The following is a 115343-nucleotide window of genomic DNA, read 5'->3' on the forward strand; positions in this document are numbered from 1 at the left end:
TGGGAAGTGCCGCTGAATTGGGCGTAAAAAAATATGGATTAACACGGCAGCAGCTTGATGAATATGCTTTGTTTTCCTATCATCGGGCTCAGGAAGCAGCGAAAAACGGTAAGTTCAGCAATGAATTGATCCCGATCTCAATTGAAGGAAAGAAAGGGTCTATCATCGTAGATAAAGATGAAGATATTGAGAAACTTATTCCAGAGAAAATTTCTCTTTTGAAACCGGCATTTGAATCAGAGGGTACACTGACAGCTGCTAATTCCAGCAATCTGAATGATGGGGCTGCAGCAATTCTAGTAGGATCTTCGGAAGTTATACAGCAGCATAATTTGAAACCCTTGGCCAGGATCGCAGCATATGCAGATGCGGCTCAGTCTCCGGAATGGTTTACTACTTCTCCGTCTATTGCCATTCAGAAATTGTTGAAACAAACAGGTCTCAGTTTATCTGATATTGATTATTTCGAGATTAATGAAGCCTATTCCTCAGTGATTTTATCCAACCAGCAGATTTTGGGTTATGACCTCAATAAGGTAAATATTTACGGTGGAGCGGTTGCTTTGGGACACCCGATTGGTGCTTCAGGAGCCAGAATTATAACAACTTTAGTCAATGTACTGCGGCAGGAAAAAGGAAGATTGGGGATAGCTGCCATCTGCAATGGAGGAGGTGGAGCGTCTGCAGTTCTTATCGAAAATGTAAGTTGAAGCAGATAAAATTCCTTAGATTCGATTCTTTATAACGAAAAGACCTTTCTTGAAATAAAATTTGAGAAAGGTCTTTTTTATTTATAACAGATTGATTATCCATTAGTAAATTAAGTTTTTAGATAAATATCATTAGGCAGTCAATGGTCTATTTTTGCTAAACTGACAAATATCATTACATTCTTATTTTTATTAATTCTAAATAAATATAAATTTGTCCCAAGAAATTCAAACAAAAAATGAAAAAAATAACTACTCTTTCTGGTATTGTACTTTGCTCTCTGGTGAATGCACAATTGCAATATTGTATGCCTGCATTTCAGTATGGAGCTGACAGTAATATGATCAGTAATGTTACTTTCGGAAACATTAATAACTCATCACCGGTTCAGTCTGGGAATGCACAAATTTATGAGAATTTTACATCAATGTCCACAGATTTGCAATCCGGAAGTAATTATAATATATCTGTAACTGGTCCTTCCAGTACATTTCCCAGTGATGTAGCTGTTTTTATAGACTTTAATCAGAATGGTAATTTTGATGATGCCGGAGAAAGCTTCTACATTGGAAGACTTGAAGCAGCCAATCCAGCCAATGCATTTACCATCAACAATACAATAGTGATTCCTGCGAATGCGGCCAACGGGAGTACAAGAATGCGGGTTCTTAAGAATACAAATGTTCAGGCTTATTCTGATCCTAATGCTGCCAATTCTATCAGTTCAGCCTGTGATTCCGGCTTAAGAGCAGGGCAGACTGAAGATTATACCGTCAATATTATAGGAAACACAGTGAATTTCCCGGCTCCTTACTGTGGTGCCGAAAATGTAACCAGTCTTACAGTAAGCGAAATAAGCAAAGTAGAATTTGCCGGAACGGTAAGAAACAGTGCTATCGACGGTAACTCAGATGTTCTTGAAAATTTTACGGCGACTGTCTTCACTGTTAACCGTGGAAATGCCTATCCTATAACAGTAACAGGAGGTACTCATGGACAGAATACCGTATCAGTGTATGCTTATATTGATTTTAACCATAATAACCAGTTTGATGCGGATGAGAAGTTTAACCTGGGCTATCTGGACCATTCCAATCCGGTTACTACTACAGAATCAGGGATCACATCCGGTAGTATTATAATTCCGGGAGGAGCGCAGCTTGGAGAAACCCGTTTCAGATTGGTAAAAGCATATGAATCAAATTCATGGATGGGAACTTTGGAGAATCTTCCTTGTCCTTCAGGATGGTTTATAGGGCAGGCAGAAGATTATACGCTTAAAATTCAGCTGGAAAGCCTTTCCACAATAGAGGTTTCTAAGGAGGCATCAGCCAATGTTCAGATATACCCGAACCCTACAACGAATTCTGTGAATATCAAGATGAAAGAAAAACTGGAGAAATATGAAATTTACAATATGTCAGGGCAGAAGATGCTGGAAGGCAATTCGATGAATGTACCCATGGAGAATTTTACTTCTGGAACATATCTTATTAAAATCCTGACAAAGAATCAAAAAACAGTCACAGAAAAGATTATCAAAAAATAGACACATCATATCTAAATCATATCCATATCAATTTTTGTTTTTAATCGACAGGTTCTTTACCTGTCGGTTTTTTTATTTTTAAAATGTCGTATTCAATAGATTTTTAAGTGTATTATGAACCAGATTCCAGCAGGTCCATAAGGTCCTGTTTTGAAAGTCCCTGAAGCTTTTTCCCATCTGTGGTGAGCAGATTCTGAGCCAGTTGTTTTTTCTTTTTCTGAAGGGTAAGAATTTTTTCTTCTACAGTATTAGAACAGATCATCCGGACAGCAATTACATTTTTGGTTTGTCCTATGCGGTAGCTTCTGTCAATAGCCTGATTTTCAGCAGCAGGATTCCACCATGGGTCTACCAGGTAAATATAATCAGCCTGCGTTAGGTTGAGACCGACACCGCCGGCCTTTAAGCTGATCAGGAAAACCCGGATATCATCATTTTTCTGGAAATTAGCTACCTTTTCTCCTCTGTCTTTAGTCTGCCCCGTAAGATATTCAAACTGAATATTGTGGCGTTCCAGCTTTGTCTTTATCAGATCAAGCATCCCCACAAACTGTGAGAAAACCAGTATTTTATGATCTTTTGATTTCCCAAGGATCTGTTCCATCAAAATCTCTATTTTAACGGCATTTTCACCGGAATATCCTTCTTTTATCAAAACAGGAGAGTTACAGATCTGTCTGAGTCTTGTAAGGCCCGTAAGGACGTGCATGCTGTTTTTATTCAGATCATCGTCATCATTGGCTGCAATAAACTCACGAAGTTCTTTTTCATAAGCGTCATAGATTTTACGTTGCTCTGCATTCATTTCACAATAGATCACCGTTTCTGTTTTCTCAGGCAGCTCTTTTGCGACCTGTTTCTTGGTTCTTCTGAGGATAAAGGGCTTTATTTTTTGCTGAAGTTCTAACGCCCGTTTACTGTATTCAAATTTATCAATAGGAATGGCATAAATATCTTTAAAATACTGCTTGCTTCCCAAAAGTCCCGGACAAGCGAAAGAAAGCTGGCTGTAAAGGTCAAAAGTGCTGTTTTCAACAGGAGTACCCGTTAATACAATCCTGTTTCTCGATTGAAGCAGCCGTGCTGCTTTATACCTTTCCGAATTTGGATTTTTAATAGTCTGTGATTCGTCCAGAAAAACATAATTGAAATTAAAATTTTTCAGGAAACGGATATCTGAAAGCAACATTCCATAAGTGGTAAGGACTACTTCATAATCAGACATATGAGCGGTTGTCTTTGGTCTGTCTGCACCATAATGCAGCAGAACTTTTATAGAAGGTGCAAACTTGCTGATCTCTTCCTGCCAGTTGAAAAGAAGGGAAGTGGGAACTACAATAAGATGGGTAGTATGCCCCCGTTTTTCCCGCTGTGAAAGGATAAAAGCTATGATCTGAATGGTTTTTCCAAGTCCCATATCGTCTGCGAGACACCCTCCGAAGTTGAATCCGTCAAGAAAATTAAGCCAGTTCAGTCCATCATGCTGATAATCCCTAAGTTCAGCATTCAGCCCAGCCGGAATATTGACTTTGGGAATTTTTTTTACTTTTGAGAACTTAGTGGAATACGTGGTGAGTTCCTCCTGAACTTCCTGGCTCAGGATTTCCTTTTCAAACAATGAAGTGACCTCCGTGAAGTTGATTTTTGGAATCTTTAAGAGCTCTTCGTCAATTTCTCCAGCATGAAAGTAAGCGGCTATTTTCTCCATCCATTCTTCAGGGAGAATTCCCATGCTTCCATCATCCAGCTGAACGAATTTACTTTTATTCCGGATCGCCCGGTGAAGTTGTTTTAAAGAAGCTTCTTTAGGACCAAACCCTACTTTTAGCTTAGCATTAAACCAATCCAATCCGCTGGTAATCTGAATATTGATTTTAGCCCGGTGGGAATTTAATTTATTATTCTTTAATTCGTTAAAGCCCAGTATGGTTATTCCTTCATTTCTCCAGGTTTCAAATGCTTCAAGAAACCAGTTGTTATCCAGGAATTTATCCCTGTGAAGATAAAAATACTGATAGCCGTCCATCTGCTCTTCAAAATCAGGATGCTGCTGCATGACCAAAGAAGTAAAGCGGGCTTCCGCAGATTCAATTCTCTCTATTTTAAATGGATTTCCATTCTGATCTGTATCAAAAAGCTGCTTTCTGGAATAGACAGGAATTTCTACGTCTCCGTATTTCATTACCGGTGTGATTCCTATATAATTTTCCTGCTGACGGAGATAAACTACTCTTTCAGTTTGATATTTTTTATCTTCAAGCTGTACTTTCGTTGCAGTTTGTATGTAGCTGTAATTTATGTGAATACGTTCTTCTATGGTAGAGAGAATATTCTTCATAAATGCCTCATATTTTGAAGAATGGATCAGTAAAATCTCATTATTAGCCTTAAAGAACCGGATGATTCTTAGCATGTCAGGATGGTCTACAAAGCTGAAAATGTTTCGGTTATAAACAAAATATTCATTTCTGAGTACAATATTTTTGAAAGGAACAGAGATATCATTCAATTGTAATTCTCCGGTTATTTCGTAAAACGGATCTTTCTTAAATACAGATAATTGAACCTCGGCATCTAAAGTATTTAATTCAACATGGGAAAGTGACTTTGCGGATACCGTTTCTGAGATTTCCCGGTCGTGATGATAGACATCCAGTTTCAGAGGATTCTGTACAATGAGCTTTAAAGCTTCCAGTTCTGAAGTATTGTAATCTTCATTATAATTATTCTGGAAAGAGGTTATAGCGGTGTAAAATTTAATCTCTGCGGGTTTCTCCGATTTCCATATCAGCTGCATGGCATCTACAGGAGTCACCGGATTTTTGAGCTTTCCTGTCTGCGTTATTTCAGCTTCCATCAGAGAGAAGGTCATATGGTTGTAATAATGGTGCTTACCAATGACCAATATCTGTTTCTTGCCTGTTTCCAGTACTGCCAATTCATCCAGTCTTGAGGGAAGCTGCGGTAGAAGATCTCTTTGAAACATAACATCATCTACAGGAAGCATTTCCTTGATCTTAGGAAGGATTTCAATTTTGCCCTCTTTATATTCCAGTTGAAAATATTGATCCAGATCAGGTTCATTTTCAAGGCCATATGTTTTGGCTTTAGGGAGAAAAGCTTTTTTACGGAGCATATCATCAAAAAACAGGCGGTAATTTTTATCCTCAATGATACAATGGATAATTTCTGCCTGATGGGAACAAAGCTGGCCTTTCTGATTATCACATGTGCAGGAGCATAATAATGAACTGCCGACCTTGCTGATGCTGACCATTGGAAAATCCTGTAATGAAGATTGCTTTGTAAATATTCCTGTATTGTTTTCAATAGCTGCAGGATATATTTCCCGGAAATCCCTGATTCCAATGAATGTACTGTCTGAGGTATGTTTCAGCAGGTCATATACGGAAAGTGTACTGATATTGATGTTGTCAAGAATATATTCTGCCATAAGAATTGATGAAGGCAAACTTACAAAAAACAAATGTATTTAAGAATCCATTTTGGCTACAGCTTACCGCATTTTGGCAACTTCCGGGTTTATTCTAATGCTGAACTTTGTCCTATAATTTTAAACAAAGAAAAATGAAAACAATTTTTATAACAGGTGCTTCTACAGGATTAGGAAAAGCAACTGCCCAATTATTTCAAAATAATGGATGGAGAGTAATCGCTACGATGAGAAACCCTGAAGCAGCTGCCGATCTTGCAGCCCTGGAGAATGTAACTGTGCTTCCATTGGATGTTACCAATCCGGAGCAGATAAAGTCAACGGCTAAACAGGCTATTGAACTGGGAGATATTGATGTGGTTTACAATAATGCAGGATATGGGCTTATAGGCCCTTTGGAAGCGCTTTCAGATGATCAGATCGTGAAACAGCTTGACACGAATTTATTAGGGGTTATACGCGTTACACAGGCATTTATTCCTTACTTCAGGGAACAGAAAAAAGGAATGTTCATTTCTACAACGTCTATAGGAGGACTGGTTGCATTTCCACTGGGCTCTACTTATCACGCTACCAAATGGGCGCTGGAAGGCTGGAGTGAAAGTTTAGCTTTCGAGCTTAATACTTTTGGAATAGATGTTAAGACTATTTCTCCCGGAGGAATCAAAACAGATTTTGTAAGCCGTTCTCTGGATTCAGCATCCAGCCCTGCGTATGAAGACATCACAAACTCTCTGTTTTCTAAAATGGAAGGAATGATGGAAGCAGCTTCTACTCCGGAACAGATTGCAGCAGTGGTGTATGAGGCTGCTACAGATGGCAGAAAACAACTGAGATATGTAGCAGGAGAGGATGCTAAAGCGATCTACGCACAGCGCCTTGAATTAGGTGATGAAGCATTCAGAGAGCAGTTTGGCAAACAGTTTATTTAATCAGTTTTTTTGGAAGACAGTATAAAGTAAATCATATTTATACTGTCTTTACAATCAAATAATTTATAATTTTATATCATGGAAAAGAAAGATAATATTCCGCTTAAAATTTCATCTATATCAGAACTGCACGACATGTTGCAGCTCCCTAAACCGCTTCATCCGTTGGTAAGTCTTGTGGATAATACGAAAATGAGCATTAAAAAGGATATGCTGAAAAGGAGCTTTATCCTGAATTTTTATAAAATTTCGTATAAATATTCTACCACAGGAAAAATGGGCTATGGGCAGGGATATTATGATTTCAACGAAGGAGGAATGATGTTCACCGCACCCGGACAGGTGCTTTCCACTGATGAGAATGCAGAATATTGCGGTTATACGTTACTGGTACACCCGGATTTTATCAGAAGCTATCCTTTAGCAAAGAATATCAAAAACTTCGGTTTCTTTTCTTATGATACGAATGAGGCGCTGCACTTGTCTGATCAGGAAAAATCAACGATAACAGGATTGCTGAATAATATTGAAAATGAACTGAATACCACGATTGATGAAGTAAGCCAGGATGTTATCATTTCTTATATGGAGGTTCTTCTCAATTACAGCAACCGTTTTTATAAAAGACAGTTTATTACAAGAAAGGCTGTAAACAGTGATCTGTTGACCAAAATGGATGTTGTGCTGGAAAACTATTTCAATCAGCAGGAAACATTGAATAAAGGCCTTCCTACAGTAGAATTTCTTGCTTCCACACTCAGTTTGTCACCTCATTATTTGAGTGATATGCTTCGTAACCTTACCGGATTGAATGCCCAGCAGCATATTCATGAAAAACTGATTGAAAAAGCAAAAGAATACCTTACCACTACAGGTTTCTCTGTGTCTGAAGTTGCCTATGCTTTAGGATTTGAACATCCGCAGTCATTCAATAAGCTGTTCAAAAAGAAAACTGATAAAACCCCTCTGAGTTACAGACAATCATTCAATTAGAAATATCACCCGGTTCAACTGCCGGGTGTTTTTTTGTTATTGGTTAAAATGGAACATAAAAATGACAAAAACGGACTAGATTTTAATAGCAGAGCGTGTTTACATTTGCAAAAGGAATTTTTATCACCCTGTTATAATGAACGAGAGAGAATCTTTTAATGCCAAAATGCCAACAGCCTGTTTTTTACTTTTCTTTGCCCATGGACTTGTTTTTTCTTCCTGGGCGAGCCGGATTCCTATCATTAAAACTGCACTTTCGATCAATGAAGCAGAGCTGGGAACGCTATTGCTTCTGATGCCTATAGGACAGCTTTCAACGATGGTTTTGGCTGGGAAACTGATCAGCGTGTATGGAAGCAGCTGGATTATTAAAAGAGTATTTTTATTATATCCCTTTTTCCTTTTGCTGATTGGCTTATCACCTTCTTACTGGACGCTGGCGGTTGTTCTGTTCTTCTTTGGGGTTTCCGGGAATATGTGCAATATAGCGATTAATACGCAGGCCATTGAAATAGAATCCATTACCAAAAGATCCCTTCTTTCTTCCTATCATGGAGCCTGGTGTTTTGCTGGTCTTACAGGAGCTGTTGTGGGTTTATTGATGATTAACCTTCATGTGGGAACTTTCTATCATTTTGTTACTGTTTTTATCCTGGTAGGAATACTTTGGTTCTACAGTAAAAGAAATCTGACTAATATTATCCATAAAGCAGAACCGCAAACCCGGTCAATTTTTAAATCTGTAAATCCTACATTGTTTGGTTTGGGAATCATAGGATTTCTGAGTATGGCGATTGAAGGAGCGATGTTCGACTGGAGCGGGGTTTATTTTCAAACTATAGTTAAAGCTCCTGAAAATCTTGTTATACTGGGATATACAAGTTTTATTTTAATGATGACTTTAGGTCGTTTTATAGGGAATAGAATTATAGAAAAATACGGGAAAAAGATTGTTTTACAATGTTGTGGTATTCTGATGAGCGGAGGACTTTTTCTAAGTGTTTTCTTTCCGGAACTCTGGATATGTATCATTGCTTTTATGATTATCGGTCTTGGCAGCTCGCTGAGTGTACCGTCCGTTTATAGTACAGTGGGAAAGGTGAGTACAGTTGCTCCAAGTATTGCTTTATCATTTGTTTCCAGTATTTCATTTTTAGGATTCCTGATGGGGCCGCCTCTTATCGGATACATTGCTGAAAGCTTTGATCTAAGGTATTCATACGGACTTTTTGCCTGTTTTGGGATTTTACTGGCGGTTATGGCTGGGCAGATGAAAGTATTCAGAAATAAAAATTAATAGGTTTGTCGGGTTAATTTTGACATCTGTTAGGCGGTTTTTGACATGTTCCTGCTCCTTATTGTTGGCTAATCTTGCATTTCAAAAATACTGTTTCTAAAAACTCTTTATCTTTATTAAAATTTATCTCGATGAAACCGGTCTCAGGAATTTTAACTGAATCTGTTATTGATCATTCTTTTTCCGTAAAGCGGCTGGAGGATGATGTTCCTTATTCCGGAAGCTTCGTAAGACTCAATTATCATCATATTCTAATGGTTGAGAGCGGTAGAGGGGGGCTGACCGTAGATGGACACTCTTTTGATATTGCAGGTCAGAAAATCTTTTTACTGTCTAAAGGCCAGATCTGTAAATTTGAGAATCATTCTGATGTTTTTGGCTATCGTCTTTCCTTTGGAGACTGTTTTTGGGAAAGAGTGCCTTCCAGTGCCAGTAATTGTAAAGCTGTTTTGTTTAATAATGCCGCTGCGAATCAACAGCTACTACCGGATCAGACTGAAAGAGACGAATTCTTAAGTTTGTTTAAAATCTTACTGGCAGAATACAAAACTGAGTCTTACACCAATCAGATGGATGTACTGGCTGCCTATTTAAAGATCATCATGATCAAATTAGCCAATATAAAAATTGTAAAAGAAGAAACTTTTAACAGTCAGGATTATATTATCTACCGCAAATTTATGGAGTTGCTGAGCAGTCAGTATCATAATCTGCATGCGGTAAATGATTATTCAGAGATATTGAATATTACTCCACGGAGATTGAGTGAGCTATGTAAGCGGTGCAGTAATAAAAGCGCAAAAGAGATCATCAACGGGCAGATTATCGCAGAAGCCAAAAGACTTCTTCAGTTCAGCTCTTATACTGTAAAAGAGATTGCTTATCAGCTTCATTTCGGGACCTCAGAACAGTTCAGTCACTTTTTCAAAAAAAATACGGAAATATCTCCGGCAAACTATCGTAGTAATTTCATTCATATCGGGGTGTAAAACAGCTTGAAATTTTGACATGTTATTGGTATTTATTGATATTCCCAGGCATTTGTAATCAGGATATCTTTGGATAAAATTACATAAAGCTATGTCAGTAAATCGTATGAAAGAAGTCGCGGGAATCATCATTCCGGACAGTAAAATTGTAACTGAAGCCACAGAACTTCTATTGGAACACGGAACAGAATTTATTTACAATCACTCTCTGCGTGTTTTCCTATTTTCATCATTAAATGCAAAGCGTGACAACAAAGCTCATGATTCGGAGTTGTTATACGTTGCATCCGTATTTCATGATCTGGGACTTGTTTCTCATTACAGCAGCCCGGATCTGAGGTTTGAGGTAGATGGAGCCAATGCAGCACGAGATTTTTTGAAAGGTCATGGGATTGCTCAGGATAAACTTCAGCTGGTTTGGGATACCATTGCGCTTCATACCACCATTGGCATTGCAGAACATAAGGAAAATGAGGTAGCCTTAATGTATTCAGGAGTTGGATTGGATGTGATGGGAGAAGGATATGAAAACCTGAGTACAGAACATCGGGAGGAAATTATCAAAGCTTTTCCGAGAAATGACTTTAAAAAGAAGATTATTCCTACCTTTTTCGGTGGTTTTGAGCATAAAACAGAAACCACTTTTGGAAATATAAAAGCCGATGTCTGTGCTTTTATGATCCCCAATTTCCAAAGAAAAAACTTCTGCGACTGTATTTTACATTCTCCATGGTCTGAATAAGTGAAAGAAATTTACCATTAAGCTAAACAGCCCTGATCATCTAAGGATGTACAGGGCTGTTGACTGTTCAAAAAATGTGAAGATTTATATCCAGTTTTCAACAAGATGAAGCCATATTGCCTTTTCTTCATTCAGCAGAAAAACGGCTGATGATGTTCTTTTAGTAGTGATATCTCCCGTAACCTGTGTTTCAATATAAGTAGCAAGACCATGATGCTCAGAATCATGTACTACTATATTTTCAACCTGAATATTTCGTTCCGGAAACTTTCCAAATATGGTAGGAAGCCAGTCTCCAAACATAGACAGAGTAACAGTATCTCCATTTCCATTAATCATCTTGAAATCTGGGGAAAATCCGGATAATAATTCGTTATAAAGACTTTCCTGATTTTCTGTTTTACCCTGAAACCATTTTTCAATATTCCTGTGAAATTCTTCTATTTCCCAAATAATTTTTTCTGTATTGCTCATATTTTAAATATAATATTTTTATTATTTAAATGTCTTTTAATCAATGATCTTTCTCAACCTGCTTCCTGCCCATATTCCAATAAGTTGAAAAATACCGATCATTCCTACCGCTGCAACAAATGCTTTTGTGAACCCCAGAATAGGTGTCAGATTAAAAAATAAAGTCCCAATAACAGCTCCACCGGTCACACTGCCAATCTGAATGCCGATACTTATCAAACCGGAAGCCTGTCCTGCTTTATCTTTAGAAACTAAAGAAATAGCTGTACGCATCATAACAGGCATAATGGTACCATGCCCGAATCCAGCTATAAACAAAGTGATATGAGTGAGTAAAGATGGTTTTTGCTGAAAATAAAAAGTTACTGCACTTATCACAAAGCCTGTCATCAACAATCCCAATCCTACGTAGATCATTTTAGAAGCGCTCAGTTTTATCCGCGTGGTAATCAAAGGCCCCAGGAAAAAGGCAAGTCCATAAGGAACGATAGCCAACCCTGTCTGCAATGAATTCTGATGGAGAAACTGCTGCAAATAATAAGGATAACAAATGAATAAACCTGCCGTGAAATTGTAAAAGAAGATGATCAGAAGACTTAATGCAAAAGGTTTATGGTGCAACAGTGCCGGATCTATGAGTACCGGACGGCTTTTTTGAAGTTGTTTCTTCTCATATTTTAAAAATAAAATAAGTAATAAAATTCCTCCAAGAAGAATCCCGAAGATCCACCATGGCCATTCAAATTTTTGTCCGAAAATAAGAGGACAGATAAGCATAAGCAAAGCCAGAATTAATAATAAAGCTCCTGTAAAATCAATACCTGTCTGTTCTTTCTTATTATCCTCATTCATAGTAAAATGGATTCCCAGAATACAGATAACCGTAATAGGAACATTTACAAGAAAAACCATTTCCCAGGAAAAATTTCCCCAATGCATACTTAGAAGAACTCCGCCAAGCAATTGTCCGGCCACTGAAGCTAGCCCAAATACCGAACTGAAAAGACTTATTGCTTTAGGCTGCTCCTGACTGCTGAAGAGATCCTTTATAGAAGCTAATACCTGAGGGGCGAGCAGTGATGCGCCAACGCCTTGAAACAGCCGGAAAATAATCAACCACATAACATTAGGAGAAAAAGCGCAGGCGAGGGATGAAAACAGGAAAGTATATAATCCTGATATAAATACCTTTTTACGGCCGTAAATATCACCCAGCCGTCCGCCGCAAACAACAAGCGCTGCATAAGTAAGTCCATAAATGGCAATAACCATCTGAAGCTGATGATCGCTGGCACTGAATGCTTTTTTGATAGAAGGCAAAGCCATATTGACAATAAAATAATCCAGAGGTGAGAGAAAAGCACCTGCGATCAGAAAATTGAGTGCCTGCCACCGTTTCGGATATGTGTTCATACTTTTTTATGCAAAAATACCCGCTTTATGTTCTGTTAAAATTGTACTTTTGGAGGAAAATACAGTGTATAATGAAAGGACTGCCGCTTGAAGAAATTGATGTAAGAGAAATAAAACTGAAAGAAGAAGAGATTGTGTTTAAAACAAAGACTTTTCTCACATTCGTTTATGTTGTCAAAGGGGAAGGTACACTCGCGTATGATGATCGCAGTATTAATTTTTCTCAGGGTAAGCTTTTTATTATTCCTCAGCAGGAAGAGTATCGCTTTAAGAGTGAAATGGCTCAGCTTATCAGCATTCAATGTCCGGCTGAATTTATTGATAAAATCCGGCTGGAAGCAGACCGTATTGAAAGCTGTGAGAATTTGCATAAGCTGCAATATATCAGCCATAATTATCATGCAAGGGCTGGTTGTATCTTCAGGAATAAAAATGATGAGCAGTTTGCCGAAACCCTTATTCTTCAGATCGCTAATGAGTTCAAAAACAAAGCAGAAGATTACCTTATTATCCGCAACTGTATGTCGATCCTTCTGAATCTGATTGCCCGGAATATCATTCAGAGTGAAACCTCTGACCTTCAGGAAAACCGCAAAGCTTTTTCGATCATGAAGATCATCACTTATATTCAACAGCATATAAAGGACCGTGAGAAAACCGGAATTCAGGTTATTGCTGAACATTTTGGGATTTCCGGAAATTATTTCGGAGAGTATTTTAAACAGCAGACAGGAGTTTCTTATCAGGATTATCTGCTGGACTATAGACTGAAATTGGTAGAAACGTATCTAAAATACAGCAGTGTACGACTAAGTGAAATTGCTTATGAACTTCAGTTCAGTGATGAAAGCCATCTTTCCAAACTCTTCAAAAAATATAGGGGAGTAACGCCGGGTGAATATAGGAAAACCTTCAAATAAAACCTTTTTTTATTAAAGAGTTTTAATTCTGTTTTAAAAAAATACAAAGTTAACTATATAGTTGACTTTGTATTTTATATATTTACCACAAATATATTTCAGATGGATTTTGACTTTATTAAAGAATTAGGATATAAAGCTTTGGACAGCAGACTGAAAAGAATCAGCGATAGGATGTCTCATGATGTCCGGAAATTTTATAAAGAATTTGGAATTGATGTTGAACCTAATTGGTATCTGGTCTTTATGCTACTGAAAAAGAAAGGGGAAATTTCAATTACCGATATTGCTGAACCGCTGGGCTATTCGCACCCATCTGTTGTAGTTATTGTTAAAAAAATGAGTGAAAACGGTTATCTCAACATCAAAAAAGACAGTGTAGATAAACGGAAACAGATTATTTCATTGTCTCCAAAAGCCATTGAAATGCTTCCCCAGCTGGAGAAGATCTGGGACAGCTGTGAAAAAGCAATTTTGAAAGTACTAGCAGAAGATCTGGGGATTTTCACGTATCTGGATCATATTGATCAGCAATTAAAAGATGAATCTTTCCATCACAGGTTTAAACAGGAATATTTAAAATCAAGCAAATCATGAAAGCATTAATTCTCATCACTGCATTTCTTTTTTCCAATCTTATGATTTCGGCAACTGAAACCAAAATCATGATAAGAGCGAAAGCAAGAGATGCCAAATTTATAGGAACTTCATTGGGCGGCGCTCATATTATCATCAGAAATAAACTTAATCAAAGGATTCTGGCAGAAGGAAATACTACGGGAAGTACCGGAAATACAGATCTGATTATGAAAACGCCTAAAATCAGAGGAAATTCCATTGCAGATGCGCAGACCGGAGGTTTTATGGCGGCTGTGGATATTGATGAACCTACATTTGTGAATATAGAAGTGATTTCTCCTTTGAACAGCAAACAGGCCCAGGCGGTGGTAAGCACAGAATTGTGGCTGATTCCGGGAAAACATATTTTAGGAGAAGGAATTATCCTTGAAATTCCGGGATACATCATTGATATTCTGAAGCCAAGAACCCATCAATATATTGCATTGAACAGCATTAAAGATAAACCTTTCCTTTTTCAGGCCAATATTGTTATGATGTGCGGATGTGTTATAGATAAAGGAGGTGTATGGAATTCCGATGAAATTGAAGTGAAAGGAATTCTGAAAAAAGACGGAAAATTTGTGAAGAATATAGACCTGTCACTGGTTTCGACCAATCTTTTTGAAGGAAATCACCTCATCAGTTCTCCGGGAAACTATGAACTCGTATTGTATGCTTATCATGAGAAAACCGGAAATACGGGAGTAGATAAAGTGAACTATGTAGTCTTCGAATAAAGCAAATTACTGGATTATTAATGAGATTCTTCCTTCGTCAGAATGACAAAAGTCAAATAATTTGACTTTTAGACAGCCTCTTTCTAATATCCTAAACTTTCAGAAAATAAATTATAAAACCTGAAGTTCTCTGAAAACCTCAATAATAGCTTCAATAAGTCCTTTGTCAATCGTGTTTTCCGCAGCTAAATCTGGTAAAAGTGCTCTTAAGTCACCATGATCATCACGCTCAATGATAACTTCAGTGCCATCAACATCTACATACAATTTATAGCCGTGTGAGAATGTGGCAAGCTTTCCGTTGAAAAGCAATTCTTTACCCTTATAGGTTACCGGGACTTCAAATTCTTCCATTACTGTAAGTTTCTATTCATACTAAATTCCGGACAAATGTCGGAAAATTTTAATTCATATCATTATACAAATTGTAATGATAAAGCCAAGTAATACGAATTGTTAAAAATATTTATGCACTAAAATCTGTATCTTTATCCTTAGTTATGAAATGTATTATAACGATAGAATGATAAAGTAGTTTGAATTACATGAAACATAAAGTTACCCTTTTCTGGTTCAGACGTGATTTAAGACTGGAAGATAATATAGGTCTTTTTCACGCACTCCAATCTGAAGATCCGGTAATACCCATTTTTATATTTGATACTGATATTCTTGAAAAGCTGGAAGATAAAGAAGACCGAAGGGTTGATTATATCCATCAGGCTTTGACGGATATCAATATTTCATTGGAAAAGCATAATTCCAAAATCAATATATATTATGGTAAACCCATAGAGATCTTCAGGGAATTATCAGAAGAGTATGATATTCAGGGTGTTTTCTGCAATCGGGATTATGAACCTCAGGCGATTGAGAGAGATAAAGAAGTCTATTATTTTTTCACAGAAAAGAATATTCCTTTTAAAGCTTATAAAGATCAGGTCATTTTTGATAAAGATCAGATTATTAAAAAAGACGGTTCTTCTTATACTGTTTATACCCCTTTTGCAAAGAAATGGCGCGAAGCATTAACTCCGGAACATTATAAATCTGTAGAGCTCAATTTTAATAATTTCTTTCCACAGAAACATTCTGATATCCTTACTTTAAAGGAAATAGGGTTCAAAAAAACGGAAATTGATTTTACAAAACCGATTCTGGATGCTTCCATTATTGATAATTATGATAAATACCGTGATTATCCGGCATTACAACGTACCACACAATTAGGAATAGCTTTGCGCTTTGGAACGATCAGCATCAGGAAATGTGTGGCCTTTGCATTGGATCATAATTCAACATGGCTTTCAGAATTGATCTGGCGTGAGTTTTTTATGCAGATTCTGTATCATTTTCCACAGGTGGTGCATCAATCCTTCAAAAAACAGTATGATAATATCAACTGGCGGAATAATGAAGATGAATTTAAACACTGGTGTGAAGGAACTACAGGATATCCCATTGTAGATGCCGGAATGAGACAGCTTAACCAGACAGGCTATATGCATAATCGTGTAAGAATGATTGTGGCAAGTTTCTTATGTAAGCATTTACTGATCGACTGGCGTTGGGGTGAAGCCTATTTTGCCTCAAAACTGAATGATTATGATCTGTCTGCAAACAATGGAAACTGGCAATGGGCAGCAGGTAGCGGTTGCGATGCAGCTCCTTATTTCAGGGTTTTTAATCCCACAGCTCAGATTGAAAAATTTGATAAAGATCTGCTTTATATCAAGAAATGGCTTCCTGAATGGAATACCTCAGCTTATCCTTCTCCAATAGTAGAACATACCTTTGCCCGTGAAAGAGCTTTAACAGAATACAAAAAAGCCTTGGCATAAATAACGGATATCAGCAAAATGCCCGGCAACAAAAAGTCACCGGGCATCAACCAAATATTTAATATGAAAATTAAATCGTTTTCAGATACAGCTCCTGTAATTCCTGTGCTGTAAATGCTTTGGAAGGTAAGTTCTGTACAAGTTCTCCCTGTTTCATAATACCGATATTCGTGGCCACACTTACTGCATTGAAAATATCATGAGTGGCCATTAAAATCGTTCTGCCTTCTTTACCCAGCTGGCGAACAATCTCTGTAAATTCTGCCGTAGCTATTGGGTCCAGTCCGCTGGTGGGTTCATCCAGAAGAAGTACTTTTGCATCTTTAGCCAGAGCAATGGCAATTCCTACCTTTTGGCGCATCCCTTTTGAATACCCTCCGAGTGTTTTTTGATGGGCTGTTTCTTGCAATCCTGTACGCTGAAGCAGGGCAGATAGTTCTTCTTTCTGATAATTAAATCCTGCGATTTTGGAGAAAAAATCTAGATTCTCCAATCCGGTGAGCTGAGGATACAAAAGCACTGTTTCAGGAATATAAGCCAGGTGTTTTTTTATTTTTTGAGGATGATCCTTTACCGAAATATCATTGATGAAAGCATCTCCCGAAGTGGCTTTGATAAGCCCCAGAAGAATATTAATTGTTGTACTCTTACCAGCTCCGTTTTGCCCGAGTAGCGCAAATATTTCCCCTTTTTTTACTTCCAGATTAAGAGCGTGAAGTGCCGTAAAATCGTTGTATTTTTTATGTAAGTTGATTGTTTTTAACATAGTTTTCGGTATTTGTTTTGTGAAAGGATAATAAATAATGCAATGAAGATGAGGTATGGCAGTACAAGCTGTATCCATTTTATAGGGTCAGAGAATTTGAACACTTGTATGATTTGTTCTTTCCAGTTGATAGATTCTGCCGTTTTTCCGGAGAAAATAAAAGGATAGAAGAATAAGCGTTTTTTCTCATGGAATTTTTTAAGTGATGAAGCATAATGCAAATGATTCTGCATATCCGTTTTTGCCAGACGGCTTTCTACAAGCTGAGTATGAAGATTCGGAAGGAGGTAGCCTAAATAAGTTGCCGCCTGATTCCGTTTTTGCATCTTTTCAGTATAATGTTCTGAAGACTTCGCAGATTCAAGATCTCCCATATGCTGCATGGCATAATACCAGGTCCAGGTGAATGAATCATTTTCTTCCACAGTGAAATTTCTGTACTGAGGATATGCCTTGTAAAATTTTTCCATAGTGGGGCGTTTAGCTTCATCCCATTTGTTGTGGTAGCCTTCTCTCTGTTCCATCACTGCTTTAAGAGATTCATGAACCGGATATACTTTTTGGATCAGAATATTACTGCTCATGGGAATAATAAAATTGATGCCCACCCAAATGATCAGAAGAATTAACGCATTCTGAGGTGATGATTTACGGAAAGAAACAATCCATCTGCATAAGGCAAACCAAAACAGAATATAAAGGAATCCACTAATAAGAAAGGCAGTATAATAAGAGTCTAACGGTATTTTTATCCAGGCCGAAGCAATGATTATTAGCACAAAATATACAGCTGTCACTGCCAAAAAACGTATAAACATCTTCTGATCCAGAAGCTTTTGTAAATTGCCACTCTGTACTGAAAGCAATTTCCAGGTTCCTCTTTCTTCTTCCTCAGAAATCAGATTATAACAAAACGCGACAATGACCAGTGGAAAAAGGAAAACAATCACAAAACTAAAGTCAAAATTTCCTACTGCTGCATTGGCAGGATTATAAAAATCAGAATTATAACGCTGTTCCTCAAGATTTCGAATGGTTACGCCCTGGATAGAGGGATTTAAATCCCGCATTCCAATATTTAAAGCAGCAAGCCTGGGTGTTTCATTCACCAGATTGAATTTAATATAATAAAGAACCAGCCCCAGATCATCCTTATGAAATTTTATATTCCTTTGAATGCTTTCCTCCTGAAATACTTCACTCTTAGAAATGATATCTCCGTTCCTGTCAAGAAATTTTTTCCCTGTATAAATAGCCATAATTCCGGCTATAAGTAAAAACAAAAGAGCAATGATATACGCTTTGTTACGGTAAAATTGGGTATATAAATAACGATTCATTTAGATTAATTTTAATTTTCTTCCACTTATTTCGATGGCGATGACACAGATAACCATCCATAGAACTAATGAGGCAGCAGGTATTGGCTGTTCTTTCAGACTGTACAGAACAGAAGTATACCTGTATTTAAAATCCGGGAACTTCTCCCAGTTGTCTTTATCAATCACAGCAGGTGGTCCACCGTTTTCCGGTTTTATATTGCTGATATGCTCAATTTGTAAATCATTTAAATGCTGGGCCATCTGATAGCGATATTCTTCAGCCTGCTTTTGAAATTGAGTATAAGAGAAGAAATCTGTGCCTGTTGCAATCATTGAAAAGTTTTTAATGGCAATGGCCGGATTGATCAGCCCTGAAAAATCGGTCAGATTTTGTTGCCTGTTGTAAATGGTTTGCAATTCTTTTTGGTGTCTGATATAAATCTGTGAACTTATTTTTTCCCCTTCTTTCATAACAAATCCTCCATAGTTGAAAGGAAGCTCATTTGTTGTTTTCACTTTATACTTTGTCAGTAAAGAATCTTTGATCTTTTTGAAATAAGGATCGTCAGGGTTGTGGCTGTCTCCAGACTTTAAAATATCCTTTTCCAAGGTTGTTTCAAAAGCAATACGGGAAGGTGCCGGATATAAATTCTGTGCTGCAAACTGAACACCTTTTGGTAAAACAATAATGAAAAGAAGCCAGAAGCCTATAAGACTGATCAATGCTGAAGAAGTACTTTTGCTGTTTGCAGAAACTACAACAGTTAAAGTGCTTATAAAAAAGTAATAGATCATATAAGCAGGCAACAGGAAAAGCAGGCGTAATAAAATATCAGCCGAATCTGTTGTCTCGGACATGAACGCTGCAAGGAAAACAATAGGAATCACCGGAATCAGAAAGCATAGAGAAAATAACCAGAGTCCCAGAATTTTGCCCCAGATAATATCCCTTCCGGAAGTTCCCTGTACACTAATGATTTTTAAGGTGGCACTCTCTCGTTCCTGAACAATTAATCCAAATCCTAAAAAAAGAATAATCAGCGGAACAATATTCTGCAGAATAAAAGCACTGCTGAAAGCCCCGAATCTTACTAAAGTTCCTGAGCTTCCAGCCTCCGAAAGATTAGCTGTATTCTGTTTATGGGCCTCCAGAAATATGACATTCCCAAGGTAATCATCTAATCCATTGTCAAAAATATTCAGAGGATGCCCGATTCTGAAAACCAGATAACCATAATGCGCCATACGGTGCGGATGCTTATCAGGTCTGTGTTCCCAGCTTTCCCGGACTTCTTCCCGGTATTCTTTTATTTTTGAAAAGGAATCCGTATATTTTGTATATCCTATACCAATACTCAGCATACAGAATAGGAGTACAGCAATAGTGGTGAGCAGATTTTGTTTTCCTTTAAACAAATCCTGCCAGGTTTTTCTCACCATCAGTTGTAAGTTTGAAATAGCCATATTTTAAAATTTATAAGTAGCAGTTAGTAAATAATTCCTTGGAGTTCCCGGAAATAACCTTAAATAATTCTGAGCCCCAATCCAATAGACTTTGTTGGTGATATTATTCAGATTAAAAGAAAGCTGGACAGACTTTGCCGGAGTGTAGTACAATGCAGCGTCTATGGTCGTATAAGCGGGAAGTTCAAAACTTCTTGTGAACCACGGAACTTTAGAGCTCTGATAAAGCATTCCTGCACCAATTCCGAAATCTTTTATGAATTCAATATTTGAAAAATTGTAGCGCGTCCAGATATTGACAGAATTTTTAGAAGTGTTTTCTTTCCTTTTCCCTACAAGATCAGAATTAGTATCGTCCAATATTTTAGCATCAATATAGCTGTAGCCTCCGTAAATATGCCATTGAGGAAGAATATGTCCGGAAAAATCAGCTTCAAATCCACGACTACGGTCGGCACCTCTCTGTACTAGTTCATCAGGTTCCGATGGATTATTGGCATTGATTAAGATATTTCTCTGGTTGATCTCATACACAGCAAGATTCAATGAGATTTTTCCGAAAAGCTGTGCCTTAATTCCCAGTTCTTTAAGATCTGAAGTCAGTGGTTTAAATCGTGCTGCAGATTCGCTGCCTGTAAGACTGGAGGTATTGGGCATTAATGTCACCGTATTGGATTGTGGCTGGAATCCGGTAAGGTAAGTACTATAAAGGTTAATATCATCCGTAAGACTGTATGTAATCCCGAATCTGTACAGAAGTTTATTATTCCGGAATGAAGACTCATTGGATTCTTTGAAATTGGTGGTGTCCTGAAACCATTCCTGACGTATTCCTGATAGGATTTTGAACTTTTTCCATGTGAAAAAATGCTGAATATAAGCAGCGTGTGTAGTGGTAAGAGCAGAAGGCAGAGCAGTTATAACATTCAATGTATTAAAATTAGTACCCTGATAATTTTCTGCACCCGGATTCAGATCAAATGGAGTGACATTAGGTTTAGGAATGAGTGTTCCATTGTAATTGATAGTCTGGTAATCAGCAGCATTGGCTGGTTTGTAAGAAGCTACTACAGAACCGTTCTTTAAAAGAAAACCTCTTGCAGCATTTTGTTGTCCGCCTTTGCGTTTTTCCCAGATCTGGCTGTCATAGCCTATTAAAGCCTGATGCTGAACAGCACCTGTTTTGAATTTAAAATTAAAATAAGCATTAATATTGTCTGTTGCCCAGTTTTGTTTTCTTTGCACAAACTGCATCATCGCAAGGCTGGAAACCGGTTTATTATCCATGTCAGGAGCAAAGGAATTGGTGGTTCGGTGTTCCTGCAGGTTTTCTTTCCAGTATTGTTTCATATAAGAAGCATTAAAGCTGATAAATGGGTTAAAATGATGGGCAACACTTCCCATCAGAATCAATTCCCTGGTTTTAAAAAAATCATCGGGAGCTCCCAGATTCAAAGATCTTGGCGTACTGTACAAATCCGTTTTTCCAGCAACAGCACCGAAAATAGGCTGCCCTCTGTCCAGGTTTCCATAAAGATCATTGAAAATCATTTCTACATTCACCGATGTTTTTTCATTCGGAACAAATGTGATGGAAGGAGAAATTAAAACACCGCTGTTTTTAACATGATCCCTGAACGACTGAGCATTTTGGTAAGCTCCGTTAAAGCGGTATAATAGAGTTTTGCTCTTGTTTAAAGGGCCTGTAAGATCTGTGGTGACACGGTAAGTATCAAAACTGCCTCCCGATGAACTGATCTCGTGACGGGAAGTTGACAACGGTTTTTTGGTAACCATATTAATTGTTCCTCCAGGATCCACACTGGACATGGTAATACTTGCTGGACCTTTGAAAATTTCTACACGCTCAATATTGGAAGTCATAGGCTGTAGAAAATAATACTGTCGTGTCCGCATTCCATTGATAATCTGTCCTTCTTCATTTTGACTGATTCCACGGATGTTGTATTGGTTGTAATAGCTGGAAGGAGAGACTCCATTCACATTTTTCATAACATCTCCAAGCTGAAAGGCCTGGCGGTCGGTGATCAGTTCCTTGGTAACGGTATTAAGAGTTAAAGGAAGATCTTTATTTTTCATAGCAATCTTAGTGGCAGCAAAAGAGTAGTCTGATGTATAATCTTTAGACTTTCTTCCGATGATTTCAACCGTTTGTACCACTGTAGATAAGGAATCTTCAGAACGGGACTGAGCATATAGAAATGAAGATGCGGTAATGAAACTTAAACTTAAAAGTTTCGCAGAATTTGGGGAAATACAATGAATTATTCCCGAATAATTAAAATTACTGGTAATCATGAATAGGGATGTACGGGCAGTGAAAATGCCCATTAATAAAAGGATATCTTTAATTGTGTGAAAACACAGGTATCCACGGCATAACAGTACAGACTACAAGAATCTGTATACAAAAATGAAGGCAGGATTCTAGATTAAGCTGCCGCGAAAAATGAAGATGGGGGAGCCCGGGAGCTGAAGAAGTCGAGAAGACAACGGTATGAAATGGCTTTTGGTTGAGGCATTTCGCTGTCATTCGTACTATTGATAGCAAAATCCATGTTCAAAGCTTCAGGAAGGAGAACATTGTTCATGTGCATATGAAGCGCACACTGACATTCGTCGTCCTGTGAAAAGGTAGGAATTTTCTCTTCTTTGGAACCTTTTTTATAGATCACTTTACTCTTTGCATGTTTAGCATGATCAAGACATGTGTTTACGCCGCTGACATTAGAAACAAATATCAGAAGTAAAGAGAAAACAAAAAAGACTCTGAGAAATTTTTGCATAATAGAAAACAAAAGTACAATTTAATTTGATAAAAATGGGATGATCAAGAAAAAGTAACAGATATTTTTCAAACTGTAGTTTCAAATCTAATGATTTTATTTTCCGTTGAACACATGAAATATTTTCCGCAGCAGTATGATCCAGATCATATTTTGTGAGAGAAACAACTTGTTATATTTGGCCCATTGAAATTTCATATTTCTGACAAATTACAGTATAACCTTCCGATGATTCGGGAGGTTTTTGTTTTTATATTAAGTTTATAAGTTACAGCCTCAATAAATCCAGAGATTGAGCAAATTCAACAAACGTCTTAACAAGCCTAAGATAAGCTGCAAACAAAAAAGACAGAGGTTGGCACATAAAAAAGAAAGTCAGCACTTAAAAGAAAATAATAATAACACTTTATAAAAACAGGTGTTTTTCCTCACTATTTTGGGATTTACAATTTTAATTTTGCTGAGCAATACATAAAACTAAATACATGAAAACATCACAAAAAGGAATCAACCTGATTGTATCATTTGAAGGCTTCAGCGCTAAGCCTTATCTGGATTCTGCAGGAATTCCGACGATAGGGTATGGTAACACTTACTATCCTGGAGGAAAGAAAGTAACCATGAAAGATCCGACAATCACAAAAGAAAAAGGAGCAGAGCTATTCGCTGCAGTTTTGCCAACTTATGAAAAAATAGTGAACTCAAAAGTGAAAATAACACTTAATCAGAATCAGTTTGATGCTTTAGTTTCTCATGCTTATAACACCGGAGGATCTGAGACTTTGTTTTTTCTGATCAATAGAAGAGCAACGGATTCAGAAATTAAAGATTGGTTTACAAAACGATATATTACCGCCGGAGGAAAAGTTTTAAACGGGCTTATCCGAAGAAGAAAGGCAGAAGCTGATTTGTTCTTCACAAAATAAACAATCCCCCACTGTAAGGTGGGGAAAATTTTGATTCAATTATTTCTAATTAACAATTATAACCCCGTTAAGGTCATGATCCATTAAACATTGAAAGTATGCCATATCATGATTACTAAGCCCCTCTAGAGCTATCGATGTTGCTGTATAAGAGACTTGTCCTGATTTGATCCATAACTTGCCATTATCGTCAACAACTTCAATGCTATAGACTTCCCCTTTACAAGCATATATCATATATCCATCGCCTAGATAATTTTCATTTAAAATATATATTTGGGGAACGCTTTTAGATGTATTTGAGGTACTATTATTTAATTTCTTAACTGTAAGTTGATTATTTGAATTTGAAAGCATAATATTTGTTTCTTTAATCAAATAAGTGTCTACATACTTTACTTCTTTTCCAAAAGTAACCTTTAAAACAGATTTGCCGTTTACAATAGCGGGTTCAACTTTACGTTCTTCATTTTGAGATTTTGAACGAGTTTCTTGAGTGTTTTCAGTATTATCTTGTTCACAAGAATTCATAAACGACATTATAACTATTGAACAAGCAATAGCCTTAAAAGGAATTTTAATTTTCATGGTATAAGCTTTTTTTAACTACTACAAACTTAATAATTAATACTATTTAGAACAATTAAATATAAGTGACAGTTATCATAGCTGATTTATTAATGGGGGACAATTATAAAATAAAAATTCCCCACTTAACAGTGGGGATCTTTTTATCTTAACACAACGTATCCCTCAAACGGGTCTCTATTAATTGACAACAATACAGTTGCTCCTTTGTCTTTTATGCTAATATCAATAGGGTAATAACTTTCATCTTGGTCCTTTTTGAAAACTTGAATCATGTGTTTGCCAGGTTCCTTTTTTGTGATTAGAATAGCAAACATTCCATCTAGGTTATTCCATGTTTCAACTGTAAAATCGATTGTCATAATTATTATTTTTTTGTTAAGTTCCGAATATACAAACAATTCAAAATCAATCATTACGGTTTCCCGTAGAGTTATGACTACAGCCTCTCCGTATATTTACGGAGTTTGTATAAACTAAAAGTACAAGTCAAGTTTTTTTAATGTCCTCGGTTTCCGGGGATTTTTACGTTAAAAGAAAAATGTACCACAAAAAGAACGATTTCATTAAACAGTAAGTTTATGGCATATGCATTGTTATTGATTAAAAAGAGTTTTTAAGAGATACTTTATTTAACACCACATCATTATAACTTATAATTCATTTTGAACTTTTACCTCCCTATTGACACGGGAGGTTTTTTTATGATTTTAATCATAATTCAATTAATGGAGATTTATTAATTTTGAAATGTTAATAAAATTTTTATTATAAGTTTTTATCCCCGGAGAGATCCGGGGATTTTTCTTTTAATTGTAGTTTTTTCTCCTTTAAAAGAATGATAAACCGGATTTTATTGATTTACATTTAGACGGATTTGAATTTATTTTGAGTACAACGGGTAAAGGGTTCTTAATGATTTTGGAGCGGATTTATTCCTGAATTTCAGATTTTAATAATACGATATTCAGGCGGTTACAGATACAGATCTTATAAACATAGCAGATCCAAAACTTAAACGGAATGAAAGTTGAAACCATGACCAGAAATGTAAACTGATGGCTAAATAAGTGTACTGACTTTGCATGTCGAAAAAATAGTTAAACCTTTGTTGATAAATTATAAGTTCACCAAATTTCTACCCCTTTAATATTCAAATTGGCCGAATCTTTTTTACTACAGTTCCATGCTTGTTTAAATTCTCTTAATTGTGTCAGGGGGCCGTTTATCCTAAATCTGAAAGGTACATGAGGGTTGGTTAATAGTTCATTACGTAGAGCTTCAGGACTGATGTTGCCATGCCACATTTGTGCCCACCCTAAAAAGAAACGTTGCTGCCAGGTGAAACCGTTAATAGATGCAGGTTGCTTTTTTTTATCATAACTTTTTTCAAGTGCATGATAGGCCAGAGTAAGTCCACCAAGATCTGCTATATTTTCGCTTATAGTGAGCTGTCCGTTAATGTGTACTCCTGGCTGGGCTTCCATTTGGTTAAAATAATCAATGTATTCTTTTGTGAGGTTTTCAAAATTATGTCTGTCTATTGATGTCCACCAGTTATTTAAATTACCTGAAGCATCGAATTTCGAACCTCTGTCATCAAAAGCATGGGTTATTTCATGTCCTATCGCCGCGATTATGGCACCATAATTTATAGCATCATCTGCTTCATGATTATAAAAAGGTGGCTGCAGGATACCAGCTGGGAAACAAGCACTGTTAGTATATTGATCGTAAAATGCATCAACAGTCTGTGGTGTCGCATGCCATTCGCTTTTATCTACTGGTTTATCAATTTTATTGATGCTTTCGTTATGATGAAAAGCTGCAACAGAAATGATATTATCTATCAAACGTAATGGTTGTATGGAGATACCGAAATAGTCGGGCCATTTTTCCGGATATCCGATCTTGAAAGTCATTGTCTTTAATTTTTTGTGTGCCAACGCTTTGGTGCTATTACTCATCCAGTGTAAGCTGTCTATACGCTGATGATAAACCCAGCGCACATTTTCAATCATTTCACCTATCTTTTGTTTATCTTGTTCAAGGAAATATCTTTGAACAAAAAGCTTACCTAAAGGCATGCCCAGTGCTTGCTCTAACTCTTTAATTGCCGTGTCTATGCGGCTTTTTTGTTCTTTTTTTCCAGCCATTACTGTTCCGAAAAAAGCAAAGTGAGGGTTGCTGTATTTCTGTGGCAGGTAAGGTGCAAAATGAGATAAAAGCTGCCACTGGGTATATAATTTCAGTACAGTTAATGGTGTTTTATGCAGGAGAGTTGTTAAATTGCTCATATAAGCCCGGTCTTCAATAATAACAGTTTGGGTATTAATTCCTTGTGCTTTTAAAAACCCGTTCCAATTAAATTGTGATGCTATGTGGCTGAGCTCTGTGACAGATATCTTATTATAGGTTCTTATCTGATCGCGCAACATCAGACTAGATAGCTGCAGACGAGCCACGTTTTGCTCCAATTCGTAAATTTTGGAACCAGGGGAAACAACTTTAAGGCCTGCGCTTTTATACATAATGTCGATGTGCTGGATCATTCTGTCTTTTAAGTTGGCATTTTTAGATTCTTCTAGTGCATAATAGCTTTTATCACCCAAAGTTAATCCGCCTTGCCCTAACGAAAGTATATTCATTTGATTATTATGAGCATCGGCTTCCACCTTATAACTGATAAAAGTTGGTACACCAAGCTTTTGAAGTTCCCCGGAGAAGTTTACCCAATCGGTATAATCTTTAATATGATCAATTCGTTCAAAATAGCTGTCAAGAGGTGAAAGTCCTAACTTTTCTATGGAAGCAGTATCCATGTAAGATCTGTAAAAATCAGCTATCTGTTGAGATTCTGAACCTAATTTGAGATTAGGTAATTTACTTATGCTATCTACAATATTTTTCAGTTTCACTTTGTTGTCCCGATCAAGAATTTCGAAAGCACCCCATCTGCTTTCAGTAGCAGGAAGAGGGTTTTTCTTCTTCCAGTTACCATTAGCAAAGCCATCAAAATCAATACATGGATTTTTAGTAGAATCAATATTGCTATTGTCAAAACCTGAATTATTGAAAACAGAACTAATGTTCGCTTTCTTTTCAGCCTTACAAGAAAAGAGTATCGTTATAATAATTAAAAGTGCTGTCAACTTATGGTTTTTCATACTGATAAAAATATAATTTTTCAAACATCTGGTTAAACGGTTTAAAATAGTGAGAAATTTTATCACAATATATTTTTTTACCGTTTAATGATATGCTGTTTTATTGTTTTATCCTATGCGTGTTAAACACAATTAAATTATAATAAAATTGTGGATATCTTGCCGATTTGGCAATAGCTGATAAAATTTTTAGTGGTAAGCCCTGTAACTATGAGAAAAAAGACCATCATGCAAACAAATACAGTTTACTGTTTCCACATGGTTCGCTGCTCATTATGAAAGGGGATTTGTAGGAGAACTGGGAGCATGGGACGTACCTATGAAAGAACGGATTCATATATGGTTAGGCTGGTTCTTAATTCTTAGGTGTGTATAGATATTTTTGTATAAGATAACCTGTTTTTCAAACAGATATTTTACTAGTATTGAAAATATTCTAGAAATATGTTTTTGAAAAACAGGTTATTAATTTTTTTATGGCTCAAGTCCAGGGCCACCACATGAATTATACGGAACGCATGTTAATTTATCATTTATAAAACATAGTCTGGTACAACCTGCTCCGCCAACAATTGTTTTTAATTCTGCTTTTTTAAGCTTTTTTAAATTTTTCATACTAATATTTTTTATGTTCACAACAAATCTCACGAATAATTATTATATACGGGTTTAAATTAACGAATTTTAACGTTCTATTTGGTTGGATTTTAAAAATTGGAGTGATACCGAAATCAATAGTTTAAATAATTGATACTATGGTATGATGTGATTCTTTATTTGATTAAAATAATAATAACTTTGATTTCATTTAATTTTGAGGAAGAACATGCAGGGAAATGAAATTACTTATCAGATTTATTCTCCAGAATTGATACTTGAACTGCTTAGCAATGGGGTCACGAAAAAATATATGAAAACCTGATCTAAATGACACAAGGCATTAGACAATACTCACGAAGCTAAAATACTGAACCTCTACCTTAAAAATCTTTCAGAACACTCTTTCTTCAAAGGTTGTTTGATTCAGAAAAAAATATATCTGATAGCACGGGGAATTTGTGAGTTTGGCTTCTGTTGATCTGCCAACCTTCTGTTTTGTCCATACAAAGTGATTTCGCGGAACATCTCCTGAAGCTAGCGGAGTGTAGGATCTTGTTAAGATGTACAAGATCCCACGATTCCCCGGGATGATAAAGTGGAAATTATAGAATTTTTAATGATTATACAGCCTAAGAATCTCCACCAATTCGGGTATGGATCGTATTTTCAGTTTCTCAAACAGCCTGTTTTTGTAAGTACTGATCGTAGATGAATGGAGATTAAGTTGATTAGAAATTTCTTTGAGAGGAAGACCTTCAGCCAGTTTATTGGCAATTTGCAATTCGCGGTCTGACAGCGCTTCGAAGGGTGAGTTTTTTGTAGTGCCATTTATCGATTCTAAAAACATCGCTTCTTTTACGTGGTCACTCGCAAACCGGCCAGTATTGAGCATTGCCGTCAAAGCAGTTTCAACTACTGCATTGGAGCTTTGTTTACTTAAATAGCCACCGGCACCCATCTTTAGATAGCGCATTGCATACACCTCTTCATCTTGAGAAGAAAATATAAGAATTTTTAAGTTGGGTTGGTGCATTTTTATGTAGTCAATGGCTTCCTGAACAGAACCATTAGGCATATTGACGTCCATGATAGCCAGATCCAGTTCTTCCTTCAGAATGACTTTGTACAGTGATTTAAAATCCTCTACTTCAATGATTGTAGCATCAGGCCAGAGGCGTTGTATGGTTTGTATTAAACCCATCCGGACGATACCGTGATCGTCTGCTACAATAATACGAACGTTTACTTTTAAACCCATTATTCTATAAATTTACGTACAAAGAGGGAAACAGTGGTGCCTTTATTTTCAGCGGAAGTGATTTGAATGTTTCCATGCATCAAGGATACAAAATTTTTCACAATTTTCAAACTTAATCCAACTCCTTTCTCACCAGCAGTACCAAGGAATAGGGGGTTACCATAAGTGAAGATTTCAGATAAATATTTTTCATCCATTCCCGTTCCGAAGTCGCTCACAGAAATTATCACCTGACGATCATCCGTAACTTCCTGCAAGTGAATGTCATTCCCGGAAAAAGAGTATTTCACTGCATTATTGAGAATTTTGTCTAAAACATATTGCAGCAACAAACGATCGGTTGTAACAAATGCATTGGGATCTCCTTTAAAGTGAAATTTAATATTTTTTTCTTTTAATTTAAGTGCATATTTTTCTTCAAAATGGTGAAAAAGATCCATCATCATGATTTTCTCAGGTTTAATCTTAAATTCCCCATATTGCGTTTTTAACCAAGAGGTGCTGTCCTGAATGGTTTGCAGATTCTTTTGGGCATCGCATTTTAACTGCGGCAACAACTTAAAAAAATCTTCCTCACTTATAGTCTTTTCTTCTACCGCTTCTATAAGCCACAGAAAATTTCCAAACATTTCCTTTGAATCGTGAGATAATATCGAGATCAGTCCGTTTTTAAAACTGATTTCATTTTCCAGTTTTTCAATTTTTAATTGTAGTTCGTTGCTAAGGTCATTCATAAATTCTGTATCAAAGCTTAAAAAAAACTATTCAGGTATTTTTTTAAGCATAGTTTATTATTTATTCTTTTTCGATTTCCGTACCAAACCATTTTTGAATCATATCAGACAGGGTTTGCTTTAATAAGGGTTTGGTTAAAAAATCTGACATTCCGGCTTGCAGACATTTTTCTTTATCACCAGGCAGACTCCCTGCTGTTACTGCAATAATAGGTATTTCGATGTTTTTTTCCAAGGCTCTTATTTCTTTGGTTGCTTCAATACCATTGAGATGAGGCATCTGAATATCCATTAAAATAAGATCAGGACTCTCTTTTTGGTGTTTTTCAACCGCTTCAGTACCATCTTTTGCCTCGATGATTAAAGCTTGAGGAATAATCTCCTTTAAATAAGTTTTGATAAGAAGTAAATTAATAGGATTATCCTCAGCAATTAAAATTTTTATTTCGCGCATGCTCACTTCATTTGCTGCATTTTTTATTTGATCCGGTTTTTTCTTTTCAGAACTCTTTAAGGTGGATAAAATCTGGTACATCTGTTTCATACGAATTGGTTTTACAAGCCGATTTTCTATTTCTAATTCGTCACATGCAGCCTGCAAATTAGTATCATCGGACGAGCTGTACAAAACAACATACGGCACTACATGGTTGGCGTCGGGAATAATATTTTTCATTTTTCTTATGGTTTCAATGCCATCCATAATCGGCATATGATAATCCATAATAATCACATCGAATTTGGACTTGTTCATAATCAATAGCAAAGCCTTCAACCCGCTATCGCATTCCGTTACTTCGATATTTTTTCGTTCCAGCATCCTTTTCAGGATTTTCCGATTGTTTTCATTATCGTCCACAATCAAAACTCTCTTAATATCACTTAAGTTTAAATCATATTCCTCTTCCTCAGTGTCGAACAGAATATCAAAGAAAAAGTCGCTGCCCTTTCCCTGATCGCTTTCGACTTGTAATATACTGTCGGCAAGTGCCAAGATTTGGTTCGAAATGGTGAGTCCCATGCCAGTCCCTCCATATCTTTTAGTAATACTGCCATCTCCCTGTGAAAAAGGGTTGAAAATTTCAGCCTGTTTTTCGCTGCTGATTCCAATGCCTGTATCGCGAACTCCAAATCGGATTCGTTTTTTTCCTTCTCCTAAATCATCTAAAACTTTGACATATGAAACAATCTCGCCTTCCTCGGTAAATTTTAAAGCGTTGCTCAAAAGGTTGACAAAAACCTGTTTTAAGCGCATCTCATCAGTCCATATATATCTAGGTATGGTGTCATCAATATCGATGAGCATTTCTACTTGCTTTTTAGTATTACTGTACGCAACAATATTGAAGGCTTCTGAAACCAGTTCTTCAATCTCTACTTTGTCGAGATTTAGCTTAAGTTTTTGCTTTTCTAATTTTGAGAAGTCCAAAATATCGTTGATGATGCTGTATAAGGATACACCGGATTGGTTGATGATTTCCAGGTATTGTCTTTGCATTTCGTCCAGATTGGTTTCCATAAGGAGCTCTGTAAAACCGATAATACCATTTAATGGGGTTCTTATCTCATGACTCATATTGGCCACAAACTCTGATTTTAAAACATAGGCTTTTTCTGCCAGTTCTCTTTCTTTATCCAAATGACATTTTGCCGCTTGGTTCAATATCTTGTTGACCAACTCTTCCTCTGCTTTATCTAAATTTTTCTCTTCCCTGTCAAATAAATTTAAATGAGTGATCAGATTGTCCTCACGACCGGGGATGGGATAACTTCTATGAAATTTAAATTCCGAGTTCTTAGACTCATAAACCGAAGTCTGGTCATTCAAAAGAAAGTGAGGATTCTGGGGATAGACCTGATTGGGGGATGCATCACTGGAAGCGAGAACGTAAACTTGCCCTTCCGAGGTAATGCTCATGGTGCAAAGCTCCATGTTGGTCATCTTGGCCGCCGCGAATACTAAGAAATCAAAAACATCGGTATGTTTTTTTTCGAATGCACTTAATTTATCAATATAGTGCTGATTCCGCGATTGATCATTGCCATTAATGTGGTCCATAAGGAAGGTTTTTTTTAGAAAGTATCGTTAAATTGCCGTGAAGCTATAATAAACATTGATAGAGTAGGTGGTATTTTCCTTACCTACCAAACTTTGGGCACCCGCAGGTGATATGGTATATCTTACATTCAGTCCCCGGTCCAAAACCGGTGCTCCATTAAACAGTATTTTTTGAGGAGTTTTGGATAAGGGAGCATTTACAGAACTTCCGTCTATACCAATTTGTAATATGTTGGAATTGATGCTGGTCTGCAGACCGCCTTTCTTGAAATAATTTTCGTCCGATTTTACATAGAGCTCAAAATTTTCATTATTGGACAGCATAATTTGGTTTGGAATCATTTGTGACTGACCATCGGTGTATTGGGCAGCGGTATTAAAATTGAAATTTACATTGCGTCCGGAACTGGGGATGGTGATCTCCGACAGAGGAAGCACCTTTAACTGAACAGCCGTATTTTGCAAACTGTTAATTGAGTTATCTGTACTTCTGGCATTGAAGTTCAATTCAAACGTATAAGTTCCAGCTTCAAAAAAAAGGTTTTTAAAATCATCCGAAGAAACATAAAGCTCTGGAATAAAGCTGTTTCTGTTTCCCGCCACAACACTGAAATTAGCTGCGGAAAAATTCTGAAAATCGGCAGATAAGGCTTTGGTCGTGAGTGCAGATCCATTACTACCCAATTTAATGCTTGCTATATTTCTGGTTCCTGGAACACCTTTAGAAGAAGTGAACTGAATGTTTGTAGAAGCAGCTTTCGCCCAAAAATTAAAGTCAACCGTATGTGCGATTTCCGTATTCCCCAAATCCCACACCCGCGTGCTAGTATTGCGGTAGTCATTCAAAGAAGATATTTCTATGTATTTTGTTAAAGAATTTGTGACCCAACGCATAGATGGAGGAATGACTAAAATTGTTTTAAAATTACGTGGTGTAAAGTCATTATAATTCTGAGTGATATCCATGGAGTAATTCCCGGCCCGGAAGGCATTAGCAGTAAATTGTGAGGCAGGAATTTTAAATGTAAAATTGATATTTCCCCGGTTGAATCCTCCCCCGATACTTAGTGATGGCGGTTCAAACCATTTTATAGCGCTTGTACTGAACGACTGAAAACCTGGTAAATAACCTGAAAGTCCAGTATATGGCAGCTGCCCGCCCATACTTTCTAACTGCCATAGAAGAGTGGAACTGGGCAAAGTAAATGAGGAAGAAGAGTGAGTAAAAGTTGGTCCTGAAACAGAGGTAAATGTAGGAGCTGTTGGGAGTAGCCCCAAAAAGGCATAATCCCAGTTTGTTCTGTTAGCGTTCGTCATTACTCTTGTAGGTACTGAGGTAAATTCGGTCCTGTTAAAAATATTATTATCAGGAACCGACAGATACACATCCTGAGCTTTCGTGGCTGCAAACCCACAGAACATGGTAAAAATTCCTATTAGAAAAGCCCTCATCTTTTTCATACTTTTAAATTTAAAACTTTTTCACCTTAATAGTGGTGTCTTTCTTCTTATATTCAAAAACTACGGTTTTTGAATACCCTTCTTTTGTCACCTGAATAGTTTGGGTGGGTTGTGTATAGCTGTATTTGTCATTTTCAATATAGAGACTGTATTTTCCATCTTTCAGGAAAAACTCAAACTCATTTTTTTGGTTAACCACGGCAGTATAGATCACCCCATCTTCACTTTTTGCATATACCACTATTCCGGTTACATCTGTTTCCAAAACATCGTAGGCTTGCTTGATCTCCGTTAATTTCCCACTTACCCTGATGTTTTTTACCAAGCTCACTTTGCGGTTAATATTATTATGTACCATAATGACAGGATCCATCATCAATCGGGCACCTGCACTTTCGTTCACCTTCAGTGTATAAGTACCTTCAGGCACATTCTGAAAAACTACTTTTCCATTCTTATCCGTCATCGCTACATAATTGTCCAGTTTTACAATTTCATTAGCAAGTACCGATTCGCCGGACTCCAGAAGCCCATTGAAATTTTTATCTTCAAAGAACTGGAACGTCACTTTATGATTTCCAAGAGTCGTAGCTGTGGCAAAATATTTTTTAATCCCCACTCTAAACTGGTAATAACTGCCACTGGTTGCATATTCAGCCGTAGATTTATAACCGGAAAGATTAAAATAACCTGTGGTAGACCATGAAGACGAAATCTTATATTCCAGATTACCGGTGATATTGCTGTTTAAATTTTTATAAAGTTCCGAATAGAAGGCTCCGGCTGAAAAAGATCCAGTCAGATTATGATTAAGCATCTGGAAATTATACGAGGCATATACATTATAGTTGGCAAAATTACGGCTTACATCATAATAAGAATTTAAATCAAAGACACTTGTTGCGTTCCATTGGGCTGTTCCGTTGAGGGAGAATGATTTATATCTGTAAGATAAAGTTGTTTTCAAACTGTTGAACCAGTCCGGTTTATTGTTCTCTTTTGAATAAGAATATTCCGCCGTCAGGTTCAATCCGTGGGCACCTAATGTAGTGCTGATATTGGCTTCCAGCCGGTATGAAAAAAGTTCCTGCGATGTGTAAAAATTAGCTGTTTTTTGATTTTCAACCTTTGGAGAAAGTAAAAAATTCCACTTCTTTAAAGAAAACTGATAACCTAATCCCAAAGCTTCTGTACTGTTGAAATAATAACGTAAATTAGAGGTATTCCCAGGTTGGGTTGATGCACCCTGGAAACTCAGGAACTCGGGCTCTATCTGCGAATTCTGATATTGTATAAAAGCGCGCTGAGAAGCAGAAAATTGGCGGCCAATCCTCTGATTTGAGAAAAAAGATCCCCGTTTGATCCCTGCATAACTTTTGGTAGCAAAGGAATTGACAGATTGTATATCCCAGTTCCCTATTTTCCCATCGTAATTGGCTCCCATTGAAGCGCCTGCGTTTTCATCTTTGTTCAAAAGGCCTTTTTCGTGGCTCAGACCAACCTCCGTGCGGATTGTGTTTTTATCATTAATTAAAAATGACGTTACCGCGTTCGCTACCTGTGTATCTATGTTAAGGCGCGGATCATGATCGAATATATAAGACACTTTCCCATTGAAAGATTTAGCATTCCCAAAAGCATATTTTGCGCCCATAATGGTAGATCCTTCTGTTTGTTGGAAATAAGTACCGTACAGATTATAATTATTTTCCAGCGCAAGAATTTCAATCTGATTATTTTTACCAAATTTGGTAGAAACTTTCCCGCCTCTTCCGAAAACCGGATAATCATAATCGCTGCTATTAACATTTCCCACCCTTAACACCGTATTTTTTCTCTCCAGTTCCAGCCACGTATCATACAGATTATAACGACCGTCTTCAACATAGTAATCTGCACCAATATTGAAGCGCGATTTCAAATTCTCAGTCACCCGAAATGCTGTATTTCCCCTTAATTGAAGATAGTTGAAACCTGAACTGTTTTCATTATAGCTAATTTCTGCAAAATTACTTCCGCTCACCGCTTCGTTTCCTCTGGCAATTTGTCTGTTGTGCGATAAAATGACTAAATAGAGTGTGTTGCTTCCCACGATTTTATTATCAAGCAGGTCTGTGACAATTGCATTAATATTAAATTCCGGATAAAGTGTATTCTGTTTTCTGACTGCAATTTTGATTTCAACCGTTTGTTTTTCTAAACCTTCCAGAGATACGGTTTGTTGTTTTGGCATCATTTCCAAACCATCAGGAATGGATTGCAAATCAATCTTAACGGTTCTTTTACTATAACCTTGGTTTTCTACTGTCAGCAGAATTGAGGATTGGGGCACAGCAGGGTTAATGAAATTTTCGTAGGTGGCGGTATAAATTGCGATGTTTTTGTTCTCGTCTTTAGCAACGAAGAATGAGGCGCTTTCAGTTTTGGTAACCGTTGGGCTGGTGTACGAAACCTGGAATTTGATTTCATTGGATCTCAGTTTCATAAAATCCACGTTGGCGATCAGTTTCACAGGAAGATTTTTAGACTGACCTGCACCTAAGGTAAATTCATTTTTGGGATAGAAAAGCAATCCCGGATATTTTTCATTAGGTATGATATTCTGAATGATAATCTCTTCAGAACTTTTATTCTCAACGACCAGGAAATTAGTAAAAGTAGAACCTTTCTCAACAGCTACAGCTACACTGTCATTTTCAAAATGGATTTGTATATCCTTCTTTTCCTGCGCAGAGGCCAAAGAAAAGTGCAGAAGAACAAATACAAAAAATAAGATTGTTCTTCTTAGGACTGATATCGATATTCCATTCTGTAGTTTCAAGACTTAATTTTAAAATTTAAAGTTTTTTTCGCCTACGCGTAAATCATTGGATTCTGCCATTTTGATAATAACCACGCCAAGGAAGTTCCCTGAAATTTTCTCTGGTAAAGAAAACTGAACAACCTGATTGGTATCCGGCAGCATGGAGATGGAAATTGCTGGCAATTTTATTTCCTTACCACTGTCTGTGTTGGTGAGTTCAAACTCAACGGTGGCATCATTGATGGTGTTTCCATCATTATGGATACTTACTGCTACTTTTCTGTTCGCTGCATTCTCATTACTCACCTCTGAAATATTGGTAATATCCAGACTTTTTACATGGTTTCCCGGTGGAGTATAAAAGATGTGAAGTCCCACTTCAAATAAGGTGATAATACCAATACCATTCTGAACACGTGCCTTATCTGCCTGCTGAGGAAGCTGGGTGAAAAACAGCATACTGTTCGTAACAGCATACTGTGATGCATTTGCCGGGATCTGCATGGTCACTACAATCTCCTTTGTGCTTTTCGCAGGAACTGTTACCGCGTTTTCTAAGGTGGATATCCAGGAGGCATTGGAAATTTTTGAACTGCCTGCTTCAAGATAAACCTTATTTCCGTCTTCTTCTCTAACCCAATCTTTGTAGTTGAGATTAAAAACATAATCTTTATCCGAGCTGTTTTGAAGCGTGACTGTCTTTGTTACTTTTTCTCCTGGATTACCTGTGAAAAACAAGCGTGTAGGCGACATAGAGATACTTTGTGCCAGAAGTGAAGAAGACCCTGTGAAGATAAAGAAAATGAAAAGGTGAATAAACTTGTGCATGGTGTAAATAGTTTAATAATAAAGATTCCCAAAACTACTGAAAACATCGCAAAAGGAATCTTTACAAACTAAAATTTTTATTATAAAGCAGTCGCAGTATAAGTTACCGTTTGTGTATAAGTTCCGGCCGGTTTACCTAAAATATCAGGAGATGAGGATTTTGCTGCTGGAATGGTGTAATCCAGATTCAGTGTTAATGCACTTCCGAGAGGAGCATTGGATACTAAAGTTTGATCCGTTGCAGATAAAACAACAGCGCTTTTTGTTCCGCCCATTGTTCCGGCAGCTGTAGCTGCTTTGATAGTCAAAACATTTACAGGGATCAGGTTGGTTCCATTCATAAAATTAGCACCTCCTGCTTTTACTTTAACATTAAAGTTCTTCGTTGAAGTAACTTTTAAAGAGTTGGCTTTAGTAATTGTTTGATCAGAGTTATAGTCTGCTGCAGTAGCATAGTTAAAGTCAACCGTATTACCAATTGCTGTACTTCCCGCGTCGATGGAGATTACATCGTTCAGGGTAATGTTTACCGTTGTGGTTGCTGTAGTATTTTGAGCTTGAACATTGTTAGTTCCTAATATGATTGCTCCAAAAGTTAAGGCTGAGATTACGATTAGTTTTTTCATGATAGTAATATTTAATTGTTCTTTTGTATACTGCAAATTTATAGCAGCGATAAAAGTTTCTTTGTAGTGGAAAAAGGAAGTTCATGTAGTAAAATCACTACAGGATTATTCATTTTGTTTAAATAAAAAAGCCCTCAATACCTGGAAAGTGCTGAGGGCATATATATTGATGTGTTTTTTTATAAAGTAGTCGCAGTATATGTTACTGTTTGGGTATAAGTTCCAGCGGGTTTACCTAAAATATCAGAAGATGAGGATTTTGCTGCTGGAATGGTGTAATCCAGATTCAGTGTTAATGCACTTCCGAGAGGAGCATTGGATACTAAGGTTCTTTCTCCTGGAGATAAAACCACATCGTTTTTGGTTCCGCCCATATTTCCGGGAGCTTCTGCAACCTTGATTGTCAAAACATCTACAGGGATTGAGTTTGAACCATTGACGAAATGCGGTCCTCCCGCTTTTACCTTTACATTAAAATTCTTCGTTGAGGTAACTTTTAAGGAGTTGACTTTGGTAATCGTCTGATCAGAGTTATAGTCTGCTGCAGTAACATAGTTAAAAGCAACTATACCACCAATTGCTGTACTTCCTGCATCTATAGAGATCACATCGTTCAGGGTAATATTTACCGTTGTGGTTGCGGCTGTATTTTGAGCTTGAACATTATTAGTTCCAAATATAACTACTCCAAAAGTTAAGGCTGTGATGGCGATTTGTTTTGTCATGGCAGTAAGATTTAATTATTATTCTTGTTCTCTTTTGAACATTACAAATCTACAGCTGCTACAAAGCAGTTGCTGTATACGTTACTGTTTGAGTATAAGTTCCGGCTGGTTTACCTAAAATATCAGAAGATGAAGATTTTGCCGCTGGAATAGTGTAGTCCAGGTTCAATGTTAATGCACTTCCAAGAGGAGCATTTGATACTAAGGTTTGATCCGTTGCAGATAAAACAACAGCGCTTTTTGTTCCGCCCATGGTTCCGGCAGCTGTAGCCGCTTTGATAGTCAGAACATTTACAGGGATCAGGTTGGTTCCATTCATAAAATTAGCACCTCCTGCTTTTACTTTAACATTAAAGTTCTTCGTTGAAGTAACTTTTAAGGAGTTGGCTTTAGTAATTGTTTGATCAGAGTTATAGTCTGCTGCAGTAGCATAGTTAAAGTCAACCGTATTACCAATTGCTGTACTTCCCGCGTCGATGGAGATTACATCGTTCAGGGTAATGTTTACCGTTGTGGTTGCTGTAGTATTTTGAGCTTGAACATTGTTAGTTCCTAATATGATTGCTCCAAAAGTTAAGGCTGAGATTACGATTAGTTTTTTCATGATAGTAATATTTAATTGTTATTTTTATTTAATTGTTCTTTTGTATACTGCAAATTTATAGCAGCGATAAAAGTTTCTTTGTAGTGGAAAAAGGAAGTTCATGTAGTAAAATCACTACAGGATTACTCATTGGTTTAAATAGAAAATCCCTTAATACTTTCTAAGTGTTGAGGGCGTATCTAATTCCTGTTATTTCTATTATAAAGCTGTCGTGATATAAATTACCGTTGCTTATAATTTTTCTTTAGATTTTCACAAAATTTACTGAATGTTTGGTGTGATGTATTAATTAGATTTAAATGTCCAAAAGCATAGATTCTACCTTACAGATGACAGATACTTATTCCCGGATTTTGAATTTTATCTATATCGGTACAATACATACAAAATCAAAGGCCTCCTGAGGAAGCCTTCGAAACACCAAATCACAAAATATTAATATGAAAATTTATTTATAAAGCTGTTGCAGTATAAGTTACCGTTTGTGTATAAGTTCCTGCTGGTTTACCTAAAATATCAGAAGAAGATGATTTTGCCGCTGGAATGGTGTAGTCCAGATTCAGTGTTAATGCACTTCCAAGAGGAGCATTTGATACTAAAGTTTGATCCGTTGCAGATAAAACAACAGCGCTTTTTGTTCCGCCCATTGTTCCGGCAGCTGTAGCTGCTTTGATAGTCAAAACATTTACAGGGATCAGGTTGGTTCCATTCATAAAATTAGCACCTCCTGCTTTTACTTTAACATTAAAGTTCTTCGTTGAAGTAACTTTTAAAGAGTTGGCTTTAGTAATTGTTTGATCAGAGTTATAGTCTGCTGCAGTAACATAGTTAAAGTCAACCGTATTACCAATTGCAGTACTTCCCGCATCGATAGAGATTACATCGTTAAGGGTAATGTTTACCGTTGTGGTTGCTGTAGTATTTTGAGCTTGAACATTGTTAGTTCCTAATATGATTGCTCCAAAAGTTAAGGCTGAGATTACGATTAGTTTTTTCATGATAGTAATATTTAAATTTTATTTTTATTTAATTGTTCTTTTGTATACTGCAAATTTATAGCAGCGATAAAAGTTTCTTTGTAGTGGAAAACGGAAATTCATGTAGTAAAATCACTACAGGATTATTCATTTTGCTTGAATAAGAAAAGCCCTCAACACTTTCTAAGTGTTGAGGGCTATATTTAAAAATTGATATTTACTTACAATGCAGTGGCAGTATAAGTTATTTTTTGTGTGTAAGTTCCTTGTGGTTTCCCCAGAAGTACTTTGGATGCATTTTCCGACGAAATAGAGTAGGCAATATTTAAAGACTGTTTAGTACCTAAACTTGCATTACTCACCAGTACCTGATCAGTTGTAGATAAAGTGACCTCATTCAGGGTCCCCACCAGACTTCCACCTGGTATTGCCTTTACCTGTAATATATCTACAGGAATTACGTTTGCACCACTTACAAAGTGTGTACCTTCAGATTTTACTTTTACATCAAAATTTTTGGAGGAAATAATGACTAAACTATTGGGAACGGTCACATTTTTTGATGAGTTATAGTCTTTTGTGCTCCCATAATTAAAATCTACAGCACCTTCTGACGCATCAGTGCCAATGTCCATTGCAATAACGTCTGCTAAAATAATATTTACGGATGTACTAACCTTCTCAGAATTTTGTGCAAGAACCCGGTTGGTTCCTATAGTGATTGCTCCCAGGGATAGGGCAGTGATAACGATTTGTTTTTTCATGATTAATAAATTTAAAGAGGTGTATAAAATATTGTCATTCAGAACTAATTATAAATCTAATAACATTATCCGACATTACCAAAGCTTTATTGTTATTGATTGACTAATTGTCAGTGTTATAGTTTCGATAATGAAGGATTAGCTATTATAAAGTAATTTTTTTATTTCATAGAATACTTCACTATCATTTTAGGTGAGATAATGTTAAAAGCTCTGAAAGCCCGGTATATTTGCTGAAAAGTTTAAAAAAATGAATATCAATTAAGAAAAACAATGGGGAAACCATACAAAATAAACTTTTATAAAGTTAGCAGCTTCATCTTTAAACGACTTAAATTATATTCATTTTCCAATATCTTCTAACGAATTTCTAAATTAATTTGTAAATATTATAAAATGACCTATTTTTAGTATTTTATTACAAAAATACCATTCAATGCCGAAAAAAATTATAAGAAATCTTCAGATAGGAGTAGTGATTTCTTTGATGCTTCTGATTGCTAGTTCCATAGCATCTTATATAAGCATACATAAGCAGATGGAGAATAGGGAAGACCTCTTGAAAAGTAAGGAATCTATAAGCTTAGCAAAAGATATCTTAAATACTCTTTTAAATGCTGAGACGGGCAATCGGGGATATCAGCTTACCGGCCTGGAAAATTTTCTTGAACCTTTCGATAAAAGTAGGAATGAATATCCGCTGCTTGTTTCTCACAAAGATAGACTTAATCTTAGAGATAAAGATCAGATTAATATTCTAAATGAACTGCTACATACTTCAGAAATCTTAATGAAAGAATATGTTTTGCTTATTGAGAATCGTAAAAAGGGAATATTAATAAGTCCGGAAGAACTTGTACAAAACAAGGAGGCTATGGACAAATGCCGCATGCTCGTTCAGAAATTTGTAAAACTTGAGGAAGTTCAACTTGCCATAAAAAATGAAGAGCTGAATAAGTCTTCGAAGTGGACTGTTTTATTTATCATCTTTTCTGCGGTTGCAGCCATTGGTGTAACCGTTTTTGTTTATATACAATTAAAATCTGATCTTATCCGGCGTGGTAAGTTAGAAAGCGATCTGTCTTACACTAAGGAAATGCTTGAAGAAACAGGCTCAGTAGCCCAGGTGGGAGGTTGGGAAGCCAATATGAAGACAGGAAAGCTGTTCTGGTCTCAAAGTACAAGAGAAATTCACAAAATAGAAAATAATTTCCAGCCTACTTTTGAAAATGCCTTTGAATTTTACAAAGGAAAAAGCAGGGAGAGAATAAAATATCTTTTTAACAGGGTAATACAACAAGGAATTCCTTTTGATGAGGAACTTCAGCTTTTACGTAATGATGGCGTTACGATTTGGGTAAGAGTAAAAGGTATTCCCGAATTTGAAGATGATACCTGTAAAAGGGTTTTCGGAATCATTCAGGACATTGATGCCTTCAAAAAAATGTTTTTAGAGGTTACCCGGAAGGAGGCCATAATGCAGTCTTTTGCCACTGACGTTCCTGTTCCTTTGGCCATGTTTGATAAAGATCTTAACTATGTTGCTGTAAGCAGCAGATGGAGAGAGGAATTTAGTATGAATAATGTAGATCTTATCGGTAATAATCTTTTCACGATATCACCTAATATTTCCAAAGAACGAAAAGATATCTATGACAATGCACTTTTGGGAAAAACGTACATCAACAGTGACTTTATGCTAAAGGTGGAAGGAAAAGAAGAAATTCAGCATTATGACCTTAAAGTCGGTCCTTGGTATCTTACAAAAGATGAAGTAGGGGGAGTGATTATTTCCATACAGAATATTACAAATGCTGTAAAGATAAATGAAGAACTGAAAAATGCCAAGGAAACGGCAGATATAGCCAGCAAAGCAAAATCCGAATTTCTGGCCAATATGAGTCATGAGATCAGGACTCCTTTAAATGGAGTTATTGGTTTTTCAGACCTTCTCCTCACAACACCACTGAATGAAACACAGATGCAATATCTGAATTACATCAATGAGTCAGGGGAAAACCTGCTTAGCATTATCAATGATATATTGGATTTTTCTAAAATAGAATCCGGAAAAATGGAGCTTTTGATTGAGAAAACTGATGTTTATGATATGTTAAGCCAGGTCATAAATGTTATTATTTATCAATCCCAGAAAAAAAATATCGAACTTCTTCTCAATATTGAGCCAGGTCTTCCAAAGATACTTTTTTTGGATGAAGCAAGGTTAAAACAGATTTTGATCAATCTTCTGGGAAATGCTGTGAAATTTACAGAAAAGGGAGAGATAGAGCTAAAAGTAGAGAAATTACGCATGGATGATAGTACTATTGTTTTGCGCTTCTCGGTAAGAGATACGGGGATCGGCATCCCTGTTGAAAAACAGAAATACATTTTTAATGCCTTTACTCAGGAAAACAGTTCCATTAGTAAACGATATGGTGGAACGGGTCTAGGACTTACTATCTCAAATAATATCCTGGGATATATGGGAAGCCATTTGTCGCTGAGCAGCGTAAAGGAAAAGGGTTCTGTATTTTTCTTTGACATTGAGATTCCTTACGAGATCTCTCAATTGAGAGAGGAGGATAAAATAACTATTAGAACGGCCTTAGTGGTTGATGATAATGAAACCAATAGGATCATTCTTGACCACATGCTTACCTATAAAAATATCAAGTCTACCTTGGCTTCTAATGGGATGGAAGCGTTGGAAATCCTGTTGAAAGGAGAGCGGTTCGATGTGATCCTGATGGATTATCATATGCCTGTTATGTCAGGACTGGAAACAATAGATAAAATAACAGGGCTGTTCAATCAGCGAAAAGAGACTTCTCCATTTATAGTACTTTCTTCTTCTTCTGAAGAACTGGGCATACTTAATTCAGTTAGAAAAATAGAAAATGCACATTTACTGTTGAAGCCTATCAAATCACATGAACTATACAAAACCTTAAAAAAGGTAGACCGAAGTTATGCAGTAGAAATTAGTAAGGATCAGTCTGAGAAAGTTTTGCAGTTATTTGCCCCAGAATTAGAAGTGCTTTTGGTTGATGATAACGTAGTGAATATGGTCCTGAATAATAGAATAATGAAGTCTCTTGCACCCAGTATACATCTAACGGAAGCCGTCAATGGGCTGCAGGCTTTGGAAGAATGCAGGAAAAAGCATTTTTCCATTATCTTGATGGATGTACAGATGCCAATCATGAGTGGTATTGAGGCAACACGAAATATAAGAATGCTGCCGGGATATGAAAATATACCTATCATAGGCGTTACAGCTGGAAATGTGCTGGGTGAAAAAGAAAAGTGTCTGGAAGCCGGAATGAATGATTTCCTTCCCAAGCCTATCAGGCAGAAAGACCTTGTTGAAGTACTCAAAAAATATATTAATGTTTAGGACTTATAAAAAATGAGCTCAATTTCTTCTGTTAATATCATGTGACAACATATTTTAAATGTACCAGATATAACCTTTATCTAAAACATCAGTTTTCGGTTATATTAATAAAATTACTGAGGATGGCAAATATAAGTTTATTGAGCCTAAAGAACCTGAAGCTTCAATAATACGCTATTTCTTTAATGAAATAGCAAAAGGAATTGAAGCTCCTGAAACTATACGTCGACAGCTTTCAGAAAAGGGAGTAAAAATTTTGAGTAATCAAGCCTTTCATGTTGCAATAAGAAATCCAGTGTATTGTGGTAAAATATTTATAAAGAAATATCGGGATGAAGAAGCTCACTATGTAAAATCTTTACATGCTCCTCTTATAAGAGAGACACTATTTAATAAAGTTCAGTTAATTTTAGAAGGTAATAAAAGAAAAACCCGAAAGTATATAAAATTTAGTTCTGCTGACATTTTTCCATTGAGAGGTTTTTTGATCTGTCCTAAGTGTGGGAGAAATTTAACTGCCAGTGGATCAAAGGGAAGTCAGAAAGTATATTATTATTATTATTATTATCATTGCAAATCATCTTGTGGATTTAGGCAAAGTGCTGAACTTACCAATAATCTTTTTGTTGAGGAATTGAAGAAATATGAATTTCTTCCTTCAGTTCAGAAAATCTTACAAAATATCCTATTAACAGCTTATAAAAAGTACAATAGTAAAGCTGACGACAGAAGAAAGAGAATAATTTCTGAAATAGAGAGTTATAATGCTAAAATAGCTCTTGCAAGAGAAAAATTATTAGCGGAAAAGATTGAGGATGACGATTATATGATCATTAAAGCACAGTCTAAACAAAAAATTGAAATTCTTGAAAATGAACTTCATGCTTGTTTAGTTGTGACTCGTAATCCCAAAAAAGTTGATGATCGCTTAAACAAGGCTCTATCAGTTATATCTAACGTATCATTATTATACCAATCAAGTAGTGTAGAAGCAAAAAGAAAAATAATTAGTTCGATATATCCAGAAAATCTTGAATTTACAGGAATTGAATATCGAACTACCAGAGTAAATTCAGTATTAAGAAGTATATCTCTTGTAACCAATGCGTTAGGTGATGTGAATAATAAAAAAAATGATAAGAAAACAGCTTATCCCTGTCTGGCAGCCCCAACGGAAGATTTCTCGAATTTTTTTAAGGAAGATTTATTGAGAATAGAAAGGATATATGAATATTTTGATTCGGAAGATAATCGGTTTTGATTTAATATTATATGAATATTGATTTTTATAAAATATGACTATATGTAAAATTTTTATATTTTGATCAGAAAGCTGTTGATGCTTATTTCAGAAGAAATATTCAGTTTCGTACATATATTTCTTACTTTCAACAGCCCGGATACTGTTATTGGTATATTGTGCTATTTTTTTGGTATCAAAATCAAATTTCATCAATGCACAGAAGTACAGTTCTGAGAAATTAAGGTTAGAATTTATCTTTAGGATTTCCGGGATAAAGTGTGGAAAAAAAAGTCCTGCAGAAAAGACAAAGTATGACCATCAACAGAAATGATACGTCCACTTTTATATCTACCCAACTTGATAGTCTGATACCGGCTTCTAAAATTTCAACATTAAGTCAGGGAATGTTTGTAGGGGCTGTATCTGATAATTTTGATGAAAGGATTGAACAGAAAATGTTTCATGCAGAAATTGTAGTGGATCATGAAAAAGTATTGGCAGAAACTAAAAATTATCAGCGGATACCGGAGATTTTATCATTTGTAGATGAAAATGAAAAAGATCGGTTCACATCAATTATTGAAGAGAATTACAGAAATGTTGAGCAGGAGGTTATGAGAGTCATTGAAAATGAAATCGAGCGTATAAAAGCTCACCCTGAGCTACAGCATTTAATACCAAAAGAATAAAGTAAAAATCTCCGGAGACCGGGGAAAAAACTAATAACCATGAAAACTCAAATTAAACATGAGAATCGGGTTAGATGAAAAAATAGATACTTCGGTTTTATATTATAAAGCTCTAAATAATGGAATAAGCATTGCACCGGGAAGAATTTTTACACTTCAGAATCAGTTTCACAACTGTTTACGTTTAAATTATGGTGGAGAATGGAATAGAGATATAGAGAAAGCATTAGTGAAACTAGGACAATTAGCGAACCAAATGATTTAGAGAAAGATCCTCTTTAAATTTATAAAATGATTAAATTCATCATGTAAATGTTGAAATTTTTATGGGTAATCATCACAATTTGATCGCTCAGTTTGAGCATAAAAATGGTACTGCCTACTCATTAGGTAAATAAAATACGGAGTTCCGTTATCTCATTGATGATCTAAGGATATTTGGATTCTCATCTGTCTGCAAATTTGGCTGGTGCAGCTCTTGTGTAGTCTGTTTGTTGGAGGCATCACAGATAGGCTTTATGTCCTCATGTCCGCTGTAAACGGCTTTCTATCCTTTCATACCAAAACCATTGAGATTATCATATGGCTTACTATTCCATTCAGTGTGCTTTTTATTTTTGAACTGATTTGATGAGTTCATCCCCGTTTTTTTTAATAGAGGTGAGAAATACGGGGTGTTTTTAATACCAAATCTGTAAGTTATTTCTGATACAGAGTAATTTGCTCCTTTCAGAAGGTTTTAGTTGCTGAAATTAATAAAATTGGTCAGTTCTATAACTGTTTTACCTGCTTCAGTAGATCACTAAGGTAATAGCCAGAAAATAGGTTTTGATGTTCCGGATTTTAGGAATAATTGTTTTTTAATATCTTAGACCGAGAAAATTTCATAATATCTGAAATAAAATAGTGGGCAGATAGTTATAGAACATAAAGCTAAACATCAATAGTATTTAAATCTTCTACAATTTCAATGCAAATTTGCCTTTTTGATTTGAATATTCTGAGGTGTCTTGCAAACATTATAAGGAATTAAACTCATTATTTTATCAACATTTCTATGTTTAAAATTTATAATATTGAAGATTTTAAGTCTCAGAAATCTATAGGTAACGAATTCATGATTGAAAGATTTGAGGATCTTAATCGCCCTCCTGATCTACAGTGGCCCCATAAACATAGTTTTTACGAGATACTTTGGCTTACCTCAGGGAGCGCTATCAATATGGTTGATCATCATCAAACAGAAATTGGACCTAATACTTTATTTTTTATTTCACCTGGCCAACTTCATCAGATGTCAACAACAAAAAATGTGAAAGGTTACAGTATTACTTTTACTGAAGAATTTTTGTTGCTTACCTCAAATAATAAGGATAAACTTCTTTCCCTGAGTTTTCTTAATAACAGTGGCATACTGCCATTCGTTAAATTAACGGATGATAGAGTGAATGAGGTGAAACGTCTCATAGAAATGTTGGAATATGAAATAGGATTATCTGAAAAGTCAGCAATTATTGTCAGTCATTTACTTTTTGTTTTACTCAACAGAATTCAACGTATTATTATCAATACCCACGATTATATTTATGACAATGTAAATAGTCTAAGGCTTAGAAAGTTCCGGGAATTGGTAGACTGTCATTATCTGAATGAAAAAAAAATTGAGTTTTATGCTCAGCAGCTCGGTTTAAGCCCCCATCGTCTGAATGAGGTTACCAAACATATAACTGGAAAAACGGCTGGTGATATTATTCGGGAACGTATATTAATGGAGACCAAAAGGCTATTAGTTCATACTGACTGGAACATTTGCAAAATCTCAGAACATCTTGGTTTTGCAGATTTATCATACTTTTCAAGACAATTCAGAAAAAAAGAAAAATTAACTCCACTTGACTATAGAAATACAATGTCGGAAAAGTTCCAGAATATTTAAAACTTTTCTCTATCGCAATTAATCACCTCCTAAATGTATTCTAGGAGCGACTCTTGGATGATAGAGATTATGTTTCATAGTAGTCCGGTATTAGTTAATACAAGGATTGTTGACTTGATGAGTTTTTTCATTCTATTTCTTACCCTACCATAATTCAACACTTAGAAAAATAAGCATCAGATGCCATTTCAGATGATTCATTTACATGGCAAATTATCTTTGATACTATTGAATGATATCTTCAATTCATTATTATAGGTATGGTAAAGTCAATATTTTAGTGAATAAAAGAAATTTTTTTCCTCAAATATTATAGGTGAACTTCTTTTAGTTTTTATAAAAATAGTGTTGTAAATCAATTGATTATGCATTGCAGTAGAAATGCAGTAGAAACTCCATAAAATAATTGCCATAGTTTTACTACCAAATTTAAGTATGCCTCTTAGGCACTTAAAAATGTATTACGGCCTCTAATAAAACACTACTATTTTAATAAGAAAAATTAAAAGCAATGGAAAAAAAAATGTTACCTATAGCAGTCCTTTTTTATGGATTAACTTTAGCACAGGTTGGAATAAATACAACATCACCAACTCAAACACTAGATGTTAATGGCAATGTGCGATTTCGAAATGTTCCTGAAAATAATGTTCTGGACAATACGGACAGAGTAATGTTGTTACAGGGAGATGGAACAGCCAAAAAGGTTACGATAAGTTCTCTGCAGCCTCCTGGGAAGTTTGCATTGGATGACATTTACACCCTGACAGCTGCTGTTCCTGTTGATAGGAATATCACAGGTACCTATAGTACAAGCAATTCGAAGATTGATAATATTGATATCCAGATGAGTCAATCTATTATTATTCCGGCAAGAACAGAAGGATTAATTATTGTTAATTATTCGGTTCCTATGGGAATGGGAACCGATTTTACCTGTGCAAACAATTTATGGTATTATGGAATAAGATTTTTGAAAGATGGGATTGAGATGCCTCAGGGTTCCAGAAAGTTTACCTTTTTTAGAACAGATCAGACAGCAAAGGTAGCTACAATATCCAGCTCCTATTCTGAAAAAATTACGAATAATACTTTTACCGATCTTACAGTGACCTATTCCTTAAATGGATATTTAGAATTTACTCCAGGTACTATTACTACTAATCCCTGCACTATAAGATTTAATATGAATGCTGCAACAGGAGAAAATTTTAATTGGGGGAAGGCTAATATGAATATACAGTTGTTTAAAAAGCCTCTGTAATATTGGTATCGGTACGTATTCATCGGCATGATGTCCTATAATAGAACAATATTAATATCTTTTTAATCTCTGAAGAATTTTTCCCAGACAAATTAAAGTAATACATAGTCAATCAATAATTTACTTTGTTGGATTCTGGAAGATTACCTATTTAATCTTAATCTATATAGGTATTGCCTGGAATATGATCTCATCAATTTCCAAAATAAAAACATTTTATCTATTACTGCTATAGCGATGATCAATACTGATACTGCCTTAATGGAGGGGCTGTGGGCATATCATATTTTCGTCTTGAGTTTACATTAAGTCTATTTCAATTTTGAAGTTTCCAGCTGCAGTAATATACATTATCCTTTAACAAAAAAATATAAAAAAATGAACACAAAAAATTTATTTTCAATTGCATTGTCAGTAGTAAGTGTAGCTTTTTTTGCACAAACAGGCAATGTAGGAATTAATACAACAACTCCCGGTACAACACTTGATGTGAATGGAGCTATTACCAACCGTGAAACAGCCATAAGTGTTACCAGTAATAATGCTAATATTCCGGCTAATATAAGCCAGGCACAGCTTACAGGAAGTGCTACTGCAACAGTTTCTATTTCCGTTCCGGCTGCACCCAATGCTGGTCAAAGGCTGGTCATTTTTAACAACACTACAGGTGGGTTTGGTGCAGCGCTAAACGGGGTTACCATACCCAATGGAAAAGCACTGGAATTTGTGTACAGTAATGCAGGGTGGAGAGCTACCGACGGAGGGACTGTAGGTGCAGCACCTGTTAATATTTATACCGCAGATGGTGTGCTTAGCAGTAACAGAATTGTAACACAGGGAGCCAATACCTTGGCATTTACAGCCAATCAGCCTAATGCATTCTCTGTAGCCGGAAGTACTTTTTCAGTAGATGCTGCCAATAATAGAGTTGGAATTGGTACAGCTGCACCGGATACTAAATTAACGATTAATACACCAGATAATAATTTTGGTATCCATCACACCAATGGAACGATTAGTCTTAAGTCTTATATAGGATCAGGTGCTGTATGGCTGGGAACGACAACATCACATCCCTTACATCTGGAAACAGGTAATAGTACAAGATTGTCAATTACAGCAAATGGTAATGTTGGTATTGCTGTAGATACTCCAACCAACACATTGGATGTTAACGGCAATGTTAGGTTTCGCTCGTTACCGATACAAACCTCGCTTGGAAGTTCTAATATGTTGCTTTCTGACGGAACTGGCGTTGTTTCACAGATTACTGGTAACGACTTTATCAATACTTTGAAAACTCCTAATAATATTTTCAATGCTGAGCAATTTGCCAGTAGTGCAACTCTGCCTGGAAATGGGGTTAGTAACAGAGTCATATTTGGGACGGTCAATATCAATACGGCAGGGGCAGGTACCTGGGACTTTTCCAATAGCAGTTATACAGTAGCCAAAAGAGGAATATATCATATTGTAGCTGGAGTAAAACTGGAAAATGCTACCAATGCTCCAAATTATGCACTTTATATTAATGCTGGTAATATGGCTTGGACTTTCGGCGGAGCTCCTCAGGCAGGAAATATTTTTATATTATCCGGGACTTATGTAAAGTTGCTGAATGTGGGAGATATTATTTATTGTGATACAAAGACAGGTCCTACTGGCCCCAGCTATAATCATAGCAGTGCATTTATGCATATTATTTATACTGCATTGTAAATGCTATCATGAAGATGAATTAAATTATTGCTGTGAATCTATAAGGAAAGTTGGAAACATATAGTTCTTAATTTACTTGGATGACAAATTGAAAATGATAGTTGCTATGTACTTGTACTTATGTATCGTGTTTTTCTATTGGGCAGATATGAAGTATACTTAACAGAAAAGGCGATTGTACAATCGCCTTTTAAAATAACAGCCCAATCTTAATTGCTTATTTTATTGATTTGATATAAGGAATGAAGTAGACCTATTATTAATTAAAATGTCAGAAAAGTACCAAAATATATAAGAATTTTCCTTTATTAATTTGGATGATTTTGTCAACTTTGCGGTAGATAAGATAGCCGGTCAAAGATTCAATGAGGGTGGTGTATGGACTGCTAATAATTCGCAAATGGTACTCTGAACTACCACCACACAATCCAAACATGAACAATATAATCTGTAATACATCATATCTATGGCTTATTTTTTTACTCCCTCTTTTAAAATACAAGTTGAATTAAAAATGTTAAATCCTCATATATTGTTTCAAATAGCATCTTTTAAATTCAGGAAAGAACTAAGTTGGGGTAAAATGACATCTGATTTTGCTGAAAAGGTCTTCAGGACTGCAATAAAGGCCACTATGATTGCTCAGGCCTGAAAGTGTGGTAAGAATGTTCAGCATTCACATGTCTGATATACATTACCCTTTTTCCTACGAATATCCAGCTTCGATTCCCATTCCAATTGCTTTTTCTGAAGATTCAGCAATCAGGAACTCGCATGCTGAAATATCTGCAAAAGTCTGGTCTATCATTTCTTTCTCCTGGTCTTTTATAATTCGAAAAACCAATAGCTGTATAAGCTTTCATCATTTTAAATTTTAGTACTGTGAAAATACCGGTTTACGTGAAGTAACTGTGAATAAAATGATATTTTCCGAATCATTTGAACATTACCTTAATTTTTTTTCAAATACCTATGGCTCATTTAAAAAATATTTTTATTGTTCTACTCCTTTTGCTGATCTGTAATGTTAAATCTCAAATTACCATTGGGAAAATTGATAGTTTGCAAACCACCACATTCAGTAAGCTTCTTAAGAATGGGGAGTTGTACAAGATTGTTTTATTGGAAACTAAACTAAGAAAAGAATGTCAGCGATTAAATTATAAAAATGGCGAGATACGAGGATGTCTTAATTTAGCTAATGTACTGATCATGATGAAGAAAAATGAAGAGAGCCTTCAAATGGTAGAAATGGCTGAGAAAGAATTGAAAGGTAAGAAAAAGTATGATCTTGAAGCCTATATGTACTTTGTGTATGGTAAAAATTATAATTCTCTGGATTTGCATGAGCAGGCAATTAAATACTTTGACAATGCTTTTGTACTGGCTCACAAGATTAAAGATCAAAAGGAAAAAGAAAAAAGACTCTACAGTATTTATGATTGGAAGAGAAATAGTTTTGAGTATTTAGGATTAATGGATTCTGTTTACAGCAATGAGCGGAAATGTCTGAAATCTCCAATGCCTATGCTATACATTACAATAGCCGAAAGGCATTTTAAGCTACGTAATATAGACTCTGCTGAATTTTACATTAATAAAGCCAATGAACTTCTCACTACCCAACAAATTCCTATTGAGGGGAAGGCCAATGTACTGAGGGCTTTTGGAAAGCTGAATATTGAAAAGAAGAATTACCATAACGCTTTAAAATATTTATTCAGTTCTTTAAAGATCACTTCAAAAGCTCAATTAGGTAAAAGAACGCTGGAATCTTACAAATTGATTGCTGAGGCGTACCGAGGCTTGAATCTTCCCGAGCTGGAGAATGAATATCTGGTAAAATACTCTGCTCTAAATGATAGCTTACAGCAAGAGGAAAATGCCGGAATCAATATGATAATTAAACGAATGCATAAGGAGCAGTCAGATCAAGAAAAAAGATACAGTTTCGTTTTATTGTATGTCATACTCAGTATTGTTTTCCTGGGTGGTGTTATCGTATATTTTGTTTTTAAATTTTCCAAAAGCCGGGAAAGGATTAAAGATGCCGTGATCAATGAAAAAGTAAAAGAATCGGAAAACCTTAAGCGAAAGTTATCCTGTACCTATGAAGAACTGATCATGCTCGCTAAACAATCAGATCCATCCTTTATGATTAAGTTTAAAGATTCTCATTCTGATTTTTATGATTGTCTTATTTCAAAATATCCGGATCTAAATCCAAATGATCTGAAATTATGCGCATTTCTTAAACTGGACTTATCCAACAAACAGATTGCTGATTATGATCACATTTCAATTAGAACTGTTGAATCGAAAAAATACAGACTCCGAAAGAAATTGAAACTTTCCAGAGATATTGATCTCTATAAATGGATTCAGGATTTTTAATTTTTTTAAATTATATTATCAGTAAATCAGGGTTTTATAGGGTGCGGTATAAATGCAGTAAAGATTTTTTGGTACTAATCGAATAAATTTGTTTTCTAGAGTTTTAGGAATAAAATACATAAGGATTAACCATAATTTTTGTCATTCGATCTATCATATAAATAATTGTATTGCAAAGACCTGTCTAAGCTCAAATTAAGATAAGTAGTATTGATATTAATCCATTTTTTCTTTATGATTTTAAATCTAAAATAAAAACCAAATCTATTAACATCAGAAAAGTTACAATTAAAAGATTCTAAAAACACAACCAATGCTTTGCTCTATTTAGATTTTCTGTCATTTTCCCTCCATAAATTACTGAAGTTTCTAATAGAGCGAAGATTTGATAGATTCTCAAGTTGCTGGAATGTAACTTCTCTAACCTACAAAAATCTTAGGGTATGAAAAAGATATTGAATGACCTTAGTTAGTACTGTTTCTCCTACTCAAAAACTAAATGTAATCGGTTGGAAGTCACCAGTACAAAACAGCATCTTGATTTACAATCTTTATGACCTACATACTTTTATAATATGTTTATGAATTTTAAAAATATCCACATTGGGCAGATGATAGAACAAAAAATTAAAGAAAACGGAATAGAAATATCCCGGGTTTGTAATTTTTTGAATATTATGGACGTTGATTTACAGCAAATATATAAGTCTGCAAATATTGATTGTGATACGTTATTAAGGTTTTCTAAGTTAACGGAATACGATTTTTTCCGTATCTATTCACAGCATCTGATTTTGTATTCCCCGCCTAAGGGACCGAATGTTAAGCAGAATAAGACAGATCTGCCCGTTTTTAGAAAAGCAATTTATTCGAAGGAAGTGATTGATTTTATTTTGGAGCAAATTACATCAGGCAAAAAGACAAAATTACAGGTTATTGAGGAATATAGAATTCCTAAAACAACGTTATACAAATGGATAGAAAAATTTCAAAAATGAAACAATATCCCAATTATGGTAGGATTTATGAAGATCTTATTGAACAAAAATATCCGGATAAAAAGGTAAAATGTAAAACATTACTCAAAAAGAATGTTTTATCAGTATTGGATGTTATTAAGCTTAACAATTTGCTTTTTAGTAATGAACAGGATTGCTATAATCAAAAGCTTCGCTCTTATGATGAACCTGCTATTCTGGAAATTTTACAATATCAGAAAATTAATAAGCTTAATAATACCAATGTAGCATCCCATTTTAAATTAAGCCGGAATACGATTACAAAATGGAAGAGACTATACAATAAATTGTAATCTAAAACAGATTTTTAATTCTACTTACAAATATATATGTATTAAAAACTTCTGCTAATGAGATCAGGCTATTATCGTTTTTAGCTGGACACTTTGCTGAGTGGTAATATTGCTGTACGATTCTTCGTGTAAAATCCTTTTTTATAGGTAATCTCTGTATACTAATAAACAAATAATTTATAGAATATCAATTCATCTGCTTATATTTTTAAAAATGGAATGGTGAATTCTTTATTTGTAAGCAAACAGCAGTTTTAGTAGAAATCAGGAATAATTTCTCCTGTAATCAAAGTGCAATATTAAGAGAGTTGGATCATAACACAAAACATATGACAAAATCAAAAGAATTTCAGTATTCTTCTTATTCTCAAAAACAGCATTCATCAATTTTTTTTTCATTTTTTAGACTGATAACTTTGTTGTTGCTATTAGTCATTTGTTTCCATGCTAAGGGACAAAAAATTGACAAAAAAGTGATTGGTAAAATTGATTCTCTAATTGTTATTGCTGATGATTTATACATGAATGGAAAGGATAGAGAACTTATTTTAATTGTAGAGAAAAAAATAATACCTGAATCAAAAAAAAATAATTATCAAAGAGGGTTATGCTATGGTAATTTTTATATTGCTTCCTGTTTATCGTTTGCGGGAAAATACCTTAAAAGTAATATATATATTAAGAAATCACAATCATATACTTCGTATCTAAAAAGTGATTTCACGCAAAGTTCCCGTAATTATGGATTAATAGGAGATAATTTAACAGATCTTGGACTTTATACAGCGGCAGCTCAAAACTATCATAAGGCTGTTCGCGAAATTGAAAAGATTAATACCAAAAATTACAATGACCTTTTAACTCAAAGTACCACCTATAATACGATGGCGAATTTGTATACTATACAGAATTTTCCGGATTCTGTATATTCCTATTTGCTAAAAGAAAAAAAGATATTAAGAACAATTCCTCTGCATATTGCATATAGGGAAGTGGGAAGCTCTTATAGCTCACTAGGAAACTATTATCTTTTAAAAAAAAGTTTTGATTCAGCTGAGTATTATCTTAAAAAGTCATTATCAATTCTAAAAAATAAAGAACATCCGTACGAAATTGAAGCTTTAATCGGGATGGGGGATCTTTACATGTACAGAAAAAAGAATGATAAAGCTATTCAATACTATCAGGAAGCATTGAATAAATCAAGTCTCCATAATTTGCGTTCGCATGGAATATTATATAAAAAGCTGGGGGATTTCTATTTTAAATGCAATGACATCGAAAAAGCTAAGGAATATTCAATTTTAGGACTAAGGTTTGAAGACAGCATCAATGTAAATATGGATCGTGATCGCAATTTCATTGTCAATGAAATTTTAGAAGGAGAAAGAGAAATTTACAAAAATGAAAATAGAAAAATTAACTATGAAGTGGGGCTACTGATAGGTGTAATTATTTTATTACTAATCGTTATTTATGTTTTTCGTAAATCAAAGAAACAAAATGACTTAAAGCTGGATATCAAAGAACTTGAGATAGCTGAAAAGATAGCGTATACTAATGAGTTGGAGCAAAAGTTAAAAATATCTTTAAATGAAGTTATAGAAGCCGCAAAAAAAAATAGTCCTGTTTTTTTTGAAAAATTTCAATCTTTACATCCGAATTTCAGTATAAAATTGTTAGAGATCAATGGTAATCTTATCACCAGTGAATTGATACTTTTGGCATATGTTTACCTAAATTTTTCATCTAAGGAAATAGCATCATATACTTTTAGATCATACCGAACAGTACAAAGTAGAAAATATATGTTACGGAAGAAACTTAATCTGGAGGCCAATCAAGATCTCTATTTATGGCTAAAAAGAAAGACATAAAGGTATACTTATATAGTACGTAAATATTAAGTGTTTTTATTTTTTTTAATATTATCAATCGTAATGTATTGATTATTATTTTATTATGTGATTAATCCTTTTTGCGTATCTGTTTTTTTTTATGAGATTTCTGGTTTATTTTCCTTTGTAACAGAAATTCTTATAAAATGAAAAAAAAATTATTACCTATGGCTGCGATATTTTTTGGCACCATAATCTATGGACAAATTGGTATTAACACTACGGCTCCAAAAGCGACTCTTGACATTATAGCAAAAAATTCAAGCGGAACCTCAACTTTAGCAGATGGATTACTAATACCGCGTATAGACAGGCAAAGGGCTGTAAATATGACTTCAGTTGAGCCTTCTACTCTTATTTATGTAAACAGTATTGCCACTGGCAGCGCTACAGGGCAGGGATCAAATATAGATAGTATAGGGTTCTATTATTTTGATGGCGTAACAAGCAAATGGAGTAAATTAACTACAGTAGCAGATCCTACTCCCGATGCGTTTGTGGATGATAGCGCCAACACAATGGTTAAGCTTGGAGCAACTTCTTCAGGTTCAGCCAGAGCTGCAGGATCAGAATTTGTTATAATGGATGCCGGAAATGTTGGAATGGGTACTTCAACACCAGCCCAAAAGCTGGAAGTAAATGGAAATGTAAAATTCAATGCAGTACCTAATGCTACATCCGTAGATAATACTGATAGAATAATGGTACTACAAAGTGATGGTACTGGTAAAAAAGTTCCTTTAGCTAGTCTTCAGCCTCCTAATGCTTATACCCCAAGAGGAATATTTAGTTATCAGGCACCTAATCCTGTTTTATATGCATTGAATACATCATATCCAACCCAAACTATCATCAATAACATTGATATTGGCTATAATATCTTTACGGTATATATTCCCGCTAATACATCTTCATTGATCCTTTTTAATTACTCAATACCTAATGGATTAACTAATTCTACTGGAGATAACCTCGCTTTAAATACAAGTGGTGCCATTTTCCAGGGAATAAGATTTTTAAAAGATGGGGTGGAAGAACCTAACGGATCAAGGAAATTTCTTCAAACTGGAGTTTCTTGTGTGTCGGGAATTTATTCGGAAACGATTGATAACCCTACTTCCAGTCTAATTGCTATAGTATACTCGATTCAAGGATATCTAGAGATAAATCCGGGCACTAATCTCCCAAGTGGCGCTTTTGCAAGATTTAATATGAATAAAGCAACTGGAGCCAATTATAATTGGGGGAAAGGGATTCTAACATTACAACAGTTTGATAAGCCTCTGTAGTAGTTTTGAGGATGAAATAAAAATATACACAAAAAGTAATCAGAACCCACTATTATAAGTTCGAAATAAAAATAATTTTCTATAACAAGCGATGATTATCTCCGTCAATACAAACTTTATTATCAGACTAGGAGATTTATATATGAAACTCAACAAACATTGATTCTAAATGAAAAAGAAAATTTTCTTCCCAATCATTGTGCCATTAATTTTATTGCTACTTGTTATAAGTCCAGGCACAAGTATAGGAGCGCAAAACATAAACCTTGCTGTTGGTTTTGCTGGATATAAAATAATAAAAATAAAACCCAGCGAAGCGGATTCCTCTGTACGTAAGTGGGACAGTGTACATGTTGTGTATTACGACAAGACTATTAAAAATAATAAGGTATTGTTATGGCTCACTGGTACCAACGGATCAACAGATAATATTCCATTAAATTTTTTTAAAACAGCGTTGGATCAGGGGTATAGGATTATAGCACTTTCTTTCATTAGCACACCTGGTGTTTCGCAGGTATGTGTGGGCAATAAATTAAATGAAAATGTTACTTGTGCAGCTGAGTTTCGTAGGAAACGAATTTACGGTGATAATGTTTTTTTGTCTATTCCAGATGAATTTCAAGATGCTATTATACCCCGTTTGACAAAACTGTTACAGTATTTATCAAGAAATGATAAAGAAGGTTTCTGGTCTCAATACTTAAATCAAAGTACTGGTAAGCCTATCTGGAGCAAAATAGCCATAGCCGGCCAATCTCAGGGTGGAGGTATGGCTGAATTTATTGCCCAGCATGAATCGGTGGCAAGGGTCATCAGTTTTTCCGGAGGATGGGACTACAGCAATTCAACAACAAAAGAGATCGCTGGCTGGTATTATCAGAAATTCATTACTCAACCTGAAAATGTTTTTGCTACTTATCATGTAGAAGAAGCCGCCGCAGCGCAGTTAGATGAAATATGTCTAGCATTACACATACCCAGAGAAAATGTCTTTGCACTAGACCAGCCACTTCTTAAACAAAATAAAGGCCGCAATCCATATCACACAGAAGGCATTAGGAATCCTGTTTATAAGCTTATTTGGCTAAAAATGCTTGGTTCTGGACGCTAGAAAAAGGATAGAAGTTTAAATTGACTTTACAGCTTTTTTCGATGGGAAAAATTGATTACGATGACTATTTTCTCATTAAGAACAGTTGTAAAGTCAATTTAAAGAATTATGCTTCAGAATTACGTGAACAAGCATTAAAGGCAGGAGTAGGAATGTTTGGAAAAAAGAAGGGAATAATATATTTTGTCATTTAGGAGACATTTATGAGGTCTCTGATATATTAACAAAACAAAGAATAGCAAGATTATATTTTCCTGAGAAAGTAATTACTGATGAAAAAATTCTGAATATGTTACCGGAGTTTATAAAAATAATATTTGGAATAAAATTAGAAAAGTCTGTGTCAAGAGTAGGAGAAACTTTAGGTAATGATGAGAAGATAAATCATTTTCTAAAGGAAATTTCTTTGTTTGCTTTTGAACAACAATTGAAAACAATTTAATGGAATATACATTTGATTTTTCTCTAAATTTTGGTGTTCGAATACTGTTAGGTTATCGAAGGTAAAGTTTTCAAACCTTCATTGATCTCTGTGTTAATTAATTGATTTTCAGTGTTTTGATTTTTTATAGTAGAATCAACTAAGTTTTTTTGGGTTGACACTTTTGTAATGAAAGTCTTAATCTGCTGAAAGATAACAATTTGATTATAAGTTTTTTTTTACTGATATAGAAAACATTGTAAGATAAAATGAACAACGTTCAAAAAATATTTATACATTTGTATCATAAAATCATTCTATGAGTATCAGCGAAAGAAAACAGAAGGAGAAAGAGGCACTAAGACTGCTAATTCTAAACGGAGCTAAAAAGCTTTTCGTTGAAAAAGGTATTGAATATACCACGATCAGGAATATAGCTGATGAGATCAATTACAGTGTGGGTACTGTCTATGTTTATTTCAAAGATAAGAATGCGATCTTCCACGACCTTCATTCCATCGGATTTCAGGAGTTGGGGCAGTACTTCAATGAGCTTTTTAAAATAGAGGATCCAATGAAGAGACTGAGAAAAATGGGATTCGTCTACATCAAATTTGCGATGGAAAATTCTGAAATGTATGATCTAATGTTCAATCTGAAAGCTCCGATGGATTATCTAGAGGAACAGAAGAATAATCTGTGGCCAGAAGGAACTGAGACGTATGGCTACTTAAAAAAAACGGTGGAGGAGTGCATGAAGCAAGGCCATTTTAATGGTCATAATTCGGAAGCATTGTCTTTTATGATCTGGAGTTTGGTTCACGGTATGTGCTGTCTGGAGATCCGTCACAGAACCAAAGGCATTAAATTCAGCAGTCCGGAAACTATTCTGTCAGAAGGCTATAACGAATATTTAAAAATATTAGAAAAACTATAAGTTTTTTTTTGCTGAAAAAAATGAACACTGTTCAAAATAAAAACAATGTGTAAGTAGTAAGAGATTATTAGTTTTCATTAGGAAATTTCAAGACACACATTAAACTATATAAAATAATTATGGACAGAAGATTTTTTATTAAAAATGCATCTCTCGCATTTTTGGCGACTTCCATGCCTTCTGTCTTCTTTAAAAATATTGATATGGACTTAAGTAATCAAAAATTGTACGATACAATTATCGTAGGTGGCAGTTATGCAGGACTCTCTGCTGCCATGACACTCGGACGTTCTTTGAGGAATGTCTTAATTATTGACAGTGGAAATCCCTGCAATAAACAAACCCCTCATTCACATAATTTCTTGACGAGAGATGGTGTACCCCCGGGAGAAATTGCGAAAATTGCCAGGGAAGAGGTTGCCAAATATCCAACCATCGAGTTTTATGATGGTTTCGCAGTGAATGGAAGCAAAATATCGGAGGGTTTTGTGATAAAGACTTCAGATGGCAATTCATTTAAAGGTAAAAAACTGATTTTTGCCACCGGAATTTTAGATTCCCTACACGATATCAAAGGATTCGCAGAAAGCTGGGGAATATCTGTCATACATTGTCCCTACTGTCATGGATATGAAGTCAGGAACAAGAAAACAGCAATTTTAGCAGATGGAGATCGTCTGGTGTATTTTACCTCGTTAATTAAAAATCTGACCGATGATGTCACATTGATTACATCAGAGATAAATGCCAGTAATGCTGACAATATTGCAATCCTTAAAAGAAATGGTGTCAAAATAATTGAGAAAAAGATCTCAGAAATACAACACCACAACGGATATATCGAAAAGGTTATTTTTTATGATGGAACAGCAGAAAGCTTTGAAGCAATGTATGCACCGGTACCATTCCGTCAACATTCTAATATTCCGGAGGAATTAGGATGTGAGTTGACAGATGCAGGTCTGATCAAAATCGATGAATCTCATAAAACTACCTTAGATAGTGTATATGCAGTTGGTGACAATAGTAACATGTTAAGGTCAGTTTCATTGGCAGTATCATCCGGATCGGTAGCGGGAGTGAAAATCAATGGAGAGTTATCTGCTGAAATGTTTAGCTAATCAATCAGGTGATTTATAAGGTGAGGTTATGCTAAATGTCTGAAGCAAGCCATTTATTTTATGCTCCAATAAAATTAATCCACATTTACAATCTTGTGAGAAATTTTGTTGATGTCTTTTGATGGAATTATGAAACAGTCAATTTAGTCTCACTAAATGATTAGAATAATTACCCTTTTTTGAAAAAAATCATGAACAATGTTCAAATTATAAACAATGTATTTAAAAAATAAAAATCTATCAGTAATGTTTCTGTTATGCCTTGGTTTTCTTGGGTATAGTCAAAAACATCTCGACCGATACATAGAAATCGGTCTTGAAAACAACGAAGTGATCAAACAGAAGAACTTTGACATCAATAAAAGTCTGTATGCGCTAAAGGAAGCACAATCATTGTTTTCGCCGAATGTCGCTTTTGTCACAAATTACACCATTGCAGACGGCGGAAGAACCATTGACATTCCGATCGGGGATATGCTGAATCCGGTGTACAGCACATTGAATCAGATCACGAATTCCAACGCTTTTCCACAACTCCAGAATCAATCGGTATTGATCAATCCAAACAATTTCTACGATGTTAAACTTCACACGACGATGCCTCTGTTGAATTATGAGATCATTTACAATAAAAAGATCAAGGCGCAGCAAACCACAATGCAAAAGATCGAACTGGAAATCTACCAACGTGAATTGGTCAAGGACATAAAAATTGCCTACTACAAGTATCTGCAATCTGTGGAAGGTATCAGGATCTATGAAAACGCATTGGCCATAGTCAAAGAAAATCAAAGGGTCAACAGATCGCTATTTAAAAATGACAAGATCAACAGAACCGCAGTACTCAGGAGTGATAACGAGGTAACGAGAATCGAAGCGAATCTTGAGACAGCAAAAAACACAAGCAAAAATGCAAAATCTTATTTCAATTTTCTTATAAATCAAAAGCTTGATTCAGAAATCGAAATCGATGAGAATATGGAATTACCAACCGAAATGATCACAGAAAATACGTCAAGCAGAGAAGAATTGAAACAATTGGGACAGGCAAAGGAGATCAATGAAAACGTTTACCAGTTGACGAGATCCAGCTGGTTTCCAAAACTAAGCGGATTTGCAGATCTGGGATTGCAGGATTTTGATTTTAAAGTTGAAAAGTCGTCCCGTTACTATTTCGCAGGTCTGAGTCTGGAATGGAACATCTTTTCAGGTAATAAGAACAGATACAAGCTGAAGCAGGTGGATGAGGACAGCAAAAAGATCAGTTCTCAGATCGACAATGTTAAGCAGCAGCTACTGTTGCAGTTCGAGGTTTCCCAAAATAATCTGAAATCAGCATTGGAACAGTATGAATCGGATAAGAAACAAAAGGAAACAGCCAAAAAATACAATGGTGATGTTACCAAACTGTACAAAGAAGGAATGGCGATTTACATCGAATTGCTGGATGCCCAAAATCAGGTGGTCAATACTCAGCTGAACGCCAATATTTCCCTCTATAATTCCTGGATTGCCTTTGCAGAGCTGGAGAGAGCCAATGCCACATTTAATTTTAAAAGATAATATACTAAAAGATCATGAATAAAACATTAAAAATATCAATGCTTTCTCTTTTCTTCATCATGTCCTGTAAAGAAGAGAAAAAAGAAGTCAAACCCTTTGAAAGTGCCGAGGTCATTCCCGTTAAAACCACATCGGTCGGTTCTCTGGCGCTTGCCGGAAATATCAGCGCATCAGGTTTGGTGACAACAGAAAACGAAACGACCTATTCCTTCAAGATCGGTGGAGTGGTGAGTGGTGTTTATGTGGAGGAGGGTCAGTTTTTCAGAAAAGGTCAGCTTCTGGCGACCTTAGATGAAACCGAAATCCGTGCCGGTCTGAATCAGTCCGACTTAAATGTTCAAAAGAATGAACGTGATTACAAACGTGCAACCAATTTATATAAAGACAGTGTGTACACATTGGAGCAGGTACAAAATACCAGAACAGGGCTGGACATTGCCCGAAGACAGAAAGATGCTGTTGCTTTCAATGCCAGATACGCAAAAATCTATGCGAGCGCTGACGGCTTCGTTTCACAAAAAATAGCCAACAAAGGTGAGATCGTAGGCCCGGGTTCGCCGGTTTTAATGATCAATGAAACTTTCCACAACAACAATTATTTACTGAAAGTCGGTTTGACAGATACCGAATGGGCATCCGCAAAGGTTGGGCAAAAGGCGGTGGTTACGCTGGACGGTTATCCGGGTAAGAAATTCGACGCCTTTGTGTTTAGAAAATCGCAGTCTGCTGATATGGCGCTCGGATCTTTTCAGGTAGAGCTTAAACTGATGATGAATGACAGCAAACCTGCCGTGGGAATGTTCGGAAAAGCAGAGATCAAAACCGATCATTCTGAGGATTTTATTGTGATCCCCTATAATTCTCTTCTCGAAGCAGACGGAAAAAAAGCCTTTGTTTATGTTGTAGAAAATAGCAGGGTCAAGAAAAGACCGATCACGATCGCCAAATTTGAAAACAGCAAAGTTTTCGTTCAGGATGGACTTCAGAAAAGCGATAAAATAGTGATCTCCAATAGTGCCTATCTTAACGAGCAGTCGAACATTAAAATTATTAAATAACAACTGATGAAAATTACAAATTTTGCTGTAAAGAACTACCAGTTCACGTTGATCATGTTTCTTCTCGTTGCCGTAGTGGGTATGCTGACACTGTTCACAATGCCAAGATCGGAAGATCCTGCAACACATCCGCCGCAATATCTGATAACGGTCATTTACCCCGGTACAAGTCCAAAGGATATGGAAGAACAGGTGGTTAAACCGATTGAAAACAAGATCTATGGATTGGAGAATATCGATAAGATCCTGACCACTGTGGAAGATGGTGTCGCTGCGTTTGAAGTTAAATTCAAATATGGTGTTGATGTGGAAAACAAATATCAGGAAATCTCAACAGAAGTCAATGCGCTTAAAAACAGTGAGCTTCCGAAGGACATCTATCAGATCAAAACAGAAAAGATATCCTCGGCCGATGTCAAAATTCTGCAGGTGGCCTTGGTGTCTGAAAATGCTTCGGAGAAAAAAATGCACGATGAAGCCGATAAACTTAAAACAAAACTCGAGAAGATCACCAATCTTAAAAACGTCATCTATTCAGGGATTCCTGAGCAGGAGATCAGAGTAGATCTGAAACTGGATAAATTGGCTCAGCTGAGAATCCCTCTGAATGTCGTGATTGGAAGTTTACAGAGCGAGGCTGCCGACATTCCGGGTGGAAGTATTGATATGGACACTAAAGTTTTCAACGTAAAAACGAGCGGTAAGTTCAAAAATGAGGAAGATGTAGCCAACACAGTTATCTACAATGCCAACGGAAAGATCGTCTATATGAAAGATGTTGCCGAAGTGGGTTACAAATCGCAAACGGTAGATCATATCACGAGGATCAACGGACACCGATGTGTTCTTGTCAGTGCAGGGATGAAGGATAATGTCAATATTACAGATGTTCAGAAAGAATTTGAACCGATCCTTGAGCAGACTGCAAAAGAGCTTCCCGAAAATATCAAATTGGTTAAAAATTTCGATCAGGCGAATATGGTTTCGCAGCGTCTCGGACATTTAGGTTTTGACTTTGGATTGGCGATCATATTGGTTATTATTACGTTATTACCTTTGGGGACGCGCGCCTCTGTGATTGTCATGATCTCCATTCCATTGTCATTGGCATTAGGTCTGATCGCTATGAACGCTTTAGGATTTTCATTAAACCAGCTAAGTATCGTTGGTTTGGTGGTCGCTTTGGGACTGCTGGTCGATGACAGTATCGTGGTCGTCGAGAATATTGAAAGATGGCTACGGGAAGGGCATTCCAAAAAAGATGCGGTTCTGAAAGGCACCAGACAGATCGGTTTGGCAGTCGTTGGCTGTACCGCCACGTTGATCATTGCGTTTCTCCCTTTGGCATTCCTTCCTGATGTTGCAGGAGAATTTATGAGAAGTCTTCCGATGGCAGTGATCACGAGTGTTTTAGCTTCGATGTTGGTCGCGTTGATGTTAGTTCCCTTTCTGGGGAGCAAGTTTCTGAAAACCCACGACCACGAAGGCGGAAATATCTTTCTTCAATACCTTCAGAAATTCCTGACCAACAGCTACAAAGGTATTATGCCTAGAGCTTTGAAATATCCAAAGATAACGATCGGAATTTCATTGGCCTTGAGTGTTTTGGCATTTGTGTTACTCAGTTTTACAGGATTTAAACTATTTCCAACCTCTGAAAAACCGATGTTTCTGATCAATATCAAAATGCCTCTTCAATCCAACATTTCCGAAAGTGACCGTGTGGCGAAGATCGTTGAGTCTGAATTAAAAAATCACAAGGAGATCACCTATTATACTTCGAATGTGGGAAAAGGAAACCCTCAAATTTATTACAATGTGCATCCACAGGACAGAAAGCCCGATTTTGCCCAGGTCTTTGTTCAATTGGATGACGAGGCAAAACCAGCTGTAAAGACCGAACTGATCGAAACCTTAAGAGAAAAATTTAAGACAATACCTTACGCGAAAATTGAGGTCAAAGATTTAGAACAGGGAACACCGATTGAGGCCAATATTGTGGTTCGCCTTTTTGGTGAAGATCCTGCGGTGCTGCGATCACTCTCTTCACAGGTTGAAAATATTCTGAGAAAACAGGAAGGTACAGTTTACGTGAGCAATGAGTTGAATACCTATAAAACAGATGTCAAGGTAAAGATCAATAAAGAAAAAGCAAGAACGTTAGGAGTGATGACGAGTGAGGTTGATAAAGTGATTCGCCTTGCCATTGCCGGACTTCCTGTTGGAGATTACATTGATGACCGGGGTGATTCAAGAACAGTGACCTTAACTTTGCCAAGGGAAAAATTCTCCACTCTTGATGCTTTGAAAAATCTTTATGTCAACAATGTTCAGGGGGCACCGATTGCACTGAATCAGATTGCGACAGTTACCTTTGAAATTTCTCCAACAGCGATCAACCACTTCAATAAGTCAAGATTTGCCAAAGTTTCAGCAATGACGGCCAAAGGATACTATGCCAATGACCTGCTGGTGGATATTGTTCCGAAGCTTGATCAACTGAAAATGCCGCAAGGCTACTCTTACAAACTGGCTGGTGAAAAAGAATCTGAAGGCGATGCGCTGGGTGGTAACTTTATCTCGGTCATTATTTTGAGCACATTCCTTTTCATTGCCGTCTTGTTGTTACAGTTCAAAACATTCAAAGGAATTATTATCGTTTTGTCCATCATTCCGTTGGGAATTTTAGGTGGGGTAATTTTCCTGCTGATCGACGGAAGCCCGATGTCAATGGTTGCGATCATCGGATTCATCGGACTGTCGGGAATTCAGGTTAAAAATTCTCTGTTGCTGGTAGATTTCACGAATCAGCTCAGACTGGAAGGGAAGTCGATCGACGAAGCAATTGCTATTGCCGGAGAAACGCGTTTTCTTCCTGTTGTTTTAACTTCCATCACAGCGATCTGTGGATTGATTCCTTTGGCCTTAAATTCAAATCCCTTGATCGCGCCTTTGGCAATTGTGTTGATCGGAGGTTTGATAAGCTCAACAATTCTTTCAAGAATTGTGACCCCTGTAATGTACAAACTGATTCCGCCAAGTCTTGATGTTGAAAAAGAAGAAGAACATTAAAATTAACAAAATGAGGGAATATATTTTAATTACCGGAGCATCATCCGGAATAGGCTACCAAATGGCTATTCAATTGGCCGAGAAAGGTAAAAATCTGATTTTGGTAGCGAGAAGTGAGGAAAAACTCAGAAAGTTGGAGGAAGAATTGATCAGTATCTACAAGGTCTCTGTGTATTGCATGGTCAAAGACCTGTCTGTGGTGGATAATGCTATAGAGCTCTACGGTGAAGTTCTGGAGAAAGATTTGTTGGTTACTGGTTTGGTTAACAATGCCGGTGTTGGAACTTATGGAGAATTCATAGAGACCTCTCTGGAAGAGGAACTGAAGATGATCGACTTGAACATTTCCAGTCTGGTAGTACTTAACAAACTTTTTGCGACTGATATGGTGACAAGAAAATCAGGCCGAATCATGAATGTATCTTCGGTAATGGCATTTCTGCCGTTTCCGTATTATTCGGTTTACTCTGCGACGAAAAGTTTCGTACTGGCCTTTACAGAAACACTCGCTTCAGAACTTGAGGGAACGGGCGTTGTGGTTACTGCACTTTGTCCCGGACCGATCGATACCGGATTTTATACCGAGGAAATGCTCAAGGCCAATATGATGAAAACCAACAAATCGGTACAGCCGGAAGTCGTTGCAAAAGAAGGTGTTAAACTGTTGTTAAATGGAAAAGGCAAGAAGATCGTTGGTTCGATGAATTGGTTTTTATCCAATCTACCACGGCTTATGCCAGATTTTTTGATGATGAAGATTAAAAAGAATCTTGCTAAGCAGGCCTGATCATCCTCTTTGAACTTTAAAAATATTAATCTGGCTTATTCTGGATTGGAAAATAAAAAAAGGCTCCATTTAGATTAGAATGGAGCCTTTTAGCTATTTGTGACCAAGACGAGCCTCCATTATCGAAACGCTGCTCAGCAGAAACTATATTATCAGGAAAAGCAAAACGCTACATCCTACAGATAAAGGCCTACAGGTTTACAACCTTGTCAAAGACAAAAAAATAGCTAATGTCCAAATGACCGCAGAATGGGAAAAAACACTGGATAGAATTGAAAAAGATGAACTCAGTAAAGACCAATTCATGAACGACATCCAACACTACACAGCAGAAATCACCAGCGAACTTTTATCACTCTATATTCCTCAAGAAAATATACCACAATTAAAATGCCCTAAATGCCAAAAACATACTCTTATTATCAAAGCTAAAATTGCCAAATGCGCAGATGAACAGTGTAACTGGATTCTCTTCAGAATTACATGTGGAATACAACTCAGTATTAAAGATCTTACTTTGTTACTAACTCAAAACAAAACATGATTAATTAAGGGCATGAAAACCAAAAACGGTAAAAAGTTTGATGCTTTTATCATTCTAAAAAATGATTTTAGTGCATCATTTGAATTTGAAAAGAAGAATTAATTTCAAGAAAAATAATAATGTAAAGAAGCAGCCAATGAGCTGCTTCTATATTTTATATTTTTATCCAAATTTAACCCCTTTTTCATCTACGGTTTTTACCATTGCCGCATGGTTCATTATTAATTATGAAAGGAGACTTACAGGAGAACTGGGAGCATCGGATTGCTAAATCAATATTGGCTTTACCTCTCTGCGGTAGAACCAATCATTTTTTATAAACTGTCATATAAAATATAACTTTTAATTTCTGATGTAGAAAGCAATGTAAGAGTAAGATAAAAATATTTTATATTCTCTTATAATTTAACCATTTTCTTGACAAGAAGAATAAAAGAGATATTATGAGAACAATTGTAAAGGGCCACAAAAATATCTTCGATAATAGATATAAAATGAAAATACCAGCAAAAGATATAATAGAGAATATTAAGAATAATTTTTCTTTCCCAATAAGCTTTAAAAAATTATAAACAAATAACATTAGAAATCCAAAAAAAGTAAACTGTCCAAAATTATTTTGTAAATAATTGTAATTTAAAGCATTATTATAATCTGGACTTAACCAGATATAGGCGAAAAACATTACGCCGATAAAAGACATAATTAAAATAATAATATCTTTAGATTTTAGTGTTTTCATACATAATATATTTTAGCAACCTGCAGCTTCTAGACAGTCAACAGCTCCCCATCCAGCACCAACAAAGCCTATAACAGCACCTCCCCAAGCTCCGAAGAAACCTCCTGAAGCTCCTCCAACAACTCCACCAATTACAGTAGCTGCGATCATTCTTGGTTTCCATTTGGTTACACAAGCTTGGCAGGCTGGGTTTCTTTTTCCGGCCAAAGCAAGATTTTCTTCAACAATAAAATCAGCTTTTCCGATAACTCTTTCTATAAATTCTTTATTTTCACCGTTATACTTTAATTGAGGATATTTGTCATAGAGAGTTGCTAGTAAATCATTCATTTTATCAAGAGATTCTGATACTTCATCATTTGAATATCCTGTTAATTCTACGAAATACGCTTCTTTTCCACTTTCAAAATTAGCTTGATTAAAGTTCGTTCGGAAACCTTCTTTATTAGGCATATTCTCGAAAAGTGAAAATATGATACTTCCATATTCTATAAAATTCTCGTCTGTAGATAATTGTTTTACTAATTCATCTTCAGTTAATTCATCTGATTTTGCTGCTTGATTATTTGAAATGGTTTTTGATGACACAAGATTATCATCGACATTATTATCATTATTTGAACAAGATGTGAAAAGGGATAAGGACACGATTGTAAGAACAGTTAAAATTTTTTTCATTTTCTTTAGTTTAATTTGTTTGTATATATAATTGTGAATGGTTTGTGATAATACGTAAATAATTACCAAACCTTAAATTATTTACTTTAATGCTCTGGGATTTTCATGATTATTGTTATTTGACGAAAATAAATATTTTATCATATAAATCAAAATTTTATTTATATTTTTTGTTAATACTTAAATATACAAGCTTGAAACGACAAAACTAGTCGTATTAAATTTGAAGTTTCATCAGTCAACTAAGGTCCATTATTGGTCTTTTCTCTGAGGCTGAGCTGCTGTACCTTTTCCAAAGTAAAAATTTTTGTTGTGTTATTTATTAAACTGTAAATTATACACAACGTATCTTTAGTTGAGTACTTTATATAACAGATTATTTAGATGGTTTTCAATATGGTTTTTCAGAGACTACCATTTGACTTTATATATTAAGTAATACAATAATTTAAGCCATGGATAGCAATTTATGCTTTAGTAAAAATATAATACGACGTATTTTGTCGTTTTACAGATATATCTTTGCCTTATTAAAAAAAGTTAATCAATTTCATTTGGGCGAACTTTAAAAGGCTTAATTTTGCAGGCATAAAAAACATAACCATGAACAATAATTATTCTATACAGTTTGTGTATTTCTAATATACACGACTATAAACCACTATTCATTAACGTTAACTACAATATAGCATGAAAAAACTCTACATGGGTGCATTATTCTTATGCACTATTGGGATATTTGCTCAAGAGGTACTCTGGCAGAAAGACATAAAGTCCAATTCACAGGATTTTTTAAGCCAGATTACTACTACCATTGATGGGCAATACCTTATCGTGGGGAGCAGTATCCAAACGGACAAGCTCCAGCAAAACGGCAAACAAAACAATGGTTATGACTTTCACCTGATAAAATTGAATCAGCAGGGAGAACAGGTTTTCGAGAAATATTTATCAGGAAATAATCACGACTATTTATCTTCCACTGTCACTACCCAGGACGGTGGTTTTCTGATTTCTGGGACGTCCTATTCAGAAAAAGGACTTGATAAAAAAGAAGACTCAAAGGGAGGATCAGACATTTGGCTCATTCGGATCAATGAATTTGGTGATGAATTGTGGCAGAAAACATTAGGCACCTCTTCGAATGAAGAAGCGAGAGCAGTTATCCAGACTATCGATCAGGGATTCTTTGTTGCGGGGAATGTACAAAACTCCATTAAAGGTTATGGTTCTAAGGACGTCTGGATTGTAAGACTCAACAAAGATGGGAAAATATTATCTGAACAAACATTGGGAGGACGCGGACTTGATGAAGTTGAAAAGATGATCCCAACGAAAGACGGTGGAGCATTACTGGGAATTTATTCCAGAAGTGAAGCTGTAAGTGGAGATAAGACGGGTAAACAGACAGAAAACTTTGGTGAAGGCGACTACTGGATTGTGAAGCTTGATAAAAATGGCAAAGTTGAATGGGAAAAGAATTTTGGAGGGAAAAATGATGACCATATCAGAACACTAGCATTAACTTCAAATGGTTTTATTGTCGGCGGAGAATCCAGATCAGAAAGGTCAGGCAATAAAACTGTTGGTATTGAAGAAGGCATAGACCTCTGGTTGATTTCTTTAAATGAAAGAGGTGATGAGCAGTGGCAGAAATCCTATAATTTCAAGAATCGTGATATCCTGATGGGGATGAGTGTGATTCATTCAGCGGACGATAAATCATCCAAAGGAATTCTTTTAGGGGGGTATACTCAAGCTGAGGGAAGAATACAAACTGATGATGAAACGTTCTGGATGCTCTATATTGATCAGAACGGTAATGAGCAGTGGAGAAAGCACGTGGGTGGAGAATCAAGGAAAAAGGAGGAAGGGCTTTCAGATCTGAAACTCAACAGAGATGGTTCTATTATTCTGGCAGGAACCAGTGCAGAAGAGCTGGGTAAAGAAAACTGGAAGATTGTAAAATTAGGAGACAAGCAAGTAAGTGAGCTTCTTCCCCAATATGATATCAAGATCTATCCAAACCCTGTATCTGATTATGCTTATATAGAAATTGGCTTTGATTTTAAGGATGCAGATATTTTGTTGTACGATATGAGTGGAAGGCAGCTTCAGAGTCTGAAAACAAAAAATAGAGTGACAAAGATCAATACTCAGGCTTTGGTGCAGGGGGCTTATCTGGTGACGATAAAAACTGATACAAATAAAACGGCGAATGCAAAGCTGATTAAAAAATAAAATATAAATAATGAAAAAGGTATTTGTCATAATATTGTGGCTTTTAAATTTAGCTGACTTAAATGCACAAAATCAAAATAACATTAACCTTCCCACTTCACCTGAAGTGGCAATGTTTAAAAGGTTTGGAGATGTTCCTGTTGGTACATATACAGGAGTAGCACAAACGAATGTTCCTATCTATACAATTCGTGAAGCAGGATTTGAACTACCTATTAATTTGAATTATAATGCGTCCGGTATTAAACTGGATGATCAGGCTACATGGGTAGGATTAGGCTGGAATCTGATGCCCGAGGGCGTAATATATCAAGATGTCAAAGGAAAGGCGGATCAGAATGATGTAAGTTATGCTACCCCAAACGAATATACCCCATTTTATAACAGACTTGAATTATATCCGGGAGGAACAGGACGGTTTAAAGTGGTAAAACAAAAAGGATTTGTTGATTATGATTGGTGTACTATCGGTAACCAGCAAAACCCAGGATGTTTCCCTCCATCATCTCCAAGCGGATCTGATGGAAATACAGTTGTAAATGATATAGTATATAAAAAAAATGCTGAGGTAGATATTTTCAGATTTAATTTCTTTGGACATAGTGGAAGTTTTTTCATTAATCTTCAGACCCGTGAGATTCTTCAGTTGGAGAAAAGTGAAGATATAAAATTTGAAGTTTATAATGATCAGATTATAGCTACTGATGATAATGGGATAAAATATTATTTTGGTCAAAAAGAAATATTTTCCAGCTACAATGGAACGCCTTTATCAGAAGAATTTTCAAGTAGAAGCTATAAAATCAGCAAAATAGTATTTCCAAATACGAAGCAGATCTCTTTTGAGTATCAGGATGCAAATTATAATTTTTATTCTTTTTCCCAACAGAGAAATATCAGAACTTCTGCTTATAGTTTAGGCCCCACTGATATGTGTTATGGAAAAATAAATTATCAGTTTGAACCAGCACAGGCCACATTAAATAATAGTAATGTGAAAATTTTGAAAAAAATTAAAACAGATGAACTTGAAGTAATTTTTAACCTTGGAGACAGACAGGATATTAATCTCTACAGTTGGAACAATCTTAAGAGACTTGAATCTATTGATTTTATAAATATAAGAAATAACAAAAAATTTAAATCTTTAGATTTTATTTATACCTATTTTCCTTATCAGGATGATTTTCCATCTGCCATTACTGAGCTGCAGAACTTTACTCAGATGAAAGATGCATTTGGTAAAAGATTAAAGCTGGATAAAGTTTCTTTTTTTACTTATGATAATAGCGGTAATAAGATCAATAGCAATGAAGAATTTAAATTTGACTATGAGCTTTCCGCTATTTTACCTCCAAAAGTTTCTTTTGCTAAAGATTTTTGGGGATACTAGAACGGCCACTTTAATAATAATTTATTACCTGATTTGAGCTTTTATCTCACTCCTGCTATGGGAGTGCCAGTATATTATGAAGGGAATAATAGATATTCTAATAAAAACTTTGTCAGCTCTTATATGCTTAAGAGAATTGAATATCCTACTAAGGGCTATACTGATTATGAATATGAGCTTAATTCCTTTAAGAATCAGTTTATCCCTAGTCATGACCAGATATTCAACCTCAGCGAGACAATCCATCTTAATAACAATGGTATTGGGGGATATAGTCCTTTAAACAATATATATGATTTTCCATACGACAAAGGAGGTTCTTTGAACTTTCATGCTGAATTTTCAGGAGGATTTGATGGTGGTCCTACTGGACCACAGTCTAAAAGATATAATTATTATCAGATGACTAATGCTAATGCCAGTATTAAACTGTTAAAAATTAAAAAGAATGCAGATGGCGGGGAAACTGTATTGGAAGTTATTAAAGAATGGAAGTTCGGGGAACTTACTAATAATACTGATTTCAGTCAGAATTATAATTTTCAGATGGACGGGGTATTCAACTTCATCAGTTATAATGATCCCACAATTCAAAATAGAGTGGTTTTAAATATTGATAACAGTATGTATCAAGCTGCGGATATTTATCATTCCGCAGGAATAAAAGTCTCTTTTACCATCGTTAAAAAACCTGATATAGGAAGTGATTTTACTTCTTATGGTCACGGACCCAGAATAAAATCCTTAAAAAATTATTCTGGTCAGGGAACTTTAGCAGAATGGAAACAATATGAATATGAAAGTGGCGTTCTTCAAAATAAAATAAGTCCTTTAAGGCAAATGGATTATTACTGTTTTAATTGCGGACAGGCAACCAACTGTTCAGGTTCCTATTCCTATAACAGTTTTTGGTCTATTACGGACCAGATTTCGTCTGGTGAATATGATGCAGTGGGATATGGTAAAATTACTGAAAGTACAGTGGATGTTAATAACCCGTTAAAAATAAAAGGAAAAACTGAATATCATTATAATAATGTAGAAAATGCTGTAGCAGACTACTTCCCTGTAATTAAAAATCAGCTTAATGGACTTTTACAACAAAAAGTGATCAAAGATGCAAATAATAATCCTATTGAATCTGTCACATATAAATACAAAAATCTAGTACCATTTAATCAATTTTATAGTGTTAGAGCTGAAAAGAAGTTTTTATTGAGTGGAAAAGATCCTATAATAGCCTCAACTGGAGAGTATGACGGTATTGCTAAATATCATTTTTATACTACTCCTATGATGGCAGAATCTCATAAAATTGATTCTATAATGACCCAACGATATTTTGGCAATAAAATTATCGAAAGCAAAGAACATTTCACTTATAATACCCTTGGATCAGTTGAGAAACATGAAGCAATAAATCCTGACCAGACGATAATTACAAGTTATAAATATTCTGAAGGAGGTAATAATCCTTATTTATTTAGTAAAGGAATTACTGGAATTCCACTGGAAACTGAAGTAAAAAAGAATAGCAATATTATTTCCAAAATAAAAACTCAATATCCATTATCCCAAGCTGATGCAGACTTAAAAACGTCAAGCCTTCCAATACCTTATGAAGTGCTTAACAAAAATTTGTACTCTGACGATATGGAAAAAATGGTTGTCTATAATCAATACGATTCCAAAGGAAATTTACAACAATATACTGCAAAAAATGGTGTTTCAACAGTGATCGTTTGGGGTTACAACCAAACCCAGCCCATTGCCAAAATAGAAGGAGCCAAATTAGCTGATATTCAACAGTCCTTAATTGATCCTATTGTGACAGCTTCCAATACAGATGCATCAGCAGCTCCCAACAACGATGAAACAGCCTTCTTATCAGCATTGAATACCTTCAGAGCTAATACTGGATTGTCCGGTTATCAGATTACCACCTACACCTATGATCCATTAGTTGGAGTAAGAAGTATCACGCCACCATCAGGAATTAGTGAGTTTTATATCTATGATCCATCAAACCGATTAAAAGAAATCCGTCAGCAGGAAAAAGACAGCAGTGGAAATATGATTTATAAGACGCTGAAAGAATTCAAATACAATTATAAAAATTAAACACCATCATGAAAAAACTTATAATTCCTGTAGGGATTCTTATAATTGGAACTACCCAGGCACAGCTTACCAATACCGAAAATTATGTTTATTCAAAGACGTATTTATCAGATTCTACGCTCCCCAATGTTAAAAGCTCAGAAACCGTTCAGTATTTTGACGGGTTGGGAAGGCCCAAACAAATTGTTAATGTAAAAGCCTCTCCATTAGGAAAAGATGTAGTTATACCCATTAAATATGATCAGTTTGGAAGACAGGTTCACGATTACCTTCCTGTTCCACAGGGAGGAACTCTCAATGGCGGTATTATTACCGATCCATTATCCAATGTAAGCAGTACCCCTTATGGTTCAGAGAAAATCTATTCAGAGAAGATTATTGAAAATTCACCACTGGACCGTGTTTTAGGACAGAAACAAGTGGGAACTGCCTGGGATAACAAACCTGTACAATTTGGATATGATGCCAATGCCGATGGCGAGGTTAAAAGATATACTGCCACTTTTGATTATAACAATTTTACTTCTCAACTAATTTTATCAGGTTCCTACGGAACAGGGCAGCTGTATAAAAATACGGTAACCGATGAAGACGGAAACACAACTATAGAATTTAAAAACGGACAGGGGCAGGTTATATTGGTCAGAAAAGTAATCAGTGCTACAGAAAGCGCCAATACCTATTATGTTTTCAATGATTATAACCAATTGGCGTTTGTGATCCCTCCCAAAGCCTCTTTAGAAGCAGATCCTAATACGGTACTGAATGATTTATGCTATCAGTATAAATATGATGGAAGAAACCGTCTTATAGAAAAGAAGCTTCCTGGTAAGGGCTGGGAATATATGATCTATAACAATGCCGATCAGTTGGTGATGAGCCAGGATGCTCTATTAAGAACAAAAGGACAATGGCTTGTTACCAAATATGACCAGTTTGGAAGAGTAGTGTTTACAGCTATTACCAATAATAATAGTACGAGACAGTCTTTGCAAACTACTATTACAGGAGCTGCTTATACGTTTGAGATAAGAAGCGCTGGCTCTTTTACAGTAAGCGGAATGCCTATTTATTATACCAATAGGGCTCTCCCGGGAAGTCTGGCCCAGGTCTTAAGTGTTAATTATTATGATACTTATCCTGCAGGCTCCTCTGCTGTCACCAATGTGTTTGCCCAGCCTCTTCTTACAGATAACCCGGCTAATGAACAAACTACCAAAGGACTCCTTACCGCTTCCTATATCAAAAATATAGAAGATGATAAATGGACCAGAAATTTTGTCTGGTACGATATCAAAGGAAGAAACATAGGTTCAAGAAGTAACAATCATTTAGGAGGGTATACAGTGGTCAACAATAAACTTGATTTTACAGGAGTTATCCTTCAGACCAATACCTACCATAAAAGGCTTGCTGCAGATCCTGAAAAGGCTGTTGTAGAAAAATTCACCTATGATACTCAGAACAGGCTTCTGACTCACACCCATCAGGTGGGCAGCAACCCTGTTGAATACCTCGCTCAAAATAAGTACAATGAAATTTCCCAACTGGAATCTAAGAAAGTAGGAGGAACGGCTGCTGTATCCCCATTACAGACCATAGATTACCAATACAATATCCGGGGCTGGATGACAAAGATCAACGATCCTGCCAACTTAGGGAGCGATCTTTTTGGTTATAAGATCAATTATAATCAGATAGAAGGATTGGAAATGCCTAATTCAGATTTTTCTGATTTAAAGATAAAACCAAAATATAACGGAAATATTGCTGAAGTATCATGGAAAACCTTAACAGAAGATAATGAGCCGCTGAAAAGATATGGGTATGTTTATGATGGTTTAAACAGGTTATCAGCAGGGTTCTATCAGAAAACAGGAGCAGAAGCTGCTAAAGAGTATTTTGAAAAGCCGGAATATGATCTTAACGGAAATATTACACGGCTTAAAAGATCCGAAGGTATTCTTCCGGGAAGTACTGTGGCAGTGAGTATCGATAATCTTAAATATGATTACTCCGGAAACAGGCTGATAAAAGTAACCGATGAACAGCAAAATCCTTCTGGTTATCCTTATCTTGCTGTTCCTAATCCGATTGAGTATGATAATGGCAATCTCAGCGGGAATGGAAACATGACCAAACATTTGGATAAAGGGATTTCCTCTATTGAATATAATTATTTAAATTTACCAGATAAGATTACCCAAAACTCAAAATTGACAAGCTATCTTTACAGAGCAGACGGCGTAAAAGTAAAGAAGCTCTTTGGAGATCTGGAGACCCATTATCTGGATGGCTTCCAGTATAAAACTACATTTTTAAGAGAATCCTGGGATGGAGAAGGAACTTTCATTCCTGATCCTAATGAGATTCCAGAATTGAAATTGAGGATCATTCCTACTTCTGAAGGATATTATGATGCTCTTCTCAACAAGTATGTCTATAATTTTACAGATCATCTGGGAAATGTAAGGTTAAGTTATACCGATACAAATGGAGATGGTATTATCCAGCCAAGGAGATATAATACATCAACATGTTCCCCAATATTTGGTTGCCTGGGAGAATGGAAGCCGGGAGAAATTGTAGAAGTAAATGATTTTTATCCTTTTGGATTACTGCATAATTATACAGCTACAACGCAGAATGCTTATCAGTATAAATACAACGGCAAGGAGCTTCAGGAAACTGGAATGTATGATTTTGGTGCCAGAATGTATATGCCTGATATTGGAAGATGGGGAGTGCATGATCCTTTGAGTGAGTTACAGTTTGCTTACAGTCCATATTCATATGTCTATGGAAATCCTATAAGATTTAATGACCCAACAGGAATGATCGGAGAAGAAGATCCACCAAAGAAAGGTTCTACTCCTAATAATCCTATTGAAATTGGAGAGATTATATTGACAAAAAATGTAACTGATTCTAAGCTATCATTTATGGGTATCCAAAGTTTAAGTGCTTATCATGGTTCCCAGGATAGATTAGCTTTTGGTATAAGAAATAGTCAAGCAGCTCTTGCTACTGAAAAATTTGAAAGAAATCTGGCTTTTACTATGGGAACTTTCCTAATGGGTGGAAGTAATCTTGTGGCTTCTGCAGGTTGGGCTACTCTTGATGCAGTGGTTGATTATCAGGATCAGGAAACCCAAGAAGCTGTGGGAGCAATACAATTGGCGGCAGTATTATTTCAGCTAAAAAAAGGAAATATAAGTGGAATAAAAAAATTAGCTGACGATATTGTCGAACAAGGTTTTTCGTTAAATAAGCACGGTGAGCTAACTAATGGAGTATATACAGTGTCGCAAGGAGCTATGAACAGGCATGTTTTTGCTGGTGTTTATGGTAAAAGTCTTTTTTATCGAACAGTTGACGCTAATGTTGCTGTTTTAAAAGCAGCCCAATATGCTGATGAAGCAGGTTTGTGGATTGGAAATAAAGCAAAGGTTACAGTTACTAATACAAATATTGGTGTATTAGCAAATGGAAAACATACAAATGTTATTAATGTTTATAGAAAACCTAATGGTACCATTCATGGTTCTCCAGGATCAATGAGATAATTATTATGGAAAATATTACCGAGAAAATTAAAAATGTTTTATTACATGATGGAAATTGGAAGTTTTCTGATTTTTATCTTAATGTTGAATTATTAAAAAATACTGATATTCAAATCTCTTTTTGGGAAGATGAAGAGAATTGGGCAACTTTATTAAGCAATAATATAATTATAGGTTATCTATGGAAAGAATACCCTCTTTTAATTATTGAGAAAAACTATGAAAATATTGTCCGCTTAAATAAAAATCAATTTCCATTTTTGTGTACAATTATTGTTGAAAATTTGGATGACAAGAATTTAAAACTAGATTATAATATTTTGAAAAATCAATTATTAGATTGGGAAATTAATTATAATATTTTTTCAGCAAATGACTTATGGTTCAATACAAACAGTATTTGATTACCTCGGATGATACGAGCGTCTCGCTCGTTCCTATGTAAACAAAAAACCTCGCAAAATGCGAGGTTTTTTGTTTACATAATGCTTTGCAGCTTAGTTTGTTTAAGGAACGCATCAAGGAGAGCGAAGACGTGTTGTTTATCGTTCTCTTTTAGTTTCTGGATGTCGAGAATTTTAGAGACGATATTTTTTTCCAAAAGAACATCTGTAGCACCTACAAGATAATCCAGAGAAATTTCCAGAGCTTCCGCAAGTTGTGTAGCCACTTCAATAGATGGTTTTACTTCCTCACGTTCATATCTTCCCTTTGAATATTTACAATCAGCAGGAAAAAGAAAAGACCATCCTTTAAAGAATTTTAGAATAAGAACACCGAAAAGACCTTTAATTACAGGGTTTTTAACGGAAGAAGAATTACAGAATATTGAGAAAGAGTTTAGAGAAAAGAAATACAAAAAAGGACAGTACAGTTTATTTGGAAAAAGAAACCAGGTTATTTTAGGATTAATCATTTATCAAGGCTTAAATACAGGAAGTTTGCGGGAATTAAAAGTAAAAGACATTGATTTAGAAAAAGGAATGATAAGAGTTCCGGAAGCGACAGAAAACCGTTTAAAAGAAAGAGTTTTACCGTTAGAAGCATCACAAATTTTAGAGCTGTATAAATACATCAATGAGACAAGAACCGAATTATTGCAACTCTCAAAAACCGTAAAAGAAAGCGAAAAGCTTTTTATCTTGAGCGAAAACACAAGATTTAGCAGCATAACATCTGAAATCCGAAAACAGATCAATATTGCAAGTCTACAGCTCATTAGAAACAGCAGAATCAATCTTTGGCTCAAACAGTACAATTTACGGGAAGTTCAGTATAAAGCCGGATTTAGATATTTAAGAAGTCTGGAATATTTTAATCAAACAGAACTCGAAAACCTGAAACAGGAAATTGAAAAATATATTTCCTAATATGCCACAGCAAATTACATAATCAAAATTATACGCACGGCAGCCGCAAAACGTTGTTCTCCACTCCGCAAAGCTCCGTTACGCACAAAACCCGATCAGTGCCTATAATTTGGGATTATGTAAAATGCTTTCCTTGCAACAGGCACAGCCTTTTTGCGCCAACGCTCTGCGGTTTTTGATTGGAATTTTAGCCACAATACAACTGAATCGCCGTTGAAATTGCAGTCGGTAAAAGAATGTGGATTTGTGGAAAAATCCGGAGCTGAATCCCGGCGCAATTTTTCCCACAAGTCCACATTTACAACAACACCGAGAATCATTTTTTTGTTTTTATAGCATTACTTGCCACAATAATTAAAACTGTAAATGAAATCGTAAAATAAATAATCTGATCCATGATGAAAAATTTATATTAAAAGTTATTTTGTAAAGTTAAAGCCCAGTTAAAACAGATTCTAAAGAAAATGCACTGAGTTACTTACATATTTTATCGTAAAATTATCGGATAAATCAATTTATATTTTGACAAAATGAGAATACTTATTTTTTTCAATTGAAAGAAAAATATATCTTTGAAAAAGCAACAGAGAAGCGTTCAAAAAGTAAGCGGTTGCGCGAGGAAAAATGAAGTATAGAAATCTCAAAAAATGGTGCAGACTACGGAATGTATGATTATGGAGCTAGATTCTATATGCCTGATTTGGGTAGATGGGGAGTAGTCGATCCATTGGCTACTGAAATGAGGAGTTATAGTCCTTATAACTATGCTTTTAATAATCCAATAAGATTTATTGATCCTGATGGGAGAGCTCCTGTCGGAGGCCCGGGAGATGGAACTGATGGAAAAACTTATAATATAGAGGAAATTGTAATAACGGTTAGACGAAAAACAAATAATTTTCTGATAAGAACTTGGAATGCAATCCAAAATGCTCTTGCTCATCAATATAGTTCTAAGACCAATGCCGATAAATATGGAGGATTAAACTCTTATCGCCAATGGCAGGCTAGTCCATTTTATAATGAAGGAGAAACAAAAACAGATAGGATTTTTCGATTAATTGGGAATAGTAAAAGAGAAGAAATGCTAGATTTCGGTGGTGGTGGATACAATATGTGGGGTGGCTATGGGCGAGCAACAAAAGCAGTTAATGCAATAGAAGAAGCAAGCAATTTAATACCTGCAAAAAGTACAGCACCACAAGTTGGTGAAAGCTTAGGACTAACAGTAAGAGAAGGTAATATTTCAATAGGAGGTAATGCGAATGGGCGTTTTGATTTTGTTGTTACTAAGTCAGGAGATTTAAAAGTTGGATCTGGTCATTATTATTTGTCTGGGGAAGCTAATAATGTACAAGCCGCGGGGCAAATACGATTGCACAATGGTCAAATCGTAGAAATAAATAATGTTTCAGGACATTATGCTCCTTCTGCTCGAGAAGCACAAAATTTCCCGTCAATAATATCTAAGGCAGGAGTAAACACAAGTAACGCTAAGTTAACAATATTTAAAGAATAATGAGTAAAATTAATATCACATCGCCTATAAAAGAATTATCAGATTCTTTATTTAATGATAGAAAAACAGAACAGTTAAGATATTACCCAATAGACAGATTTTATATAGTTGATAATAATTATTTAGGAAAAATATTATCAGCGAATCATTTAGAATTTCTTTTTTACAATTTAGAAAAAATGAACCCGACCTATAGTGTTCAGTTATTTGTATGTTTACCAGAGCTATGGGAAAAGCTAACTTTTAATGATGTAATCACTTTGATTGAAAACTTTACCAGTCCTTTTGCTTTGTATACTTTGGTAGAGTTTACATATAAATATTTAGAGATCGATGTAATGGATGATATATTTTATAATGAAAAAGTAGATATTAAATTTAAAAAAGACTGTCTTAGCTATTTTATGAAGACCATTGCAAACCTATATATGAATGAATTTGACTATATGGAATTAGAAGATAACTTATATGGAGTAAATATTGAACAAATAAAAAAGATACGGCAGAAATTTAAGAATGACAGTAATTTCAAAAAAGTTATGCTTAAAGAAGACGTTTATAAAAAATTATCAGCAATTCAAATATGATAAGAATTAATCTATTATTCTTAGAATAGAATTATTTAATAGATTATCCCCAATGAATTGCACTTTTACTTTGTAGAGCATGAATATAAGATAGTTATAAATAGTTTTAATGATTTTATAGTGATATATTTAATAATCATGAACGGGTTTTCAAATTGGTGTCATTGTTTATTATTTAATATGTTAATAAAGAATAAAACCCTCAAAAGACGAGGGTTTTATTTTTTTGTGATTAGTAAGTTCTGCCTGCTATCCTTGTTTCTTACAAGATTTACTCCTTTTTTGACCCCTTTGTTATAAAGCAGTTCTTGTATGGTAATCATTTTCTTTTCTTATATGTTGGTTGATTGCGATTGTGTTTATTTAACAGTAATAATAGGTGCACGTTTCGTTGCTTCCTGACCAGCAGCTTTAATCAGTTTTACTGAATCTTCTATGTAGAATGTTTTTAGAATTTTGTTATTCGTAATATCCAGCTCTTTTAATGATGTTCCCAGCAGATACAATTGTACCAACTCTTTATTTTTTGATAGATCAAGGTTGATCAGCGATTTACATCCATCAAGATTAAGCGTGTGGAGGGCTGGAAATTTCTTAGTGTCAAAGTCATTAAATAAATTATCCTGTAAATAAATGTATTTTATATTTTTAGAGTTTAGCTGAATTTTGGTTAATCCCAATCTGAAAGCATAAATTCCTTTCAAATTGACTAAACCTTTTAAATTTAGAATTCCAATTTTATTGTTGTCACCTATATAAAGATTTTCAAGCTTTGTAAGTTTGTTCACAACGGAAAAATCTGAAATATTATTCTTGCGCAGATTAAGTTCTTTCAAACTCTGAAAGTGTTCAAGGCCGCTTAAATCGGAAATATTCTTTTCATCCAGTTTCAGTTCTGTTACAGTATTTATTTCTGAAACCTCCAACTTTCCGTTATGGTTTTGATCGAACTGCTGTAATAGAGCCGTTTTGAGATTATTGTCTTTAATGGGAATTTCTTGTGCAGCAATGTTGATGGATAGTATGACTGCAAGGGATATTATAATTTTGTTCATTTTATAAAAGTTAATAATAGAGTCTTTAAAGATATATTTACGACTGTGGATCGATAATAATATACCGTGCATTGTCAGGAATTACAAATTCGTACTTTAGGATGATCTTCGCATTTACATTGTTACTTTCCAATATATCGATTTCATCTTCATTATAGTGATATCCATCTTTTTCATTCCATTCTTTAATCTTGTTGTCGGTAACGGTGTTTCGTATATAATTTGAAAGACAGTAACCTGTTATAAGTTTTGGTGGTTTAAAAGTATTTTGCTTAAACCTGAAAGATATGTCATTTACTGCCAAACAGATGCTTTTACTTTCATAACGACACCTTCTTTAAATTATGTATTCAATTTATGTTCCAAAACAAAAACGTGAATATGGAAAGATTACAAATAAGTACAATGACAACAGAAGAAACAATCGAGCTCCTTAAAACTGATGGCGTGGACATTACTCTGGAGGAAGCAAAAATGATTTTAGTATTTTTATATTTAATTGCCGGTCTTGTAACTAGTGAAAAATTCAATTTTGAAATAATACTAGTAGATTAACTTCTTTAATAAATCTTGTTTTTACTATTAAGTTGATTACAAACCTTGTAAATACTTTTTCGATATCTTTAGGTGAAAATTTTTAAACTAATTATTATGAGTAATGTTGCTTTATATATTCGTGTATCAACTGATGAGCAGGCAGATAGAGGTTACTCTCAACGTGATCAGGAAGAACGCTTAAAAAGGTATTGCGAAACTAATAATCTTAAAATTGATAATATTTTTTTTGAAGATCATTCAGCAAAAAAATTTTAATCGCCCGTCATGGAATGATCTTTTAATTTATCTAAAGAAAAAAAAATCTAAAATTGATAAAGTCTTATTTACTAAATGGGACCGTTTTAGCAGGAATGCAGGTGATGCATATCAAATGATAAGTATCCTTAAGAAACTGGGAGTAGAAGCCCAAACTATAGAACAGCCATTGGATCTTTTCATACCAGAAAATAAAATGATGCTAGCAATTTATCTTGCTGCACCAGAGGTAGAGAATGACAGACGAGCATTGAATACATTTCATGGGATGCGAAGAGCTCGAAAGGAAGGTGGATGGCTAGCGCTCCTTTCGGATACACAAATAAAATTACAGAAGATGGCAAATATAAGTTTATAGAGCCTAAAGAACCCGAAGCTTCAATAATACGCTATTTCTTTAATGAAATAGCAAAAGGAATTGAAGCTTCTGAAACTATACGTCGACAGCTTTCAGAAAAAGGAGTAAAGATTTTGAGTAATCAAGCCTTTCATGTTGCGATAAGAAATCCAGTGTATTGTGGTAAAATATTTATAAAGAAATACCGGGATGAAGAAGCTCACTATGTAAAATCTTTACATGCTCCTCTTATAAGTGAGACACTATTTAATAAAGTTCAGTTAATTTTAGAAGGTAATAAAAGAAAAAACCGAAAGTATATAAAATTTAGTTCTGCTGATGTTTTCCCATTGAGAGGTTTCTTGATTTGTCCAAAATGTGGAAAAAAATTTAACTGCCAGCGGTTCAAAGGGAAGTCAGAAAGTATATTATTACTATCATTGTAAATCATCTTGTGGATTTAGGCAAAGTGCTGAACTTACCAATAATCTTTTTGTTGAGGAATTAAAGAAATATGAGTTTCTTCCTTCAGTTCAAAAAATCTTACAAAATATTCTACTAACAGCCTATAAAAAGTATAATAACAAAGCTGATGATAGAAGAAAAAGAATAATTTCTGAAATAGAGACTTATAATGCTAAGATAGCTCTTGCACGAGAAAAATTATTAGCGGAAAAGATTGAGGATGACGATTATATGATCATTAAAGCACAGTCTAAACAAAAAATTGAAATTCTTGAAAATGAACTTCATGCTTGTTTAGTTGCGACTCGTAATCCCAAAAAAGTTGATGATCGCTTAAACAAGGCTCTATCAGTTATATCTAACTTATCATTATTATACCAATCAAGTAGTGTAGAAGCAAAAAGAAAAATAATTAGTTCGATATATCCAGAAAATCTTGAATTTACAGGAATTGAATATCGAACTACCAAAGTAAATTCAGTATTAAGAATTATGTCTCTTGTAACCAATGCGTTAGGCGATGCAAATAATAAAAAAAATGATAAGAAAACACCTTATCCCTGTCTGGTAGCCCCATCAGGGATCGAACCTGAATCTAAAGTTTAGGAAACTTTTATTCTATCCATTGAACTATGAGGCCTGTTCTAAATGAAGCGTTTCTTGCTTCTCTAAGCCGTAAGTTTGCTTATGAAGCATCAACGAAGTTGATTACATCTTTGCTGCCTTTAGAATATAAAATTTAAATAATTAAACCTTTGCGTAAAAAATGTAAGCAGTATACATATTTTTCCAGATTTTAACTGAGTCGAATAATCTTCAGAAAGCTTTATTTAAAAGGGTATATGGGTAAAAGAATCTGCCCTTTAGGGGCAGATCCAGTAGATAAATACATCTCATTTTTTTAATTAGACAACAATAAAAAGCACAGCCGACAATGCTGTGCTTAAATTTTTATTTCAAATTTAATTGCAATTTCAATAGTAGTAAGAAAAGCAAATAAAGTTTCCACTTCGATTTTTATTACATAGTAAATGTAGTAATAATTTTAATACGAAATATGAATTTAATGTTAAAATTCACAAGTTATCCACAATTTGTTGTGGATAAGTCTGTCGTTAGTTTAAAATCCAGACTTTTGCTGCCTCAATATCCATATCCTGTCCCTCTTTGGGTTCTACCGGAATGTCCGGATCTATCTTTCCATAATAGACTTTTCCGTTACGGTCCATTTCGTAAGAAGTAGCCAAAGCAAGGCTTTTACCGTCACTTAACGTATAAGGTCTGTTTGCTGAAGTATATCCTGCTGAAGGCTGACCAAATAATTTTACATTGTTTTTCCCAATAAAAGCAATGGTAGTGGCTTCTCCGGAGCTTGCTGTACTTGGGCCAATTAGTACCGCTATTTTTGACTGACCGCTCTTAAGCTCATAAGGTTCTTTAATTTTATGCGGACCAAATTTTCTGTTTTTATAGATCCATGGACTCTTTTTACCATTGTAAACAAAATAGCCCAATGTTCCTTCACCGATCAGATTACCAAGTCCACTGATCATAGGGTGCATATTTCCTCCGGTGTTAGTTCTTAGGTCTACAATCCAGCCTTTAATCGCATTTCCGGAATCCAGTTTTTTAATCATATTGTGAATCTGTAAGGCAAAAGTATCCCCAACTTCTGTATTTAAAGAAGCAAAACCCGGAACTGAAACATACCCGATGTTCTGATCGATCAGTCTGGAATCAGGCTTTGCATCATTAGTATTAGCAATTTTTTGCTTCTCAGTACGTTCTTTGCCATCAATGAAAGAATGATTATCGCCTGCCTCTCTCAGGTTTTTGATTATATAATTTAAAGCAGTATCTGTATCATCAACGGTTTTCATCCCTTTTGAAAGATAGCCCAGATTTGTTTCAATATTTTGCCAGTCTAATTTATCTGAAACTATAGAATTCTTTTTCACAATATCTTTAAACTCCTGAATATATTTTATAGAAATTTTAGAAGGCTCCTCTTTTGAAAACGCAATTTTATTGAGCTCAAAATGATCAAACCAAACGGTTCCGTTTCCTGTAAACACTCCTCCAAGAAGCAGGCTTTTTACATTTTTATCAACAGTGAAAATTAAAGAATATTTTGTCCAGCCTTTATTCACAGCAATAGACTTTTGCTGTGATTCTGAATTTCCGAAATCAATCATCCGGCCATTTTCATCTTTTACTTGGGTCCATAGATTGATTATTCCATTGGTATTTTCAGATTTTACATAAGCACTGATTTCTATTTTCTCTAATTGCTGAATGTCAAGAGGAACTTTTTGGGAAAAAGATTGGAAATTTTTGGTGTCATTAGTCTTTCCTGTCAACTGCATTGAGGCTTTTCCTCCGAAGTATTGTGTATAATCTACCTTTCCTTCGTATAAATCCGTTTTTTTAATATTCCAGTGATTGGGTAATCCATCTGTCATGTTTTCAAACCCTGCATTTTGTATTTGAGCTTCCACTGAGCAGAACAGAAATGCTGCTATCATAGTGTAGGTCAATTTTTTCATAGTTATTAATTTGGGCTAAAATAAAGAACTTGTCAACAAATTTATACCTTGTTAACAAATTTTAGTAATGGTTTAGAAGGATTAACATATTATAGACTTACCTATGATTTCTTACAATTACTGCTCAGAAAGGTATTTTAAAACAAAATCATTTAAGATTTTTTTCTCTTCATTACTGCCTTTATTGTCCATATGACCATGATTGATGGAGGTTGATTGTACCGTTATAGAATACTTCTTTTGTTCTGCTTCATTGGGAAGTACTCCTTCATCAGCCGGATAATCGTTAGAACGTAAAGTATAAATTTTAGGAACAGAAGTTCTCGGCAGGAGCATTCTCCGGTTGTCCATTGTGATCAGTTTATACACCAGATTAGGATGCTGATTGCCGAATAACGCTGCCATATCACCACCATTGGAGTGACCTATTAATGTCAGATGTTTATAATCAAGTTCCGGTTTTACTTTTTTAAGTTCATGAAGTACAAACAGAATGTTATCCGAACCACTTTGCCAGAAAGGTCTTCTCACCAACTGTAAATTTCCTTCTGTTGGCAAAGGATTGTCTGTCGTCAGTTCATGTTGAATGCTTACTGTAAAATAACCTTTTGAAGCCAGTTTTTCCGTTAAATAAGAATACACAAAGTAATCTCCGCCTTTATTGAAACCATATCCATGATTGAAGATAATAATCTGTTGGTTAGAAATCTTTTTATCAGTTTTCGGCTCATAAAAGGCGACAGGAATCTTACGGTTTCTGCTTTGATCAAAAAAGGTTAAAGTATCCAGTTTTACTTCGTAATCATGACTTTCAGTATTTTTATTTTGTACAGCACAGCTGGTTATAAAAAGAGGAATGGCCAAAAGAATAGAAAAGGAGTACTTCATGGATTGTTTTTATTTGACAGAATAAAAGAATGATCTTAGTTCATCTGCAAATATATGAGGTAATTCCAATGCGGCAAAATGACCACCTTCACTCATCTTTTTAAAGCTGGTTACATTCACGAAACGTTCTGCCCATTCTTTGGGAAACTGAGCTTCACGGGGAAATACGAGTACTCCGGCAGGGACATTGCTCTTTTGATGAACGTGAGTTCCGCTCCATAAAGCTGCAGCGTCTTCTTTGTACATTCTGGCAGAAGATCCTATCGTCTGAGTTACCCAGTAAATCATAATATTGGTGAGCATCTCATCCCTTCCTCCAAATGCAGTTTCTATTAGCTCTGGTGGAGATCCGGCGTTGATAAAGCTTATGATCCAGCCTGCAAGCCCGATAGGAGAGTCGTTTAGCCCGTAAGCAAGAGACTGGGGCTTGGTAGACTGTACCATTGCATAAGCTCCTTCACTATACCACCAGTGCTGGACAAACTGTGCGAATTGTTTTTCATCTTCACTCATTGTTGCAGGATCTTCCTGGCCGGTTGGGTATCCAACGTCTGTAAGATGAACCGCTTCCATTACATCAGGGTATTTTGAAATCAATGCTTTTACTACTCCCATACCTATATCACCTCCGGCAGCACAGAATTTTTCATATCCAAGCACTTCAGTCATCAGTTTTTTCCAAAGATCGGCGACTTTTGCACTGTTGACCGCCGTTTTATCAGAAAAGCCAAATCCCGGAATAGAAGGGATAATCAGATCAAAACTCTGTTCGCCTTCGGTAAGCAAAGGAATAATTTTATGAAAACGGTAATAACTGTCCGGCCAGCCATGGGTAAGAATCAAAGGTTTGGGGTTGGAGCCTTTTCCTCTGATGTATTGAAAATGAATCAGGATTCCGTCTATGCGGGTTGTATACTGTGGAGGTTGATTTAGCTGCTGTTCATGCATCTTCCAGTTGTAATCGTTTACCCAGTAGTTGGTAAGTTCTTTCAGATAAGTTTCGTTGGTGCCGTAGTTCCAGCCAGAGCCTTCAGGTTCTTCGGGCCATCTGGTGTTTTGGATGCGGTTTTTGAGGTCGGCTATCACCGATTCGGGAATGTTAATAGTAAATGGTTCCATATCTATATATTATATTGGTGTAAAGTGATGATTTGAAAGTTGTTGACAATAAGGATGTTATCAAAGTTATAAACTTTCTCTATTAATAAGTGTTGTCAAAATCATAAATTTTTTGATTTTTTAGTGGCGAAAAAAATGTAACTTTAGTTCATTAAAATCTCGTAATACATATTACTGATTCAGGAGTCATTCTGAAACCTGAAAATCTAGGTTCAATTTCTGAACCCAATACCTCTATCATATAAAACTAAGCAAAGACAATACGTCATTTGCCCCTATCAATGTCATTAGCTTAGAATTGGCTATTGATATTTAATATAAAAAAATCATTATGAATACCTATAAAATTGCCGTAATCGGCGGAACAGGAAAATCCGGTCAATATCTGGTACAAAACCTTTTGAAAAAAGGATATTCCCTTAAACTTTTAGTAAGACATCCTGAAAATTTCACCATTCAAAATTCCTTTATTGAGTTGGTAAAAGGAGATGTAAGAGATGACACAGCTGTCCGTACACTGATTGAAGGGACTGATATTGTAATAAGCACGCTAGGCCAGCCAAAAGGAGAGAGATCTATATTCAGTGATGCGGCGAAAAATATCATCAAAGCGATGAATCATTACGGGATCAGTCGCTATATTGTAACCACAGGTTTGAGTGTGAATACATTATCTGATCAAAAAAACGAAAACGTAAAAATGGCTACAGACTGGATGTACCAGAACTATCCTGAAACGACGGCTGATAAGCAAAAAGAGTACGAACTTCTTATGGAAAGCAATCTGGACTGGACTTTGGTAAGATTACCATTGATTCACCTCACAGAAGAAAGTTATGAAACTGAAACAAATCTTACTGACTGCCTAGGGGAAAATATCAGCGCTTCAGATCTTTCAACATTCTTAGTTTCTCAAATTGATGATGTTGAATACCTAAGGAAAAGTCCGTTTTTGTATAATCTGAAAGAATAAAAAATCAGAATATATTAATGTAATGAAGAATCAGCCACAATGTTCTGTGGCTGATTCTGTTTTAAATATCTTTATTTTTTACGGCCATACATGAGTATCCGCTTAAAAGCATAGATGGCCGGATATTTTGTAAACCTTTGTGCTATTCGGGATTTAAATTCGGTAATGAAACTTTCTTTTTGATTTCCTTCCAGAAGTTCCAGATAAGGTAATAAGGCTGTTCCTGAAATAAATTCATATAAAGCCTCATGATCATCCGCAATAATGGGATAAACTTTCTGATATATTTCTATATCCTGAATTCCGTTATCAAACAAAATCTGAGCATAATCATCCATTGAAAGTACTGGTGAATCACGGTTGAAATGATTCAACTGCGATGCATAAGGTTCTTCATTTGCCATTGCTGTCAGAATCTGATTGAGAACATTTTCTTTCTGAACGGGCATTTGAATGGCGAGCTGCCCTTCAGGAGATAGCAGTCCAATGATCTTAGGAAATAAAGTTTCATGATCGTCCGCCCATTGCAGAGCTGCATTACTGAAAACAAGATCCCATTGTTGTTCTGACTGTACAGCATCTTCAATGCTCTGAAGTTTAAAATGTAGGTTTTCATTTTCATATTTCTTCGATTTTTCAAGCATTTCTGCCGATGAATCAATTCCTAAAAATGTAGAACCTGTCAGTTTTTCGGTTAAAATGGAGGTTTGCTCTCCGGTACCACAGCCTAAGTCGATGGCTTTTATATTGTTTTCAGGCTTGATTAATGCTGCTAAATCGTAAAAGGGTTTGTACCGTACATCTTTGTACTGATCATATAATTCGGGATTCCAGGGCATAAAAATAATTTTGAAATGATACTATAAAGGTAAAGAATCTATCTTAAAAATAGGAGCCAAAATCTTCTCAGTTACTATTTTAAATTGACATAAAAAAAGCGACTATTTTTAAAACAGTCGCTTTTAATTTTATTGTTCAAGTTTTTCCTTGATGTATTTTGCGGTATAAGATTTTTTATTTTTTATCAGATCTTCAGGAGTTCCTGCAAATACAACTTCACCACCATGTTTTCCTGCTTCCGGACCAATATCAATAATATAATCGGCACATTTGATGATATCCGGCTGGTGTTCAATAACAATCACAGAATGTCCAAGATCAATCAATGCCTGCAGTGATTTCAACAGCTTCTGAATATCATGGAAGTGTAGTCCTGTGGAAGGTTCATCAAAGATAAATAAAGTTTTATCCGTTGTTACTCCTTTTACAAGGAATGAAGCCAGTTTTACACGCTGTGCCTCACCACCGGAAAGGGTAGAAGAGCTTTGTCCAAGCTGCAGATATCCTAAACCGACTTCCTGAAGAGGTCTCAGTTTTGTTACAATCTTCTCTTCATTATTATCTTTAAAGAATTCCAGCGCTTCATTTACGGTCATATGAAGAATATCCGAGATGTTTTTCTCATCAAATTTCACCTCAAGAATCTCGTTTTTGAATCGTGTTCCTTTACAAACCTCGCATTCAAGCTCGATATCAGCCATAAACTGCATAGAAACGTTGATAACACCTTCTCCTTTACATTCATCACATCTTCCGCCATCTACGTTAAAAGAGAAATGTTTAGGCTTGTAACCCATCATTTTTGCTACTTTCTGCTTGGCAAAAAGATCACGGATGTCGTCATAAGCTTTCAGATAAGTTACCGGATTTGAACGGGATGATTTTCCAATCGGATTCTGATCAATAAGTTCAATATTTTTGATTAGTTTTTTCGGGAATTCTACAGAATCATAGTCTCCTTTTTTACCTCCCATTCCAAGTTGGATCTGAATGTCATTCGTAAGAATTTCTTTCATCAAAGTAGATTTTCCACTTCCTGAAACCCCGGAAATGACAACGAGGCTTTCCAGTGGAACATCTACATCTATATTTTTAAGGTTGTTCTGACGAGCTCCTTTGATATGAATCCATTCTTTTCCTTTTCTTCGTTTCTTCGGAACTTCAATTTCCAGTCTTCCGGTAAGATATTCTGAAGTGAGAGTATTTGCTTTTTTCAGATCTTTATAATCTCCGGCAAATACCAGTTCACCACCAAGATAACCTGCTTCCGGACCAATATCAATAATATAATCTGCGGCTCTCATTACATCTTCATCGTGTTCTACCACAATTACGGTATTTCCAAGGTCACGAAGATTTTTCAATACTTCAATCAGGTTTTCCGTGTCTTTGGAGTGAAGACCAATAGAAGGTTCATCCAGGATATAAATAGAACCTACCAAAGAACTTCCTAAGCTTGTTGCTAAGTTGATTCTCTGACTTTCCCCTCCTGAAAGCGTATTGGAAGTCCTGTTTAATGTTAAATAGCCTAATCCTACTTTTAATAAAAATTCAAGACGGGTTGTGATTTCATAGATAAGCCTTTTGGCAACCTCTTTGTCATGATCTGAAAGCTGTAACCCATTGATTACCGGAGCCAGTTCATCCAAAGGAAGTTCTATCATCGACTGGATATTATGTCCGTCCACTTTTACCCAGCTGGTTTCTTCACGAAGTCTCAATCCTTCACACGTAGGACAAAGGGTTTTTCCTCTGTAGCGTGAAAGCATTACTCTGTACTGGATTTTATATAAGTTTTCTTCAAGCATTTTGAAGAAATTATTGATGGATGGAAAACTACTTTTTCCGTCACCTTTCCAAAGGAAGTTTTTCTGTTCTTTTGTTAATTGGTGATAAGGTTTATGAATAGGGAAGTCTCCTGCTTTTTTGATGAAATCTTTTTTCCATTCACTCATGGTTTCACCTCTCCAGCTGACAACAGCATCTTCGTAGATGGATAATGTCTTATTGGGAATTACAAGATCTTCGTCTATTCCGATTACTTTTCCATATCCTTCACATGCAGGACATGCTCCATATGGGTTATTAAAGCTGAAAAAATGAACATTCGGTTCAAGAAATTCCATTCCGTCAAGTTCAAACTTATTGGAGAATTCTTTTACTTTTTCAGTATCTGTATTTTTTAATGAGCAATAGCCGCGTCCTTCATAAAATGCCATCTGAATAGAATCCGCAAGTCTTTGTAAAAAGCTTTCGTCTTCTTCATAGGAAAAGCGGTCAATGACAAGATTGATCGTCATTCCTTTTTCAGGAGCAAATCCAAAGCTTTCCAGGTCTTCGATTCCGGCTAAGTTTCCATTGATTTCAAGTCTTGTGAAACCCGCTAGCTTTAAAATATTCAGTGTTTCTTTGAAATTGTCAGTATCATATTCTAAAGGAGCAGTCAATAAAAAAGAAGTATCTTTTTTGGAAGCTTTGATAAAATCTACCACGTCAGAAACCGAATCTTTTTTTACTTCTTCTCCCGAAACAGGAGAAAAGGTTTTCCCGATTCTGGCAAAAAGAAGCTTCATATAATCATAGATCTCCGTAGATGTTCCTACCGTAGAACGCGGATTGGAAGAAATAACTTTCTGCTGGATTGCAATAGACGGCGCAAGTCCTTTAATGTCATCTACTTTTGGTTTTTCTAATTTCCCCAAAAACTGACGCGCATAGGAACTTAAACTTTCAACATATCTTCTCTGCCCTTCAGCATAAATAGTATCAAAGGCCAGAGATGACTTACCGCTTCCTGAAACTCCTGTAATAACAATCAGTTTATTCTTCGGGATCAGGACGTCTATATGTTTCAGATTGTTAAGATGTGCATTCTTAACAAAAATCTGTTTTTTTATGTCTATTTCTGTTGTATTAGCCATATTTTGTTTATTCATAAAAGTAACTGTACAGCATTAAGGCTGCCAGTATAATGGTGTTTTGCCACAGAATATTCCAAGGCTGTCATCAATTGAACTTTTAAATATTTTCCTCAAAAATTAGCTTTGAAAAAGAATACTTTCATCGTAAAATTAAGACCCACAAAATTACGAATTTTTAGTGAAAATTTTATGCATATATTATTGTTAAAAATTATTATCATAAATGGTAAATCAGGGGGATAAAAAATGAAATATAATCATGGAAAAATGGTAAAATGAAGGTGGTTTTGTGATTTATTCCTGTTTTACCGTTTATTTCACAGTATTTTATAAAGTTTTATAAATTATGTTATATTTTTTTTGCTGAACTATTGTTTTGTGTTTTAAAATTATTTAAAATTGTACCCTTAAATATGTAATAAGAAATGAGAAAATTATTCAGAGATCTGGTTACACATTTAATGAAGAAAAGATAGAATTAATCCCTCACAAAGATGCAGCATTCCGCTGCATCTTTTTTTATGACAACTATCATTTGTCTGTCTTGGTGAACTCCCTTACTTTTGGAATCTGTTATAAAAGAAAAACTACGGAACGATTATGATCAAAAAGATAGGAAGTGCTTTTTTTCTGGGATCTTTACTTTGGGTAAATGCACAGGAGAAGACAACAGATATTGAAAGCATTGAATTTCAGGGAAAATTTATCTCTACACCTTATAAAAGTGCCAACCAGAATATCAGCGTTATCAGCAGAGAAGATATTGTAAATTCTCCGGCTAGAAGTATAGACGAAATTCTTCAGCAGGTACCAGGAATGGATATCAGAAGGAGAGGAGCCAATGGGGTACAGAGTGATGTCGGCTTCCGGGGCAGTTCTTTTGAGCAGGTTCTTCTGCTTCTGAACGGAATCAGGATGAATGACTCCCAGACCGGGCATAACAATATGAATATCCCGGTTGACCTGGATGACGTAGAAAGGATAGAAATCATAAAAGGGCCCGCTGCCAGACGTTTTGGGCAGAATGCTTATGCCGGTGTTATCAACATTATTACTAAAACAGTTCCCGGAAAGAAAGTTAAGATCAGTGCAGATGGGGGAGATTTCAGTACGTATGGCCTTGGATTCAACGCGCAGATAGGAAATGAAAAGTTTACCAACTCCCTTCAGGCCAATTCTGCTTCTTCAGAAGGATATATGTTCAATACTGATTATGAGATCAGAAATGTATTTTATCAGGGAAAGCTGAATATCAAAAACGGAGACGTAAGGGTACAGGCCGGTTTTTCGGAAAAGAAATTCGGAGCCAACGGTTTTTATGCTTCCAGTGCTGCAACAAAACAATACGAGGAAACACAGGCTTCGATTGTAAGTGTAGCCCATCAGCAGACTTTTGGGAAACTAAAGCTTAATTCAAATGTATACTGGAGAAGAGGACAGGATATGTATCTTTATGACAGATGGAATCCTGATTTTTACAGAAATATGCATATTGGAAATAATGTAGGCGGTGAGGTAAATTCTAGCTATCAATGGGGATTGGGAACCACCGGAATTGGAGTAGAATTGAGAAAAGAATTTTTAGTGAGCAGTAATCTGGGGGATAGAAACCGCTTTGTATCTCAGGTTTTCTTTGAGCACCATTTTTCATTACTGGATAAAAAACTGAACATCAGTCCGGGAATTTCATGGGCCAACTATTCTAAAGAAGGAAATTTCTTTTATCCTGGTTTGGATGTCGGCTATAACTTTAATCCCAATAGTAAAATCTACGGAAATATCGCAAAAGTACATCGTATACCAACCTTTACTGAACTTTATTATGTCAGCGGAACAGAACAGGGAAATCCGAATTTACAGCCTGAAAATGCGCTTTCATCCGAGGTAGGATATCAATATCAAAATAACAGAATTTTAGCTAAAATAAGCGGGTTTTTAAGGAACTCCAGCAATTCTATTGACTGGGTTAAAAATGACCTTAAAGACAAAATTTGGTTTGCCGAGAATGTAGGAGACATCAAAACGAAAGGGATTGAAGCAGAGTGGAGTCATAGGCCGTTAGACTGGCTGAAATACACAGTTGGGTATACGTATATCGACAGTAAATATGAAGAAAAAAACGGTTTGGTTTCAAGATATATTCTGGACAACCTGAGACACCAGTTTATTTCCAAATTAGAAGTGAAATTCCTGAAAAACTTCACCAATGAGCTTGTTTACCGTTACAATGAAAGAGTAAATCTGGGAACTTATAATCTTGTTGATGAAAAGCTGAGTTTTGCTAAAAAAGACTACTCAGTTTACGTTTTGGTTAATAATATTACCAATACAAATTATACGGAAGCATTTGGAGTGGCAATGCCGCAAAGGTGGTTTCACATTGGTTTTTCTTACACAATTAATATTAAGTAGGTGTTAATTTAATATTAATGAAAGTTAATATTAACAAATTGTTAAAAAATATACATTTGCAAAAATTTTTTATGAAACGTCTTATAGGCCTAGGTTTACTACTTGGAATTTCTTTTTTTAAAGCACAGGAACATATTTCCAGCTTCAATGCAGTGACTCTGACCTATAAGTTTCATCCAAAATTTTTCCTTTATGCAGAAGGACAGATGCGTGGTAATGAAGACTATACCTATCCTGATTATTATGAGATAAAAGGAGGCTTAGGATATAATCTTACCAAAAATCACAAGCCTTTCGTAGGATTGGGAAGATATGTCAACTATAAAGAGCACAGTTTAAGCAGAGAGGAATTCAGAGTATGGCTTCAGGATGTCATTGATATTAAAAAAGGCATCGTAAAATTTGAAAACCGTTTTCGTGTTGAAAAAAGCTGGTTCTATGAGCCTAAAACAGATCTTACTTCCCAGAGAATGCGTTACAGATACCGTCTGAATGTAAGTGTCCCTTTAAATTCCAAAACAATAAAGAAAGGTACTGTCTTCGCTAATGCGTATGACGAAATTTTCTTTGTAAGCCCTATGAAACCTAGCTTTGCCAGAAACAGAGTTTATGGTGGTTTTGGGTATCAGATTGATGATTACTTTGGAATCGTGAGCGGATATCTTTGGCAGCGTGAATTTGAAGCGAAAGGGAACAAAAATTTACATTTCATTTACCTTGCGTTAAACATCAACATCGATGGGACGGATCATCACACGAAGACCTACGATTTCCCAGGTGCAGATTAATTCTTACGTAAACTTGACTGAAAATTTAATAAATCCAGCTTAGAATTAAGATAGTGATCATTGAGTAATGCCCGGTATTTTTCAATCAGCAAAGATATAGCACCTACCTCATGCTCAAGATATTTGTCTTTGTTGAAGTAAATATATTCAGAATCTATAAATTCCTGTAAAAGATTTTTATCTTCATCAGTTAAGGCTTCCTTATAAGCTGAATTTTCAAGAAGTTCCCTGGTCTTTTGTTTAAAGGGTTCTTCTGCTTTTAATAGCATTCACATCAGGTGAAAGAAAAACTTTTTGTGGAGCTTTTACTTTGATTTCAGCTACAATTTCATCAATAATGGCAAACAGCTCAGGCTGGTGTGATCTGTTGACTTCTATCAGGTGACGGGTGCTGTAATGTGTCTTTTTAAAAATAAATTTAACAAGAAATATAAATACAAAAACTCCAACACTTAGCAATCCTGCTGCACCAAAAACGGTAAAGTAATTGAGAGAAATACTTAACAGTTTTATAGCCCCATATCCTAATAAGAATATCATCAGGAGTGAGGCGAGTATAAGTATCAGATAGATCAGGAAAAAAACTGAAATAGATACAATAGCAGAGACCAGCTTGGATTGATAAGCTGATGAAATTTCAGGAAGGTTATTAGTCATGTATTTTTTATTAATACTTCTCTATCAGATAACGGTACGCTTTCAGATATTTATTGAATCTTTTAATATCCTTAGGCGTAAGTTCTCTGTTTACTCTTCTAAGATCCATATTGTCACGAAGGTCATTCAGTTTTACGGCAACCGAGAGCAGAGATCTTTCTGTTCTTTTAATGAAATCATCGTAATCTTCTTCCGGATCAAATTTGGTAAGACAGCTGATGGCGAAAATGATATATTCAGGAAACCCCTCAGACCTTAAATAATCCAGACTGAATTCCACCGGATGGTCTTCTACGACATCATGCAGTACTCCAACGATTTTTTCGTCCAGTGTTTTGCCATATTCCATCACGCGCATCACGTGGGCTATGTATGGAGCATGGTATTTATCGGTTTGTCCTTTATGGGCTTTGTCAGCAATTTTGATTGCTCTATTCAGTAATTCTTCTTTTGTCATTTCTAATGAAAAATAGAATACAAAAATAAAAAATGCCTTAAAAAAATAAGACATTTTTATTAAGATTATTTCAATTCATTTTAAAGACTTGCCTCATTCTCTACGTGAGCATGCGGAGCATTGTTCTTTACAGACTCTATTCCGTTTTCCATGCCGTTGTCAGATTCATACATCTGGCTGGTTCCTATGATCTGTCCGTTTCCTGCTTTAAGATTGAAATAACATCTGCCGTCATTGGCTGTATTTCTTTCAAATTTTGAATCTTCCTGTGAATAGGTCTTTACAGATCCGATTCCGTTTTCGCAGGATGGTTTTGTGCTGTAACCCTGGCTGGTTAAAATTACCTGTCCGTTTCCTGCTTTGAGGTTAAACTGAAAGTCTCCGTTTGTTCTTTTAGAGATAATAAATTTTCCCATGTTTATCGTTTTTTTGAATTTGTGTTGTATTATTTAGATGGTAAAAGCTTCTTTGGACTTATCTGGAATTTGTCAGGAGTAATCGCGTTTAAAATTTTGTATTGTGAATAGTCCTTTGAGGATTCTTTCAAAGCCAGATAAGCCGTAGTATCGTTAGGTTTCTTAATCAACATTTTATAAAGTCCTATCCGGGACTGATTTGATTTCAGCGCAAAGTTTCCGGGGAATTTCCCTTTGCTGACAATTTTTACGGTATCTGTTTTTGGAATAGGAATTAAGTTTTCCTTTTTTTGTGCCGTCAGAGAAGCAGATAAAAGGAGTAGGGGAAATAATGTCTTCATATTATGTTTCGCGCTTTATGGTTTTTAGTTATAATAAAATTAGCAAAAATTATTGATCCTTCAGTAATAATCTGTAGTGTTTTGTGATTGTTTTCCCGGAAAATCTGATTGTAAGGGTTGTAGCCTCATGACTGTTATTGGTTTTATCAGAAATAATGAGAATTGAAAAATAGGAGTGATTGCCTTTTGATTCCCATTTTTTTAATGTTTCTTCCCTGTAACTCCGTAAGCTTTTATCATTCCTTTCTTTTTTTCTGTCTATCCAAAATATATCTGATCTTATATAATTCGGATAGTGATTGACAAGCTTCTTAATTTCATTTATTAAAAAAGGATAATCATTAAGAATCATCCTTGTTGTAATACATGTTTCTTCCTCAAATTCCTTCATCAGCTCTGTTCCACAAAAGGCGGTCCGTTCACTGTTAACTATTTTTTTAGGTTTCTCAGGTTTGTTTTGGTAGGCATATACTATTTTGTTTATAATCGGATCTTCCATTAGGCTGCTGCCTCTAAGGGTATCATTGGGCTTTCGTTGTGAAAAAATAATTCCGGGAATCAGAAATACAATAAAAACATATAATTTTAAATTCATCAATAAAAAATAAAGATTATTACATTAAATATATAAAAAACGCCCCGTAATGAGGCGTTTTGAATCAAATTTATGTTATTAAAGACTAATAAGCTCCTTTCTCGATATAGTGAGCCGCAACTTTTTCAGTTAAAGCTACTACATTCGGATGATTGGTATATTTTGTGAATCTTCTTAATCCTGAAAGCATCATTCTCTGTTCATCTCCTTCAGCGAAAGAAACGATTCCTTCTTTAGCAGCAGAGATGATTTTCTCAACCGCTTTGTAAAGATTAAGCTGAGCCATAGCTGCTTCTACAGATTCAGGAGAGAAGTGTTTCTCTGCTCTTAATACTGCAGATTCTGCCATATAGATTTGGTTAAGGATTTCAGAAGCGTTTAATAATAAATGCTGCTGTTTTTCAATATCCATCATGAATTTCTGAAGTGCAGCTCCGGAAACCATCAGGAATACTTTCTTAAGATTTGCGATAATAGCTTTTTCTTCACTCATGAATTCTGAATAATCTGGAACTTCAAATGAAGGGATACCCATCAATTCTTTGCTGATTGCCATTGCAGGAGATAAAAGATCTAATTCACCTTTCATTGCTCTCTTAATAAGCATTCCTACAGCCAATAATCTATTGATTTCGTTGGTACCTTCATAAATTCTACCAATTCTGGCATCTCTCCATGCAGATTCCATAGGTGTATCTTCTGAGAATCCCATTCCTCCATAAATCTGGATTCCTTCATCAGCTGTATTTTGAGTAAGGTCAGAAACGAAAACTTTAAGGATAGAAGCTTCTACTGCAAATTCTTCAACACCTTTTAATTCAGCTTGTTGATGATCCATTCCGCCAGCAACTAAGTCTGCAATTTTATCTTCAACATTTTTTGCTAAACGGTAAGAACCAGCTTCACTCACAAAAACTCCGGTTGACATTTCTGCAATTTTCTTTCTGATTGCTCCGAAAGTAGAAATAGAAACACCAAATTGCTTTCTTTCATTTGAATACTGAATAGAATGGTTTAAAATTCTTCTTTGTCCGTCAAGGTTTGCTGCAGCTAATTTAATTCTACCAACATTTAATGCATTCAAAGCGATTTTGAAACCGTTGTTTCTTTCACCTAACATATTTTCAACAGGAATTTTCATATCATTGAAGAAAACCTGACGGGTGGAAGAGGAACGAATACCTAATTTATGTTCTTCTTCACCAAATGTTAAACTGTTTGGATTTTCTAATTCTGAACGGTTGATCACAAAACCTGTAATGTTTTTATCATCATCAATTTTTGCAAATAATGTGAAAGTATCTGCAAAACCTGCATTCGAAATCCACATTTTTTGTCCATTGATGATGTAATGTTTTCCGTCTTCAGACAATTTTGCTCTTGTTTTCCCTGAATTGGCATCAGATCCTGCATCCGGCTCAGTCAAGCAATAGGCACCGAATTTTGTTCCTGTAGCTAAATCCGGAAGGTATTTCTTTTTCAATTCTTCATTCCCGTAAAGTAGAGTCGGAAGAGTTCCGATTCCCGTATGTGCTCCATAAGCCGTAGCTAATGAACCATTTCCTCCGGAAACATAATCGCAAGCTAACATTGTACTCACAAATCCCATTCCCAAACCGCCATATTCTTCAGGAACAGTGATTCCTAATAATCCCATTTCTCCTAATTTACGCATTGTTTCTTCAGTCAATGCATAATCCTTTTTCTCAAAACGGTCATGTTGTGGAATTACTTCTCTGTCTATAAATTCTTTAGCAGAATCACGAAGCATTTTTTGTTCTTCAGAAAGTTCTTCCAAAGAGAAAATTTCATTAGCTGGAATTTGTTTAATTAAAAACTCACCGCCTTTTAATGTTTTATTAAGTGTATCACTCATTATTTTTGTTTTTTAATTATAATAATTCAAAGATTGAAGCTGCGCCTTGGCCTGTTCCAACGCACATAGAAACCATTCCGTATTTGTTTCCGCGCTTTCTCATTTCGTCAAGAAGCTGAACTGTTAATTTCGTTCCTGTACATCCAAGAGGGTGACCCAATGCGATGGCTCCTCCGTTTACATTTAGAATATCAGGATTTAAGCCTAATTCTTTCTTAATGGCAACAGATTGTGATGCGAATGCTTCGTTTAATTCGATTAATTCAATATCTTTTAATTCTAAACCTGCTTGTTTTAAAGCTTTTGGAATAGCATAAATAGGTCCCATTCCCATGATTCTTGGCTCTAATCCGGCTGCTGCATAAGCAACTAATCTTGCTTCAGGCTCCAAACCTAATTCTTTTACCATTTCCTCACTCATTACCATTACAAAAGCAGCTCCGTCACTCATTTGAGAAGAGTTTCCGGCTGTTACGCTTCCTCCGTTGGCAAATACAGGTCTTAATTTTGCTAAACCAGCTAAAGAAGTATCAGCTCTTGGACCTTCATCTATTGAAAAATCAAACTTTTTAGTCTGCATTTTCTGATTTTCATCCAGGAAGTTATATTCTACAGGAATCGGAACAATCTGGTTGGCAAATTTTCCTTCCTGATTAGCTTTTAAAGCTTTCATATGAGATTCAAAAGCAAACTGATCCTGCTCTTCTCTCGTAATATTATATTGTTTTGCAACTTCTTCAGCCGTGTAACCCATTCCCCAATAGTAATCAGGGTTTGTTTTTGCGATATCCGTTTCAGGAACCGGTTTGTAACCTCCCATCGGAATGTATGACATAGATTCAGTACCACCCGCGATGATACAATCTGCCATACCAGCCTGAATTTTTGCAGAAGCAATAGCAATAGCCTCACTTCCTGAAGCACAGTATCTGTTGACGGTTACTCCCGGAACTTTATCGGTATTTAATCCCATCAAAGAGATCAGACGTGCAACGTTCAGCCCTTGTTCAGCTTCCGGCATTGCATTTCCTACGATAAGGTCATCAATTCTGTTTTTATCTAATTGTGGGAGTTCTGCCATTAATTTTTCAATAACGGTAGCCGCCATGACATCAGGTCTTGTAAATCTTAAACTTCCTTTTGGAGCTTTTCCAACGGCAGTTCTGAAACCTTTTACTATATATGCTGTTTTCATTTTGTTTTAATTAAATTATTTTTAGACTTTTTTGCCTCGTAGAGGTAAACTGTTCATAATATTTGTTTATGCTTTCTTTGTAGAGCTCCGTAGGAGCGACCTGTTAATCGCTAACCCATTCAAATAAATATTTTGGATCATATTCTATTTCAAATTTTGACATAAAATCCAGATATTCTTCTCTAAAAGTTTTCTTTTTATGATGTTCTTCCTGATTTAAAATATATTTTACAACAGAATCAACACTGCTTTTAGAATATGAAAAAGCTCCGTACCCTTCCTGCCAATTGAATTTTCCATTGATCCACCCTTTTTCATTGATGAATTTTGAAGAACCCGCTTTAATATCTCTTACTAAATCTGAAACCGAAAGGGTCGGATTCATACTTACGAGAATATGTACATGGTCTGGCATTGCAAAAACTGCGAATAACTTTTGGTTTCTATTGGACACAATACCTGTAATAAACTGATGTAATTCTTCTCTGTTTTCTTTTGAAATCAGATTTTGTCTTCCTTTTACAGCGAAAACAATTTGAATATAAATCTGAGTGTATGTATTTGCCATAAATTAACAGGCCGCCTCTACGAGGCTCTCCAATTTAAATTATTCATCTATTAACAGTTCGCTCCTACGGAGCTTCCGCTAGTTTCTTAGAGGTTTTCCGTTCTGTAACATGTACTGGATTCTTTCCAGAGTTTTTCTTTCTCCACAAAGCTGAAGGAAGGTTTCTCTTTCAAGATTCAATAGATATTGTTCTGTAACGACTGTTGGTTCAGACAGATTTCCACCTACCATTACGTTGGCTAGTTTATCTGCAATTTTCTTGTCGTGTGCAGAGATGAAGTTTCCGGTTAGCATTTGGTCTGTTCCTACGTAGAACATTCCTAATGCATCTTTACCAAGAACTTTTACTTTTTGCTCGATTGGCTGAGTATAGCCTTGTTCTGCTAATAGTTTTGCTACTTTTTTAGCTTCAGCAATTTGTCTGTTTTTGCTTACGGAAACAATGTCTTTTCCTTTTTCAAGGATTCCCATGTCATAAGCTTCATACGCAGAAGTTGCTACTTTACCCATTGCAATATTCATGAAAGCATCACGAAGTCTGTTGTTTTTAACATCATCATTATGGAATTCTCTGGAAGTTCTTAAAGTCAGTTCTTTAGTACCACCTCCGCCAGGAATTACACCTACACCAGTTTCTACTAGTCCAATGTATGTTTCTGCTGCTGCAACCACTCGGTCGGCATGCATTGTCATTTCGCATCCTCCACCCAGAGTCATTCCGTGAGGAGCAACAACTACAGGAATAGAGGAGTAGCGTACTCTCATCATTGATTTCTGGAAGTAAGCGATCGCCATATTCAAATCATCCCAATCCTGCTCGATAGCCATCATAAGGATCATAGCAAGGTTTGCTCCTACAGAGAAATTAGTTCCCTGGTTTCCTACAACTAATCCATCATATTCTTTTTCTGCTAAATCAATTGCTCTGTTTAATCCATCAAGAACTTCACCTCCAAGAGAGTTCATTTTTGAACGGATCTCGAAGTTGATAATTCCGTCTCCTAAATCTTCAATAGAAGCACCAGAATTACTCCAAAGTGTTTTGTTTTTTCTGATATTATCTAAGATGATGAATGCATCCTGACCTGGGATTTTATTGTATTCTCCTGAATTTTTATCAACGTAAATACTTTGCCCTTCATCATTAACTTTATAGAAAGTTTCTACATTTTTCACCCAGTCAGAAACTTCGTATCCTGCATCTTTTGCCAGTTCTATACCTTTGGCAACACCTACGGCATCCCAGATTTCAAATGGTCCGTTTTCCCATCCGAAACCTGCTCTCATGGCATCGTCAATTTTATAAACCTCGTCAGAGATTTCAGGAACTTTATGTGAAACGTAAGCGAATAATGCTCCTAACGATTTTCTGTATAATTCACCAGCTTTATCCTTACCTCCGATCAGAACTTTGAATCTGTCAATTGGTTTGTCAATCGCTTTTGTTAATTCTAAGGTAGGGAATGAAGATTTTCCTTGAAGTTCATACTCTAAAGTGTCAAGGTTTAATCCGTGAATTTCAGATTTTCCTTCTGCATTTTTCACTTTTTTATAGAAACCTTGTTCTGTTTTTGAACCTAGCCATTTATTATCCATCATTTTCTGGATATAGCCTGGAAGCGCAAAAACATCATTGAAATCATTAGCTTCAGCACCGCTCTGGCGAACGCCGTTGGCTACCATTACCAAAGTGTCAAGACCTACAACATCAGCTGTTCTGAACGTAGCAGATTTTGGACGTCCTATTACCGGACCAGTTAATTTATCAACATCAGAAACAGTAAGTCCTAATTTCTGTACATTGTGAAGAAGATCCATCATAGAGAATACACCGATTCTGTTGGCGATGAAAGCAGGAGTGTCTTTGGCTAAAACGGTGGTTTTACCTAAGAATTTCGCCCCGTAGTTCATATAGAAATCGATGATCTCAGGAGCTGTATCGTTAGTAGGGATAATTTCTAAAAGAGGAAGATATCTTACAGGATTGAAGAAGTGTGTTCCTGCGAAGTACTTTTTGAAATCTTCGCTTCTTCCTTCTGTCAGGAAATGAATAGGAATCCCGGATGTATTAGAAGAAATTAATGTTCCCGGTTTTCTGAACTGTTCAATCTTTTCGTATACAGACTTCTTAATGTCAAGTCTTTCTACTACCACTTCAATGATCCAGTCTGTGTTTTTTATTTTCGGAAGATCATCATCGAAGTTTCCGATTTTAATTCTGTCTGCAAACTTTGGTGAATAAAGAAGTGCAGGACTTGCTTTTTTAAGTTTTTCAAAGTTTTCGGAAGCAATTCTGTTTCTTACTACCTTATCATCTTTGGTCAAACCTTTTTTCTGTTCAGCTTCAGTAAGTTCAAAAGGAACAATATCCAAGAGTGATACTTCAACACCGATGTTGGCGAAGTGAGCCGCGATACCGCTTCCCATAATTCCTGAACCAAGAACCGTTACATGTTTGATTCTTCTTTTCATATGTAAATTTTTATTTTTATAAGATTATATGCCACCCGGAGGTTTCATCATAATTTATTTTCTGTTGTTTAATAATTCGTTTGCTATTTTCATGATTTCAGTCATGACATCTTTAAAAGCATCCAGCTTTTCGGGAGCAATTTTTTCCATCACCTTCTTGTTGAAGTTGACAACGACTTCCTTTGACATGTTTCTGGAGTTTAGTCCTTTATCTGTAAGCTTAATGATAACCTCTCTTTTATCAGTGGTTGTCTTTTCCTTATAGATATATCCGTTATCTTCCAGAAGTTTGATGATTCTCGTTAATGAAGTGGGTTCAATAGCCATCTTAGGACCAAGATTGGTACTTCGGGTTCCTTCTTTGGGATCAATTTTAAGAAGAGTAAGCGCCTGTACCGCTGTGGAATCATGTTCCTGGGCTAATTCTGTGTACATTTTAGAAACAGCCAACCAGGTCTGCTTTAAAATTAAATCTACGTTTTCTATTTTTTCCTTATTATTATCCATCATTTTTGCGCCAATGGTTTTACCCAAATTTAGTAAATATTATGCATGCATAGTATTTATTAACGTTAAATTTTGTTAATAACCTGAGAATAAATAGATTAAATTGTATGATTAGCATAATACTATGCATGCATAGTATGTGAATTGATCAAAGAAAATCTAGTATTAATGAATGTTTGTAATTAAATCAATGATTTCTTCAAAAGATTCACATTGGTAAGTAGAGGAATCTTTAGTAATTACCCAAAAAGCATTCTGAAAGTCAAAATTAAAGGCAGATAGGTCTTTTTGAAAGTTTTTTTGAAGCAGAGAATACAGCATTTCCTTGTGAAACTGGGGTGCCGAGATGAAAGGCGGAATAAAAGTCTCATTAATTTGAAATAATGATGCATTGGTGAGCTCCTCATGCTGAAGAAGAATGTCCTCAACAATTCCAGAATACAGATGATTGTCCTTTACATACCATATTTTATCTGCAAACTCTTTGGCTAGCCTCCAATCATGAGAAGAAAACAGGATCAATTTATTCTGTTCTTTAGCCAGTTTTCTCAAAGTTTTAAGAATAATGATTTTGTTTTTTTCGTCCAGATGAGTAGTTGGTTCATCCAGAATGATGATCGGGGAATTTTGGGTTATCGCCCGTCCGATAAAAGCTTTCTGAAGGTTTCCGTCTGAAAGATTTTTCAAAAGGGTATATCGGTATTGATTTAAATCCAGTTCTTCAATGATGTGGGCCACTTCTTCACGGTCTTCTTTTTTTAACTCAAAATAAAAAGGGTAGTAGATGTATTTCCCCAAAGAAATAAGATCCTCAACCGTATAATGCTGCGGAATAACAGACTTTGAAAAAACAATAGCAATATTCTCCGCAATTTCTTTTACAGAAAGACTTTTTACATTTTTCCCGTTCATAGAAATTTCCCCATTCAGTAAAGGCAGCTGATGCAGAATAGATTTGATCAGCGTTGTTTTCCCAACCCCATTATTACCAATCAGCAGGCATACATCACCAAGCTTCAAGTCCGCATTGGCATTGGAAATTAAAGTTGTATTGTAGCCGATATTTGCCTGTTTGATCTGTAGGTGCATACTTGATTTGATTATACGCAGAAGCGCAGAATGTTTTACAAAAATAAGGTTTTAAGGCGCAAGGAATCTGACTTTGTCAAAATTTTTATATTTTTTCTTTACAGGTTATTTACAATCCTTGTTACACCATTTTTGAAAACATCAGATTGAAAATTGAGTAATAACCCCAATTTACAATTTGCCATTTTTAAATAAGTTAAAAGCTGTGCTTTATGAGTAGGTGATATATATTCAACTGTTTTTACTTCCAGAATTACTTTGCTTTCAACCATCAGATCAAGTTTAAAGGCATTGTCTATTTTCAAATCTTCATAAATGATGGGAAGAAACTTTTGTTTTTCTACTAAAAATCCAGCTTTTGTTAATTCATAGTACATACATTCTTCATATGCATGTTCAAATAAACCTGCTCCAAGTTTTCTATGAATTTTTAATCCTGTTTCAAAAACAATTTTTGATAGTTCATTTTCTGTCATTTGTTGTGTCTTATTGAACTTAAATATATGAATTGTTAGGTAAAAGTACGGGAATGTAGGTGCAATAATTTATTTAGGTATGCTATTGGGTAAACGCAAAGGCGCAAAGATTTTATCTACGATAAAATTGAATACTGAATATTTAAAGCCATAGAATCATATACTTGACGCTTGCTGAAAATCTTTGATTTTCTTGCACCTTAAAATAAGCGTTAGTATAAAAAATCCTTGCGTTTATCCAACAAAAAAACTACACCTTATTCTGTTTCAAAAGCATCATCAGAATCACGGGAATTCCAAATACAGAGCTTATTACATTCAGAGGAATCTGAGTTTTTTCTGCAATAACCGAGAAAAGCAGCATGATCAGCATTCCCAGAAACATATTAAGAATCCATTGCTGCCATAATTTGGATGGATTATAGACAAGTCTGCAGAAGTGAGGGACAATAATTCCTATAAAGAGAATAGGTCCTAGAAATGCAGTAACAGAAGCTGAAAGGAGAGAGGAGGCAACTATTATTAAAAGTTTCAGCTGTTTCAGATTTACTCCTAAACTTTGTGCATAGGAATTCCCAAGAGAGTTTCCAATAAGTGGTTTTATAGCTCTAAAACAGATCAATACTCCAATTAAAACCAAAACAAGCAACACATAAATCTGGTTTCTGGTCACCATATTATTGGCTCCGAAAGACCATAATATATAGTTTTTCAAGCTTTGATTCTCTGCATAAAACTGAAGCAGTGATACAATTGCCCCGGCAAAAGCAGATACAAGAAACCCAAAAATAATGAGATAAGATTTGTCCTGAAATCTATTAGACATCGACAACAATATCAGCATTAAGAGCAAGCTTCCTCCAATAGCTGATAAACTGAGAAAACTGTTCTGTAAAAACTCAGGAAGTAAAATATTGTGGGAAAAGAAAATATAAAAGGCGACAGACAGGCTGGCAACCGAAGTGATTCCCAATATATCAGGTCCTGCCAGCGGGTTTTGAAAATATTCCTGCATCAGAAAACCTGAAGTAGGAATTGAAATTCCGGCCAGCATCATTACCAAAACACGGTTGATGCGGATTTCGGCAATTTGGTTATGAGCAGAATCCAGAAAGAAATCCTGGAAGCTTAAACTTAAAAACCCTGTGTTCAGATTGATGACAGCACTCATAATAATGGCAATCATAAATAGCAAACACAGGATTTTAAATCTTTTTGACATGATTTAGAAAGAGTTCAGTCTATTTTATTTTAAGAAAGAATCGATTTTTGAATTTAATACATCTTCCGTCATCATTCCCAGATATTCATCGGTTTTATCTCCTTTTCTCATGAAAGTAAAAGGAATAGAGCCTCCGTCCCATTGTTTGAAATTGGAAGCGAAGAAATTCTGATCTAGTTTTTGTCCATCAAGTAAGATAACATTTTTTCCCAGCTTATTTTCTGTTGCAAAATTCTTTACAGCACCAGCCCAATCAGCTTTATCGTCAAGGTTTATGAAAGTAAATTTTACAGGTTTACCCTTCAGTTCATCCATTTTACTTTTAAAACTTGGAATTTCTCTCATGCATGGGCCGCACCAGGTTGCAAAAAAGTTGGTGACATATAAAGTATCATTGTTTTTTGCTAAATATTGACTTACATTTTCAGGAGAAAGTTCTTTGGGAACATACGTACTTTCTTCAGCACCTGTTGGTTGGGTTACAGAAAGAGAATCTGCAGCTGCAGTATTTTCAGTTTTCTGGCCTTCTTTTTTACAGCTGTACAATGCAGTAAGGAGTAACGTGGATAAAATTATCTTCTTCATAAATTATTTTTTATCTATTTTTGAATTGAAGTTATGGAACAACAAATCTATAAAGGAAAACTGATACAGTTTCATCCGTTAAAAATAGCGAAAAAGGAAGAGCTGACCAAAAATACTTTTTCTCTGGAGTTTGATATTCCTGAGAATTTAAAAGAAAATTTCAGGTTTGAAGCCGGGCAGTTCGTCAGTATAAAATTTCAGGCATATGGTAAAGAGGTTATTAATGATTACTCAATGACTTCGGCACCTTATGAGGGGAAAATATGTTTAGGAATAAAGATGAATTCCCCTGAAGGTGCTGCTTCCCAGTTATTTCAAAACTATGATGCGGATGATATTCTATGGGTGAGTGAACCTGCAGGAAGATTTACATTGGTTTCTAAGCCAAGTGAGTTCAGAACCATTGTAGCCTTTGCTGCCGGTATTGGAATTACCCCGATTTTGAGCCACTTTAAGAATATTCTTCATACAGAACCCAGAACCCGGTTATTTTTATTTTTTGGAAATAAAAGTTCAGAAGACCTGGTATACCTTGATCAATTGGATAATCTTGCCAGAACATGTGGTGACAGACTTCAGATATTTTATTTCTTCTCACAGGAGAAAACAGGAGATCAGTTTTTTTATGGCAGATTGGATGCCAAGAAATTAAATCTTATCATCAATCAGATTCTCCATTTGGATGATACCGATGAAGAATCTACGATCTGGGATGCGGTGGACGAAGTGCTGATCTGCGGAAAAGGAGAAATGATCAAGACACTGGCCAATGCCTGTTATCACCACGGAATTCCGAAAAAGAACATCCATTTTGAACTTTTTGAGGAATTTAATGATGATATTTATCCTGTAGAAAAAGAATTTCCTCTGATTGAAGATATAGAGGTTGAATTTACCATGCTTGGAAAAAAATATACAACTCATCTTCCTGATAACAAGGACAAAATCCTGCAGCAGCTTCTGATTCAGAAGTTTCCGGTTCCTTATTCATGCAAGTCTGGAATCTGCGGAAGCTGTGAATGTTCTTTAGAAGAAGGAGAAGTGGAACTGCTGGAGAATGAGTATCTTACTGAAAGAGAAGAAGAGCAGGGGCATATATTGGCTTGCATGTCTATTGTGAAAAGTAAAAAAATAAAGCTTAACTTTGATCTTAGTTGAGAGTCATTAGGAACATATTTAACCTGGGTTTTATATCATTGGAATTGGGAATTCTGATGATATGTTTCTGTAATGTGTGGGTTTTCGGGCTTACCAACGGGAGAACCTATACCAAAATCTCAAAAATCCCACCAAGAGAGGTAGCATTGGTCCTGGGGACATCTCCGAAAATGAGATCCGGAAAATCTAATCCCTATTTTACGAAAAGAATGGATGCTGTAGCTCTTCTTTACCACCATGGGAAAATCAAGAAAATTATAGTGAGCGGGGAGAAGAGTACAGGGTACAATGAACCGAGAGCAATGAAAAATTATCTGGTTTATCTGGAAGGTGTTCCGGAAGATATTATTATGGAAGACCCGAAAGGTTTCAATACCTATAAAAGTATTCTCCGTTGTAAGGATGTTTATAAAAAGAAAAATGTCATCATTGTATCTCAGGGATATCACAACCTGCGGGCTTTGTTTTTTGCAAGAAACAATGATATGAATGCTTTGGGATTTGATGCTCAGGATGTCACAAAATCTGAAAGCTTCTACAGAAACCAGACGAGGGAAATCCTCGCCCGTGTGATTGCTGTAGTCTATTTTATTTTAGGCGTTTCTCCGGATTAGAAAGGATATCCGAACGCGATATTAACAGTGGGTTTAAAAGGCTGGAAATATTTGAATCTCCATCGGTTTCCATCAGGTTTATTCGGGTCATAGATCTTGTAAGCAAGGTCAATTCTGGCCGTTACATACGCGATATTCAATCTTAATCCAAATCCACTTCCGATACCTACCTGCTTCAGGAACTTATTAAATTTAAATTCATCTCCATATCCGTCATTATAGTTACGAAGACTCCATGTATTTCCTATATCTGTAAATAAAGCACCCTCATAGGTTTTATTGAACGGAATTCGGTATTCAATATTGGTGGTAAGCTTTAAATTGTCTGTCATATAAGTACGTACTCTTTCATCCACTTGAGAATCTGCAGGACCTAATCCTCCAAATGCTACCCATGCTCTGATATCGTTGGAACCTCCATTGAAATATGATTTGATGATTGGCATATCCTGAGAATTTCCATACGGTATTCCAACCCCGATAAACTGGCGAAGTACTAATGTCTGGTTTCCATTGAATTTGAAATATTTTCTGGCATCAATATCAAATTTTATAAACTGTGCATATGGCAGTCCGAAAATGGTTTTTTGAGGACCGGTAACAACACCTCCGTCGTTATCTTTTTTATTGAATAAGCTTAAAATGTTTCCTGCAAGCTCAACTTTCCCATTAAAATAAAATGCGTTTGGATATTCCTTTTTCCCAATTTCACTGTATACAAAGTTATAGATCATGGAAGAAATAAGAACATCCTGCGTTTGTCTGTCTTTGTTGACCAATGTTCCGGTAAATGCCGTTAAAAGATCTGTTCCCTGCTGATTCAGACTTCCACGGTAAGCATCGTTCTCGATAATTTCTTTAGAAACTTCATCTACGCTTAGTTTTCCATCTTTATAATCCTGACCAGTTTGTGCAGTTTGCGGGTTAAACATAAAATAATTCCCGAAAACTTCATCTTTTACTCTTCTGTCATTGACAAAGTAGTCGTAATAAGCATCTTTATTTTTGGTTAAACTGACCTGAGTATTGAATAAAGTAAGCTTATGGTATACCTGATCATTAACACTTGCCTGATAATTCAGTCCTGTATTAAAAATAATTCTTCCCAAACCGATGTTGTTCTGTATGGACGCCCCCAACAGAATAGATGAAGTAGGCGTATATCGTTTAGGGATAAATTTATAATAATTAAATGGAAGCAAAAGTCTTGGGAAATTCAAAGATGCCTGAGCTGATATTTCATAGGCGGCAACTCTTTTATCAATATCCTTTGTACTTCTGATAGATCCAAATGTTCCTGAAAGACTCGTGGAAAGGTTTTCTGCCCCCCTGAAAACATTACGGGTAGTAAGGTCTACGGAAGGAGAGATACCGAGATTTAAGAGCTGAGAGTAATTGATATCTGTTCCCAGTTTAAATTCATACTTTGGAAGAGGTTTCAGTACATATAAAACATCAACAATACTGTCGTTAGGTGATGCCATTCCTCCTTGTCTCAGGGAATCTCTTGCCTTAACGATGCTGAAATTGTTCATCGCCAAAAGGTTTCTCTTCGTTACGTCAAGTTTAGTCTGGTCGAAAACTTTTTTACTGTCCGGAATAATAGCTCTCCATATGGATGAAAGTTTATATTTATCATTCATCGTATGAAATCTTATTCTCCTTAAGCTGTCTTTTTTGGTGTTTTTAGGGTAATCACCCGGTTCATCTACAATCGCAACATCTATATTTCCGAAAGTTGAGATTTTATATGGAGTATCCAGAGAATCTTTGTGAATTTCCAGTGTCAAAGGAACCTGTTTTCTGCTTTTGAGAGAGTCAGCTACAAAATAAACCTCATCATTGGAGGCATTGAATCTATAGAACCCAAACTCTCTCATCAGATCAGTAATTCGGGTGACTTCTCTTTCAAGAACAGTCTGATCAAGTATCTGTCCGGATCTTATAAGACTTCTGTTCAAATTATAGTTGTAGTAACCTTTGATCCCCTGATCCGGAATATTATAAAAATAATCCTTGATTCGGGTAGGGTCATTATGCTTAATGGAATAATTAACAGCGGCTTTTTTAGCAGCGGAATCCAGGGTATGTTTAAACGTTACATCCGCATCCCAGTATCCTCTGTAAGTAAGTCTTTTTTTAATAGATTCAGCACTTTTTTCACTTCTGGTCTGATCAAGAATCACTGGCGGTGTTCCCCAGTTATGCAATAAACGATCGAACAGCAGGCTTTTTCCAACACTGCTTTTCATATTATATTTAAGGAATAAAGAGTCTCTCAGTTTCTGATTTCTCATCTCTCCGGGATAGGTCATATATTCATTAAGTATCGTATCGTATTTCGTGTCAGCCATATTGTACAGAAGAAGACTTAATGGCATGAAAAGAAATTGCTTTTTATTAGGCTTTTGCTGAATATAATCTTTGAGTTCCTCATCGAAAAATTCTTTCTTATCCTCGAACCCTAATGTGTTCTTGGTAAGCAGATATTCGCCTTCAGGAACTTTTTTTGTTGTACTACAAGCATAAAGGAGACCAACAAATGTTGCAAATGAGATAATTTTATAATATTTTTGAGGAGAATTCTTATAATGCTTACAGCTCATACAATAAAAATTTTACAGTCTTTAGATAAAAAGAAGTTCAGACAAAAATACAATTTGTTTTTGGTTGAAGGTAATAAAATCATTTGTGAACTTTTTAATTCTAACTTTAAAGTTAAAGAAATATTATCAACCGATCCACAAAAATTGGACCGTACTGATATTCCTGTTACTCATATCTCTGAAAATGAATTAAAAAAAATTAGTTTTCTTAAAACACCAAAA

General features: G+C 35.5%; 99 protein-coding genes, 1 tRNA gene and 2 pseudogenes (2 of these 102 only partly in view). 52 read left to right on the top strand and 50 right to left on the bottom strand.

Annotated features, from left to right (window positions below; translation table 11 throughout):
- Window positions 1–710: the 3' portion of an acetyl-CoA C-acyltransferase gene (locus KYG33_RS02245; RefSeq protein ID WP_219072589.1), read on the top strand. Its footprint begins 466 nt before the window's first position; the window shows 710 of its 1176 coding nt (coding positions 467–1176); its start codon lies beyond the left edge, outside the window; its stop codon occupies window positions 708–710.
- A gap of 239 nt (window positions 711–949) precedes the next feature.
- Window positions 950–2260: a T9SS type A sorting domain-containing protein gene (locus tag KYG33_RS02250; RefSeq protein ID WP_077414357.1), complete on the top strand. Its 1311-nt coding sequence runs from the start codon at window positions 950–952 to the stop codon at window positions 2258–2260.
- Window positions 2261–2372: 112 nt separating this feature from the next.
- On the opposite strand, the gene KYG33_RS02255 is transcribed toward KYG33_RS02250, so the two are convergent.
- Window positions 2373–5714: a DEAD/DEAH box helicase gene (locus KYG33_RS02255; RefSeq protein ID WP_219072590.1), complete on the bottom strand. Its 3342-nt coding sequence runs from the start codon at window positions 5712–5714 to the stop codon at window positions 2373–2375.
- Between the two features lie 134 nt (window positions 5715–5848).
- Here KYG33_RS02255 and KYG33_RS02260 point away from each other — a divergent pair, with 134 nt between their 5' ends.
- From KYG33_RS02260 to KYG33_RS02280, 5 genes are all read left to right on the top strand, one after another.
- The gene (locus KYG33_RS02260; RefSeq protein WP_219072591.1) at window positions 5849–6646 is read left to right on the top strand and encodes an SDR family oxidoreductase; all 798 of its coding nucleotides are present in this window, start codon (window positions 5849–5851) and stop codon (window positions 6644–6646) included.
- 78 nt (window positions 6647–6724) lie between these two features.
- A complete protein-coding gene (locus KYG33_RS02265) occupies window positions 6725–7639 on the top strand; it encodes a helix-turn-helix domain-containing protein (RefSeq protein WP_180563527.1) in 915 nt (304 codons plus the stop codon).
- Window positions 7640–7775: 136 nt separating this feature from the next.
- Entirely contained in the window at window positions 7776–8936 is a 1161-nt protein-coding gene (locus KYG33_RS02270; protein WP_077414350.1) for an MFS transporter, read from the top strand.
- A gap of 131 nt (window positions 8937–9067) precedes the next feature.
- Complete coding sequence (locus KYG33_RS02275) at window positions 9068–9925, top strand: AraC family transcriptional regulator (RefSeq protein ID WP_219072592.1); 858 nt, start codon at window positions 9068–9070, stop codon at window positions 9923–9925.
- Window positions 9926–10016: 91 nt separating this feature from the next.
- Complete coding sequence (locus tag KYG33_RS02280) at window positions 10017–10667, top strand: HD domain-containing protein (RefSeq protein WP_257468893.1); 651 nt, start codon at window positions 10017–10019, stop codon at window positions 10665–10667.
- Between the two features lie 84 nt (window positions 10668–10751).
- Here KYG33_RS02280 and KYG33_RS02285 read toward each other — a convergent pair whose 3' ends face one another.
- Both KYG33_RS02285 and KYG33_RS02290 read right to left on the bottom strand, forming a co-directional pair.
- Window positions 10752–11141 (bottom strand): hypothetical protein, encoded by a 390-nt coding sequence (locus tag KYG33_RS02285; RefSeq protein ID WP_180563531.1) that lies wholly within the window; start codon window positions 11139–11141, stop codon window positions 10752–10754.
- 36 nt (window positions 11142–11177) lie between these two features.
- A complete protein-coding gene (locus tag KYG33_RS02290; protein ID WP_219072593.1) occupies window positions 11178–12554 on the bottom strand; it encodes an MFS transporter in 1377 nt (458 codons plus the stop codon).
- A gap of 71 nt (window positions 12555–12625) precedes the next feature.
- Between KYG33_RS02290 and KYG33_RS02295 the strand changes: the two genes are divergently transcribed.
- The 3 genes from KYG33_RS02295 (at window position 12626) to KYG33_RS02305 (ending at window position 14832) form a co-directional block, all read left to right on the top strand.
- Entirely contained in the window at window positions 12626–13474 is an 849-nt protein-coding gene (locus tag KYG33_RS02295) for an AraC family transcriptional regulator (RefSeq protein WP_219072594.1), read from the top strand.
- A 102-nt stretch (window positions 13475–13576) separates the two neighbouring features.
- Window positions 13577–14071, top strand: coding sequence for a MarR family winged helix-turn-helix transcriptional regulator (locus KYG33_RS02300; protein ID WP_219072595.1), 495 nt, complete (start codon window positions 13577–13579; stop codon window positions 14069–14071).
- The gene (locus KYG33_RS02305) at window positions 14068–14832 is read left to right on the top strand and encodes a hypothetical protein (RefSeq protein ID WP_219072596.1); all 765 of its coding nucleotides are present in this window, start codon (window positions 14068–14070) and stop codon (window positions 14830–14832) included. Before KYG33_RS02300 ends, KYG33_RS02305 begins: the two co-directional genes overlap by 4 nt.
- A gap of 111 nt (window positions 14833–14943) precedes the next feature.
- Here the strand turns inward: KYG33_RS02305 and KYG33_RS02310 are convergent, their stop codons facing one another.
- On the bottom strand, window positions 14944–15186 hold the full coding sequence (locus KYG33_RS02310) for a hypothetical protein (protein ID WP_149388642.1): 243 nt from the start codon (window positions 15184–15186) through the stop codon (window positions 14944–14946).
- A gap of 191 nt (window positions 15187–15377) precedes the next feature.
- Here KYG33_RS02310 and KYG33_RS02315 point away from each other — a divergent pair, with 191 nt between their 5' ends.
- Window positions 15378–16673 carry a cryptochrome/photolyase family protein gene (locus KYG33_RS02315; protein WP_219072597.1) on the top strand — a complete coding sequence of 432 codons (1296 nt, stop codon included), beginning with the start codon at window positions 15378–15380 and terminating at the stop codon, window positions 16671–16673.
- 70 nt (window positions 16674–16743) lie between these two features.
- Here the strand turns inward: KYG33_RS02315 and KYG33_RS02320 are convergent, their stop codons facing one another.
- The 5 genes from KYG33_RS02320 to KYG33_RS02340 form a co-directional block, all read right to left on the bottom strand.
- Window positions 16744–17439 (bottom strand): ABC transporter ATP-binding protein, encoded by a 696-nt coding sequence (locus KYG33_RS02320; protein WP_219072598.1) that lies wholly within the window; start codon window positions 17437–17439, stop codon window positions 16744–16746.
- Window positions 17433–18779 carry an ABC transporter permease gene (locus KYG33_RS02325; protein ID WP_077414327.1) on the bottom strand — a complete coding sequence of 449 codons (1347 nt, stop codon included), beginning with the start codon at window positions 18777–18779 and terminating at the stop codon, window positions 17433–17435. Before KYG33_RS02325 ends, KYG33_RS02320 begins: the two co-directional genes overlap by 7 nt.
- Window positions 18780–20225, bottom strand: a complete 1446-nt coding sequence (locus tag KYG33_RS02330; protein ID WP_219072599.1) for an ABC transporter permease — start codon at window positions 20223–20225, stop codon at window positions 18780–18782.
- A 3-nt stretch (window positions 20226–20228) separates the two neighbouring features.
- Window positions 20229–22544, bottom strand: a complete 2316-nt coding sequence (locus KYG33_RS02335; RefSeq protein WP_219072600.1) for a TonB-dependent siderophore receptor — start codon at window positions 22542–22544, stop codon at window positions 20229–20231.
- Between the two features lie 134 nt (window positions 22545–22678).
- Complete coding sequence (locus KYG33_RS02340; RefSeq protein WP_180563536.1) at window positions 22679–23032, bottom strand: hypothetical protein; 354 nt, start codon at window positions 23030–23032, stop codon at window positions 22679–22681.
- 485 nt (window positions 23033–23517) lie between these two features.
- Here KYG33_RS02340 and KYG33_RS02345 point away from each other — a divergent pair, with 485 nt between their 5' ends.
- Window positions 23518–23958 (top strand): lysozyme, encoded by a 441-nt coding sequence (locus KYG33_RS02345; protein WP_077414316.1) that lies wholly within the window; start codon window positions 23518–23520, stop codon window positions 23956–23958.
- A 45-nt stretch (window positions 23959–24003) separates the two neighbouring features.
- Here KYG33_RS02345 and KYG33_RS02350 read toward each other — a convergent pair whose 3' ends face one another.
- From KYG33_RS02350 to KYG33_RS02420, 15 genes are all read right to left on the bottom strand, one after another.
- Entirely contained in the window at window positions 24004–24546 is a 543-nt protein-coding gene (locus tag KYG33_RS02350; RefSeq protein ID WP_077414314.1) for a hypothetical protein, read from the bottom strand.
- Window positions 24547–24689: 143 nt separating this feature from the next.
- Window positions 24690–24908, bottom strand: a complete 219-nt coding sequence (locus tag KYG33_RS02355) for a hypothetical protein (protein WP_077414311.1) — start codon at window positions 24906–24908, stop codon at window positions 24690–24692.
- Window positions 24909–25673: 765 nt separating this feature from the next.
- Window positions 25674–27713 (bottom strand): M13 family metallopeptidase, encoded by a 2040-nt coding sequence (locus KYG33_RS02360; RefSeq protein WP_180563537.1) that lies wholly within the window; start codon window positions 27711–27713, stop codon window positions 25674–25676.
- A gap of 474 nt (window positions 27714–28187) precedes the next feature.
- Complete coding sequence (locus tag KYG33_RS02365) at window positions 28188–28328, bottom strand: bacteriocin-like protein (RefSeq protein ID WP_175627203.1); 141 nt, start codon at window positions 28326–28328, stop codon at window positions 28188–28190.
- A 598-nt stretch (window positions 28329–28926) separates the two neighbouring features.
- Complete coding sequence (locus tag KYG33_RS02370; protein WP_180563538.1) at window positions 28927–29571, bottom strand: response regulator transcription factor; 645 nt, start codon at window positions 29569–29571, stop codon at window positions 28927–28929.
- Window positions 29571–30200, bottom strand: coding sequence for a sensor histidine kinase (locus KYG33_RS02375; RefSeq protein ID WP_228408666.1), 630 nt, complete (start codon window positions 30198–30200; stop codon window positions 29571–29573). Before KYG33_RS02375 ends, KYG33_RS02370 begins: the two co-directional genes overlap by 1 nt.
- A 166-nt stretch (window positions 30201–30366) precedes the next feature.
- Complete coding sequence (locus KYG33_RS02380) at window positions 30367–32364, bottom strand: response regulator (RefSeq protein ID WP_180563539.1); 1998 nt, start codon at window positions 32362–32364, stop codon at window positions 30367–30369.
- Between the two features lie 27 nt (window positions 32365–32391).
- Window positions 32392–33825 carry a hypothetical protein gene (locus tag KYG33_RS02385; RefSeq protein WP_180563540.1) on the bottom strand — a complete coding sequence of 478 codons (1434 nt, stop codon included), beginning with the start codon at window positions 33823–33825 and terminating at the stop codon, window positions 32392–32394.
- A gap of 10 nt (window positions 33826–33835) precedes the next feature.
- On the bottom strand, window positions 33836–36646 hold the full coding sequence (locus KYG33_RS02390; RefSeq protein WP_232538920.1) for a hypothetical protein: 2811 nt from the start codon (window positions 36644–36646) through the stop codon (window positions 33836–33838).
- A 9-nt stretch (window positions 36647–36655) separates the two neighbouring features.
- Entirely contained in the window at window positions 36656–37456 is an 801-nt protein-coding gene (locus tag KYG33_RS02395; protein ID WP_257468894.1) for an Fn3-like domain-containing protein, read from the bottom strand.
- An 80-nt stretch (window positions 37457–37536) separates the two neighbouring features.
- Window positions 37537–38082, bottom strand: coding sequence for a peptidoglycan-binding protein LysM (locus tag KYG33_RS02400; protein ID WP_077414292.1), 546 nt, complete (start codon window positions 38080–38082; stop codon window positions 37537–37539).
- Between the two features lie 179 nt (window positions 38083–38261).
- The gene (locus KYG33_RS02405) at window positions 38262–38807 is read right to left on the bottom strand and encodes a peptidoglycan-binding protein LysM (RefSeq protein WP_077414289.1); all 546 of its coding nucleotides are present in this window, start codon (window positions 38805–38807) and stop codon (window positions 38262–38264) included.
- Window positions 38808–38865: 58 nt separating this feature from the next.
- Window positions 38866–39411 carry a peptidoglycan-binding protein LysM gene (locus KYG33_RS02410; protein ID WP_213278759.1) on the bottom strand — a complete coding sequence of 182 codons (546 nt, stop codon included), beginning with the start codon at window positions 39409–39411 and terminating at the stop codon, window positions 38866–38868.
- A gap of 452 nt (window positions 39412–39863) precedes the next feature.
- The gene (locus KYG33_RS02415; protein ID WP_077414286.1) at window positions 39864–40409 is read right to left on the bottom strand and encodes a peptidoglycan-binding protein LysM; all 546 of its coding nucleotides are present in this window, start codon (window positions 40407–40409) and stop codon (window positions 39864–39866) included.
- 200 nt (window positions 40410–40609) lie between these two features.
- A complete protein-coding gene (locus KYG33_RS02420) occupies window positions 40610–41152 on the bottom strand; it encodes a peptidoglycan-binding protein LysM (RefSeq protein WP_219072601.1) in 543 nt (180 codons plus the stop codon).
- Window positions 41153–41588: 436 nt separating this feature from the next.
- Here KYG33_RS02420 and KYG33_RS02425 point away from each other — a divergent pair, with 436 nt between their 5' ends.
- The 22 genes and pseudogenes from KYG33_RS02425 to KYG33_RS22600 all read left to right on the top strand — a co-directional run bounded on the left by KYG33_RS02425 (window position 41589) and on the right by KYG33_RS22600 (window position 69015).
- Window positions 41589–44552 carry a response regulator gene (locus tag KYG33_RS02425; RefSeq protein WP_257468895.1) on the top strand — a complete coding sequence of 988 codons (2964 nt, stop codon included), beginning with the start codon at window positions 41589–41591 and terminating at the stop codon, window positions 44550–44552.
- Between the two features lie 202 nt (window positions 44553–44754).
- Complete coding sequence (locus tag KYG33_RS02430) at window positions 44755–45813, top strand: recombinase family protein (protein ID WP_257468999.1); 1059 nt, start codon at window positions 44755–44757, stop codon at window positions 45811–45813.
- Window positions 45814–46082: 269 nt separating this feature from the next.
- A pseudogene (locus KYG33_RS02435) lies at window positions 46083–46484 on the top strand (conjugal transfer protein TraG); the annotation flags it as partial.
- 58 nt (window positions 46485–46542) lie between these two features.
- On the top strand, window positions 46543–46749 hold the full coding sequence (locus KYG33_RS02440) for a hypothetical protein (protein ID WP_219072603.1): 207 nt from the start codon (window positions 46543–46545) through the stop codon (window positions 46747–46749).
- 792 nt (window positions 46750–47541) lie between these two features.
- Window positions 47542–48420: a helix-turn-helix domain-containing protein gene (locus tag KYG33_RS02445; RefSeq protein WP_219072604.1), complete on the top strand. Its 879-nt coding sequence runs from the start codon at window positions 47542–47544 to the stop codon at window positions 48418–48420.
- A 511-nt stretch (window positions 48421–48931) separates the two neighbouring features.
- Complete coding sequence (locus KYG33_RS02450) at window positions 48932–49684, top strand: hypothetical protein (RefSeq protein WP_219072605.1); 753 nt, start codon at window positions 48932–48934, stop codon at window positions 49682–49684.
- Between the two features lie 378 nt (window positions 49685–50062).
- Window positions 50063–51403, top strand: a complete 1341-nt coding sequence (locus KYG33_RS02455) for a hypothetical protein (RefSeq protein WP_219072606.1) — start codon at window positions 50063–50065, stop codon at window positions 51401–51403.
- Between the two features lie 972 nt (window positions 51404–52375).
- Complete coding sequence (locus KYG33_RS02460; protein ID WP_219072607.1) at window positions 52376–53797, top strand: helix-turn-helix transcriptional regulator; 1422 nt, start codon at window positions 52376–52378, stop codon at window positions 53795–53797.
- A 581-nt stretch (window positions 53798–54378) separates the two neighbouring features.
- Window positions 54379–54795: a transposase gene (locus KYG33_RS02465; protein WP_077416232.1), complete on the top strand. Its 417-nt coding sequence runs from the start codon at window positions 54379–54381 to the stop codon at window positions 54793–54795.
- A complete protein-coding gene (locus KYG33_RS02470) occupies window positions 54792–55109 on the top strand; it encodes a helix-turn-helix domain-containing protein (RefSeq protein ID WP_228408784.1) in 318 nt (105 codons plus the stop codon). Before KYG33_RS02465 ends, KYG33_RS02470 begins: the two co-directional genes overlap by 4 nt.
- Window positions 55110–55438: 329 nt before the next feature.
- The gene (locus tag KYG33_RS02475) at window positions 55439–56986 is read left to right on the top strand and encodes a tetratricopeptide repeat protein (RefSeq protein WP_219072608.1); all 1548 of its coding nucleotides are present in this window, start codon (window positions 55439–55441) and stop codon (window positions 56984–56986) included.
- Between the two features lie 188 nt (window positions 56987–57174).
- Window positions 57175–58296 carry a hypothetical protein gene (locus KYG33_RS02480; protein WP_219072609.1) on the top strand — a complete coding sequence of 374 codons (1122 nt, stop codon included), beginning with the start codon at window positions 57175–57177 and terminating at the stop codon, window positions 58294–58296.
- A gap of 169 nt (window positions 58297–58465) precedes the next feature.
- Window positions 58466–59410 carry a BPSS1187 family protein gene (locus KYG33_RS02485; RefSeq protein WP_219072610.1) on the top strand — a complete coding sequence of 315 codons (945 nt, stop codon included), beginning with the start codon at window positions 58466–58468 and terminating at the stop codon, window positions 59408–59410.
- A gap of 289 nt (window positions 59411–59699) precedes the next feature.
- Window positions 59700–59852, top strand: coding sequence for a hypothetical protein (locus tag KYG33_RS02490; protein WP_219072611.1), 153 nt, complete (start codon window positions 59700–59702; stop codon window positions 59850–59852).
- Between the two features lie 298 nt (window positions 59853–60150).
- On the top strand, window positions 60151–60768 hold the full coding sequence (locus tag KYG33_RS02495; protein WP_077416084.1) for a TetR/AcrR family transcriptional regulator: 618 nt from the start codon (window positions 60151–60153) through the stop codon (window positions 60766–60768).
- Between the two features lie 119 nt (window positions 60769–60887).
- Window positions 60888–61889 (top strand): NAD(P)/FAD-dependent oxidoreductase, encoded by a 1002-nt coding sequence (locus tag KYG33_RS02500; protein WP_317619670.1) that lies wholly within the window; start codon window positions 60888–60890, stop codon window positions 61887–61889.
- A 246-nt stretch (window positions 61890–62135) separates the two neighbouring features.
- Window positions 62136–63452, top strand: coding sequence for a TolC family protein (locus KYG33_RS02505; protein ID WP_257468896.1), 1317 nt, complete (start codon window positions 62136–62138; stop codon window positions 63450–63452).
- Window positions 63453–63466: 14 nt separating this feature from the next.
- Window positions 63467–64510 (top strand): efflux RND transporter periplasmic adaptor subunit, encoded by a 1044-nt coding sequence (locus KYG33_RS02510; RefSeq protein ID WP_219072613.1) that lies wholly within the window; start codon window positions 63467–63469, stop codon window positions 64508–64510.
- 6 nt (window positions 64511–64516) lie between these two features.
- On the top strand, window positions 64517–67582 hold the full coding sequence (locus KYG33_RS02515; RefSeq protein WP_219072614.1) for an efflux RND transporter permease subunit: 3066 nt from the start codon (window positions 64517–64519) through the stop codon (window positions 67580–67582).
- A 10-nt stretch (window positions 67583–67592) separates the two neighbouring features.
- Window positions 67593–68369, top strand: a complete 777-nt coding sequence (locus KYG33_RS02520; RefSeq protein WP_172625784.1) for an SDR family NAD(P)-dependent oxidoreductase — start codon at window positions 67593–67595, stop codon at window positions 68367–68369.
- Between the two features lie 151 nt (window positions 68370–68520).
- Entirely contained in the window at window positions 68521–68913 is a 393-nt protein-coding gene (locus tag KYG33_RS02525) for a DNA topoisomerase (protein WP_257469001.1), read from the top strand.
- A 12-nt stretch (window positions 68914–68925) separates the two neighbouring features.
- Window positions 68926–69015 carry a hypothetical protein gene (locus KYG33_RS22600; protein WP_411267040.1) on the top strand — a complete coding sequence of 30 codons (90 nt, stop codon included), beginning with the start codon at window positions 68926–68928 and terminating at the stop codon, window positions 69013–69015.
- A gap of 652 nt (window positions 69016–69667) precedes the next feature.
- Here the strand turns inward: KYG33_RS22600 and KYG33_RS02530 are convergent.
- The gene (locus KYG33_RS02530) at window positions 69668–70333 is read right to left on the bottom strand and encodes a hypothetical protein (RefSeq protein ID WP_149831900.1); all 666 of its coding nucleotides are present in this window, start codon (window positions 70331–70333) and stop codon (window positions 69668–69670) included.
- A 690-nt stretch (window positions 70334–71023) separates the two neighbouring features.
- Here KYG33_RS02530 and KYG33_RS02535 point away from each other — a divergent pair.
- The 5 genes from KYG33_RS02535 (at window position 71024) to KYG33_RS02555 (ending at window position 80058) form a co-directional block, all read left to right on the top strand.
- The gene (locus KYG33_RS02535; protein WP_219072615.1) at window positions 71024–72574 is read left to right on the top strand and encodes a T9SS type A sorting domain-containing protein; all 1551 of its coding nucleotides are present in this window, start codon (window positions 71024–71026) and stop codon (window positions 72572–72574) included.
- 10 nt (window positions 72575–72584) lie between these two features.
- Window positions 72585–73967, top strand: a complete 1383-nt coding sequence (locus KYG33_RS02540; RefSeq protein ID WP_219072616.1) for a hypothetical protein — start codon at window positions 72585–72587, stop codon at window positions 73965–73967.
- Between the two features lie 123 nt (window positions 73968–74090).
- Window positions 74091–76088, top strand: a complete 1998-nt coding sequence (locus KYG33_RS02545) for a hypothetical protein (RefSeq protein WP_219072617.1) — start codon at window positions 74091–74093, stop codon at window positions 76086–76088.
- An 8-nt stretch (window positions 76089–76096) separates the two neighbouring features.
- Entirely contained in the window at window positions 76097–79654 is a 3558-nt protein-coding gene (locus tag KYG33_RS02550) for a DUF6443 domain-containing protein (protein WP_219072618.1), read from the top strand.
- Window positions 79655–79659: 5 nt separating this feature from the next.
- Window positions 79660–80058: a hypothetical protein gene (locus tag KYG33_RS02555; RefSeq protein WP_219072619.1), complete on the top strand. Its 399-nt coding sequence runs from the start codon at window positions 79660–79662 to the stop codon at window positions 80056–80058.
- Window positions 80059–80132: 74 nt separating this feature from the next.
- Here KYG33_RS02555 and KYG33_RS22420 read toward each other — a convergent pair whose 3' ends face one another.
- Complete coding sequence (locus KYG33_RS22420) at window positions 80133–80570, bottom strand: helix-turn-helix domain-containing protein (RefSeq protein ID WP_257468897.1); 438 nt, start codon at window positions 80568–80570, stop codon at window positions 80133–80135.
- Here KYG33_RS22420 and KYG33_RS02560 point away from each other — a divergent pair.
- The 3 genes and pseudogenes from KYG33_RS02560 to KYG33_RS02570 all read left to right on the top strand — a co-directional run bounded on the left by KYG33_RS02560 (window position 80482) and on the right by KYG33_RS02570 (window position 83130).
- Entirely contained in the window at window positions 80482–81024 is a 543-nt protein-coding gene (locus tag KYG33_RS02560) for a site-specific integrase (RefSeq protein ID WP_257469002.1), read from the top strand. The two genes, KYG33_RS22420 and KYG33_RS02560, sit on opposite strands and share 89 nt — an antisense overlap.
- A gap of 661 nt (window positions 81025–81685) precedes the next feature.
- Window positions 81686–81832: pseudogene (locus tag KYG33_RS22605) on the top strand (RHS repeat-associated core domain-containing protein); the annotation flags it as partial.
- A 710-nt stretch (window positions 81833–82542) separates the two neighbouring features.
- Window positions 82543–83130, top strand: coding sequence for a hypothetical protein (locus tag KYG33_RS02570; RefSeq protein ID WP_219072621.1), 588 nt, complete (start codon window positions 82543–82545; stop codon window positions 83128–83130).
- Window positions 83131–83489: 359 nt separating this feature from the next.
- On the opposite strand, the gene KYG33_RS02575 is transcribed toward KYG33_RS02570, so the two are convergent.
- Together KYG33_RS02575 and KYG33_RS02580 are read right to left on the bottom strand one after the other, a co-directional pair.
- On the bottom strand, window positions 83490–84185 hold the full coding sequence (locus KYG33_RS02575) for a leucine-rich repeat domain-containing protein (RefSeq protein ID WP_219072622.1): 696 nt from the start codon (window positions 84183–84185) through the stop codon (window positions 83490–83492).
- Between the two features lie 37 nt (window positions 84186–84222).
- Window positions 84223–84489: a hypothetical protein gene (locus tag KYG33_RS02580; protein WP_219072623.1), complete on the bottom strand. Its 267-nt coding sequence runs from the start codon at window positions 84487–84489 to the stop codon at window positions 84223–84225.
- Window positions 84490–84566: 77 nt separating this feature from the next.
- Here KYG33_RS02580 and KYG33_RS02585 point away from each other — a divergent pair, with 77 nt between their 5' ends.
- From KYG33_RS02585 to KYG33_RS22435, 4 genes are all read left to right on the top strand, one after another.
- Window positions 84567–84740 carry a hypothetical protein gene (locus KYG33_RS02585; RefSeq protein ID WP_167498790.1) on the top strand — a complete coding sequence of 58 codons (174 nt, stop codon included), beginning with the start codon at window positions 84567–84569 and terminating at the stop codon, window positions 84738–84740.
- 96 nt (window positions 84741–84836) lie between these two features.
- Window positions 84837–84998, top strand: coding sequence for a recombinase family protein (locus tag KYG33_RS22425; RefSeq protein ID WP_257468898.1), 162 nt, complete (start codon window positions 84837–84839; stop codon window positions 84996–84998).
- Window positions 84970–85356, top strand: a complete 387-nt coding sequence (locus KYG33_RS22430; protein ID WP_257468899.1) for a recombinase family protein — start codon at window positions 84970–84972, stop codon at window positions 85354–85356. The genes KYG33_RS22425 and KYG33_RS22430 overlap by 29 nt, the downstream gene beginning before the upstream one ends.
- Window positions 85293–85781: a recombinase family protein gene (locus KYG33_RS22435; RefSeq protein WP_257468900.1), complete on the top strand. Its 489-nt coding sequence runs from the start codon at window positions 85293–85295 to the stop codon at window positions 85779–85781. Before KYG33_RS22430 ends, KYG33_RS22435 begins: the two co-directional genes overlap by 64 nt.
- A 584-nt stretch (window positions 85782–86365) precedes the next feature.
- Here the strand turns inward: KYG33_RS22435 and KYG33_RS02595 are convergent.
- The 4 genes from KYG33_RS02595 to KYG33_RS02610 all read right to left on the bottom strand — a co-directional run bounded on the left by KYG33_RS02595 (window position 86366) and on the right by KYG33_RS02610 (window position 90353).
- Window positions 86366–86440, bottom strand: a tRNA-Arg gene (locus tag KYG33_RS02595).
- Window positions 86441–86915: 475 nt separating this feature from the next.
- Window positions 86916–88346, bottom strand: a complete 1431-nt coding sequence (locus KYG33_RS02600) for a S41 family peptidase (protein ID WP_219072624.1) — start codon at window positions 88344–88346, stop codon at window positions 86916–86918.
- Between the two features lie 117 nt (window positions 88347–88463).
- On the bottom strand, window positions 88464–89234 hold the full coding sequence (locus tag KYG33_RS02605) for an alpha/beta hydrolase family protein (RefSeq protein ID WP_219072625.1): 771 nt from the start codon (window positions 89232–89234) through the stop codon (window positions 88464–88466).
- Window positions 89235–89243: 9 nt separating this feature from the next.
- Complete coding sequence (locus tag KYG33_RS02610) at window positions 89244–90353, bottom strand: epoxide hydrolase family protein (RefSeq protein ID WP_219072626.1); 1110 nt, start codon at window positions 90351–90353, stop codon at window positions 89244–89246.
- Between the two features lie 331 nt (window positions 90354–90684).
- Here KYG33_RS02610 and KYG33_RS02615 point away from each other — a divergent pair, with 331 nt between their 5' ends.
- Window positions 90685–91326, top strand: coding sequence for an NAD(P)-dependent oxidoreductase (locus KYG33_RS02615; protein ID WP_219072627.1), 642 nt, complete (start codon window positions 90685–90687; stop codon window positions 91324–91326).
- A 71-nt stretch (window positions 91327–91397) separates the two neighbouring features.
- Here the strand turns inward: KYG33_RS02615 and KYG33_RS02620 are convergent, their stop codons facing one another.
- Both KYG33_RS02620 and uvrA read right to left on the bottom strand, forming a co-directional pair.
- A complete protein-coding gene (locus KYG33_RS02620; protein ID WP_077417812.1) occupies window positions 91398–92165 on the bottom strand; it encodes a methyltransferase domain-containing protein in 768 nt (255 codons plus the stop codon).
- Between the two features lie 129 nt (window positions 92166–92294).
- Window positions 92295–95087: an excinuclease ABC subunit UvrA gene (uvrA, locus tag KYG33_RS02625; protein ID WP_077418115.1), complete on the bottom strand. Its 2793-nt coding sequence runs from the start codon at window positions 95085–95087 to the stop codon at window positions 92295–92297.
- Between the two features lie 600 nt (window positions 95088–95687).
- Here uvrA and KYG33_RS02630 point away from each other — a divergent pair.
- Together KYG33_RS02630 and KYG33_RS02635 are read left to right on the top strand one after the other, a co-directional pair.
- Window positions 95688–97499 (top strand): TonB-dependent receptor plug domain-containing protein, encoded by a 1812-nt coding sequence (locus tag KYG33_RS02630; protein ID WP_219072628.1) that lies wholly within the window; start codon window positions 95688–95690, stop codon window positions 97497–97499.
- Window positions 97500–97570: 71 nt separating this feature from the next.
- Entirely contained in the window at window positions 97571–98287 is a 717-nt protein-coding gene (locus KYG33_RS02635; RefSeq protein WP_077417808.1) for a DUF2490 domain-containing protein, read from the top strand.
- Here the strand turns inward: KYG33_RS02635 and KYG33_RS02640 are convergent.
- From KYG33_RS02640 to KYG33_RS02710, 15 genes are all read right to left on the bottom strand, one after another.
- Window positions 98284–98556, bottom strand: coding sequence for a hypothetical protein (locus KYG33_RS02640; protein WP_180563658.1), 273 nt, complete (start codon window positions 98554–98556; stop codon window positions 98284–98286). The genes KYG33_RS02635 and KYG33_RS02640 overlap by 4 nt on opposite strands.
- A complete protein-coding gene (locus tag KYG33_RS02645; protein WP_232538935.1) occupies window positions 98528–98944 on the bottom strand; it encodes a hypothetical protein in 417 nt (138 codons plus the stop codon). The genes KYG33_RS02640 and KYG33_RS02645 overlap by 29 nt, the downstream gene beginning before the upstream one ends.
- Before the next feature lie 10 nt (window positions 98945–98954).
- Window positions 98955–99401, bottom strand: a complete 447-nt coding sequence (locus KYG33_RS02650) for a phosphohydrolase (RefSeq protein WP_077418113.1) — start codon at window positions 99399–99401, stop codon at window positions 98955–98957.
- A gap of 80 nt (window positions 99402–99481) precedes the next feature.
- Window positions 99482–99817 (bottom strand): YegP family protein, encoded by a 336-nt coding sequence (locus KYG33_RS02655; RefSeq protein ID WP_077417802.1) that lies wholly within the window; start codon window positions 99815–99817, stop codon window positions 99482–99484.
- A 29-nt stretch (window positions 99818–99846) separates the two neighbouring features.
- Window positions 99847–100158: a hypothetical protein gene (locus tag KYG33_RS02660; RefSeq protein WP_180563659.1), complete on the bottom strand. Its 312-nt coding sequence runs from the start codon at window positions 100156–100158 to the stop codon at window positions 99847–99849.
- 49 nt (window positions 100159–100207) lie between these two features.
- Window positions 100208–100753 carry a hypothetical protein gene (locus KYG33_RS02665; RefSeq protein WP_077417798.1) on the bottom strand — a complete coding sequence of 182 codons (546 nt, stop codon included), beginning with the start codon at window positions 100751–100753 and terminating at the stop codon, window positions 100208–100210.
- An 85-nt stretch (window positions 100754–100838) separates the two neighbouring features.
- Window positions 100839–102629 (bottom strand): acyl-CoA dehydrogenase family protein, encoded by a 1791-nt coding sequence (locus tag KYG33_RS02670; protein WP_077417795.1) that lies wholly within the window; start codon window positions 102627–102629, stop codon window positions 100839–100841.
- A gap of 16 nt (window positions 102630–102645) precedes the next feature.
- Entirely contained in the window at window positions 102646–103824 is a 1179-nt protein-coding gene (locus KYG33_RS02675; protein WP_047384701.1) for a thiolase family protein, read from the bottom strand.
- A gap of 103 nt (window positions 103825–103927) precedes the next feature.
- Window positions 103928–104392: an IS200/IS605 family transposase gene (gene tnpA / locus KYG33_RS02680; RefSeq protein WP_077417793.1), complete on the bottom strand. Its 465-nt coding sequence runs from the start codon at window positions 104390–104392 to the stop codon at window positions 103928–103930.
- Window positions 104393–104470: 78 nt separating this feature from the next.
- Window positions 104471–106864 carry a 3-hydroxyacyl-CoA dehydrogenase/enoyl-CoA hydratase family protein gene (locus KYG33_RS02685; RefSeq protein ID WP_077417791.1) on the bottom strand — a complete coding sequence of 798 codons (2394 nt, stop codon included), beginning with the start codon at window positions 106862–106864 and terminating at the stop codon, window positions 104471–104473.
- 54 nt (window positions 106865–106918) lie between these two features.
- The gene (locus tag KYG33_RS02690) at window positions 106919–107371 is read right to left on the bottom strand and encodes a MarR family winged helix-turn-helix transcriptional regulator (RefSeq protein ID WP_034694513.1); all 453 of its coding nucleotides are present in this window, start codon (window positions 107369–107371) and stop codon (window positions 106919–106921) included.
- A 165-nt stretch (window positions 107372–107536) separates the two neighbouring features.
- Complete coding sequence (locus KYG33_RS02695; protein ID WP_077418110.1) at window positions 107537–108460, bottom strand: ABC transporter ATP-binding protein; 924 nt, start codon at window positions 108458–108460, stop codon at window positions 107537–107539.
- Window positions 108461–108558: 98 nt separating this feature from the next.
- Window positions 108559–108936 (bottom strand): GxxExxY protein, encoded by a 378-nt coding sequence (locus KYG33_RS02700; protein WP_180563661.1) that lies wholly within the window; start codon window positions 108934–108936, stop codon window positions 108559–108561.
- Window positions 108937–109186: 250 nt separating this feature from the next.
- Window positions 109187–110158 (bottom strand): iron ABC transporter permease, encoded by a 972-nt coding sequence (locus KYG33_RS02705; RefSeq protein ID WP_180563662.1) that lies wholly within the window; start codon window positions 110156–110158, stop codon window positions 109187–109189.
- A 24-nt stretch (window positions 110159–110182) separates the two neighbouring features.
- The gene (locus KYG33_RS02710) at window positions 110183–110743 is read right to left on the bottom strand and encodes a TlpA family protein disulfide reductase (protein WP_077417785.1); all 561 of its coding nucleotides are present in this window, start codon (window positions 110741–110743) and stop codon (window positions 110183–110185) included.
- A gap of 33 nt (window positions 110744–110776) precedes the next feature.
- On the opposite strand from KYG33_RS02710, the gene KYG33_RS02715 reads away from it, so the two are divergent.
- Both KYG33_RS02715 and KYG33_RS02720 read left to right on the top strand, forming a co-directional pair.
- Window positions 110777–111901, top strand: a complete 1125-nt coding sequence (locus KYG33_RS02715; RefSeq protein WP_219072629.1) for a ferredoxin--NADP reductase — start codon at window positions 110777–110779, stop codon at window positions 111899–111901.
- Window positions 111902–111957: 56 nt separating this feature from the next.
- Window positions 111958–112515 (top strand): vancomycin high temperature exclusion protein, encoded by a 558-nt coding sequence (locus tag KYG33_RS02720; RefSeq protein WP_410493603.1) that lies wholly within the window; start codon window positions 111958–111960, stop codon window positions 112513–112515.
- Here KYG33_RS02720 and KYG33_RS02725 read toward each other — a convergent pair.
- Window positions 112512–115121, bottom strand: coding sequence for a BamA/TamA family outer membrane protein (locus KYG33_RS02725; protein ID WP_219072630.1), 2610 nt, complete (start codon window positions 115119–115121; stop codon window positions 112512–112514). The genes KYG33_RS02720 and KYG33_RS02725 overlap by 4 nt on opposite strands.
- On the opposite strand from KYG33_RS02725, the gene KYG33_RS02730 reads away from it, so the two are divergent.
- Window positions 115107–115343 carry the 5' end (the start) of a TrmH family RNA methyltransferase gene (locus KYG33_RS02730; protein ID WP_180563663.1) on the top strand. Its footprint extends 489 nt past the window's final position, so only the first 237 of its 726 coding nucleotides appear in the window; its start codon is at window positions 115107–115109; its stop codon lies beyond the right edge, outside the window. The genes KYG33_RS02725 and KYG33_RS02730 overlap by 15 nt on opposite strands.

Source organism: Chryseobacterium sp. D764 (assembly GCF_019317325.1).
Classification (GTDB): Bacteria; Bacteroidota; Bacteroidia; order Flavobacteriales; family Weeksellaceae; genus Chryseobacterium.

Excerpts from the sequence above, each read along its gene's own strand:
- KYG33_RS02250 (WP_077414357.1), top strand. The coding sequence starts at position 950 with ATGAAAAAAATAACTACTCTTTCTGGTATTGTACTTTGCTCTCTGGTG.
- KYG33_RS02255 (WP_219072590.1), bottom strand. The coding sequence starts at position 5,714 with ATGGCAGAATATATTCTTGACAACATCAATATCAGTACACTTTCCGTA.
- KYG33_RS02260 (WP_219072591.1), top strand. The coding sequence starts at position 5,849 with ATGAAAACAATTTTTATAACAGGTGCTTCTACAGGATTAGGAAAAGCA.
- KYG33_RS02265 (WP_180563527.1), top strand. The coding sequence starts at position 6,725 with ATGGAAAAGAAAGATAATATTCCGCTTAAAATTTCATCTATATCAGAA.
- KYG33_RS02270 (WP_077414350.1), top strand. The coding sequence starts at position 7,776 with ATGAACGAGAGAGAATCTTTTAATGCCAAAATGCCAACAGCCTGTTTT.
- KYG33_RS02275 (WP_219072592.1), top strand. The coding sequence starts at position 9,068 with ATGAAACCGGTCTCAGGAATTTTAACTGAATCTGTTATTGATCATTCT.
- KYG33_RS02280 (WP_257468893.1), top strand. The coding sequence starts at position 10,017 with ATGTCAGTAAATCGTATGAAAGAAGTCGCGGGAATCATCATTCCGGAC.
- KYG33_RS02285 (WP_180563531.1), bottom strand. The coding sequence starts at position 11,141 with ATGAGCAATACAGAAAAAATTATTTGGGAAATAGAAGAATTTCACAGG.
- KYG33_RS02290 (WP_219072593.1), bottom strand. The coding sequence starts at position 12,554 with ATGAACACATATCCGAAACGGTGGCAGGCACTCAATTTTCTGATCGCA.
- KYG33_RS02295 (WP_219072594.1), top strand. The coding sequence starts at position 12,626 with ATGAAAGGACTGCCGCTTGAAGAAATTGATGTAAGAGAAATAAAACTG.
- KYG33_RS02300 (WP_219072595.1), top strand. The coding sequence starts at position 13,577 with ATGGATTTTGACTTTATTAAAGAATTAGGATATAAAGCTTTGGACAGC.
- KYG33_RS02305 (WP_219072596.1), top strand. The coding sequence starts at position 14,068 with ATGAAAGCATTAATTCTCATCACTGCATTTCTTTTTTCCAATCTTATG.
- KYG33_RS02310 (WP_149388642.1), bottom strand. The coding sequence starts at position 15,186 with ATGGAAGAATTTGAAGTCCCGGTAACCTATAAGGGTAAAGAATTGCTT.
- KYG33_RS02315 (WP_219072597.1), top strand. The coding sequence starts at position 15,378 with ATGAAACATAAAGTTACCCTTTTCTGGTTCAGACGTGATTTAAGACTG.
- KYG33_RS02320 (WP_219072598.1), bottom strand. The coding sequence starts at position 17,439 with ATGTTAAAAACAATCAACTTACATAAAAAATACAACGATTTTACGGCA.
- KYG33_RS02325 (WP_077414327.1), bottom strand. The coding sequence starts at position 18,779 with ATGAATCGTTATTTATATACCCAATTTTACCGTAACAAAGCGTATATC.
- KYG33_RS02330 (WP_219072599.1), bottom strand. The coding sequence starts at position 20,225 with ATGGCTATTTCAAACTTACAACTGATGGTGAGAAAAACCTGGCAGGAT.
- KYG33_RS02335 (WP_219072600.1), bottom strand. The coding sequence starts at position 22,544 with ATGATTACCAGTAATTTTAATTATTCGGGAATAATTCATTGTATTTCC.
- KYG33_RS02340 (WP_180563536.1), bottom strand. The coding sequence starts at position 23,032 with ATGCAAAAATTTCTCAGAGTCTTTTTTGTTTTCTCTTTACTTCTGATA.
- KYG33_RS02345 (WP_077414316.1), top strand. The coding sequence starts at position 23,518 with ATGAAAACATCACAAAAAGGAATCAACCTGATTGTATCATTTGAAGGC.
- KYG33_RS02350 (WP_077414314.1), bottom strand. The coding sequence starts at position 24,546 with ATGAAAATTAAAATTCCTTTTAAGGCTATTGCTTGTTCAATAGTTATA.
- KYG33_RS02355 (WP_077414311.1), bottom strand. The coding sequence starts at position 24,908 with ATGACAATCGATTTTACAGTTGAAACATGGAATAACCTAGATGGAATG.
- KYG33_RS02360 (WP_180563537.1), bottom strand. The coding sequence starts at position 27,713 with ATGAAAAACCATAAGTTGACAGCACTTTTAATTATTATAACGATACTC.
- KYG33_RS02365 (WP_175627203.1), bottom strand. The coding sequence starts at position 28,328 with ATGAAAAATTTAAAAAAGCTTAAAAAAGCAGAATTAAAAACAATTGTT.
- KYG33_RS02370 (WP_180563538.1), bottom strand. The coding sequence starts at position 29,571 with ATGGGTTTAAAAGTAAACGTTCGTATTATTGTAGCAGACGATCACGGT.
- KYG33_RS02375 (WP_228408666.1), bottom strand. The coding sequence starts at position 30,200 with ATGTTTGGAAATTTTCTGTGGCTTATAGAAGCGGTAGAAGAAAAGACT.
- KYG33_RS02380 (WP_180563539.1), bottom strand. The coding sequence starts at position 32,364 with ATGGACCACATTAATGGCAATGATCAATCGCGGAATCAGCACTATATT.
- KYG33_RS02385 (WP_180563540.1), bottom strand. The coding sequence starts at position 33,825 with ATGAAAAAGATGAGGGCTTTTCTAATAGGAATTTTTACCATGTTCTGT.
- KYG33_RS02395 (WP_257468894.1), bottom strand. The coding sequence starts at position 37,456 with ATGCACAAGTTTATTCACCTTTTCATTTTCTTTATCTTCACAGGGTCT.
- KYG33_RS02400 (WP_077414292.1), bottom strand. The coding sequence starts at position 38,082 with ATGAAAAAACTAATCGTAATCTCAGCCTTAACTTTTGGAGCAATCATA.
- KYG33_RS02405 (WP_077414289.1), bottom strand. The coding sequence starts at position 38,807 with ATGACAAAACAAATCGCCATCACAGCCTTAACTTTTGGAGTAGTTATA.
- KYG33_RS02410 (WP_213278759.1), bottom strand. The coding sequence starts at position 39,411 with ATGAAAAAACTAATCGTAATCTCAGCCTTAACTTTTGGAGCAATCATA.
- KYG33_RS02415 (WP_077414286.1), bottom strand. The coding sequence starts at position 40,409 with ATGAAAAAACTAATCGTAATCTCAGCCTTAACTTTTGGAGCAATCATA.
- KYG33_RS02420 (WP_219072601.1), bottom strand. The coding sequence starts at position 41,152 with ATGAAAAAACAAATCGTTATCACTGCCCTATCCCTGGGAGCAATCACT.
- KYG33_RS02425 (WP_257468895.1), top strand. The coding sequence starts at position 41,589 with ATGCCGAAAAAAATTATAAGAAATCTTCAGATAGGAGTAGTGATTTCT.
- KYG33_RS02440 (WP_219072603.1), top strand. The coding sequence starts at position 46,543 with ATGAGAATCGGGTTAGATGAAAAAATAGATACTTCGGTTTTATATTAT.
- KYG33_RS02445 (WP_219072604.1), top strand. The coding sequence starts at position 47,542 with ATGTTTAAAATTTATAATATTGAAGATTTTAAGTCTCAGAAATCTATA.
- KYG33_RS02450 (WP_219072605.1), top strand. The coding sequence starts at position 48,932 with ATGGAAAAAAAAATGTTACCTATAGCAGTCCTTTTTTATGGATTAACT.
- KYG33_RS02455 (WP_219072606.1), top strand. The coding sequence starts at position 50,063 with ATGAACACAAAAAATTTATTTTCAATTGCATTGTCAGTAGTAAGTGTA.
- KYG33_RS02460 (WP_219072607.1), top strand. The coding sequence starts at position 52,376 with ATGGCTCATTTAAAAAATATTTTTATTGTTCTACTCCTTTTGCTGATC.
- KYG33_RS02465 (WP_077416232.1), top strand. The coding sequence starts at position 54,379 with ATGAATTTTAAAAATATCCACATTGGGCAGATGATAGAACAAAAAATT.
- KYG33_RS02470 (WP_228408784.1), top strand. The coding sequence starts at position 54,792 with ATGAAACAATATCCCAATTATGGTAGGATTTATGAAGATCTTATTGAA.
- KYG33_RS02475 (WP_219072608.1), top strand. The coding sequence starts at position 55,439 with ATGACAAAATCAAAAGAATTTCAGTATTCTTCTTATTCTCAAAAACAG.
- KYG33_RS02480 (WP_219072609.1), top strand. The coding sequence starts at position 57,175 with ATGGCTGCGATATTTTTTGGCACCATAATCTATGGACAAATTGGTATT.
- KYG33_RS02485 (WP_219072610.1), top strand. The coding sequence starts at position 58,466 with ATGAAAAAGAAAATTTTCTTCCCAATCATTGTGCCATTAATTTTATTG.
- KYG33_RS02490 (WP_219072611.1), top strand. The coding sequence starts at position 59,700 with ATGTTACCGGAGTTTATAAAAATAATATTTGGAATAAAATTAGAAAAG.
- KYG33_RS02495 (WP_077416084.1), top strand. The coding sequence starts at position 60,151 with ATGAGTATCAGCGAAAGAAAACAGAAGGAGAAAGAGGCACTAAGACTG.
- KYG33_RS02500 (WP_317619670.1), top strand. The coding sequence starts at position 60,888 with ATGGACAGAAGATTTTTTATTAAAAATGCATCTCTCGCATTTTTGGCG.
- KYG33_RS02505 (WP_257468896.1), top strand. The coding sequence starts at position 62,136 with ATGTTTCTGTTATGCCTTGGTTTTCTTGGGTATAGTCAAAAACATCTC.
- KYG33_RS02510 (WP_219072613.1), top strand. The coding sequence starts at position 63,467 with ATGAATAAAACATTAAAAATATCAATGCTTTCTCTTTTCTTCATCATG.
- KYG33_RS02515 (WP_219072614.1), top strand. The coding sequence starts at position 64,517 with ATGAAAATTACAAATTTTGCTGTAAAGAACTACCAGTTCACGTTGATC.
- KYG33_RS02520 (WP_172625784.1), top strand. The coding sequence starts at position 67,593 with ATGAGGGAATATATTTTAATTACCGGAGCATCATCCGGAATAGGCTAC.
- KYG33_RS22600 (WP_411267040.1), top strand. The coding sequence starts at position 68,926 with ATGAAAACCAAAAACGGTAAAAAGTTTGATGCTTTTATCATTCTAAAA.
- KYG33_RS02530 (WP_149831900.1), bottom strand. The coding sequence starts at position 70,333 with ATGAAAAAAATTTTAACTGTTCTTACAATCGTGTCCTTATCCCTTTTC.
- KYG33_RS02535 (WP_219072615.1), top strand. The coding sequence starts at position 71,024 with ATGAAAAAACTCTACATGGGTGCATTATTCTTATGCACTATTGGGATA.
- KYG33_RS02540 (WP_219072616.1), top strand. The coding sequence starts at position 72,585 with ATGAAAAAGGTATTTGTCATAATATTGTGGCTTTTAAATTTAGCTGAC.
- KYG33_RS02545 (WP_219072617.1), top strand. The coding sequence starts at position 74,091 with ATGCTTAAGAGAATTGAATATCCTACTAAGGGCTATACTGATTATGAA.
- KYG33_RS02550 (WP_219072618.1), top strand. The coding sequence starts at position 76,097 with ATGAAAAAACTTATAATTCCTGTAGGGATTCTTATAATTGGAACTACC.
- KYG33_RS02555 (WP_219072619.1), top strand. The coding sequence starts at position 79,660 with ATGGAAAATATTACCGAGAAAATTAAAAATGTTTTATTACATGATGGA.
- KYG33_RS22420 (WP_257468897.1), bottom strand. The coding sequence starts at position 80,570 with ATGATTAATCCTAAAATAACCTGGTTTCTTTTTCCAAATAAACTGTAC.
- KYG33_RS02570 (WP_219072621.1), top strand. The coding sequence starts at position 82,543 with ATGAGTAAAATTAATATCACATCGCCTATAAAAGAATTATCAGATTCT.
- KYG33_RS02575 (WP_219072622.1), bottom strand. The coding sequence starts at position 84,185 with ATGAACAAAATTATAATATCCCTTGCAGTCATACTATCCATCAACATT.
- KYG33_RS02585 (WP_167498790.1), top strand. The coding sequence starts at position 84,567 with ATGGAAAGATTACAAATAAGTACAATGACAACAGAAGAAACAATCGAG.
- KYG33_RS22425 (WP_257468898.1), top strand. The coding sequence starts at position 84,837 with ATGAGTAATGTTGCTTTATATATTCGTGTATCAACTGATGAGCAGGCA.
- KYG33_RS22435 (WP_257468900.1), top strand. The coding sequence starts at position 85,293 with ATGGCTAGCGCTCCTTTCGGATACACAAATAAAATTACAGAAGATGGC.
- KYG33_RS02600 (WP_219072624.1), bottom strand. The coding sequence starts at position 88,346 with ATGAAAAAATTGACCTACACTATGATAGCAGCATTTCTGTTCTGCTCA.
- KYG33_RS02605 (WP_219072625.1), bottom strand. The coding sequence starts at position 89,234 with ATGAAGTACTCCTTTTCTATTCTTTTGGCCATTCCTCTTTTTATAACC.
- KYG33_RS02610 (WP_219072626.1), bottom strand. The coding sequence starts at position 90,353 with ATGGAACCATTTACTATTAACATTCCCGAATCGGTGATAGCCGACCTC.
- KYG33_RS02615 (WP_219072627.1), top strand. The coding sequence starts at position 90,685 with ATGAATACCTATAAAATTGCCGTAATCGGCGGAACAGGAAAATCCGGT.
- KYG33_RS02620 (WP_077417812.1), bottom strand. The coding sequence starts at position 92,165 with ATGCCCTGGAATCCCGAATTATATGATCAGTACAAAGATGTACGGTAC.
- uvrA (WP_077418115.1), bottom strand. The coding sequence starts at position 95,087 with ATGGCTAATACAACAGAAATAGACATAAAAAAACAGATTTTTGTTAAG.
- KYG33_RS02630 (WP_219072628.1), top strand. The coding sequence starts at position 95,688 with ATGATCAAAAAGATAGGAAGTGCTTTTTTTCTGGGATCTTTACTTTGG.
- KYG33_RS02635 (WP_077417808.1), top strand. The coding sequence starts at position 97,571 with ATGAAACGTCTTATAGGCCTAGGTTTACTACTTGGAATTTCTTTTTTT.
- KYG33_RS02640 (WP_180563658.1), bottom strand. The coding sequence starts at position 98,556 with ATGCTATTAAAAGCAGAAGAACCCTTTAAACAAAAGACCAGGGAACTT.
- KYG33_RS02645 (WP_232538935.1), bottom strand. The coding sequence starts at position 98,944 with ATGACTAATAACCTTCCTGAAATTTCATCAGCTTATCAATCCAAGCTG.
- KYG33_RS02650 (WP_077418113.1), bottom strand. The coding sequence starts at position 99,401 with ATGACAAAAGAAGAATTACTGAATAGAGCAATCAAAATTGCTGACAAA.
- KYG33_RS02655 (WP_077417802.1), bottom strand. The coding sequence starts at position 99,817 with ATGGGAAAATTTATTATCTCTAAAAGAACAAACGGAGACTTTCAGTTT.
- KYG33_RS02660 (WP_180563659.1), bottom strand. The coding sequence starts at position 100,158 with ATGAAGACATTATTTCCCCTACTCCTTTTATCTGCTTCTCTGACGGCA.
- KYG33_RS02665 (WP_077417798.1), bottom strand. The coding sequence starts at position 100,753 with ATGAATTTAAAATTATATGTTTTTATTGTATTTCTGATTCCCGGAATT.
- KYG33_RS02670 (WP_077417795.1), bottom strand. The coding sequence starts at position 102,629 with ATGAGTGATACACTTAATAAAACATTAAAAGGCGGTGAGTTTTTAATT.
- KYG33_RS02675 (WP_047384701.1), bottom strand. The coding sequence starts at position 103,824 with ATGAAAACAGCATATATAGTAAAAGGTTTCAGAACTGCCGTTGGAAAA.
- tnpA (WP_077417793.1), bottom strand. The coding sequence starts at position 104,392 with ATGGCAAATACATACACTCAGATTTATATTCAAATTGTTTTCGCTGTA.
- KYG33_RS02685 (WP_077417791.1), bottom strand. The coding sequence starts at position 106,864 with ATGAAAAGAAGAATCAAACATGTAACGGTTCTTGGTTCAGGAATTATG.
- KYG33_RS02690 (WP_034694513.1), bottom strand. The coding sequence starts at position 107,371 with ATGGATAATAATAAGGAAAAAATAGAAAACGTAGATTTAATTTTAAAG.
- KYG33_RS02695 (WP_077418110.1), bottom strand. The coding sequence starts at position 108,460 with ATGCACCTACAGATCAAACAGGCAAATATCGGCTACAATACAACTTTA.
- KYG33_RS02700 (WP_180563661.1), bottom strand. The coding sequence starts at position 108,936 with ATGACAGAAAATGAACTATCAAAAATTGTTTTTGAAACAGGATTAAAA.
- KYG33_RS02705 (WP_180563662.1), bottom strand. The coding sequence starts at position 110,158 with ATGTCAAAAAGATTTAAAATCCTGTGTTTGCTATTTATGATTGCCATT.
- KYG33_RS02710 (WP_077417785.1), bottom strand. The coding sequence starts at position 110,743 with ATGAAGAAGATAATTTTATCCACGTTACTCCTTACTGCATTGTACAGC.
- KYG33_RS02715 (WP_219072629.1), top strand. The coding sequence starts at position 110,777 with ATGGAACAACAAATCTATAAAGGAAAACTGATACAGTTTCATCCGTTA.
- KYG33_RS02720 (WP_410493603.1), top strand. The coding sequence starts at position 111,958 with ATGATATGTTTCTGTAATGTGTGGGTTTTCGGGCTTACCAACGGGAGA.
- KYG33_RS02725 (WP_219072630.1), bottom strand. The coding sequence starts at position 115,121 with ATGAGCTGTAAGCATTATAAGAATTCTCCTCAAAAATATTATAAAATT.